General features: G+C 40.1%; 118 protein-coding genes and 1 other annotated feature. Of the genes, 90 read left to right on the top strand and 28 right to left on the bottom strand.

Going from position 1 to position 115343, the window contains the following annotated elements; translation table 11 throughout:
- Positions 1 to 405: 405 nt before the first annotated feature.
- The gene (locus BCM40_RS01825) at positions 406 to 885 is read left to right on the top strand and encodes a PaaI family thioesterase (protein WP_065527413.1); all 480 of its coding nucleotides are present in this window, start codon (positions 406 to 408) and stop codon (positions 883 to 885) included.
- Between the two features lie 32 nt (positions 886 to 917).
- The gene (locus tag BCM40_RS01830) at positions 918 to 1118 is read left to right on the top strand and encodes a hypothetical protein (RefSeq protein ID WP_065527412.1); all 201 of its coding nucleotides are present in this window, start codon (positions 918 to 920) and stop codon (positions 1116 to 1118) included.
- A gap of 36 nt (positions 1119 to 1154) precedes the next feature.
- Here the strand turns inward: BCM40_RS01830 and BCM40_RS01835 are convergent, their stop codons facing one another.
- Positions 1155 to 1442 carry a hypothetical protein gene (locus BCM40_RS01835; RefSeq protein WP_065527411.1) on the bottom strand — a complete coding sequence of 96 codons (288 nt, stop codon included), beginning with the start codon at positions 1440 to 1442 and terminating at the stop codon, positions 1155 to 1157.
- 129 nt (positions 1443 to 1571) lie between these two features.
- Here BCM40_RS01835 and BCM40_RS01840 point away from each other — a divergent pair, with 129 nt between their 5' ends.
- A complete protein-coding gene (locus tag BCM40_RS01840; RefSeq protein ID WP_065527410.1) occupies positions 1572 to 2249 on the top strand; it encodes a hypothetical protein in 678 nt (225 codons plus the stop codon).
- Positions 2250 to 2358: 109 nt separating this feature from the next.
- Positions 2359 to 3267 (top strand): catalase family peroxidase, encoded by a 909-nt coding sequence (locus BCM40_RS01845; RefSeq protein WP_065527409.1) that lies wholly within the window; start codon positions 2359 to 2361, stop codon positions 3265 to 3267.
- A gap of 38 nt (positions 3268 to 3305) precedes the next feature.
- Here the strand turns inward: BCM40_RS01845 and BCM40_RS01850 are convergent, their stop codons facing one another.
- The 3 genes from BCM40_RS01850 to BCM40_RS01860 form a co-directional block, all read right to left on the bottom strand.
- Positions 3306 to 4679 (bottom strand): Glu/Leu/Phe/Val family dehydrogenase, encoded by a 1374-nt coding sequence (locus tag BCM40_RS01850; protein ID WP_065527408.1) that lies wholly within the window; start codon positions 4677 to 4679, stop codon positions 3306 to 3308.
- Between the two features lie 110 nt (positions 4680 to 4789).
- Positions 4790 to 6274, bottom strand: a complete 1485-nt coding sequence (locus tag BCM40_RS01855; RefSeq protein ID WP_065527407.1) for a glycine betaine uptake BCCT transporter — start codon at positions 6272 to 6274, stop codon at positions 4790 to 4792.
- A gap of 91 nt (positions 6275 to 6365) precedes the next feature.
- On the bottom strand, positions 6366 to 6926 hold the full coding sequence (locus BCM40_RS01860; protein ID WP_065527406.1) for an SLOG family protein: 561 nt from the start codon (positions 6924 to 6926) through the stop codon (positions 6366 to 6368).
- Between the two features lie 144 nt (positions 6927 to 7070).
- On the opposite strand from BCM40_RS01860, the gene BCM40_RS01865 reads away from it, so the two are divergent.
- The 13 genes from BCM40_RS01865 (at position 7071) to BCM40_RS01925 (ending at position 18499) form a co-directional block, all read left to right on the top strand.
- Positions 7071 to 8030 carry a threonine ammonia-lyase gene (locus tag BCM40_RS01865; RefSeq protein WP_065527405.1) on the top strand — a complete coding sequence of 320 codons (960 nt, stop codon included), beginning with the start codon at positions 7071 to 7073 and terminating at the stop codon, positions 8028 to 8030.
- Between the two features lie 68 nt (positions 8031 to 8098).
- Positions 8099 to 8251: a YfhE family protein gene (locus BCM40_RS01870; protein ID WP_065527404.1), complete on the top strand. Its 153-nt coding sequence runs from the start codon at positions 8099 to 8101 to the stop codon at positions 8249 to 8251.
- A 158-nt stretch (positions 8252 to 8409) separates the two neighbouring features.
- Positions 8410 to 9183 carry an SDR family oxidoreductase gene (locus BCM40_RS01875; protein ID WP_065527403.1) on the top strand — a complete coding sequence of 258 codons (774 nt, stop codon included), beginning with the start codon at positions 8410 to 8412 and terminating at the stop codon, positions 9181 to 9183.
- Positions 9184 to 9214: 31 nt separating this feature from the next.
- A complete protein-coding gene (locus BCM40_RS01880; protein ID WP_065527766.1) occupies positions 9215 to 9772 on the top strand; it encodes a TetR/AcrR family transcriptional regulator in 558 nt (185 codons plus the stop codon).
- Positions 9773 to 9792: 20 nt separating this feature from the next.
- Positions 9793 to 10215 (top strand): acyl-CoA thioesterase, encoded by a 423-nt coding sequence (locus BCM40_RS01885; protein ID WP_065527402.1) that lies wholly within the window; start codon positions 9793 to 9795, stop codon positions 10213 to 10215.
- On the top strand, positions 10202 to 11971 hold the full coding sequence (locus BCM40_RS01890) for an acyl-CoA dehydrogenase family protein (protein ID WP_083394554.1): 1770 nt from the start codon (positions 10202 to 10204) through the stop codon (positions 11969 to 11971). Before BCM40_RS01885 ends, BCM40_RS01890 begins: the two co-directional genes overlap by 14 nt.
- A gap of 11 nt (positions 11972 to 11982) precedes the next feature.
- Positions 11983 to 12957 (top strand): quinone oxidoreductase family protein, encoded by a 975-nt coding sequence (locus tag BCM40_RS01895; RefSeq protein ID WP_065527400.1) that lies wholly within the window; start codon positions 11983 to 11985, stop codon positions 12955 to 12957.
- 56 nt (positions 12958 to 13013) lie between these two features.
- Positions 13014 to 13946: a ketopantoate reductase family protein gene (locus tag BCM40_RS01900; protein WP_065527399.1), complete on the top strand. Its 933-nt coding sequence runs from the start codon at positions 13014 to 13016 to the stop codon at positions 13944 to 13946.
- A 160-nt stretch (positions 13947 to 14106) separates the two neighbouring features.
- On the top strand, positions 14107 to 15843 hold the full coding sequence (locus BCM40_RS01905) for a carbon starvation CstA family protein (protein WP_065527398.1): 1737 nt from the start codon (positions 14107 to 14109) through the stop codon (positions 15841 to 15843).
- A 69-nt stretch (positions 15844 to 15912) separates the two neighbouring features.
- Entirely contained in the window at positions 15913 to 16176 is a 264-nt protein-coding gene (locus BCM40_RS01910; RefSeq protein ID WP_006829350.1) for a cory-CC-star protein, read from the top strand.
- 24 nt (positions 16177 to 16200) lie between these two features.
- Entirely contained in the window at positions 16201 to 17133 is a 933-nt protein-coding gene (locus BCM40_RS01915; RefSeq protein ID WP_065527397.1) for an ArsA family ATPase, read from the top strand.
- A gap of 5 nt (positions 17134 to 17138) precedes the next feature.
- Complete coding sequence (locus tag BCM40_RS01920) at positions 17139 to 18119, top strand: zinc-binding dehydrogenase (RefSeq protein WP_065527396.1); 981 nt, start codon at positions 17139 to 17141, stop codon at positions 18117 to 18119.
- Between the two features lie 71 nt (positions 18120 to 18190).
- A complete protein-coding gene (locus BCM40_RS01925; protein ID WP_065527395.1) occupies positions 18191 to 18499 on the top strand; it encodes a DUF4870 domain-containing protein in 309 nt (102 codons plus the stop codon).
- A gap of 22 nt (positions 18500 to 18521) precedes the next feature.
- On the opposite strand, the gene BCM40_RS01930 is transcribed toward BCM40_RS01925, so the two are convergent.
- Together BCM40_RS01930 and BCM40_RS01935 are read right to left on the bottom strand one after the other, a co-directional pair.
- On the bottom strand, positions 18522 to 18965 hold the full coding sequence (locus BCM40_RS01930) for a YtoQ family protein (RefSeq protein WP_065527394.1): 444 nt from the start codon (positions 18963 to 18965) through the stop codon (positions 18522 to 18524).
- Positions 18966 to 19020: 55 nt separating this feature from the next.
- Positions 19021 to 19242: a transcriptional regulator gene (locus BCM40_RS01935; protein WP_065527393.1), complete on the bottom strand. Its 222-nt coding sequence runs from the start codon at positions 19240 to 19242 to the stop codon at positions 19021 to 19023.
- Between the two features lie 130 nt (positions 19243 to 19372).
- Between BCM40_RS01935 and BCM40_RS01940 the strand changes: the two genes are divergently transcribed.
- The 6 genes from BCM40_RS01940 (at position 19373) to BCM40_RS01965 (ending at position 27120) form a co-directional block, all read left to right on the top strand.
- The gene (locus tag BCM40_RS01940; RefSeq protein ID WP_065527392.1) at positions 19373 to 20539 is read left to right on the top strand and encodes an exonuclease SbcCD subunit D; all 1167 of its coding nucleotides are present in this window, start codon (positions 19373 to 19375) and stop codon (positions 20537 to 20539) included.
- Positions 20536 to 23628, top strand: a complete 3093-nt coding sequence (locus BCM40_RS01945) for an AAA family ATPase (protein ID WP_065527391.1) — start codon at positions 20536 to 20538, stop codon at positions 23626 to 23628. Before BCM40_RS01940 ends, BCM40_RS01945 begins: the two co-directional genes overlap by 4 nt.
- Positions 23629 to 23763: 135 nt before the next feature.
- Positions 23764 to 23976 carry a hypothetical protein gene (locus BCM40_RS01950; protein WP_065527390.1) on the top strand — a complete coding sequence of 71 codons (213 nt, stop codon included), beginning with the start codon at positions 23764 to 23766 and terminating at the stop codon, positions 23974 to 23976.
- 110 nt (positions 23977 to 24086) lie between these two features.
- The gene (locus BCM40_RS01955; protein WP_065527389.1) at positions 24087 to 25355 is read left to right on the top strand and encodes an acetyl-CoA hydrolase/transferase family protein; all 1269 of its coding nucleotides are present in this window, start codon (positions 24087 to 24089) and stop codon (positions 25353 to 25355) included.
- Positions 25356 to 25513: 158 nt separating this feature from the next.
- On the top strand, positions 25514 to 25930 hold the full coding sequence (locus tag BCM40_RS01960) for a MarR family winged helix-turn-helix transcriptional regulator (protein ID WP_065527388.1): 417 nt from the start codon (positions 25514 to 25516) through the stop codon (positions 25928 to 25930).
- A gap of 17 nt (positions 25931 to 25947) precedes the next feature.
- Positions 25948 to 27120 carry an MFS transporter gene (locus BCM40_RS01965; protein ID WP_065527387.1) on the top strand — a complete coding sequence of 391 codons (1173 nt, stop codon included), beginning with the start codon at positions 25948 to 25950 and terminating at the stop codon, positions 27118 to 27120.
- A gap of 66 nt (positions 27121 to 27186) precedes the next feature.
- Here the strand turns inward: BCM40_RS01965 and trhA are convergent, their stop codons facing one another.
- On the bottom strand, positions 27187 to 27834 hold the full coding sequence (gene trhA, locus BCM40_RS01970; protein ID WP_065527386.1) for a PAQR family membrane homeostasis protein TrhA: 648 nt from the start codon (positions 27832 to 27834) through the stop codon (positions 27187 to 27189).
- A gap of 133 nt (positions 27835 to 27967) precedes the next feature.
- Here trhA and BCM40_RS01975 point away from each other — a divergent pair, with 133 nt between their 5' ends.
- Positions 27968 to 28546: a DUF1836 domain-containing protein gene (locus BCM40_RS01975; RefSeq protein ID WP_337590159.1), complete on the top strand. Its 579-nt coding sequence runs from the start codon at positions 27968 to 27970 to the stop codon at positions 28544 to 28546.
- Positions 28546 to 29010 (top strand): YaiI/YqxD family protein, encoded by a 465-nt coding sequence (locus BCM40_RS01980; RefSeq protein ID WP_065527385.1) that lies wholly within the window; start codon positions 28546 to 28548, stop codon positions 29008 to 29010. Before BCM40_RS01975 ends, BCM40_RS01980 begins: the two co-directional genes overlap by 1 nt.
- Positions 29011 to 29038: 28 nt before the next feature.
- Here the strand turns inward: BCM40_RS01980 and BCM40_RS01985 are convergent, their stop codons facing one another.
- The gene (locus BCM40_RS01985) at positions 29039 to 30142 is read right to left on the bottom strand and encodes an S-layer homology domain-containing protein (protein WP_065527384.1); all 1104 of its coding nucleotides are present in this window, start codon (positions 30140 to 30142) and stop codon (positions 29039 to 29041) included.
- Positions 30143 to 30375: 233 nt separating this feature from the next.
- On the opposite strand from BCM40_RS01985, the gene BCM40_RS01990 reads away from it, so the two are divergent.
- From BCM40_RS01990 to BCM40_RS02010, 5 genes are all read left to right on the top strand, one after another.
- On the top strand, positions 30376 to 30657 hold the full coding sequence (locus BCM40_RS01990; protein WP_065527383.1) for a hypothetical protein: 282 nt from the start codon (positions 30376 to 30378) through the stop codon (positions 30655 to 30657).
- Positions 30658 to 30747: 90 nt separating this feature from the next.
- On the top strand, positions 30748 to 31839 hold the full coding sequence (locus BCM40_RS01995; protein WP_065527382.1) for an AI-2E family transporter: 1092 nt from the start codon (positions 30748 to 30750) through the stop codon (positions 31837 to 31839).
- Between the two features lie 115 nt (positions 31840 to 31954).
- Positions 31955 to 32740 (top strand): transporter substrate-binding domain-containing protein, encoded by a 786-nt coding sequence (locus BCM40_RS02000; RefSeq protein ID WP_065527381.1) that lies wholly within the window; start codon positions 31955 to 31957, stop codon positions 32738 to 32740.
- 58 nt (positions 32741 to 32798) lie between these two features.
- Positions 32799 to 33443, top strand: coding sequence for an amino acid ABC transporter permease (locus tag BCM40_RS02005; RefSeq protein ID WP_008431290.1), 645 nt, complete (start codon positions 32799 to 32801; stop codon positions 33441 to 33443).
- Positions 33440 to 34168 carry an amino acid ABC transporter ATP-binding protein gene (locus BCM40_RS02010; protein WP_065527380.1) on the top strand — a complete coding sequence of 243 codons (729 nt, stop codon included), beginning with the start codon at positions 33440 to 33442 and terminating at the stop codon, positions 34166 to 34168. The genes BCM40_RS02005 and BCM40_RS02010 overlap by 4 nt, the downstream gene beginning before the upstream one ends.
- A 215-nt stretch (positions 34169 to 34383) precedes the next feature.
- On the opposite strand, the gene BCM40_RS02015 is transcribed toward BCM40_RS02010, so the two are convergent.
- Positions 34384 to 34824 carry a peptidylprolyl isomerase gene (locus tag BCM40_RS02015; protein WP_008431293.1) on the bottom strand — a complete coding sequence of 147 codons (441 nt, stop codon included), beginning with the start codon at positions 34822 to 34824 and terminating at the stop codon, positions 34384 to 34386.
- A 77-nt stretch (positions 34825 to 34901) separates the two neighbouring features.
- Positions 34902 to 35693: an SDR family oxidoreductase gene (locus BCM40_RS02020; protein WP_065527379.1), complete on the bottom strand. Its 792-nt coding sequence runs from the start codon at positions 35691 to 35693 to the stop codon at positions 34902 to 34904.
- 158 nt (positions 35694 to 35851) lie between these two features.
- On the opposite strand from BCM40_RS02020, the gene BCM40_RS02025 reads away from it, so the two are divergent.
- On the top strand, positions 35852 to 36838 hold the full coding sequence (locus BCM40_RS02025) for an NAD(P)/FAD-dependent oxidoreductase (RefSeq protein WP_065527378.1): 987 nt from the start codon (positions 35852 to 35854) through the stop codon (positions 36836 to 36838).
- Between the two features lie 36 nt (positions 36839 to 36874).
- On the opposite strand, the gene BCM40_RS02030 is transcribed toward BCM40_RS02025, so the two are convergent.
- Entirely contained in the window at positions 36875 to 38374 is a 1500-nt protein-coding gene (locus BCM40_RS02030) for a BCCT family transporter (protein ID WP_065527377.1), read from the bottom strand.
- Positions 38375 to 38611: 237 nt separating this feature from the next.
- Between BCM40_RS02030 and BCM40_RS02035 the strand changes: the two genes are divergently transcribed.
- The 5 genes from BCM40_RS02035 (at position 38612) to BCM40_RS02050 (ending at position 41819) form a co-directional block, all read left to right on the top strand.
- Positions 38612 to 39382 carry a 3D domain-containing protein gene (locus BCM40_RS02035; protein ID WP_065527376.1) on the top strand — a complete coding sequence of 257 codons (771 nt, stop codon included), beginning with the start codon at positions 38612 to 38614 and terminating at the stop codon, positions 39380 to 39382.
- A gap of 181 nt (positions 39383 to 39563) precedes the next feature.
- A complete protein-coding gene (locus BCM40_RS02040) occupies positions 39564 to 40037 on the top strand; it encodes a GNAT family N-acetyltransferase (protein WP_065527375.1) in 474 nt (157 codons plus the stop codon).
- 138 nt (positions 40038 to 40175) lie between these two features.
- A complete protein-coding gene (locus tag BCM40_RS02045; RefSeq protein ID WP_169818704.1) occupies positions 40176 to 40589 on the top strand; it encodes an NUDIX hydrolase in 414 nt (137 codons plus the stop codon).
- Positions 40590 to 40653: 64 nt separating this feature from the next.
- Entirely contained in the window at positions 40654 to 40821 is a 168-nt protein-coding gene (locus BCM40_RS16420) for a hypothetical protein (RefSeq protein ID WP_169818705.1), read from the top strand.
- A gap of 59 nt (positions 40822 to 40880) precedes the next feature.
- Positions 40881 to 41819: a magnesium transporter CorA family protein gene (locus BCM40_RS02050; protein ID WP_065527374.1), complete on the top strand. Its 939-nt coding sequence runs from the start codon at positions 40881 to 40883 to the stop codon at positions 41817 to 41819.
- 36 nt (positions 41820 to 41855) lie between these two features.
- Here BCM40_RS02050 and BCM40_RS02055 read toward each other — a convergent pair whose 3' ends face one another.
- Positions 41856 to 42167: a hypothetical protein gene (locus BCM40_RS02055; protein ID WP_065527373.1), complete on the bottom strand. Its 312-nt coding sequence runs from the start codon at positions 42165 to 42167 to the stop codon at positions 41856 to 41858.
- Between the two features lie 175 nt (positions 42168 to 42342).
- Between BCM40_RS02055 and BCM40_RS02060 the strand changes: the two genes are divergently transcribed.
- Positions 42343 to 43104 carry an STAS domain-containing protein gene (locus tag BCM40_RS02060; RefSeq protein WP_065527372.1) on the top strand — a complete coding sequence of 254 codons (762 nt, stop codon included), beginning with the start codon at positions 42343 to 42345 and terminating at the stop codon, positions 43102 to 43104.
- Between the two features lie 100 nt (positions 43105 to 43204).
- Here BCM40_RS02060 and BCM40_RS02065 read toward each other — a convergent pair whose 3' ends face one another.
- The gene (locus BCM40_RS02065; protein ID WP_065527371.1) at positions 43205 to 43519 is read right to left on the bottom strand and encodes a winged helix-turn-helix transcriptional regulator; all 315 of its coding nucleotides are present in this window, start codon (positions 43517 to 43519) and stop codon (positions 43205 to 43207) included.
- Between the two features lie 130 nt (positions 43520 to 43649).
- Here BCM40_RS02065 and BCM40_RS02070 point away from each other — a divergent pair, with 130 nt between their 5' ends.
- On the top strand, positions 43650 to 44504 hold the full coding sequence (locus BCM40_RS02070; protein ID WP_065527370.1) for a VOC family protein: 855 nt from the start codon (positions 43650 to 43652) through the stop codon (positions 44502 to 44504).
- Between the two features lie 37 nt (positions 44505 to 44541).
- Here BCM40_RS02070 and BCM40_RS02075 read toward each other — a convergent pair whose 3' ends face one another.
- A complete protein-coding gene (locus BCM40_RS02075; protein ID WP_065527369.1) occupies positions 44542 to 44802 on the bottom strand; it encodes a hypothetical protein in 261 nt (86 codons plus the stop codon).
- A 136-nt stretch (positions 44803 to 44938) separates the two neighbouring features.
- Here BCM40_RS02075 and BCM40_RS02080 point away from each other — a divergent pair, with 136 nt between their 5' ends.
- From BCM40_RS02080 to BCM40_RS02090, 3 genes are all read left to right on the top strand, one after another.
- Positions 44939 to 46009 (top strand): NAD(P)H-dependent flavin oxidoreductase, encoded by a 1071-nt coding sequence (locus tag BCM40_RS02080; RefSeq protein WP_065527368.1) that lies wholly within the window; start codon positions 44939 to 44941, stop codon positions 46007 to 46009.
- Between the two features lie 98 nt (positions 46010 to 46107).
- The gene (locus BCM40_RS02085) at positions 46108 to 46941 is read left to right on the top strand and encodes a DUF368 domain-containing protein (RefSeq protein WP_065527367.1); all 834 of its coding nucleotides are present in this window, start codon (positions 46108 to 46110) and stop codon (positions 46939 to 46941) included.
- Between the two features lie 326 nt (positions 46942 to 47267).
- Entirely contained in the window at positions 47268 to 48395 is a 1128-nt protein-coding gene (locus BCM40_RS02090; protein ID WP_065527366.1) for a CAP domain-containing protein, read from the top strand.
- Positions 48396 to 48436: 41 nt separating this feature from the next.
- On the opposite strand, the gene BCM40_RS02095 is transcribed toward BCM40_RS02090, so the two are convergent.
- Positions 48437 to 49267 carry an undecaprenyl-diphosphate phosphatase gene (locus tag BCM40_RS02095; protein ID WP_065527365.1) on the bottom strand — a complete coding sequence of 277 codons (831 nt, stop codon included), beginning with the start codon at positions 49265 to 49267 and terminating at the stop codon, positions 48437 to 48439.
- Positions 49268 to 49410: 143 nt separating this feature from the next.
- Between BCM40_RS02095 and BCM40_RS02100 the strand changes: the two genes are divergently transcribed.
- The 5 genes from BCM40_RS02100 (at position 49411) to BCM40_RS16215 (ending at position 56158) form a co-directional block, all read left to right on the top strand.
- Entirely contained in the window at positions 49411 to 50493 is a 1083-nt protein-coding gene (locus tag BCM40_RS02100; RefSeq protein ID WP_065527364.1) for an AI-2E family transporter, read from the top strand.
- Between the two features lie 113 nt (positions 50494 to 50606).
- On the top strand, positions 50607 to 51050 hold the full coding sequence (locus BCM40_RS02105) for a MarR family winged helix-turn-helix transcriptional regulator (protein ID WP_065527363.1): 444 nt from the start codon (positions 50607 to 50609) through the stop codon (positions 51048 to 51050).
- Positions 51051 to 51053: 3 nt separating this feature from the next.
- Positions 51054 to 53672: an MMPL family transporter gene (locus BCM40_RS02110; protein ID WP_065527362.1), complete on the top strand. Its 2619-nt coding sequence runs from the start codon at positions 51054 to 51056 to the stop codon at positions 53670 to 53672.
- 242 nt (positions 53673 to 53914) lie between these two features.
- Positions 53915 to 54367: a hypothetical protein gene (locus BCM40_RS02115; protein WP_008428171.1), complete on the top strand. Its 453-nt coding sequence runs from the start codon at positions 53915 to 53917 to the stop codon at positions 54365 to 54367.
- A 141-nt stretch (positions 54368 to 54508) separates the two neighbouring features.
- Positions 54509 to 56158: a serine hydrolase gene (locus tag BCM40_RS16215; protein ID WP_083394456.1), complete on the top strand. Its 1650-nt coding sequence runs from the start codon at positions 54509 to 54511 to the stop codon at positions 56156 to 56158.
- 204 nt (positions 56159 to 56362) lie between these two features.
- Here BCM40_RS16215 and BCM40_RS02125 read toward each other — a convergent pair whose 3' ends face one another.
- Positions 56363 to 56563, bottom strand: a complete 201-nt coding sequence (locus BCM40_RS02125; protein WP_006830093.1) for a cold-shock protein — start codon at positions 56561 to 56563, stop codon at positions 56363 to 56365.
- Between the two features lie 237 nt (positions 56564 to 56800).
- On the opposite strand from BCM40_RS02125, the gene BCM40_RS02130 reads away from it, so the two are divergent.
- The 5 genes from BCM40_RS02130 to fumC all read left to right on the top strand — a co-directional run bounded on the left by BCM40_RS02130 (position 56801) and on the right by fumC (position 62007).
- Positions 56801 to 57340: a P-loop NTPase family protein gene (locus tag BCM40_RS02130; RefSeq protein ID WP_065527361.1), complete on the top strand. Its 540-nt coding sequence runs from the start codon at positions 56801 to 56803 to the stop codon at positions 57338 to 57340.
- A 98-nt stretch (positions 57341 to 57438) separates the two neighbouring features.
- Entirely contained in the window at positions 57439 to 58152 is a 714-nt protein-coding gene (locus BCM40_RS02135; RefSeq protein WP_065527360.1) for a hypothetical protein, read from the top strand.
- Positions 58153 to 58260: 108 nt separating this feature from the next.
- Entirely contained in the window at positions 58261 to 58812 is a 552-nt protein-coding gene (locus BCM40_RS02140; protein WP_065527359.1) for an NfeD family membrane protein, read from the top strand.
- A 230-nt stretch (positions 58813 to 59042) separates the two neighbouring features.
- A complete protein-coding gene (locus BCM40_RS02145; protein WP_065527358.1) occupies positions 59043 to 60542 on the top strand; it encodes a UDP-N-acetylmuramoyl-L-alanyl-D-glutamate--2,6-diaminopimelate ligase in 1500 nt (499 codons plus the stop codon).
- A gap of 82 nt (positions 60543 to 60624) precedes the next feature.
- Positions 60625 to 62007: a class II fumarate hydratase gene (gene fumC / locus BCM40_RS02150; protein WP_065527357.1), complete on the top strand. Its 1383-nt coding sequence runs from the start codon at positions 60625 to 60627 to the stop codon at positions 62005 to 62007.
- Between the two features lie 63 nt (positions 62008 to 62070).
- Here the strand turns inward: fumC and aldA are convergent, their stop codons facing one another.
- Positions 62071 to 63519: an aldehyde dehydrogenase gene (gene aldA, locus BCM40_RS02155; protein WP_065527356.1), complete on the bottom strand. Its 1449-nt coding sequence runs from the start codon at positions 63517 to 63519 to the stop codon at positions 62071 to 62073.
- Positions 63520 to 63697: 178 nt separating this feature from the next.
- Here aldA and BCM40_RS02160 point away from each other — a divergent pair, with 178 nt between their 5' ends.
- A complete protein-coding gene (locus tag BCM40_RS02160) occupies positions 63698 to 64360 on the top strand; it encodes a Dph6-related ATP pyrophosphatase (protein WP_065527355.1) in 663 nt (220 codons plus the stop codon).
- 6 nt (positions 64361 to 64366) lie between these two features.
- A complete protein-coding gene (locus tag BCM40_RS02165; RefSeq protein ID WP_065527354.1) occupies positions 64367 to 65362 on the top strand; it encodes a GNAT family N-acetyltransferase in 996 nt (331 codons plus the stop codon).
- A gap of 72 nt (positions 65363 to 65434) precedes the next feature.
- Here BCM40_RS02165 and BCM40_RS02170 read toward each other — a convergent pair whose 3' ends face one another.
- Both BCM40_RS02170 and BCM40_RS02175 read right to left on the bottom strand, forming a co-directional pair.
- A complete protein-coding gene (locus BCM40_RS02170; protein WP_065527353.1) occupies positions 65435 to 65995 on the bottom strand; it encodes a hypothetical protein in 561 nt (186 codons plus the stop codon).
- Between the two features lie 59 nt (positions 65996 to 66054).
- Positions 66055 to 66609, bottom strand: coding sequence for a M15 family metallopeptidase (locus tag BCM40_RS02175; RefSeq protein WP_065527352.1), 555 nt, complete (start codon positions 66607 to 66609; stop codon positions 66055 to 66057).
- Between the two features lie 106 nt (positions 66610 to 66715).
- On the opposite strand from BCM40_RS02175, the gene BCM40_RS02180 reads away from it, so the two are divergent.
- Genes BCM40_RS02180 through BCM40_RS02190 form a run of 3 tightly spaced genes read left to right on the top strand, consistent with a single transcriptional unit; the run spans position 66716 to position 68844 of the window.
- The gene (locus BCM40_RS02180) at positions 66716 to 67447 is read left to right on the top strand and encodes an NADPH-dependent oxidoreductase (protein ID WP_065527351.1); all 732 of its coding nucleotides are present in this window, start codon (positions 66716 to 66718) and stop codon (positions 67445 to 67447) included.
- Positions 67448 to 67482: 35 nt separating this feature from the next.
- The gene (locus tag BCM40_RS02185; protein ID WP_065527350.1) at positions 67483 to 68097 is read left to right on the top strand and encodes an NAD(P)-dependent oxidoreductase; all 615 of its coding nucleotides are present in this window, start codon (positions 67483 to 67485) and stop codon (positions 68095 to 68097) included.
- A gap of 24 nt (positions 68098 to 68121) precedes the next feature.
- Positions 68122 to 68844: an alpha/beta hydrolase gene (locus BCM40_RS02190; protein ID WP_065527349.1), complete on the top strand. Its 723-nt coding sequence runs from the start codon at positions 68122 to 68124 to the stop codon at positions 68842 to 68844.
- A gap of 24 nt (positions 68845 to 68868) precedes the next feature.
- On the opposite strand, the gene BCM40_RS02195 is transcribed toward BCM40_RS02190, so the two are convergent.
- Positions 68869 to 69123: a hypothetical protein gene (locus tag BCM40_RS02195; protein ID WP_008428155.1), complete on the bottom strand. Its 255-nt coding sequence runs from the start codon at positions 69121 to 69123 to the stop codon at positions 68869 to 68871.
- Positions 69120 to 70277: a class I SAM-dependent methyltransferase gene (locus BCM40_RS02200; protein WP_065527348.1), complete on the bottom strand. Its 1158-nt coding sequence runs from the start codon at positions 70275 to 70277 to the stop codon at positions 69120 to 69122. The genes BCM40_RS02195 and BCM40_RS02200 overlap by 4 nt, the downstream gene beginning before the upstream one ends.
- Positions 70278 to 70438: 161 nt before the next feature.
- Here BCM40_RS02200 and BCM40_RS02205 point away from each other — a divergent pair, with 161 nt between their 5' ends.
- The 5 genes from BCM40_RS02205 to cydC all read left to right on the top strand — a co-directional run bounded on the left by BCM40_RS02205 (position 70439) and on the right by cydC (position 76842).
- Positions 70439 to 72082 carry an AMP-binding protein gene (locus BCM40_RS02205; RefSeq protein WP_065527347.1) on the top strand — a complete coding sequence of 548 codons (1644 nt, stop codon included), beginning with the start codon at positions 70439 to 70441 and terminating at the stop codon, positions 72080 to 72082.
- Positions 72083 to 72226: 144 nt separating this feature from the next.
- Positions 72227 to 72958 (top strand): hypothetical protein, encoded by a 732-nt coding sequence (locus tag BCM40_RS02210; protein WP_065527346.1) that lies wholly within the window; start codon positions 72227 to 72229, stop codon positions 72956 to 72958.
- A 109-nt stretch (positions 72959 to 73067) separates the two neighbouring features.
- Positions 73068 to 73238, top strand: a complete 171-nt coding sequence (locus BCM40_RS16425) for a hypothetical protein (protein ID WP_169818706.1) — start codon at positions 73068 to 73070, stop codon at positions 73236 to 73238.
- Positions 73239 to 73414: 176 nt separating this feature from the next.
- Positions 73415 to 75139, top strand: a complete 1725-nt coding sequence (cydD, locus tag BCM40_RS02215) for a thiol reductant ABC exporter subunit CydD (RefSeq protein ID WP_065527345.1) — start codon at positions 73415 to 73417, stop codon at positions 75137 to 75139.
- A complete protein-coding gene (gene cydC, locus BCM40_RS02220) occupies positions 75136 to 76842 on the top strand; it encodes a thiol reductant ABC exporter subunit CydC (RefSeq protein ID WP_065527344.1) in 1707 nt (568 codons plus the stop codon). The genes cydD and cydC overlap by 4 nt, the downstream gene beginning before the upstream one ends.
- Positions 76843 to 77517: 675 nt before the next feature.
- Here cydC and BCM40_RS02225 read toward each other — a convergent pair.
- Positions 77518 to 77748: a hypothetical protein gene (locus BCM40_RS02225; RefSeq protein ID WP_065527343.1), complete on the bottom strand. Its 231-nt coding sequence runs from the start codon at positions 77746 to 77748 to the stop codon at positions 77518 to 77520.
- Positions 77749 to 77954: 206 nt separating this feature from the next.
- Between BCM40_RS02225 and desA the strand changes: the two genes are divergently transcribed.
- The 3 genes from desA (at position 77955) to BCM40_RS02240 (ending at position 80794) form a co-directional block, all read left to right on the top strand.
- Entirely contained in the window at positions 77955 to 78974 is a 1020-nt protein-coding gene (gene desA / locus BCM40_RS02230) for a Delta(5) desaturase DesA (RefSeq protein ID WP_065527342.1), read from the top strand.
- Between the two features lie 87 nt (positions 78975 to 79061).
- Positions 79062 to 80198: a sensor histidine kinase gene (locus BCM40_RS02235; RefSeq protein ID WP_065527341.1), complete on the top strand. Its 1137-nt coding sequence runs from the start codon at positions 79062 to 79064 to the stop codon at positions 80196 to 80198.
- Positions 80195 to 80794: a response regulator transcription factor gene (locus tag BCM40_RS02240; protein WP_038702433.1), complete on the top strand. Its 600-nt coding sequence runs from the start codon at positions 80195 to 80197 to the stop codon at positions 80792 to 80794. The genes BCM40_RS02235 and BCM40_RS02240 overlap by 4 nt, the downstream gene beginning before the upstream one ends.
- A gap of 40 nt (positions 80795 to 80834) precedes the next feature.
- Here the strand turns inward: BCM40_RS02240 and BCM40_RS02245 are convergent, their stop codons facing one another.
- On the bottom strand, positions 80835 to 81197 hold the full coding sequence (locus BCM40_RS02245; RefSeq protein ID WP_065527340.1) for a DUF2188 domain-containing protein: 363 nt from the start codon (positions 81195 to 81197) through the stop codon (positions 80835 to 80837).
- A gap of 113 nt (positions 81198 to 81310) precedes the next feature.
- Between BCM40_RS02245 and putP the strand changes: the two genes are divergently transcribed.
- The gene (gene putP, locus BCM40_RS02250; RefSeq protein WP_065527339.1) at positions 81311 to 82831 is read left to right on the top strand and encodes a sodium/proline symporter PutP; all 1521 of its coding nucleotides are present in this window, start codon (positions 81311 to 81313) and stop codon (positions 82829 to 82831) included.
- A 61-nt stretch (positions 82832 to 82892) separates the two neighbouring features.
- Here putP and BCM40_RS02255 read toward each other — a convergent pair whose 3' ends face one another.
- A complete protein-coding gene (locus BCM40_RS02255) occupies positions 82893 to 84443 on the bottom strand; it encodes a BCCT family transporter (RefSeq protein WP_065527338.1) in 1551 nt (516 codons plus the stop codon).
- Between the two features lie 305 nt (positions 84444 to 84748).
- Here BCM40_RS02255 and BCM40_RS02260 point away from each other — a divergent pair, with 305 nt between their 5' ends.
- Positions 84749 to 85477 (top strand): VOC family protein, encoded by a 729-nt coding sequence (locus tag BCM40_RS02260; RefSeq protein ID WP_065527337.1) that lies wholly within the window; start codon positions 84749 to 84751, stop codon positions 85475 to 85477.
- A gap of 62 nt (positions 85478 to 85539) precedes the next feature.
- Entirely contained in the window at positions 85540 to 86811 is a 1272-nt protein-coding gene (gene hflX, locus BCM40_RS02265) for a GTPase HflX (RefSeq protein WP_065527336.1), read from the top strand.
- 40 nt (positions 86812 to 86851) lie between these two features.
- On the opposite strand, the gene BCM40_RS02270 is transcribed toward hflX, so the two are convergent.
- Positions 86852 to 88570: an ABC transporter ATP-binding protein gene (locus BCM40_RS02270; protein WP_065527335.1), complete on the bottom strand. Its 1719-nt coding sequence runs from the start codon at positions 88568 to 88570 to the stop codon at positions 86852 to 86854.
- A 173-nt stretch (positions 88571 to 88743) separates the two neighbouring features.
- Here BCM40_RS02270 and BCM40_RS02275 point away from each other — a divergent pair, with 173 nt between their 5' ends.
- From BCM40_RS02275 to BCM40_RS02300, 5 genes are all read left to right on the top strand, one after another.
- The gene (locus BCM40_RS02275; RefSeq protein WP_065527334.1) at positions 88744 to 89607 is read left to right on the top strand and encodes a DUF6612 family protein; all 864 of its coding nucleotides are present in this window, start codon (positions 88744 to 88746) and stop codon (positions 89605 to 89607) included.
- Between the two features lie 821 nt (positions 89608 to 90428).
- Complete coding sequence (locus tag BCM40_RS02285) at positions 90429 to 91379, top strand: ABC transporter permease (protein ID WP_065527332.1); 951 nt, start codon at positions 90429 to 90431, stop codon at positions 91377 to 91379.
- The gene (locus BCM40_RS02290; RefSeq protein ID WP_065527331.1) at positions 91372 to 92322 is read left to right on the top strand and encodes an iron chelate uptake ABC transporter family permease subunit; all 951 of its coding nucleotides are present in this window, start codon (positions 91372 to 91374) and stop codon (positions 92320 to 92322) included. Before BCM40_RS02285 ends, BCM40_RS02290 begins: the two co-directional genes overlap by 8 nt.
- Positions 92319 to 93080, top strand: coding sequence for an iron ABC transporter ATP-binding protein (locus BCM40_RS02295; protein ID WP_008432297.1), 762 nt, complete (start codon positions 92319 to 92321; stop codon positions 93078 to 93080). The genes BCM40_RS02290 and BCM40_RS02295 overlap by 4 nt, the downstream gene beginning before the upstream one ends.
- Positions 93081 to 93100: 20 nt before the next feature.
- Positions 93101 to 94051 carry a siderophore ABC transporter substrate-binding protein gene (locus BCM40_RS02300; protein ID WP_065527330.1) on the top strand — a complete coding sequence of 317 codons (951 nt, stop codon included), beginning with the start codon at positions 93101 to 93103 and terminating at the stop codon, positions 94049 to 94051.
- A 54-nt stretch (positions 94052 to 94105) separates the two neighbouring features.
- Here BCM40_RS02300 and BCM40_RS02305 read toward each other — a convergent pair whose 3' ends face one another.
- Together BCM40_RS02305 and BCM40_RS02310 are read right to left on the bottom strand one after the other, a co-directional pair.
- On the bottom strand, positions 94106 to 95401 hold the full coding sequence (locus BCM40_RS02305; protein ID WP_065527329.1) for an ammonium transporter: 1296 nt from the start codon (positions 95399 to 95401) through the stop codon (positions 94106 to 94108).
- Positions 95402 to 95413: 12 nt separating this feature from the next.
- Entirely contained in the window at positions 95414 to 95755 is a 342-nt protein-coding gene (locus BCM40_RS02310) for a P-II family nitrogen regulator (RefSeq protein ID WP_065527328.1), read from the bottom strand.
- Positions 95756 to 95854: 99 nt separating this feature from the next.
- Here BCM40_RS02310 and BCM40_RS02315 point away from each other — a divergent pair, with 99 nt between their 5' ends.
- The 18 genes from BCM40_RS02315 (at position 95855) to BCM40_RS02400 (ending at position 114447) form a co-directional block, all read left to right on the top strand.
- Positions 95855 to 96520, top strand: a complete 666-nt coding sequence (locus BCM40_RS02315) for a uracil-DNA glycosylase (RefSeq protein WP_065527762.1) — start codon at positions 95855 to 95857, stop codon at positions 96518 to 96520.
- A gap of 90 nt (positions 96521 to 96610) precedes the next feature.
- Positions 96611 to 97420 (top strand): zinc transporter ZupT, encoded by an 810-nt coding sequence (gene zupT, locus BCM40_RS02320; protein ID WP_065527327.1) that lies wholly within the window; start codon positions 96611 to 96613, stop codon positions 97418 to 97420.
- A 55-nt stretch (positions 97421 to 97475) separates the two neighbouring features.
- A complete protein-coding gene (locus BCM40_RS02325; protein WP_065527326.1) occupies positions 97476 to 98423 on the top strand; it encodes a DUF4003 family protein in 948 nt (315 codons plus the stop codon).
- A 111-nt stretch (positions 98424 to 98534) separates the two neighbouring features.
- Positions 98535 to 99752: an MFS transporter gene (locus BCM40_RS02330; protein WP_065527325.1), complete on the top strand. Its 1218-nt coding sequence runs from the start codon at positions 98535 to 98537 to the stop codon at positions 99750 to 99752.
- Between the two features lie 135 nt (positions 99753 to 99887).
- Complete coding sequence (locus tag BCM40_RS02335) at positions 99888 to 100736, top strand: GNAT family N-acetyltransferase (RefSeq protein WP_065527324.1); 849 nt, start codon at positions 99888 to 99890, stop codon at positions 100734 to 100736.
- Between the two features lie 88 nt (positions 100737 to 100824).
- On the top strand, positions 100825 to 101793 hold the full coding sequence (locus tag BCM40_RS02340; RefSeq protein ID WP_065527323.1) for an ABC transporter ATP-binding protein: 969 nt from the start codon (positions 100825 to 100827) through the stop codon (positions 101791 to 101793).
- Positions 101790 to 102428 (top strand): ABC transporter permease, encoded by a 639-nt coding sequence (locus BCM40_RS02345; protein WP_065527322.1) that lies wholly within the window; start codon positions 101790 to 101792, stop codon positions 102426 to 102428. Before BCM40_RS02340 ends, BCM40_RS02345 begins: the two co-directional genes overlap by 4 nt.
- Before the next feature lie 12 nt (positions 102429 to 102440).
- Complete coding sequence (locus BCM40_RS02350; protein ID WP_065527321.1) at positions 102441 to 103343, top strand: glycine betaine ABC transporter substrate-binding protein; 903 nt, start codon at positions 102441 to 102443, stop codon at positions 103341 to 103343.
- Positions 103344 to 103526: 183 nt separating this feature from the next.
- On the top strand, positions 103527 to 104675 hold the full coding sequence (locus BCM40_RS02355) for a thiolase family protein (protein ID WP_065527320.1): 1149 nt from the start codon (positions 103527 to 103529) through the stop codon (positions 104673 to 104675).
- Positions 104676 to 104701: 26 nt separating this feature from the next.
- Positions 104702 to 105472, top strand: coding sequence for an SDR family NAD(P)-dependent oxidoreductase (locus BCM40_RS02360; RefSeq protein ID WP_065527319.1), 771 nt, complete (start codon positions 104702 to 104704; stop codon positions 105470 to 105472).
- Positions 105473 to 105485: 13 nt separating this feature from the next.
- Positions 105486 to 106634, top strand: a complete 1149-nt coding sequence (locus BCM40_RS02365; RefSeq protein WP_065527318.1) for an acyl-CoA dehydrogenase family protein — start codon at positions 105486 to 105488, stop codon at positions 106632 to 106634.
- Positions 106635 to 107074: 440 nt separating this feature from the next.
- Positions 107075 to 107310, top strand: a binding site (T-box leader).
- A 62-nt stretch (positions 107311 to 107372) separates the two neighbouring features.
- Positions 107373 to 108365: an anthranilate phosphoribosyltransferase gene (trpD, locus tag BCM40_RS02370; RefSeq protein WP_065527317.1), complete on the top strand. Its 993-nt coding sequence runs from the start codon at positions 107373 to 107375 to the stop codon at positions 108363 to 108365.
- Entirely contained in the window at positions 108362 to 109135 is a 774-nt protein-coding gene (gene trpC, locus BCM40_RS02375; protein ID WP_065527316.1) for an indole-3-glycerol phosphate synthase TrpC, read from the top strand. The genes trpD and trpC overlap by 4 nt, the downstream gene beginning before the upstream one ends.
- Positions 109132 to 110928, top strand: coding sequence for a tryptophan synthase subunit beta (gene trpB, locus BCM40_RS02380; RefSeq protein WP_083394458.1), 1797 nt, complete (start codon positions 109132 to 109134; stop codon positions 110926 to 110928). The genes trpC and trpB overlap by 4 nt, the downstream gene beginning before the upstream one ends.
- On the top strand, positions 110925 to 111686 hold the full coding sequence (gene trpA / locus BCM40_RS02385) for a tryptophan synthase subunit alpha (protein WP_065527315.1): 762 nt from the start codon (positions 110925 to 110927) through the stop codon (positions 111684 to 111686). The genes trpB and trpA overlap by 4 nt, the downstream gene beginning before the upstream one ends.
- Before the next feature lie 29 nt (positions 111687 to 111715).
- Complete coding sequence (locus BCM40_RS02390) at positions 111716 to 112306, top strand: DNA-3-methyladenine glycosylase (RefSeq protein ID WP_065527314.1); 591 nt, start codon at positions 111716 to 111718, stop codon at positions 112304 to 112306.
- 69 nt (positions 112307 to 112375) lie between these two features.
- Entirely contained in the window at positions 112376 to 112900 is a 525-nt protein-coding gene (locus tag BCM40_RS02395; RefSeq protein WP_065527313.1) for a type 1 glutamine amidotransferase domain-containing protein, read from the top strand.
- Positions 112901 to 113151: 251 nt separating this feature from the next.
- A complete protein-coding gene (locus BCM40_RS02400) occupies positions 113152 to 114447 on the top strand; it encodes an arsenic transporter (protein ID WP_065527312.1) in 1296 nt (431 codons plus the stop codon).
- A 42-nt stretch (positions 114448 to 114489) separates the two neighbouring features.
- Here the strand turns inward: BCM40_RS02400 and BCM40_RS02405 are convergent, their stop codons facing one another.
- Positions 114490 to 115299, bottom strand: coding sequence for a GNAT family N-acetyltransferase (locus BCM40_RS02405; RefSeq protein ID WP_238323743.1), 810 nt, complete (start codon positions 115297 to 115299; stop codon positions 114490 to 114492).
- Positions 115300 to 115343 lie beyond the last annotated feature (44 nt).

Raw genomic sequence — 115343 nt, forward strand, 5'->3', positions numbered from 1 at the left:
TTTCTATCCGGAAAGTGTTTCAAACAGTAAGATGTAAGTTTTTTGTGGAAGTGCAATTGAAAGCCTGACTGCAGAACCGACAAATTCACTGAGATGTAGATGTGAACCTAATTGCCTTATTGGCAAATGACAGTCAGCGTAACTAAACTGCAATGACGAGAGTTTCATGTTCGTCAGAGATTTACAGTTTGTAGAAAGAATTTAATAAAATTTTCCGCGTGCAAAAAATCTCTCAGGATTTTCGAGAGATGGAAAAAGAGGGAGGCATGATCTGATGAAAAGGATCATGCTTTTCTCTTTGCATTTTGAACTATCAGATTTTTTGGTGTAATCTGTTTGTATAAGCTAACATTCAAAGAGGTTTGTATGAGACTAATTTTTCATTTCATAAAAGGGGAATCGGTTATGGGAGAACATTCGGTAGTTGCCATACAAGATGAGTATGCAGAAGACTTCGCGTGGTGTTATGGTTGCGGTCGACTTAATGAGAACGGACACCAATTTCGGACAGCCTGGCATGGTGAAGAAACAATTACGTTGTATGAGCCAAAAAAAGAGCACACAGCTATTCCAGGATATGTTTATGGTGGCTTGATTGCCTCGTTAGTAGATTGCCATGGAACAGGGTCAGCTTCTTTAGCGCTTCATCGAAAAAATGGTTTTGAACCGGGTAGTGGCGAAACCCCACCGCGTTTTGTTACTGCTTCTTTACATGTTGATTATTTAAAGCCCACACCTCAAGGAATCATGTTAAAGGCAGTTGGAAAAATCGAAGAAATTCATCCAAAGAAATTTAAAGTGAACACAGAAGTCTATGCTGGAGATACTCTTTGCGCAACAGGTGAAGTAACGGCGGTAGTTATGCCGGCTTCCTTTGCTAAATAAGGTGAACAAAGCTAGAGAAGGAGTGCTTGATGATGGTAGAGAACAATAAAGAAGAGCAAGTTAAACATCCAGAAGCTGCAGAAGTAGTTGAGCCTGAGCCGGAAATCGAGCCGGTTACAGAAGAGCCGAATTTTGACGAAATATACAGCAATATCGCATCTAATCGATACGAAAACTTACGGACTAGTCATATTGAACAAAAAGCAAAAAAGTTAAGAAAACGAACAAAATAAAAGATCAAGTGTATCTACACTAGACCTTTACTTTTTTTAAAGTTTTTCAATTTCTTCTGAAACAACAAATGCCAAATCATCATTGCCGAAAAGCTGAAGAATTTCTAACAAAGTATGGTGATCGACCTCTAATGGTTCTATGTCTGATTGCTCGATTGCCTCAGTCAAAACGGGGCTTAGAAGTTGACCTGGGTATGCACGCTGATAAAGTTCAGCTGGATCTCGGTCGTAATTCATACACCATTGAACAAAAAGCTGAACCATAATCAACTCGTCTTGTTGGTATTTTTTGATGATGTATTCATCACGATTTTCGTTGTTCATGTAGAACACCTCCCCTATAAATAGCTTGATGATAAGTAGCATACCAAACAATTCGAGTGCCTGCATGGACTTCTACCGATTTTTCCTCTAGAATAAAGCCATGGCAATGATAGTATCGGAGGGTTAATGATGAAATTACTTCAAGTAAGAAAAGGACAATTTGTTTATTATCAAAATGAGTTACACAAGGTGTACTCTGTAAAACCACTCGCTAAAAAGTCAGTATTGATGTTCCGGGTCAAAGATATGGAGCAAGTAGACTGTAAAGCAGAAGAAATTACATTGTATAAACCGAAACATATGGACTCGTTCTTGTTTTTCGGATCTCGGTATACGTTACTTGAGAACCAACCAGCTGAAGAAGGCGGTTATATCTTAATTACGAAACCGGACCCGGATTATATGGATCATTATTCATTGAATGAGTTCGAAAAAGTAGAATCTGTTGAAGGAAACAATGTAATTACGACGCGCCAAAATACCGTAAAAGCAAAAGAGTTTCTTGTCATGTCTCCAGGAGAAGCAGCAGGCAGCAATGATATTATTTATCTTGATAAGTCGAAAGTTTCAGCTGAACAGTTGGAACAAGATGCTCAATTAGAAGAAGTGTTGCGTGAAAAGAGTGCAATTCGACCTTCTATTGGCGATGTTTACTTGAACTTGGATAATACAGGAACTGCAATGGTAGTAGCGATTGTGGATGAAGAAGTAGTTCTAGGTACAGGAGACCGCCTGACTTTCCATCAATTGTACAAAGCAGACAACTGGAGTTACCTATACAACATTAACGATGGTGAATTTAAATAATAATAAGCAAAAAGCCGCCCTCTAGAGGGTGGCTTTTTGGGTTGAATTGTAAAGCAGCGATGTTAAATATGGAGAAAAGGGGTATGAATGACCATAAGAGGTGATGGAGATGGACAGACTAGCAAAAACGACTGTTGATCGAATTGAAAAGGTGTTTGACGTTCCGGCAGGTTACCGGCGAGCTCATGCAAGAGGGAAAAGTTATCGAGGATATTTTACCGCCACAGGTTCAGCCAATCATTTAACTAAAGCACCTCACTTTCAAAGTGGAGAAAGTGAAGCATTGGTGCGTTTTTCGCATTTTTCTCCAGATCCCAAATGGACCGATGCAATGTCTCCAGTTAAAGGAATGGCTGTTCAATTCCTTTTAGCAAATGGGGAAGTGACGAATATCGTTGGCGTCACCTCACCAATCTTCTTTGCGAAAACCCCTGAGATCTTTAGTGAGATACTCGGTGTAGTAAAATCGTTTAAAAAAGGAAAACCTAGCTTAAAAGAACTGGGGAGTTTATTAGCGGACTATCCTGAAAGTGGAGCGATGCTTACTAATATCCGCAAAATGCAGGCTCCTTCTAGTTTTGCTACGGGTCAATATTACGCAGTTCATGCTTTTTATTTTATTAATGAGGAGGATCAGCGTCAGCCGATTAAATATCTCTGGGAACCTGAAGTCGGTGTAGAGACTTTGTCACCACTTGATACCGTTTCTTTATCTACCGGTTCTTTTGAAAAAGAGATTGAAGATCGGGTTGCCAAAGGACCCGTGAAATTCCGATTGGATATTCTATTGGGCCAACCAGAAGATCCTACGGATGACCCGACAAAGGAATGGCCGAAAGAACGAGAAAAATTAACACTAGGAACTTTAACCATCACAGAAGCTACAGAAGAGGCAGAAAATATTGTTTTTGATCCAACGATTATGACAGCGGGAATTGAATGCTCAGAGGACCGGATATTAAACTTTCGTCACCATGCGTATCAAATTTCTCATCACCGGAGAACTATAGAAACTTAAAAAGCACAGCCCATTTTTAGGGCTGTGCTTTTTAGTATTTAGTAAAGTTTCCCTTGGTGGTAAAGGACAGTGGATAAACGCATGACCGCATGAATAAAGCAATTTTGCCGAAGGGCAAAAGGATCCCCGTAATATTGTGGCAACATCATATCCATTGTTTCTTTCATTTTTTTGATCAATAAACGATAAACTTCTTTTTCTGTATAAAATTGTGTTTCACGGCCTTGCAGCCACTCAAAGTAAGAAACAATCACACCGCCAGCATTGGCTAGTATATCAGGAATGATGACGACACCTTTATCATTGAAATAATGGTCGGCTTCAGTGGTAGTTGGCGCATTCGCCCCTTCAATAATAATGCGTGCTTTTACATCTTTCATATTATCTTCTCGAATTTGGTTTTCCATTGCAGCAAGGAGCAGGACATCGACGGGCAACGTGACAAGACTGTTTCGATCTTTAATTTCAGCTTTGACCTCAGCATCCAGTAATTGTTTTTCGGTCGAAGGTAAATCACCGTCATTGGTTTTGGTGAAGTCGACCAGCGCTGGAATATTTAAGCCCTCTTCGTTGAATAAAGTAACATTTCGATCACTCACAGCCACAATCTTGTGCTGAATCAATTTACAGTTATAAGCCTCTAATGCGGCCACAGAGCCTACGTTTCCAAATCCTTGAACAGCCATTTTTAAGGGACGATTGTAAATTTCTAATGTCGTTTTAGCAAAAGGATTGTCGCTTTTCGACAATAGTTCCTCATTTGCTTTTACATAATCATAAAGCAAATAGCGAAAGGTAAAGTATACGCCTTTGCCAGTTGCTTCTCGTCTTCCGAGAGAGCCGCCGTTAACCACGCTCTTACCAGTAAAACTTCCCAGATAGGCTATGCCAGGGTGAATCAGTTTATATTCAGCCATCATCCAATCCATTTCTCGTTCACCGGAACCCATGTCTGGTGCTGGGATATCTTTGTCTGGCCCGATAACGTCAGAAAAATACCGGACATATTTTCTGGAAATAGCATTTAGTTCTTTGGCTGAGTATTCGTGTGGGTTTATGGCAATACCGCCTTTGCCCCCGCCAAACGGTACTTGGTGAAGTGCGTTTTTTAAAGTCATCAATAAGGCGAGGTTAACCACTTCCTCCTCATTGACACTTTCATGAAAACGGATCCCACCTTTGTAAGGGCCGAGTGCATTATTGTGTTGGACACGATAAGCAGGGATTCTTACCACGCTCTCATCATCCAGGGGAACCCGAAGAAAAGATTTATGTATATTATTGGGTGTGGAGAGAATCGCGCTTAGTGAAGTGAAAGCTTGTGTTCGATTGGGGATATCGGGTAAAAATGTCTCGTTTTCAAACAAGGCATCTAATGAGTCTTGAATGATTTTTTTGGTTTCTGTATGCATGTACAAAACACCTCCGAGTCTACTATCTAGTTATTCTATACCCCAACCCTTTTGAGTTAAGCCATAAGAAAAGCCGGCCTCAGAATATTTCTGAAGCCGGCTATTTAATATTATTTTTTCATCATTTTTAATTCTAAATTTAATGCTTTAACTAAAGCAAAAAGCATGAGAATAATGACGAATGAAAATGGCAATGCCGCGATAATAATCGTATTTTGTACAGCTGCTAAACCACCCACTGATAATAAGATGGCCGCAATCATTGATTGTGCAATTCCCCATAAAATCTTGATTTGATTGCTGGGTAGTAATGATCCGCGTGTAGATTGCATTCCTAAAACAAAAGTCGCTGAATCAGCTGATGTGATAAAGAATGTACTAACGAGTAAAATTGCGATAATCGACATAACAAATCCAAAAGGTAGTTCGTTAAACATTGCAAATAAGGTTTGTTCGGTTGGAAAAGCAGTCAAGTCGATGCCACTTTTTTGAAGGTTGATAGCAGTTGTTCCAAAAGTCGCAAACCAGATCGAGCCAAACACTGTCGGTGCAATGACTACGCCAGTAAGAAATTCACGAATCGTCCGACCTTTTGAAATGCGGGCGATAAACATGCTGACAAAAGGTGCCCATGAAATCCACCATGCCCAATAGAAAATGGTCCAACCGTCTAACCAACTGCGATTATCCGCATCTAGTGGGGCAGATTTAAAGCTCATGCTGATTAGGTTTTGGATATACTCTCCGAAAGTTTCAGTGAACATATTCAAAATTAGAAGAGTGGGTCCGAGTATTAAAACCAATACCAACAAGACGACAGCGACAATCATATTAACATTAGATAGATATTTAATACCTTTGTTTAATCCAGACCATGCAGAGATGATGAATAGAATAGTAACAACGCCAATGATGATCATTTGCACCCAGTATTCTTGTGGTGCGCCGAACAGGTAAGCGATTCCTCCATTAATTTGAGCAGCGCCAAAGCCGAGTGAAGTTGCCACACCAAATACTGTAGCAAAAACAGCGAGCACATCAACGAGCGTCCCTAATGGTCCATTCATTTTGTCTCCAAAAATCGGCTTCAATGTTGAAGAAATTAATGCAGGCTCTCCTTTTCTGAATTGGAAAAAGGCTAAAGATAAAGCGACCATTCCGTACATCGTCCAGATGTGAATGCCCCAATGAAAATAGGTCCGTTGCAATGATTCTTTGAACGCTGCATCCGTGCCAGGTTCTGCTGTAGGTGGTTGAACAGCAAAATGAGATAACGGTTCGGAAGCGCCATAGAACACAAGACCGATACCCATTCCTGCAGAAAAGAGCATGGAAATCCAGCTGAATGTCGAAAATTCTGGGCGATCCGAGTCTTTACCAAGACGAATTTTCCCATATGGACTAACGATGATAATGCCTACGAATATCATTAAGATCCCCATAATCATTAAATAATACCAACCAAATGCTGTATTGATATAGTTGCGAATACTGCCTGTAGCAGCTTCAAATGTTTCCGGCGCGATGACTCCAAATGCGACCGTTAGAATAATTAGCGCAAACGTGATATAAAAGACTTTCGAAGCTTTTTGCATAGTTCCCCCTGATAATAATTTTTTTAACATAGTTGTTAAGGTTACCGAAAAGAAGCTGCGTAGTCAACAAAGGATAGTAGTTTATGCATTATTAATGATCCCAATCATTCAGTTGTTCTTCTTCTGTCACAACCCGTAAATCATCCCCTGTTATAGTTAATACTTGATAGTCACATTTTTCTGCGTAACGTTCGGCTTCTTTTTTGATGAACTTAGGTGAACCATCTGTTTCTTCATCGTATAGAATCAAGATGCCATCAGAGTTGCGTAAAAAAAATTTGTTTTTCTCGATAAACTGCCAAGGGGCTTCGTAAGGTTTGCTCGTTAAACTTCGATGAAAATCAGCTTGATCGATTATCATCTGATAATTTTCCTGTTTGGTTTCGTTCCACCTTTTTTCCTGTTCAAGAAATGGTGTCAGCACAGCATATTTCAATTGTGGAAATTCTTCTTTCATATCAAGAACTACTTCGGCAGCCCAAGTTTCGACCCCTAGTTGTCCACTTACAATAACCCATTCTAACCCTTCATCCAGCAAAGCACGAAACCGATTTTCTAATGCTTTTTTAATAAAGCGGATGCCTGGATTTTTTTCATCAAATATACCAAGTTCATGTTGTTTATAACCGGTAACTACCAGTCTTTTTAACAATTTCTCCACCCCTTTCAACTCATACCATTTTAGTTTACAGGAAAGAAAGAGGCTTTAATACTCGCGTGATTATCTGAATAATTAAATCAATCTAGCTAGACGTGGTAAGATATGGGCATAGTGAAAGTTAAAGGAGTAGATAAAATGATCTCTTTAAACGATGTGGAAAAAGCACATAAAAAAATACAAGATCGTATTCACATGACACCAATCCTTACTTCTTCACAATTAAATAAGCATTGTGTAAGAGAAGTATTCTTAAAGGCCGAGCATCTTCAAAAAACAGGTTCGTTTAAAATAAGAGGAGCGACAAATGCGGTGATGCAAGCAGTTGAAACAGGCGCGAGCTTTGTCACAGCTGCATCATCCGGAAATCATGGGCAAGCGGTTGCTTACACTGCCAGTAAGTTGGGAGTGTCAGCAGTAATTATAGTCCCAGAGGATGCGAGTCGTGCTAAAATAGCTGCCATTAAAGATTACGGAGCAGAAATCGAGTACTGCGGAAAGACGTCTGCTGAAAGAATACCAAGAGCTAAACAACTTGCCAAAGAAAGAAATGGTGTTTACATTCCTCCCTATGACGATGCGGCGGTAATCGCTGGACAAGGGACAATCGCGTTAGAAATTTTAGAGCAATTGCCAAATCTTGATGTAATCGTTGCACCAGTCGGGGGAGGCGGATTAATGAGTGGAGTTTTATGTGCAGTCAAGAATTCGAAACCAGGAATTCGGGTTGTGGGTGTTGAGCCAGAAAGTGCAAATGATACATATCTTTCGCTTCAAGCGGGGAAAATCACGGCAATTTCAGGAACATCAACCATTGCAGATGGGCTACGTACTACACAGCCCGGAGATTTAACCTTTCGCATTCTACAAGAGCATTTAGACGAATTGGTCTTAGTTACAGAAGAAGAAATAAAAGAAGCCTTTCAATTTCTGCTAGAACGTACCAAACAATTAGTAGAACCATCAGGAGCGACGGCTCTGGCAGCTGTAATGGCTGGTAAAGTTGGCGAGCCAAATGAAAGAGTTGCGGTTGTGTTATCTGGTGGAAATGTAGATCTTTATCAAATTGCAACACTCGTAAAAAAACGAAATGTTTAACAGTTAATTAAGCGGGAAAAATGGCAATAAAGAAGGGTAGATACTAAATTAGAAAGGGACTGGTGAAAATGAGTAACGAAAAAGAACCGCATGAAAAATTGACAGATAAAGATTTGGATTTAAGTTCCGCACAAGAAGTACATTACAACGAAGATTTTAAAAAAGCGGATAAAGCAGCCAAAGAGGACGATCAACAAAAAAACAAAGATGATGATAAGTAAGAAGCAAGCGGATTTATTACTCAGGTAATAAATCCGCTTATTTTTTTTGTCATGTGCATCTTGCAATAAAAAAATGAAAGGGCTAACATGAAGTTTAAGTATTCTGAACATACCGACTAGTTAGTATAAAGTAGGTTTGACTACAAGGAGGACAAAAGATGACCGTCATGAATTTATTTAAGTTAGATGGAAAGACCGCCATTATTACAGGTGGAGGCAGAGGGCTTGGTGCAATGATGGCAGAAGCTTTTGCTGAAGCAGGAGCCAATATTGTCGTCTGTTCTCGAAAGCTTGAAGCTTGTCAAGAAACGGCAAACAAGCTTGAGCAAATGGGAGTAAAAACACTGGCGTTAGCTTGTGACGTGACAAGTGAAAGTGATGTAGAAAATGTGATTCAAAAAACGCTAGAAAAGTTTGGTTCAATTGATATTTTAGTAAACAATTCTGGGGCAACTTGGGGAGCACCAGTTATTGATATGCCACTAGAGGCATGGAAAAAAGTAATGGATGTCAATGTGACAGGTACGTTCTTAATGAGCCGTGAAGTTGGAAAAACCATGATTGCACAAAACAGTGGGAAAATCATTAACATTGCATCAGTTGCCGGATTGGGTGGGATTGATCCAACGTTGATGGATACCATTGGCTACAATACGAGCAAAGGTGCGGTTATCACGTTCACGAAAGATTTAGCTGCCAAATGGGGGCAGCACAATATTAATGTCAATGCGATAGCACCCGGATTCTTTCCCACTAAAATGTCTAAATCAGTAATGGAAAGAGGTCAAGAAGGTTTACTCGCTAAAACACCTTTAAACCGATTTGGCACCGAAGAAGATCTAAAAGGAACTGCTTTATTTTTAGCATCAAAGGCATCGGATTACATAACGGGAGATGTCGTTGTCGTTGACGGAGGCATGCACGTTCTTTAGTTCATAGGAAAACGAATGGCGGCGAACAATGATGAAAAACAAAATTAAGCAAACGAGCATTCTTTTGTTTGAGAAAAAAGGTTTTACTGAAACCTCCATTCAAGATATTGTCGGAGAGTTAGGGGTTACGAAAGGAACTTTCTATTATTATTTCTCAAGTAAAGAACAATTGTTAATGGATATTCATATAAGCTATATCGACGAATTATTAGAGCGACAAAAAGCCATTCGTCAAGAACATCACAGCAATCGCACGAAACTAGAACGACTGATCGCACTACTAATTGCAGATATTGCAAATCATGGACCAAGTGGCAAAGTGTTTTTCCGAGAAATGCGTCACTTAGACAGAGACAATGCGGTAAAGGTAAAAAAGAAACGTGAGCACTTCAGGAAAAATTTAGAGGAAATTATAAGTGAAGGAATTGCTAAAAATGAGTTTCGAAGTGGGCTTGAACCCGAAATGGTCGCTTTTGCTATTTTGGGAGTCACGAATTGGAGTTATCAATGGTTTAACCCATTAGGGAAGATTTCAGCGGATCAATTAGCACGTATATATAGTGATTTAATTCTTCATGGCATTGCTTGATAAGGAAGGGAGGAAGAAAGATGGTGTTTGAAATCCCAGTGAAAGCACGATTTTGTGAAACAGATGCGTTGGGTCACATAAGCAACATTAGTTATTTTATTTACTTAGAAGAAGCACGGACTGATTTCTTTGCAGAATTAGGGTTTGGTGACGATGTTAATAATTGGAGTATTATTTTGGCATCCATCAAATGTGATTTTGTAAAACAAGGACATTATAACCAACAATTAATCGTTCTGACAGAAGTGAGTCATATGGGAAATTCAAGTTTTCAACTTGTGCACAAAATTAAAGATGCACAGAGCGGAGAATTGATTGCAAAAGGTGAAGCAAGTGCAGTGCACTTTAATTTTGAGACACAAAAAAGTGAAGCTTTGCCTGATGATAAACGTAAGAAACTGGAGAAATATTTAGTTGTGGAGGAAAGCCATAGTGGAAACTAAAACTTTAGCCTATACAGGTGCAGCTTTTCTATATCAAGCATCTAATAACTTTTTCACGCCAGAAGATTTTACGGAAGAACACCGGTTGATTGCAAAAACAGCAAAACGTTTTTTAGAAAAAGAAGTGCGGCCAAAAAATGAGGAAATTGAAAAACAAAATTTCAAAGTAGTTCAAACTTTGTTTGAAAAAGCTGGAGAGCTAGGACTACTTGGTCATAGTGTGCCAGAGAATTATGGTGGACTTGGTCTCGATAAAATTAGTAAAGGATTAGTCGGAGAATCTCTTGGTTCAGCCGGGAGTTATGGAGTGGCGCATTCCAATCATACGTGTATAGCAACTTTGCCAATAACTTATTTTGGTACCTCGCAGCAAAAAGAAACGTATTTGCCAAAACTTGCTTCAGGAGAATTTATCGGAGCATATTGCCTGACAGAACCAGGTGCAGGTTCGGATGCTTTGTCCGGAAAGACAACAGCGAAACTTAACGAAGAACAGACTCATTACATATTAAATGGAACAAAAATGTTTATTACCAACGCGGAATTTGCAGATACATTCATTGTTTATGCAAAAGTAGACGGAAGGGCTTTTACAGCATTTATCGTTGAAAAAGACCATCCGGGTTTATCACTAGGTCCCGAAGAACAGAAAATGGGGATTAAAGGTTCCTCAACGCGCGCCGTGATTTTTGAAGACTGTAAAGTGCCGGTAGAAAACCTACTTGGTGATATTGGCAAAGGGCATGTCATTGCATTAAACGTTTTAAATTTAGGTCGCTATAATTTAGGGTCTGCCTGTATGGGGGCGGCAAAATATGCTTTGGAGCTTACATTAAACTACACGAGTGAGCGTCGTCAATTTGGCAAAGCGATTGCCGACTTTTCAGCAACACAAGAAAAAATAGCTCATATGGCTCTTCGAATTTACGCTTCCGAATCATTGCAATATCGAACAGCTGGCTATCTTGAAAGTGCATTAGGAGATCTATACGCTTCAGAAAATCATTATGACATTGCAAAGCAATTGATGGAATATGCAGTAGAGTGCGCGGTTTGCAAAGTACATGGTTCGGAAACGTTAGATTTTGTCGTGGATGAAGCATTTCAATTGCATGGTGGCTATGGGTTTATAAAAGAATACAAAATTGAACAACTGTATCGAGATTCACGGATCAATCGGATTTTTGAAGGAACTAACGAAGTAAACAGATTGCTTATCATTGGAAATTTACTGAAACAGACTGCTAAAGGGAAAATTCCATTGCAACAACTGACAGCATCCGCGGTGGAAGAATTGAAAGCACCAAAATCTATAGATGATCATGTTCTTTCCACAGAATTAGAAGCGATTCATGCAATTCGGCGAGTCTTTCTTTTTTGTATCGGAATTTGTTATGAAACCTATAATGGAGAGCTAATGGAGGAACAAGAAATTTTAATGGGATTAGCAGATATCGGCATCGCATTGTATTCTTTGGAATCTGCTGTAATAAGGACTGCAAAAGCGCTCGAACCTGAAACAAAAGAACAACATATACAAAAAACGTTAATGGCACAAGCAATGACCGGTGATATATTGCTCGAAGTGGAAATGATTGCGCGCAAAATACTGCAGGCTGCTTCTGCCGAAAATCAATTAGCGCACAATACGGCAGTTGTCTCAAGTGAATTGAGTCGATTACAAAAGAGTGGACTGGGTAAAGTGAAGCGACAAATCGCCAAAAACTTATTAGAGTCAAACCAATATATTTTTTAGGAGGAGTACTAATGAAAGCTATAAAATTCGAAGAGTTTGGTGGACCGGAAGTTTTGCAACTTGTGGAAGTTGAAAAACCAGATTTTGCTGATACAGAAGTTATTGTGGAAGTAAAAGCAATTGGGATCAATTATGCAGATACAGCTAGACGGGAAGGGAAGTATGTTGTTCAAACGGAATTGCCTTATATTCCAGGATCAGAAGTGGCAGGAGTAATAGTTGCGAGCGGAAAAAATGTAGAGAATTTTAAAGCAGGAGATCGGGTCGTGGCCTTAATCGGTTCTGCAGGATATGCGGAATTTGCTGCAGTCGATGAAAGTGTGTTGACCAAAATTCCAGAAGGAGTCGGGTTTGATCAAGCTGTCGCACTTCCGTTACAGGGGTTAAGTGCATACCATATATTAAAAACGATGGGACGGATTCAAAAAGGAGAGACGGTATTAATTCATGCTGCTGCAGGGGGAGTTGGGGCAATTGCCGTACAATTGGCTCGGATCTTTGGAGCGGAAACCATTGTTGCGACGGCTAGTACCGAAGAAAAGTTATTTCATGCACAGAAAATGGGGGCAACACATTTAGTAAACTACACAGAAGAAGGATGGGTCGACAAAGTCAAAAACATTACTGGTGGTCGAGGTGTGGACTTGGCACTGGAAATGGTCGGTGGGGAAGTATTTAATAAAACTTTAAAATGTTTGGCTCCGTTTGGCCGAATTGTGGTCTTCGGCGCTGCTAGTGGAGAACAATCTTCTTTTAGTCCAGGACAGTTAATGCGGAAAAATCAATCGGTTATTGGATTTTTCCTGCCACAAATTATGCGGTATCCCGACTTAATCCACCAAAGCTTTAACGAATTACTTGCTTATATGAAGAGTGGAGAGTTGGTTTTGACGATTGGTGGAGTTTATCCATTAGAGGATGCTGCGAAAGCACATTACTCATTACAAGGAAGAAAGACCATTGGGAAATTAGTGTTGAGACCGTGATGCGTCTTTCGGCAAAAAAGAAAAACTGATATGAAAAGGTATAAAGGAGTGGACGGATGAAAATTTTAGTAGTGGGTGCCGGTGCAATCGGTGGATATTTCGGAGGGCGGTTACTCGAAAAAGGAGAAGATGTTACTTTTTTAGTAAGAGAACAAAGAAAAGAAAAATTACAGCAAACCGGTTTGAAAATTAGGAGCAAAAATGGTGATCTTCAAGTGACGCCAAAGTTACTGACAAAAGACGATAGCAGTCAGCCATTTGATGTGATATTGGTTTCAACGAAATCGTATCATCTTGAACAGGCGATAAAGGATATTCAATCATTCGTTGGACCAGAAACGATGATTTTACCTTTGCTAAATGGAATTGCCCATCTGGAACTTTTGATTAAGGCATTTGGAGAGAAACAGGTAATCGGCGGGTTATGCTTTGTCGAAACAACACTATCGGAAGACGGGACAATCGTTCAAACGAGTCCGATTAATCAATTGGTTTATGGAGAACGTACGGGTGAAAAAACCGAACGTATTGAAAAGTTAGAACAATGCTTTAGGGGCACAAAAGCAGAGTTTGTAAAGAGTGAGAACATCAACCAGGACATGTGGCATAAATATTTGTTTATAACGGCTATGTCAGGCATTACTGCCATGATGGAGGCGCCCATAGGACCAATTAGAGACCTCGAATCGGGTCAGCGTACCATAAAAGCATTTCTAGACGAGCTAGTCACTATAATGGAGAAAATAGAGGCGCCCATTCAACAAGGAATTGCTGAAATTCAGTTAAACCGAATGAACAGCATGGCACCAGAAATGAAGTCGTCTATGCAGCGAGATATTGAAAAACAGCAGCCCACTGAATTCGAACATTTACAAGGTTATTTACTTACTCAAGCTAAAAAAGTGACCGTTTCTGTCCCGATTTTGGAAACGATTTATACAAAATTAAAGCTATATGAAGAGAAACAAAAAACCAGTAGTAACTTGTAAGCAACAGTTTTTTAGCTAGTGAAATTAGCTAGCCGATAAATTTCTTTGGAAGTAAAAAGAAATATTTGTCAGAACATTTACATTCTTTAGACAGTCAACTATGATGAACATACAAGCGCTTTCATGCGCTTGTTTAAGATGAGAAAAAGGGGTTGGGAAAATGAATGCGATTGCATTAGCTGCTATTGGGATTTTTATTTTTATACTTGGTTACCGCTTTTATTCCAAATTCATAGCAGAGAGAATTTTTAAGCTCGATCCGAATTACGTTACACCTGCACATCGCTTTAAAGATGGTGTCGATTTTGTACCTACTAATAAATTTGTCTTGTGGGGTCATCATTTTACTTCAGTCGCTGGAGCTGCTCCTATTTTAGGTCCAGCCATTGCGGTGTATTGGGGATGGTTACCAGCAGTACTGTGGGTAGTACTTGGAACAGTATTTGCAGCAGGTGTTCATGATTTTGGGACATTGGTGTTATCTGTTCGAAACAAAGGACAGTCAGTGGGAACACTTGCTCACCGTTTGATTGGGCAACGAGGAAAAGTGTTGTTCTTATTTATTATTTTAATTTTAGTGTTAATGGTCAACGCCGTATTTGCTTGGGTTATTGCCAAGCTATTCATTTCTTATCCTGCTAGTGTGGTACCGGTATTTATCCAGATTCCTTTAGCGATGTGGATTGGTCATGCTGTTTATAAGAAAAACAAAAAAATGCTTATTCCGTCAATATTTGCTTTGGCGATTATGTACATAACTGCCATTGTTGCGAGCCAAGTGAGCTTTCTACAAATTGATCTTGTTCAATATATGGGGGGAGAAAACGGAACAGGAATATTTGGACTTGATCCTATTTCAACGGCGTTCTTTATTTGGATCATCGTTTTAATGATCTACGTTTATATTGCATCTACATTACCGGTTTGGAAGTTACTTCAGCCGCGTGATTTTATCAACTCCCACCAGTTGATTGTCGGGCTTGGTATTTTGTATCTGGGGTTACTGTTCACAAATCCTGAAATTACGGCACCGATGACAAATCCAGATGCCGATATTTCTTGGTTCCCGTTATTGTTCATTACGATTGCTTGTGGTGCGATTTCTGGATTCCACGGGCTTGTGTCGTCTGGAACAACTTCAAAACAGCTAGATAAAGAAACCGATGCTCGTTTTGTCGGTTATTTAGGGGCTGTCGGAGAAGGCGTTTTGGCATTAATTTCGATTATTGCTGTTATTACGTTATTCCCTGACCGCGAGTCGTTTTTTGCCACTTATAGTAGTTTCCAAGCTTCTAACGGAGCAGGGTTAGGTGCTTTTATCGAAGGGGCTACAGGACTAGCGCAAGGATTGATGATTCCGGCCGACGTTGCTTCGACCATTGTTTCGATTATTGTTGTGTCGTTTGCAGCGACTACTTTGGATACGTCAGTTCGATTAATGCGTTATATTATTTCAGAACTTGGAGTCGAATACAAAATTCCGTCTCTTGAGAAAAAACATGTGGCAACAACCATTGCGGTCGGTGCAAGTGCTGCACTTGTGTTACTTCCTGAAGGACCAAATGGTTTTGGTTCAGGTGGATACTTGTTATGGCCATTGTTTGGAACAGCCAATCAGTTGTTAGCGGGTATCAGTTTATTACTAATCTCCATTTGGCTGAAAAAACTCGGGCGAAATTACATCATCACTATCGTTCCAATGATTTTCTTGATGTTTATGACGCTTTGGGCCATGTTCCAGCAAGTGTTCTTGCAATGGGCATGGTATGCCAAACAGCCAAGTATGCTGCTGTTCATATTTGGAGCAATCATTTTTGTCTTTACGCTCTGGATCATTTTAACTGCAGTCCAAGCATTGTTGAACAAAACAGACCCTAATTTCTCAGGGGATGAATAAAATATAAAAATGGGTAAGGGATCATGAATATTGTGATCCCTTCCATTTATATTAGAAAGAGGTGTCGATATGTTGGTGTTCGATAAATTAAAACAATTGATTGCTTTTTATGAGGCTGTCCTTGAATTGCCACATCGCACTGAAATTGCACGTGAACTACGAGATGAAGATGATCTCTTTTTGCTCATGTTGTACTCGGAGATGTTAGGGATTCCGAATCCTGTGTATTATTACACGCTGGAATTGTATCCGTATATGATAGAAGAATTTCACGATTGGCATTTACGCATGGGCATGGATAAATCCCCATTAACCGGTATTCGTTGCTGTTAGTTTTGTTAGGAATGAGGAGAAAATATGGATGTACTAGCTAAAAGTATTATTTTCGTAGGTGGAAAAGGCGGTGTAGGAAAATCGACATCAGCTGCAGCGATTGCTTGGAGATCTGCCAAAGAAGGATATAAAACGTTATTAATTTCAACAGATCCTGCTCATAATGTAGGCGATATTTTCAACGAACAAATCGGTGGTAAAACAAAAGAAATTGCTAATAATTTGTATGCCCTTGAAATTGACCCTGAGATTGAGACAGATAATTATATTAAAACGGTAAAAGCCAATATTAAAGGAACCGTTCATTCGAGCATGATGGAAGAAGTAAACCGTCAATTAGATACAGCAAAAGCTTCTCCAGGTGCAGACGAAGCGGCGTTATTTGATAAGCTGATTCATATCATTTTAGAAGAACGCCAAAATTTCGATAAGTTAGTGTTCGATACGGCGCCAACCGGTCATACCATTCGGTTGTTAACATTGCCAGAACTAATGGGTGTATGGATTGATGGGTTGCTTGAGAAACGTCGCAAAACCAATGAAAACTACTCCCAACTATTAAATGATGGAGAGCCAAGAGAAGATCCGATATACGATGTGTTAAGAGAGCGTCAAGAGCGATTTTCCAAAGCGCGCGATCTTTTGCTTAATGAGAAAGAAACTGGGTTTATCTTTGTGCTAAATCCAGAACGGCTTCCTATTTTGGAAACAAAAAAAGCGTTGGACTTGTTGCACAACTACCAACTTCACGTCAAAACGCTCATCATTAACAAAGTGTTGCCAGAAGAAGCAGATGGAGAGTTTTTAATGGAACGGAAAAAGCATGAAAAGAAATACATGCAACAAATAGAAGAAACATTTTCTACGCAAAAGTTAGTATACGTACCGCTATTTTCGCAGGATATTATTAGCAAAAAACAACTGGCGTTATTTAGTGATTATTTTAAGAAAGGATGAACGACATGAAAGCATTTGTAATGGAATCCGGTGAGTGGAAGTTAAAAGAAGTAGACGAACCAAAAGCGAAGTCAGGAGAAGTCGTGGTGTCTTTAAAAGCAGCAGGCATCAATCGCAGAGACTTAGGTTTGATCAAACGTTATGGAGATAATCCAGAAGCGCTCATCATTGGGTCAGATGGAGCAGGTGTAGTAGAGGCAGTTGGAGAAGATGTGGTCGATTTCGCTTATGGAGACGAAGTGATTATCAACCCAGCGTTGCGCTGGTACAAGAATAGCGAAGCACCGCCTGCAGAATTTGATATTTTAGGATTGCCTGATCATGGTACTTTTGCAGAAAAAATTGCGATTTCCGTGGAACAATTAGAGAAAAAACCACATCACTTGAATTGGGAAGAAGCGGGAAGTTTAGTTTTACCTGCTCTCACCGGATACCGTGCTTTGTTTACAAAAGGGCGATTAAAAAAAGGAGAAACCTTGTTTATACCTGGTGCTGGAAGCGGTGTTGCAACGTTCCTTATTCAATTTGCGAAAAATTGTGGAGCTCGCGTAATTGTTACTTCACGCAGTGAAGAAAAGCGTGAATATGCTAAGAAAATCGGTGCGGATGTGGCCATTCCAACAGACAGTGATTGGGTAAAAGAACTTGAAGGAGAAACCATTGATCTAGTTATCGACAGTGTGGGAGAGGCAACATTTAATCGCTCACTAAATGTGTTGAAAAAAGGTGGCCGAATTGTTATTTTCGGTGCCACTACAGATGACATTGTTGATTTTGACCTTCGTAAATTCTTTTACGGCCAATATCAGTTGTTTGGATCCACTATGGGAAGTCGAGAAGAGTTACGAGCCATGTTAAAGCATATGGAAACTTATAATATACGGCCTATTGTGGATAAAGCCTACTCATTAGATGAAGCGAAAGACGCATTTGATCATTTAGCTTCAGGCAACCAATTTGGCAAAGTTGTTTTACGGATCAATTAATGCAAAGTGAAACTTTCCGGACAGTCAATCGTATATAAACAAGAAGAAAGAATTGACTGGAGGTATATAGGATGGAAAACACAGGGTTGAAAGTACTTGTCCATGCCAGTGCGTTTTTTGCACCATTTCTTGTCCCTGTCATCGTGTTTTTAATTTCAGAAGACAAAGAACTTAAAAGGTTGTCAATTCAAGCATTGTTATTTCAATTAGTAATAGGCGCATTGATTTTCATTTCCAGCTGGTTAGTTATTTTCCTAATCGGCATCCCGATGCTAATCGTTTTTGGACTGATGGGCGTTATCGTGCCGATCATGGGAATTATCAAAGCGCTTAACAACGAATATTTCGACTACCCAATAGTCGGAAGCTGGTACCAATAAAAAAAGCCCCGAGGGGCTTTTTTTATTGTTCGAGAATATAAGATAAGGCTTTAATAGCTTGGTCACATGTTTCTACAGTAGCACTCGATTTTCGAGATAATTCTTTTAATGGGTGATGTAATGTTTCTGGACGAATGATAATGACCGGCTTGCCTAAAGCAAGCGCTGTACTCGCATCCATAGCTGTATTCCATTGTTTGTATTGCTCGCCAAAAAGGGCAATTACCAAATCAGCTTTGTGCATTAAAACGCCGGTGCGCAAATTATTAAAACTAGAAGCGGCATGATCTTTAGCAATTGCATCGGTTTGCTCTCCAAGAATATCTTCACCAATGTTATCCGAACGCTCGTGAATTTCCATTGGTCCTACAAAATCGATTGGCAAATCTAAAGCAGCTGACTTTTTCTTGATTTCCTCGCGCCATGAACTATGAATTTCTCCAGCAAGATAAACAGTTAATCTCATCATGTCACCCTCCAAAAGCTATTTCTTCAAGTGTATCATAATGATAGAATCGTGCTTATATGATCTGGCGCTCTTTATGGATTACGGGCATCGCTGAAAGCACATTGTCCATTTTAAAAGTACGTTTTTTGTGACGAAGAAAGCAGTAAGCTTGAAACGAATCTTCTGCCACCGATAAAATTTTAACGCGACGTTTGCTAATGCTGCCATCTTTCGCGATGTACATCATATCAATTAGCTGCTGGTACTTAAAAGCTTTTTGAATTTGTGCTTTCATGAATAACCCTCCCTACAATAAGAACGTTTGTTCTTATTGTAGAACAAAAGACCGATTAAAACAAGCAGTCCATCTCGTGTATAATGGAACGAACATATATTCTTTTGCGACAAACGAAAGGGGTAATTAGATGAAGTTTTTTCATACAGCTGACTGGCATTTAGGAAAATTAGTGCAAGGTATTTACATGACAGAAGACCAGCAATATGTGCTAGATCAATTTATAGATGCAATCAAAGAAGAAAAACCGGATGCCGTTATTATTGCTGGCGATCTTTATGACCGTGCAGTTCCTCCGACAGATGCAGTTAACTTGCTCGATGAAATATTAGCAAAAATTGTCTTGGAAATGAGTACGCCTGTCTTGGCAGTAGTAGGAAATCATGATAGTCCGGGAAGATTGAATTTCGGCAGCCGCTTAATGAAAGGTAACGGAATTCACATTGCGGGTCATGTTCATAAAGATCATCAGGCCGTTGTTTTAAATGATCAGTTTGGGGAAGTTCATTTTCATTTAATCCCATATGCTGATCCTTCGATGGTCCGTTATGAATTCGAAGATGATACCATCCGCACGCATAACGATGCAATGAAGGCTATTACAGAAAATATAAAGTCTGCATATAGTAAGCAAGCACGTCATGTGTTTGTTGGTCATGCATTTGTAACGCCTCATGGTGAGCAAGAAGAAAATACAAGTGATTCCGAACGACCATTATCCATTGGAGGAGCGGAACATGTAGATGCCCACCATTTTGAAGGCTTTCATTACACCGCGTTAGGTCATTTGCATAAAGCCCATTTCGTGTTGAATGAAACCATTCGTTATTCGGGGTCTCCTTTAAAATATTCAATCTCTGAAGAGCATCATAAAAAGGGCTTTCACATTGTTGAGTTAGATGCACAAGGGGAAGTCGCTGTAGAAAAGCGATTGTTTACGCCAAAGCGTGATATGCGCACAGTTGAAGGAACTATAGATGAAATTTTGACCCATGAAATTAGTGATGATTATGTGTTTGTCACGTTGTTGGACGAGACACCTGTACTATTTCCGATGGAAAAAGTCCGATCCGTGTATCCAAATGCTATGCATGTTGGACGACAAAATTTCTCGGGTACTATGTTGCAAAGTGAGACGGGATCACGCCGGAAAATGGATTCTTTGTCTTTATTCCATGCTTTTTACGAAGAAGTAAAAGGCGAAAAAGCAACTGAAGAAACGGTCGGTATTTTTAAAGATGTACTAGATGAATTTTTGCGTGAAGAACCGGTTGTAAAAGAAGAGGTGAAGTCATGAGACCGTTAAAATTGAAAATGACTGCATTCGGTCCTTATAAAAATACCGAAGAAATTGATTTTGCTAATTTGCAAGGAAATCAGCTGTTTGTTATTTCAGGGAGTACGGGTTCGGGTAAAACCACAATTTTTGATGGCATTTGCTTTGCTTTATACGGTTCTGCTAGTGGGTCTGACCGGAGTGAATCACGTATATTGAGAAGTGATTTTGCAGAGGATGCAACACACACTGCTGTTGAAATGGAGTTTGAAATTCACGATAAAAAATATCGTGTGTTGCGCCAAATGAGCCATATAAAAAAAGGCAATAAAAGTCCAACTGGAGAACGTTTTGAATTTTTCGAGCAAACAGAAGAAGGCGAAAAACCAGCCGTGGAACGCCAAATTGTCTCGGAAATCAATCGACGCATCGAAGAAATTGTCGGATTAACTCAAAACCAATTTAGCCAAATTGTTATGTTGCCACAAGGTGAATTTCGTAAACTTTTAACTTCTGAAACGGACAATAAAGAAGAAATCCTACGGAAAATATTTAAAACAGAACCTTATAAATTAATCAGCGAACGATTAAAGCAAAAAAAAGACGCGGCAGAAAAAATATTTGATCGCGAACATCACAAGATGAATATTCACCTTCAGCAGATTAGTTCTTCCTTGCCGGAACGACAATCCGACCTTTTTGAAGTGTTAAGCCGAGAACATAAAAACATTAACCAAGTGCTTGATGGACTCGAAAAAGAAGCTGCGTATTACAGAGAGAAAATCAGCATCGATGAGAAAAAGTACGAGAAGGCATATCAACAACATGCTGATAAAATGACCGCTTATCACGAAGCGAAAAAGTGGAATGATCGTTTCGATGAACTTTCCACAAAAAATGACCAACTCGAACAGCTTGTGCAACGTCAGCCAGAATATGCAGAAAAGGAAATCGCTTTGCAATCGGCAGAAAGAGCCAGTTATATAGCCAATATTGAACAATTAGTTCATGAATTGCGTCGCAATGAAATCGACAAGAATAAATTGTTGAAAGACACAATCGATCAGCAAGAACACGCAAAACAAACAAGATACGCAGCAGAACAAACATTTCATATACAACAGGCACTTCAAAGTGAGCGTGACAAAGTCAGCGAGCAACTTATAGAGTTGGAAAAATTATTGCCAACGATACAAGAGATAGCAGTGAAAAAACAACAGTTAGTACAGCTTGAGAAAACTTCGAACCAATCGGCAAATCGTTTAAAGAAAGCAGAAGAAGAGTTTAACGAACAAAAGAGTGAAAAACAACAACTGGATAAAAAGGTTGCAGAATTAGAAAACATGCTGGATGCCTCTGATGATATGCACCAAAAGTTAACAGTCGTAACTGAAAAATATCGGATAGTAACCGACTATATTTTATTGAAAGAACAAACACAGCAGTTACAAGCTATGGAAAAAGCCAAAAAAGTAAAGCTTGAAGAAAAAACGGCTTCTTATCGGCAATTGGAAGATCAATGGTTTGCTAACCAAGCCCATGTTCTTGCAGGTCAATTGCATGCCGGAGAGGCGTGTCCTGTCTGTGGAAGTACGGAACACCCTGGAACAAAAATATCGAATACAGAGCAAGCTGTAACAAAAGAGCAAGTAGAAGTGGCAAAATCTTACTTTGATCAAGTGGATGGAGAATACCGTAATGCATCAGCAAAACGGATAGCTATAGAAGAGCAGTTGGAAAACAAAGCCCATGAATTAATGGCGTTAAAGCTAAGAGTTGAAGAAGTAGTTGAAGTTTCGACCGAGTTGGAGCAAACAAAAATCCAGCTGACCGAAAGAATGAAACAACAGCAAGCTCATAAGCTCGAGTTACGCAAGTGGAAAGAGCAACTGGCTAGTTGCATAGAAAAAATTGAACAACTAGAACAAAATAAACAAACCTTAACGAAAGAAGTCCAACAGCATAGCTCTTCTTTTCAAACAGCTGCAGCTGTTTTTGAAAACGACTTGGCCACAGTACCAGAGGACCTTCGTGAGTTGCCTGCCTTGAAGGAGCAATTACAACAAGTATCATCGCGAAAGCAACATCTTGAAACACAGTGGAAAGCTGCTCAAGAACAATTCCAACTATCGAAAGAACAATTGGCCAGTGCGGAAGTATCTGTCCGTCATGCTACAGAGACAGCCAGAGAAGCAGCACAAAAGAGTGCAAATACTGAACAACAATTTGTTCAAGCTTTGGAAAAATCATCATTCGATTCTGAGCAAGCGTATCAACAAGCAAAAATGACTGAAGCCGCTTTTACCGCCTTGAAAAAAGATATACAAGAATTTAATCAGCATCGGCATACGCTAACGCAACAAGTCAGGGAATTGAAAGAATTACTAGCGGACCAACGCTTGAAAGATTTGAGCCAAGCGGAAATTGAATTGTCCGCACTGAAAGCGAATTACGAAAGTGCTTTTGCAGAACAGAATCGGTCGCGAGATTTTGAAAAGATAAGTAATGAATTAATCGACAGCATTCAAAGTGTGATTGAAACAGCGCTAGAAGCCGAGCGAAACCTTAATCGAATTGCTGATTTGCATAATATGATTCGAGGACAAAATGGGTTGAAAATTTCATTTGAACGTTATTTGCAAATTGAGTATTTGGAACAAATTATCTTATCCGCCAATGAACGATTGAAAAATTTATCAAATGGTCAATTTTACTTGATTCGCAGTGACCGTCAAGAAGCTCGTGGTAAACAAAGTGGCCTTGGGTTAGATGTGTATGATGCATATACGGGGCAGACACGAGATGTTAAAACAATGTCCGGTGGAGAGAAATTTAATGCTTCCCTGTGCTTAGCGCTTGGGATGGCGGACGTTATTCAGAGCTTTCAAGGAAATGTCTCAATTGATACGATGTTTATCGACGAAGGGTTTGGATCTCTCGATGAAGAATCCCTTAACAAGTCGATTGAAACTTTGGTTGATTTGCAAAAATCCGGGCGGATGATTGGTGTTATATCACATGTGCAGGAACTAAAAGCAGCAATTCCAGCGATATTGCAAGTGGAGAAATCAAAAGAAGGATACAGTCGGACAAAGTTTGTCATCAAGTAATTTCAGGCAGTAAGAGCTTATGTGTTTGAAGTACTTGGGAAAAGTGAATAATAGAAGTAAGAGATAAAGTGTTGAAGAAGAAAGTCGCAAATCGCATTACAGGGAAAACAACGAAAACCAAAGGGGTTTTTACAGATGAAGGATTTTAGTTTTAAAACACGAGTCATCTATTTCGGAGCAATTGCTATAGTCAGCTTAGCTTTCTTAGCGTTGCAACTTACTGCTGTAATGCAAGGGTCTGATGGGGTAGGTTCTATTACGCTTGTGATCCTCTGGTCACTAATGGCGTTGTTTGGTTTTGCCGGCATCGGATACGCTGTGAAAAGACGAAACCGTCAGAGAAACTGACGGTTTTTTCATTTGCGGTTGACTTGAATAGTTTATAAATTTAAGTAATAAAAGACCCTGCAGAATATATGGTAAAGTTAGAATAGAGTGAAAAAGCAGGGGGTTATAAGATGGACAAGCAATTAACGCCGCAACAAGTTATAACTTTAATCGATAAAAATGCAGATTTGATTATCCCAATTGCTAACGGAGAACCAGTCCGATTACTAGATATATTAGAAGAAAACGCAGGGCAATTGAATGGCGTGAAAATTCATCAAATGTTAGCTTTGCGATCACGACCTTATATCCAAGGGGAAATCGAGCAGTTAAAACATGTTTCCTATTTTCTTAGTGGCGCTACACGTAAAGTATATCAACAAGCAAAGATAGATTTGATTCCGAATAATTTTCATGAAGTGCCTCGAATGCTCAAAAAAACAACGAAAATGTCGATGATTTTGACAGTCGCATCGCCAATGGACGAACATGGCTATTTTACTTTAGGCACACAGGCTGACTATATTGCTGAATTTATCGGCAAAGTCCCGTTCGTATTAGAAGTAAACAAGCACATGCCACGCACATTCGGGCGCAATCAAATTCACGTTAGCCAAATTTCAGGGTACATAGAGCACCATGTCCCTCTTACAGAAGAAACCATTCCAGACGTGTGCGACCGAGACTTATTGATTGCATCTAATATTATTCAGGACATTCAAGACGGAGACACATTGCAAATTGGAATCGGTTCTGTACCCAATGCAGTTATCAGCATGTTAAAAGATCATCGTCATTTAGGCATTCACACAGAAATGTTGCCAGATGGAGTAGCGGATTTAGTGGCTTCAGGAGCAGTGGATGGTACACGAAAATTTACGAATCCCGGGAAAATTGTTGCCACTTTTGCTTTTGGATCAAAAAAGTTGTATGACTTTATCAACAATAATCCAGTAGTGGAATTTTTACCAGTTAGTGTTGTGAATGATCCCCGAGAAATTGCAAAAGAAAAAAATATCGTTTCCATCAACTCCACAACAGAAGTTGACCTATTTGGACAATGTGCTTCTGAAACGGTTGGGGGTAAGTATTATTCTTCAAGTGGGGGGCAAGTGGACTTTGCGCGCGGGGTTCGATTTGCTGAAAATGGCAAAGGTTATATTTGTATGCCATCGACGGCTAAAGACGACACCCTCTCTCGCATCAAGCTTCATCTGACGCCAGGATCTGTCGTAACAACTGGCAAAAATGATGTAGACAATATTGTCACAGAATATGGCGTTGCCCGCTTACACGGCGTCTCTCTTTCTGAACGCGCTAAACGTTTAGCTGCCATAGCCCATCCAAAGTTCCGTGAAGAGTTATTGTTTGATGCAAAAAAACAAGGGTTATTAATTTAATAATGAGAGCAGCTGTGTTCTTTTGAAAACGGCTTAGCCTGTAGATTTATTCGATTTATTCGAGGCCTCTACAGGCTTTTTTATTCGGCAACCAAAGCAAATTCCTTTATAGGGCGAGTAGGTAAGTATATACTTACCTAAGTAAATAATTGTTGAGGATGAAACTGATGAAAAATTTGTTGTTTCATGAAATCCACCAAAAATCTCGGTTATCAATAAAAAAAGCGAACGATGCTCTAAAAGAGTTTGAATTATACAGTTCGCAATGGTCTATTCTGTTCTGCTTAAAGCAATTTGGTGCGATGACACAAAAAGAAATTTGGCAGTATTTGAATGTGGAAGCACCAACTGTTACGAGGACTATCGCTCGATTAGAAGAGAGTGGATGGGTTTTTCGAGAAGAAGGTCAGGACAAGCGGGCGAGAATTGTTCAGTTGTCCTCTTTTGCTGAACAACAATTACCTGAAATCGAAAAGCGAGTTCAAAATGTTGAGGAAGAGTTGACATCGAATCTTTCAGATGAAGAGCAAGAACAACTCGTCACGTTACTAAAAAAAATCGGACAATCTTTTTAAGAAAGAAGATGTAGTGAATGACTGAAAAAAGGCCAATTTGGACAAAAAGTTTTGTGAATATCTCCATCAGCACATTTTTTGTTTTTGTTGTTTTTTATGCGTTGCTAACGTATATGCCACTTTATGTTTTGAATGAACTAAACGGTACGGCTACAGAAGCTGGATTAGTAATATCTGTATTTTTACTGTCTGCCATCATTATGCGTTTTTTATCAGGGATGATATTAGAGAAATTTGGTAAAAAAAGAATGTTGTTAATTTCAGTATTTCTGTTTGCCGTTAGCACCGTACTTTATCTAGTTGTGGAAAGTTTTACAGGGCTTTTATGGCTACGACTTTTCCACGGCATTTGGTTTAGTTTGCTCACGACTGTAGCAGGAGCGATAGCTGCAGACATTATTCCGCCAGAACGACGGGGTGAAGGATTGGGTTATTACGGTATTGCGATGAACTTAGCCGTAGTAGTAGGTCCATTTATTGTATTAACTTTAAAACAATACGTATCCGCACATATCATCTTTGTGGTGTTGGCGGTTATTATCCTTATCGGGTTTTTATGTGCATGGGCTGTCAATGTGGAGGAAGAATCGTTTAGTAAGCAACCAAAGCACAAATTATCGATTAATGACTTTTTAGAGAAAAAAACGATGCCGATTGCAACAGTTGGTTTTTTAATCGCATTTGCGTATGCCAGTGTTATCGCATTTATTTCTGTTTATGCGGAGTCACTCGGTCTTATCAAAACGGCAAGTTTTTTCTTTCTGGTCTATGCAATGGCAATGCTAATTGTCCGGCCCATTACTGGGAGGTTGTTTGACACTGTAGGCCCTAAAGTTGTTATTATTCCCTCAATCATTATTTTTGGTGTGGGATTGATTGCATTAAGTATTACTGAGGTTTCATGGATGTTGCTGTTGTCAGGTGCATTAATTGGTCTTGGATACGGAACTTTATTGCCGAGTTTTCAAAGTCTTGCCATACAAGCTGCTGATAAGAATCGTAGCGGCTATGCTACAGGTACATTCTTTGCCTTTTATGATAGCGGGATTGCCATTGGGTCGGTATTGCTTGGATTAATCGCCGGAATCGCTGGTTATGCTAATCTTTACTTAATGCTTGGGGTGTTTGTTATTCTTGTTGTGTTCTACTATATGTGGATTGCATCAAAACAAGATGCGCAGACTCGTTAACAATACTTATAGATTTTTTTAACAAAGCCAAAGGGTGCACAAAAAATTGTGCACCCTTTTTTCGTCTTATAGCACATAAAAGTATACGGATAAGAAATGACAGAGACTGCCGAAAAGAATAAACAGGTGGAAAATTTCATGAAAACCTAAGTGTTTGGAAGACAGGAAATTTGGTTTGATGCCGTATATAACACCACCGACTGTATAAGAAACACCGCCAGCAACAAGTAAAAGTAAACCTGTTAAAGAAAGACTATCCGCTAATGGGACAACGGCGAAAATAATGATCCAACCCATTGCGATGTAAATCGCAGTAGAAAGCCATCTCGGAGAATGAAACCAAACCATTTTAAAGAAAATTCCGCTGAGTCCTAAAACCGTAACAAGTGAAAATAAAGTCCAACCGAGTGTTCCGCCAAGCGCAATGAGACAAAAAGGTGCATAAGATCCAGCGATTAATGCAAAAATCATCGAGTGATCGAGTTTCCGTAAAAACGCAACGATGTAAGGTTGAGAAATGGCTGAATGATAAATGGTAGAGGCAGTGTATAACAAGATTAAGCTAATGCCAAAGATGGAAACCGCTACTACGTGTAACGCAGGTTGATCTGCATAGGCTGTTTTCGTCACCATTGCTAGCAGGGCAGCTAAAGACAGTAAGGCTCCTACTAAATGGGATAAAGCATTAAATGGTTCTCGAATGTATGCTGTCATATGAAAAGCTCCTCGCTATATGTAGTTATTGAAACTACTTACAAAGATACTCGTATTATATAATGGAGTCAAGTTTGGAGAATTATTGATAATGATGTAAAATAACGAGTATGAAATACCTCAGGGAGCGTGAGTGCATATCGGAAATGCAAATAAACTTATCGAAAAAATGGCTTTTGAAAACCAAGTTTTACCAGAAGACATTCCGAAGATTGATTTGTATGTCGATCAAGTCATTCAATTGTTTGAATCCAATTTCGCAGAAACCAAAAGGCATCCAGATGAAAAAATTCTCACAAAAACGATGATTAATAATTACGCAAAAGGAAAATTGTTTTATCCAATTCAAAACAAAAAATACAGCCGTAATCATATTATGCTAATCAGTTTGATTTATCAGATGAAAAGTGCGTTATCGATCAATGACGTCAAACAAGTATTAGAAGGCATCAATGAAAAGGCAGAACAAAAAGAATTAGACCTTGAACAGTTCTATCAAAGCTATTTAAACCTTCAACAAAATAATATCGCATTTTTTGAAAATGGATTAACACAACAAGTGAAAGAAACTGCTGAGCAAGTGTCGGATGTTGAGAATTCAGAAGAACTGGAACGTGTGTTATTAATTGCCTCTTTAGTTCATACGAGCAACCTTTATCGTAGAGCAGCTGAGAAACTAGTGGATGAGATGGTCGAAAGGGGCAAAGCGTAATGAGTAAAATTTTAATAGACGCAGATGGTTGTCCCGTTGTATCACAAACAATTGAATTAGCGAAAGTTTATCGTATATCTGTCATATTGATTTGCGACACTTCCCATGAAATGCATCGAGAAGGCGCAGAGACTATAACGGTATCAAAAGGAGCAGATGCTGTGGACTTCGTTCTTGTCAACCGAGTAAAAAAAGGGGATATTGTGGTCACACAAGATTATGGACTTGCAGCAATGGTACTTGCTAAACGAGGAATACCGATTGATCAAAACGGCCGTGTTTATTCGGATGAAAATATTGAACAATTGCTTCATGGTCGTCATGTCGCGAAGAAGATTCGGCAAAGTGGCGGCAGAATGAAGGGGCCTAAAAAACGACGGTCTGAAGATAATGAGAAATTCCAAGCTGCTTTAAAACAGTTGTTGAGGCAAGCAAAAGAAAACGAAGAAATGCCTGGCACATAAAGTCGCCAGGCATTTTTTATTTTAGCGCTTAAATGGTCCAGCGATCATTGATAATCGCTACTAATATCCATTTACCGCTAGTATTTTTTTCGAATACCATGCTCAAGCTTTGCCAGTCCATACCGTCGTACTGTTCTGTTCCTGGGTTATGGTACTCAACGATCATGGCCTTAGGATAGAGCTGATGGATAAACTCATGAGCCGTTGGTTGAGTCGTTCTTCCATACCGATCTTTATCGGTATAAGTCGCATTCATCAAATACTGATCATAATATTCAGCAGGCGTTAAGTTGATCTCAAAGCCACTACCATCTTGATAACCCCATAAATAATCATTAGGGTTAGTCATGAAGTTTGGAAGTTGTGCTTTCGTAAAGGTAACACCGCCGTTATCGAGACATCCTCCGCTGTAAGGACAGAAGGTCAATCCGTCTGCAGAACTTACATAAGTAGCGACATCAGCAAAGTCTTTTGCTTTTAGTTCAGCCAAAATTTTGTTGGCTGTAGAGAGCAATTTCTGCTTTTCAGGGATGAACACCGGGTCAACTGCGCGAGCTAAAAAGGCAGCAAATTGTGCGCGAGTCACTGGTGTGTCAGGTCGGAACGTATTATCCGGGTATCCACGTGCTACCCCATAATAAGCGAGTCGTGATACGGCATTAAATGCAAAATGATTTTTCTTCATATCCTTAAACGTATTGTCAGGAGCTTTAGGGAAATAGAAAGCTCTGTCTAGTATAGCTGCAGTTTGTCCACGAGTAACGGTCCAATCAGGACGGAAATAATTATTCGGGAAACCAAAAATGATTTCCTTTTCAGCAGCCGAAGCAATATAGCCAGAAAACGGATGACTTGAAGGAACATCTTTAAAGCCGGTCGAGCGCGCTGTATCGTCTAAATACACCGCTCGTCCAATCATCGCAATCGCGTGGGCACGAGTGACAGGGTCATTTGGTCTGAAGGTACCATCAGGATATCCATTGATGATGCCTTCTTCATGAAGATAAGCAATTTCAAAAGCAAACGGATGGTCAGCATTTACGTCATCAAACAAAACAATCGCGTTGGCGGGAGCTAAAAATGAACTGAGCATCAGGATGACAGCTGCAATTAAGGACACCAAAGTCTTCATATTGATCCCTCCCTATTTGATCTCATTTTACCACAATAAAAGGTATTTTGTAACAAATTATTGTTATAAAAATAATAAATTATTATTTCTAGATGCTGATGTGCAAGTGATGCAAAAACTACTTTCAAGTAATTTTTATAGCACAAAGTACAAGTTTAGTTGGGTCAGTTTAAAAAGCAAAAAAGGGGTATACAAGGAAGAAGTGAGTATATATTTTGGAGGGATTAGTTTATATGAAAAAATCAACAATGAACACATTGATAGGGAGTGCACTTGCAGCTGCTTCTGGAATTTTTGTTTACCGAGCTTACCAGGAGAAAAACACTGTTCGTGTAGAGCCAGATATGGATATGTACAACAGCACAGAAATCGACAAGCGCGAGAGTGTTGATGCCCTAGAAGACTCTGCTGAACAAGGATTGTCGCAATTGGATTCTATTTACCGCGATGAATGGCAAGCTAATGGATTTCCACAAACTCATAAAGAAATGCGTGAGCTTGAAAAAGACCAATAAGAGAAAATCGCAAGCGAAAGCAAAACATCTTTTTGCTTTCGCTTTTATATGCCGAAATTCAAGGCGAGAATAAAGAAAGGAGGAAAAAACATGTGGATTAGAAAGCCGTTTTTCGAATACACAACCGCTATATTACTTGTTGCAATCACGTTGTTTTTTTTAGGGAAAATTGATTATGTGCTAGAACCTATACAAATCGTCATCGCAACAATTTTCGCTCCTGTCTTGTTAGGTGGCCTTTTTTATTATTTATTGCGACCATTTGTAAATTGGTTAGCACGGTTTGTGCCTAAAATTGTAGGGATCGGCATTATTTTCACGGTCATTGCCTTAACGGCTTCTTTGCTAATTTACTTTTTTGGACCGGTTATTACTAAACAAGTCGATAGTTTAGCAAATTTGGCACCGGAAACAGTAGAAGAAGTAACAGAAGAATCTAATCATTTTTTAGCTAATTTTCAATTCGGGGGAGTAACAGGTTCAGAAATTCGCATGTGGACATTGGATTATTTAGAAAATTTATCAGAAGGTTTACTGAATAACGTGATGGATATTTTGGCGATGCTGATGAATATCGTGATTGTGTTAATCGTCGTACCTTTTGTCTTGTTCTTTCTATTGAAGGACGATAACAAGTTTATTCCACATCTGACTAAGTATTTACCTGAAGAGCATAAAATGGAGGGTAAAAAAATATTAAAAGATGTGGATCAAACTTTATCTGCTTTTATTGTCGGTCAAGCCTTTGTTGCTGGCGTCGTAGGAGTCTTAATGTATATCGGTTATCTTATTATCGGCTTGGACTACGCTTTGAGTTTGGCAATTTTTGCGATGTTCTTAATCATTGTGCCGTTTCTAGGTCCTCTTATTGGTATTGTTCCGGCCCTTTTTGTGGCATTAACGAGTGGAGATATGTGGATGGCAGTGAAAGTTATCCTCGTGTTACTCGTGGTTCAACAACTAGAAGGGAATTTGGTTACGCCGAACATTATGGGAAATCGGTTGAACATTCATCCTTTAACAATTATTTTGCTCCTAATGATTGCAGGTGCTTTATATGGGTTTATCGGAATTTTAATCGCTATTCCAACATACGCAGTTTTGAAAACATTGGTTCATAACTTCCGATTATTTAATCGATTACGTAAAAAAAGAGAAGTTGCTAGTAAAAAGGCACTTTAGTACTGATTCCAATATTAATATTTTAGTTATTTTTATTCAAAGGTTCTGAATTTGAGAAAATTATGATATATTAATATTTAGTAAGGCCAATGAGAGAAAACAAGGGGGAACTAAAATGAAAAAATGGAGTCTTTTAGCACTACTTATGGCAATGATGCTCGTGATCGCTGCTTGTGGATCCGACGAGAGTGAAGATACAACGGATGGTGGGGAAAGCGGAAGTGACGCAAAAACTTACAAAGTAGGAATCGACACAACGTACCCACCTTTCGAGTTTGAAGTAGATGGCGAGTATACGGGAATCGATATCGACTTGATTACAGCAATTGCTGAAAACCAAGGGTTCGAAATTGAATTTAGCCCAATGGACTTTGGCGGAATTATCCCAGCTTTGCAAGCGGATCAATTGGATATCGCGATTGCTGGTATGAGTATTACAGATGAGCGTAAAGCAGTAGTTGATTTTTCTGATCCTTACTTTGATGCAGGTTTGTCTCTTGTTGTAGCAGAAGACAACAATGAAATTACATCATTAGATGATTTAGAAGGCAAAACAGTAGCGGTTAAGAGCGGAACAACAGGTGCTCAATTTGCTCGTGATAACGAAGCAGAATACGGCTACACTGTAGCACAATTCGAAGATAGCCCATCAATGTTCCAAGAAGTTTCAAACGGCAATGCAGCAGTATTGTTAGAAGATTACCCAGTTATTGCTTATGCAATTGCTGAAAGTGGACTTTCATTGAAAACAGTTGGAGATCGTTTAACTGGAGATCAATACGGAATTGCTGTATTAAAAGGTCAAAACGCAGAAGTACTTGAGCAAATTAACACAGGTCTTCAAGAATTGCGTGACAGCGGTAAATACGATGAAATTTTAGCGAAGTATATTGCAGAATAAAAAATAAGTGTAGCGCGCATAAGCGCGCTGCATTTTTTTATTCAAAGGAGATGTAAAGATGGATACAATTATTAACGCCTTTCCGTATTTAATGGAAGGTTTGAAAGTAACGCTGTATATATTTGCAATTGCGATAGTACTTGGATTTTTAATTGGATTAATTGTTGCATTATTTAGACTAGCACCTTTAAAAATTTTAAATTGGATTGCAAAAATCTTTGTTGATGCCATTCGAGGAACGCCATTTATTGTCCAGCTATTCTTTATCTATTTTGGGTTGAACTCTTTAGCTTTTATTTCTTTAGATAATACGACTGCAGGGATTGTAACTGTGGCTATTAACGCAGGAGCTTACTTCTCGGAAATCATTCGTGCGGGTATTCAGTCGATTGATAAAGGGCAGACAGAAGCAGCGCGTTCGCTCGGTTTGAATTCAACACAAAATATGCGTTATATTGTATTGCCGCAAGCTTTCAGACGTATGTTGCCGACCATTACGAACCAAGCGATTATTTCATTAAAAGATACGTCTTTGCTATCGGTTATTGGGGTGGCAGATTTGACGCAAGAAGGTCGTATTCAGGCCAGCGCCACGTTTGATGCTTTTAATGTTTACTTAATCCTAGGAATTATATACTTCGTCGTTATTTACTTGCTCTCCATGCTGGCGAATTATGTAGAAAGGAAGTTTGTATTGCGATGACTATGATTCGAGTAGAGAACTTAAAAAAATCATTCGGCAATTTAGAAGTTATAAAAGACATCAGTACAGTTGTGGAAGAAAAAGAAGTTATTTGTGTCATTGGTCCATCAGGTTCGGGGAAAAGTACGTTTCTTCGCTGCTTAAACCGACTTGAAGAAATTACCGGAGGTCATGTTTATATTGAAGGAACGGATATTACCGATCCGAAAATAGACATCAACCAAATTCGCCAAGACGTAGGAATGGTGTTTCAGCAATTTAACTTGTTTCCACATAAGTCGGTACTTGAAAATATTATTTTAGCGCCGATGAAAGTAAAAAAAGGCGATAGAAAAGCTGTTGAGAAAAAAGCTTATGAACTGTTGGATAAAGTAGGACTTCGTGAAAAAGCAAAGGCTTACCCAGGCGAACTATCGGGTGGTCAAAAGCAACGTGTGGCAATTGCTCGTGCACTGGCGATGGATCCGAAAATTATGCTATTTGATGAACCAACTTCAGCGCTTGACCCTGAGATGGTAGGCGATGTGCTAGATGTTATGAAGCAATTAGCGCAAGAAGGTATGACCATGGTCGTTGTGACACACGAAATGGGATTTGCTGCTGAAATGGGCGATCGCGTGTTGTTTATTGACGGAGGTTATATAGTAGAAGAAAATGTGCCGAAAGAATTGTTCGGCAATCCGCAACATGAGCGGACAAAAGCATTTTTGAGTAAAGTGTTATAAAAGATGCGCCTCTGGGCGTATCTTTTTTTATGGAGTTTTTTCGTTTGGACAGTATTTGCTGTGATTTGGACAGTATTCTATTCGAATTGGACTGTATTTCACTTCATTCCGACAGTATTCCACACAAACTCGACAGTATTTCAAGATTATGGAATAAAACGCCCAATAAAAAACCGGACTGGATGAAAATCCAGTCCGGCTAAGCTCAATAGTTTTTATTCTTCGTCAAAAACGTGAACTTTTGTCATTTTGTCGCCATTGCTCATTGCTTTGGCAGTTTCAAGTCCTGAAGTCACTTGTCCGAAGACAGTGTGAACGCCGTCAAGATGCGGTTGTGGTGCGTGAACGATAAAGAATTGGCTTGAACCAGTGTCTTTACCTGCATGCGCCATTGAAAGGCTTCCTGCTTGGTGTTTGTGTGGGTTGCCTGCAGTTTCACATTTGATTGTTTTGCCGCTGCCGCCTGCACCCGTACCAGTAGGGTCGCCGCCTTGGCTTACGAAGCCAGGGATTACGCGGTGGAATGTTACATCATTGTAGAAACCTGAGTTTGCAAGTTCCTCAAAGTTTGCAACAGTGTTTGGTGCTTCATTAGGGAAAAGTTCGAATTCGATGATTTCGCCGTTTTCCATGTGGATGTGTCCTTTTTTAGCCATGTTAAAACATCTCCTTTATAATAGGTTCATTTTCTAGTATATCGATTTTTGAGGTGGCTGTATAATCATTTGGCATATTACAATGCTTTTAATGATCCACCTTCTACAACGAGCGATTGTCCGGTTAAGTAAGAGTTAGCTGATGATGCAAGAAAAACGATGATTTTGGCAAATTCCTCCGGTTCTCCATAGCGTCCGGCCGGAATCGATGCTTTGCTTTTTTCCACAATTTGCTCGACACCAATGCCTTGTTTATTTGCAGCAATTTGATCAAGTTCGGCGACACGATCTGTAGCAAAACGTCCAGGTCCTACAGTGTTGACCAAAATGTTATCGCCCGCGACTTCACGTGCCAAAGTTTTTGCAAACCCAACCATACCAGCACGGAAAGTATTCGACAAAATCAATCCATCAATCACTTCTTTAACAGAGGAAGAAGAGACATTTATGATGCGTCCGAATTGCTGTTCTTTCATATAAGGAAGAACGGCTCGGGAGGCGCGAATATAGCTTAACAAATTTTGTTCAAACGCTTGGTACCAATCAGCATCTTCCACTGCATCAAAACCACCAGCTTTTGGACCGCCTGTATTGTTCACCAAAATATCCACACGTCCAAATTGATCGGCTACGAATTGAAACAAATCAAGAATATCTTGTTCTTTCGAGCCGTCGCAAACGTATGAGAATACTTGGCTGTTACCAGAAGCTTCTTTAATCTCTGCTGCCGTCACATCAAGTGTTTGTTGATTTCGACTTGAGATAACTACAATAGCGCCTTCTTTAGCGAACTCGAGTGCGATTGCTTTGCCGAGACCTTTACTAGAAGCCATTACAACAACAACTTTGTCTTTAATTCCTAAATCCACTGCATTCACCCTTTCGTATGTATCCAAGCTTTAGTTTAAAGATAAAAGACCGAGTATTCAAACTTTTATTTTTTTAAATTTCCGTCATAAGTCCAATGGCGTGAAACCGGGTAAAATATGATAGGATATAGTTACTGATTAGATTAGGAGTGTTATAAATGGAAGAACGCGAAGTTTTTGATATAACGATTATCGGCGGCGGGCCAACAGGCTTGTTTGCTTCCTTTTACGGCGGTATGCGCAAAATGAAAGTGAAAATTATAGACAGTTTGCCACAACTGGGTGGTCAGCTGACTGAATTGTATCCGGATAAATTCATTTACGATATCGGTGGATTTCCAAAAGTGTTAGCAAAAGATTTAGTGGATAATTTAGTTCAACAAGCAAAGTACGGAGATCCTGAAATTTGTTTAGAGGAAACGGTAACTGCTGCTGAACGCCACGAAGACTATTTTGTCATTCAAACAGACAAAGGCCTGCATTATTCAAAAGCAATTTTGTTAACGGCAGGAGTCGGTGCATTCCAACCGCGTAAACTTGCAGTTGAAGGATGCGAAGCTTTTGAAGGAACATCTCTTCATTATGGAGTAAAAGATTTAACTGTCTTTAGCGATAAAAAAGTAGTTGTTTTAGGAGGCGGTGATTCAGCCGTTGACTGGTCAATGATGCTTGAAAACGTCGCGTCGCACGTAACCTTGAGCCACCGCAGAGAGAAAATGACTGCACACGAAGCGAACATTGATGTTTTAATGGCATCTAAAGTAGAAGTGAAAAAACCTTTTGGCGTAAAAGAATTGGTCGGCGAAAACGGCCAAGTCCGTGAGCTTGTGTTAATTGACAAAGAAGGCAATGAAGAACGTCTTGAAGTGGATCATGTAATTTGTAACTACGGCAACATTACTTCTCTAGGAGCTATTAAAGAGTGGGGCCTTGAGATGGATAAGAATTCCGTCATCGTTAACTCGAAAATGGAAACAAGTATTCCTGGAATCTATGCTGCAGGAGACATTGCAACGTATGAAGGGAAAGTAAAGCTGATCGCTGTTGGTTTCGGTGAAGCACCGACAGCCATTAATAACGCGAAATCTTACTTAGATCCAAAATCTAAAGTTCAACCCCTACACAGTACGAGCGTTTTCAAATAATAAAAAATCCGTTGCCTACAAGAGGCAACGGATTTTTTATTGCTTTTTAGAAGTTTTAACTAATGGATCTTGTGCGGCGGCCTTGAGGAACGACACACCCATTAAGAGAATGACGACAGAAAAGGGCAATGCTGCGATGATCAAAGCGTTTTGAAGACCTTGTGTACCACCTGTGTAAATAACGATAGCAGCAACCGATGATTGAATAATACCCCACGTGATTTTTACAAGGTTCGGTGGATTTAACATACCACCTGTAGTCTGCATACCGAGCACGAATGTAGCTGAATCGGCAGAAGTGATAAAGAAAATCGCGATAACGAACAACGTAATATAGGACAGCAAAGTTCCAAGTGGGTAATATTGCAGAACACCAAAAGTTGCTGTTTCAATACTGTATTCAGAAATTTTAGCAATGCCGTTTTGCTCAAGGTTTAACGCAGACACGCCAAACACAGCGAAAAAGATAAAGCAGACTAATGAAGGAACCAATAAGACACCTAGCATAAATTCTTTAATGGTACGTCCTCGAGAAATACGGGCAATAAAGATTCCGACAAACGGAGCCCATGAAATCCACCAAGCCCAATAAAACACTGTCCACCCATCGACCCACGCACGTTGATCTTCATTGACTGGTTCCAAATTAAAACTCATCGAAAAGAAGTTAGTTAAATATCGGCCAATTGTATCGGTAAATGAATTGAAAATATAAAGTGTCGGACCAACAATTAACAACAACACGAGCAAGATAAAAGCAAGAATCATATTAATGTTACTCAAGTATTTGATGCCGCGGCCAATACCTGACCAAGCTGATCCGATAAAAAGAACGGTCGTTACTGCGAGAATGAGCAATTGGAAAGCAAATGTATTGGGTGTGCCGAACAAAAATGACAAACCTTCGTTGATTTGTGCAGATCCAAATCCGAGCGTCGAAGCTACGCCGATAATAGTGGCAAAGACGGCTAGTGTATCAATTAGTTTTCCTAATGGCCCTGCCATTAGCTTTTTCCCGAATAAGGGAATAAGTGTAGCACTTATCAATCCGGGTGCATCGTTGTGAAATTTAAAATAAGCTAACACTAACGCAACGATGCCATAAATGGCCCATGCATGTAATCCCCAATGAAAAAAAGAAAATTGCATCGCTTCTTGAATCGCTTGATCTGATCCGAGTTCAGACTTGGGAGCATTTTTAAAGGCATGAGAAATCGGTTCAGCGGTTGTCCAAAAAACTAATCCCATCCCCATGCCTGCACTAAATAGCATCGCAAACCAAGAAATAAGAGAAAACTCAGGCTTGTCGCCAGGTTTTCCTAATTTCAAATTCGCAAATCGAGAAAAGATTAAATAGACGCAGAAAGTCAAAATTAAGAATACGGTTAAAAGGTAGTACCAACCAAACGTGCTGGAAATAGCAGAAGTCCATTCACCTGTTTGGATTTTAAAGCCTTCTGGGGAGATAAGACCCCAGGCAAGCATGCCTAAACAAATTAATAATGAAGTCCAAAAAACAATTGTTACATTTTTCAATAGTCTCTCTCCTTTTCTTTTCTGTTAAATAACTTTTTCTTTTTCCCGGATTTCTGAAATTTAAACAGTTTGCCGTTAATTTTTTAGTGCATAGCTGTTGTTAGTTATATTACATTTTGTAATAAAGTGAAATTCTGTGTCATGAAATTGTTATGTTCTATCTGTCGTTTTGACATGTTGTTGACATGTGGAGGTGTTAGTATAGTTTTTGTTAGTGAAAAGGAGGAATTTCAATTTATGAAAAAGCAAATCGTTACACTAACTGCTATCGCAGCATTAAGTGTGGGAGCAGCTACTACAGCTAGCGCTTCATCATCATATACAGTTCAATCAGGTGACACTCTATGGGGAATTTCGCAAGATAACAATGTATCAGTAGAAAGCTTAAAAGGGTGGAACGATTTATCATCAGATTTAATCTTCCCGAACCAAGCACTTGAAATTGATGGGCAAGCAACATCAAAAACAACATCAGACAACTCAACATATACAGTAAAATCAGGTGACACATTATTTGAAATTGCAAGTGCTCATGGAATTTCAGTAGACAGCTTAATGAGCTGGAACGGTATTTCTAGTACGTTAATTTATCCTGGTGAAACATTTACAGTTAAAGGTGGTACTGCAGCGCCAGCACCAGCGAAATCGACTGCACCAGCATCAGCTCCAGCAAGTGCGCCTGCTGAGAAAGCACCAACGCAAGCTTCGACACAAGCTGGTAAAACAATGACAGTTTCTGCGACAGCTTATACAGCTTATTGCGCAGGATGTTCTGGAACTACAGCGACAGGTATTGACCTTCGCGCAAATCCTAACCAAAAAGTAATCGCAGTGGATCCTTCAGTTATTCCACTAGGCTCTAAAGTTTGGGTTGAAGGTTACGGAGAAGCAATCGCTGGTGATACTGGCGGCGCGATAAAAGGCAACAAAATTGATGTCTTTATCCCAACACAAAGCGAAGCTCTACAATGGGGCCGCAAAAACATTACAATTAAAGTCTTAAACTAAAATAACGATGCTACAAAGCCGAGGTGTCCATTCCCTTGGCTCTTTTTTTGCTCTAATTAGTTGAATGAAAATTCTGATATTTATTAGCAATTATACGATAACTGCTATACACTAAAAGAGCAGGTGATCGTCAGTAAATCCGTAAGTGGAAAGTATATATCCATTAGGAGGAGGATGCGACATGACAGTAGAAATCAAAGAAATCCAAGATTTGAAAAAGCTGGACGTTTCAAAACTGGTAGAAGAAAGTGAAGCGGAAGGCTATCGCTTTTTAAGAAGACTTGTAGACCAGTATGAAGATGGTAGCAATACCTTTAATAAACCTGCGGAAGTTTTATACGGAGTATGGGATCATCATGACCAGTTAGTGGCAATTGGCGGATTAAATCGTGACCCGTATTCGAGTAAAAATGGAGTAGGAAGACTACGAAGGTTTTATATTTCTGCAAATTCTCGTAGACAAGGCATTGGTACAAAGTTATTACAAAAAATTATTGAAGATGCGAAAGGTCATTTCCACGAACTTGTTGTGCGAACAGATTCTTCAGCGGCAGACGCGTTTTATAGAGCCAATGGCTTTTCGGGAGACCTTGGCTTACCAGAAGCTACGCACGGCATGGTTTTAGAACAGGAACAACGAAAAAAGGCTGAGTAACACCTTCAGACAAACGGCTTGCAGCTGCAAGCCGTTTTATTATGTCTAGAATTAATTGGAGAAGCTCGTCCGGTTTGTTGAAATGTATGGTAACGTAAAAAGAGTTGATTAATTTGTAAATAAGATAGGAGCGATTGCATGGAAATGTCAAATTGGAAAGGCGCTGCAGGCGTCTGTATTAATGAAAAAAATGAAGTGCTACTAGTGTTGCAGGGAGTTCCTGGAGAAGAAAAAAAGTGGACAGTACCAGCAGGTGGAATTGAAGGGGAAGAAACGGTTGAACAATGCTGCACGCGAGAATTTTTTGAAGAAACGGGATTGACTGTTCGAGTGGTCGAGGAGTTGAGCACTCGTGCAGGAGAATACGAAGATTCAAAAGTGTCTTTTGAAGTGGTTTATTTCAAAGTGGAAGTGACGGGGGGAGAAATTGTTCTTCATGAAGAAGATGAGTGGATCGCTGATGTGGCGTGGAAACCGATTGCTGAACTTCGGGAATTAGAACTGGCTTATCCAGACGATGCTGAACTCATTGAATCACTAGTGGTACAGTAAACAGGATTATAAAATCAAGGAGCGGGTAATTAGGGTGTAACAACAATCCGAGGAGGTGTTTTGGATGAAGAAGGACCGTGAAAACAAAGAAGGAGAACAACTGATTCCAGAAGTTGAACCACGGCGAAACATGCCACCTGAAAAAGAGATTGATCCGATGCCAGACAGAGATTTAGAGTATAAAGAAAACTCCAATGAAAAATACAGAGACAATACGCAACAAAAAGAGTAGGCAAGCCAAATATTGGCTTGCCTTTTGCAGCGGAACAACTGCTGAAAGGGGATTACTAAATGCCTCAATATGTTTTCAAACATGCAGTGTGGAACGAAGAAGGTGAGGGAAATGCCGATTTTCGTAAATACCTGCCGGAAAATGAAAAAATGAAAAATTGGATGGATCAATCGGAAAATCCAGCGGTTAATATTCTTCATACGCATACAGTTGCCCGTGGCAAGGAATCTTTGTGGGGGTCGTTAATATATAAACAAAGTGCAACTTCTAAAAGATCTCGTGAAGTATTTCACTTTTATTTATCTAAAAATGTTTTTGTCACCAGTAAAATTGATTTCGAACAAGACGCAGATTTAGATAAGGATGAAATCTTGCATCAGATGGAAAGTGCGGCATCTTCTATAGAAGTCATGATGATTATTCTTGGTGAGATGGTTGCATCGATTTTGCATAAAATAGACAGCTTTGAAGAACGTCTACATGATTTGTTGTGGGCAGTGAAAGAACAGAACAATAAAAAAACATTTGGAGAAATTGAAAATGCACGCCATGAAATTTTATTGTGGAAACATTTAATTATGGGATTTCAAGAAATAAAAATGGCAATTGAAGAAACCTTTGGAAAAGAGGTTATAGGACAAGTAGAATACCGTCGAACAGCTACACGTATCGAGCGTTGTGTAATGCTTGTTAATTCATATGAAGATGAAATAAATAATATGGTTGATATCGAAAACGTAGTCGCCAATTATCGAGGCAATGAGATTATGAAAACGTTAACGGTCTTAACGACATTGTTTACTCCTGTTATGGCGTGGGGAGCTTTATGGGGAATGAATTTTGAAAATATGCCTGAGTTGAAATGGCAGTTCGGATATCTTGGCTCTGTATTCATTATTTTAGGATCGACATTTGTTCTCTACCTATACCTTAAACAAAAAGGATGGATGGGGGATATTTTGCAATCGATTGGGAAAAACGCACCTAAGAAAAAATAAGGCGAAAGCAGGAACCAATGGATCCCTGCTTTCGCCTTATTTTGCTTTATCGTTCTCAAGTTCTTGCAATAGTTCGGTATAAGAATGCAAATCTTGATCTCCGTGTTTTTCAATGTAATCTGTGATCAATGCTTTTAATTCTCTTCGTTGTCTTTCGACTGCTACGAGTTTCTCTTTCATCGATTGTCGTTTCCATAGCTCTGCGTCTTCAACATCTTCCATTTTTTCGAGCATATCGATTTCGGCGAGCAACACTAAAGCTTCGGTTTTTTTAGCTTCGTACTTTTTTAATGCTTTCTCAACTTTTCGGGTATCGTTGTCAAAAGTCAATTTAGAGTACATGGACATGCTTTAACCACCTTTCAACGAAAGTGCTTTTAGTTTATTTATACCCGGATTTCTTGAGTAATATCCCTCTTTTGAATATCTATAAAATAATTTTTGCGGGAATAGGGAATCTCTATAAAGCTATGGCATAATGAAAGGACATAAATTGATAAAAATTAAAAAAAGGTGGATACACATGCCAGCTATCGGAGAAATTCCAAAAAATATAAATGCATTAAATGCCTTGGATGTTATAGGGGAAACAATTATTATTGCGGATAGTTCCTATATTATTAGATGGATGAATTCTGAAGCATGTCGATTATTAAGTCAAGTCGCTCCTATGTACAATTTGTCTGACTGCAAAGATATGATTGGGAAGAGTATGGACGCTTTTCACAAAAATCCGCAGCATCAAAAAGGGGTTATGAAAAAATTAGAGGGAACTCATCGCACACGCATATCCATTCGCAACCAAGTAATGGCGGACATCGTAGTAACCCCGATTCTAGGTAATAGCGATGAACCAGAAGGCTATATTGTGATGTTGATGGATGTTACAACCCAAGCTGCTGAACAACAACGAAATGAACAGTTGATTAAAGAATTGTCCATTCCTATATTGAGTGTTTGGAATAAAACAATCGCGCTCCCACTGATTGGTGCGTTTGATAAAAGTCGCACCGATCATCTTATTTCTACCGTTTTAATGAGATGCGCTGAGGAGAAAATCGAGTATGTGTTGATAGATTTGAGTGGGATTAAAGAGTTTGAGGATCAAATTCGGCATCAAATTCAAATGATGACTGATACGTTAGATTTAATTGGGGCCACGTGTATTCTAGTGGGAATTAGCCCGAAGTTAGCTATGTCCATTGTGCACTTAAATAGCAATACTCCAATATTTAGTACTACTCATGAAGGATTAAAACATATTATGCATATGCAAAGCCAATAAAAAAGAGCTTATCCAGTAAATGGGATAAGCTCTTTTTTAAAAAATAGAATTGTAATGTTGATAGCTGACTTTACAAGTTGTGTATTTCAACATCACTTGTTTAGACTGGATCTATCCAAGTTTGTGACCACTTCTGAATTTCGTCCATCACTGGTTTTAAAGAGCGTCCTTTTTCGGTTAAAGCATATTCAATACGTACTGGTGTTTCGGGATAAATGGTTCGTGTGATCAAACCTTCTACTTCCAAGTTTTTTAAACGTTCGGATAGCAAGCGACCACTAACCCCAATTACTTCTGTTAAATGGCTAAAACGTTGTGGGCCGGATAACAATTGATAAATAATGAGGCCGGTCCAGCGTTGACTGAGCAGAGAGATTGCTGTCTCAAAACGAGGGCAAATGATGGAAGTATCCATACTCATCACTCCTTTTCATTAATAGTAGCATACAAAAGGGATATTTTAAAAGAATCTAGTTACTTGAAGTTTAGTTATTATAAAAGTATACTAAGTTACATAAAGTAACTATATTGAAGAGGTGGAAAAAATGGATTTTCATAAAAAACCAGTTACTCATGTAGGCAAAGTGGGATTAAAAGTAATAGATCTTCTTAAAATGAAACGATTTTATGAGAAAGTAATTGGTTTTGAGGTTATTTCAGAAGAAGAAGATAAAGTCAGTCTGGGTGTTGGCAGTAAAGTATTGGTGGAACTTGAAGTGGTTAAAGGAGTCACCCCGAAGCAAGGCCGGTATGCAGGGTTGTATCATTTGGCAATATTGTTACCCACTAGAGAATCTTTAGGAAAAATCCTTATCCATCTTGATCAACAAGAGATTCAATTAGGATCAGCAGATCACTTAGTTAGCGAGGCTTTGTATTTCTCAGATCCAGAAGGAAATGGCATCGAAATTTATCGGGATCGGAAACCTGAGCAATGGAACTGGAATAATGATAAAGTTTCTATGGCAGTAGATCCGATTGATGCTCGAGGGTTAGTGGAAGAAGCACGAAAATTTCCAGAACCTTGGAACGGTTTGCCGGCTGAAACCGTAATGGGTCATATTCACTTGCATGTATCTAATCTGGATGAAGCTAAAGAGTTTTATGTAGATGGAATCGGACTAGAAGTCGTTTCAAATTTAGGTGCCCAAGCTTTATTTTTAGCAGATCAAAAATATCATCACCATATTGGAATGAATGTCTGGAATGGTGTGGGGATTCCGGCGCTTCCTGAAAAAGAAGCAGGGCTGCACTATTACACGTTAATGATGGAAAATGAACATCGCAGTGAAATTGCTAAAAATCTTCATTCAATGGGAATAGAAATTGTTGAACACAATGATTATTGGGAAGTCAAAGACCCATCAGGAAATTTCATACGTTTATGTGTTTACTCATAAACTAATAAAAGCCGACTCATAGCTGAGTCGGCTTTTATCATTCGGCAGAAACTTCTTCACAACTATTATCTATCGCCATATAGGCCGTTGTCGTAAATGCTGCTTTTTCTGAGATTTCAGTAGTTAGTTTATTTTTGAGGGCTGCTTCTGAAATCTTATTTTGGCGAGTTTCAATATATGCGTGCATGCTTTCTTGGCTAATTGCTTTTTCTAAAGGGTTGTTATAAAAAGTCAAAAGGATTAATCCACATGCTCCTGCGATTAAAGTGATACCTAAAAGTGAAAGGAATCCCTTCATAGTAAATCCCGCCTTCTTGTGTGTAGTTATGATAAAGAACGCTGAACATAATAAAAAGTTCCCTGTTGCTGCATATTGTCGTTTGCGAGATACTGAGAACAATGACAACATCTAACGAAACAAAGGGGGAGTAAGTATGTTTTCGTTACAAACAACAATTTGTGAGTTGTTTCAAATTGATTATCCACTTATTCAAGCTGGCATGGCGGGTGGACCAACAACTGTAGAATTAGTAGCTGAAGTTAGTAATGCAGGAGGTCTTGGAACTTTAGGGGCAGCATACATGACACCAGAGGCACTAAGAAAAGCCATTAAGGAGATTCAGTCGAAAACTGAAAAGCCATTTGCTGTTAATATTTTCGCTTCTTCGGAACAAGATGACTTTAATCGGTTAGCAGAAGTGCAAAAAGCATTAAGCCCTTTTCGTTCAGAGCTAGAAATCAGCAACCTTGAGCCCACATATTCGTCACCTAATTGGAGTGGAGAACAATTTAATGTTTGTATAGAAGAAGACGTATCAATTATTAGTACTGCCTTTGGTTGTTTTTCTAAAGACCAAATGAAAATCGTAAAAGAACGAAAAGTTAAAACTGTCGTAATGATCACAACAGTAGAAGAAGCAATACTCGCTGAAAAATCCGGAGCAGATGCAGTCGTAGCTCAAGGAAGTGAAGCAGGGGGTCATCGCAGTACGTTTTCACTCGCTCAACATTCATTCGGCGCACAGATTGGCACAATGTCTTTAGTTCCACAAGTAGTAGATGCAATCGAGATTCCGGTTATCGCAGCCGGCGGTATTGTTGATGGACGTGGATTAATTGCTTCGCTTGCGCTTGGGGCACAAGGAGTTCAGATTGGTACCCGGTTTGTTACTGCTAAAGAATCGGGAGCGCATGCACTTTATAAGCAAGCGATATTTGGCAGTACTGAGGAAAGTACGGTGGTAACAAAAAGTTTTTCTGGAAGACCCGCCCGTGGCATCAAAAACCGTTTTATTCGTGAATTTGAACAAAGTGGCATTGAGCCTTTGCCTTTTCCTTCTCAAAACATAGTTACAAAAGATATTCGTGCCGCTGCTGCCAAATTGGAAAATGCAGAATTTATGTCATTGTGGGCAGGACAGTCTACCCGTAGTTTGATAGAAGAAGAAGTTGCTGCTGAAATCGTTCAAGAGATTATGAAAGAAGCAAAAAAACTGCTAACCTGAGCTTTTTGCAGTAGAAAATGATTGGAAGGAAGCTCGAGTTTCCAATAGGCACATGCTATACTAATACAAGTGATTTTTAAAACGAGGAGATTAGACGAATGGAATGGAAGAATATATACCGCGGCATCTTAATGGGAATAAGTGATTTAATCCCAGGAGTAAGCGGAGGCACAATTGCGTTTATTTTAGGGATTTATGATCGTTTGTTACAATCGATCAGTGGATTTTTTAGTCGTAACTGGAGAAAACAACTTGGATTTTTAGTGCCTCTTGGCATAGGGATTGTCATCACTCTGTTGCTGTTTAGCCGAGTGATTGAATATTTATTAGAGCAACATTACGAAGCGACTCAATTTTTCTTCATGGGATTAATCATTGGTGTCATTCCGTATATCATGAAGCAGGCTGAAGTTAAAAAGAACTTTACTTCACGACATGTGATTATTTTATTGGTTATTGGAGCGGCATTGGCAGTGACTGCTTTTATTCCGACAGAGGAAGACTTAGCTCCAATTACATCCCTTACTGTGCCGATTTTCTTTATGTTATTTTTCTCAGGATGGTTGGCAAGTATGGCGATGTTGTTGCCGGGAATTAGCGGATCCTTTATTTTGTTATTGTTAGGTGTGTATTCAACGGCTATTAACGCCTTATCCACTTTAAACATTCCGGTTGTCTTCGCAATCGGTGCTGGCGTCATCGTTGGATTTATCGTCAGCAGTAAGGCAATACAATATTTACTTCAACATTTTACTTATGTTACTTACGCTGCTATTATCGGACTGATTCTCGGGTCGTTGTTTGTTGTCTTCCCAGGATTTTCGTCTGATCCAACTACGCTGATTACGAGCCTAGTAACGTTTGGACTTGGGCTTTCGTTTACGTTACTGTTTAGTTCACCTAAAAAAACGGCTATTACAGAAGAAGTTTAATAAAATAAAGCGATTCTTTTTTCATTTTACAAAGATCAACCCTTTCCATAGCGATTTTTCAAAAAGAGGTGCCATCATCGATGATGGCACCTCTTTTTTATGCCCGTCGAAGCTACATGGACGCTTACACTTTTCTTGTTGTCTAGTTCCAGCGTCCAGCTTCTAGGGTCATAAGCCACTCCAACTGTGCAGCAAAGAACGCCGCTTCGTCAGAGTGTCTTATACCCGTCGAAGCTACACGGACGCTTCCACTTTTCTTGCGCAAAGCCTTTTTGTTTTGTGGATGGGGGATTTGCCTTTAAACTATAAGGTAAGAGGTGATACGTGTGCGAAAAATTTTTTGGTGGTTTGTTGTGTTACTGGCCGTGTTTTTTGCGCGCCCGATTTGGGAAGAACCTGTCGGTAAATATGTTGATTTAGGTTTTTTAGATTCTGTTGACCGCACAGTTGAAAGTATTGCTGGAAATCCAGAGGTGACGCAAGTTATAGATGAAGCTCGAGATTTTACTGCGCGTGTTGGTGCGCAACTACAATCGTTTATCGTTTCTCAATCAGTTGAAGTCCCAGAAGCTGTGGCAAAACCTGAATTAGTTGAAACGGAATCATTGTTTGCTGTTCATAATGTAACAATCGGTATGGCTAAAGAGGATGCTCAAGAAAAAGTCGGTTTGCCTTTACGGTTAATGCGTAACGAATATGGAACTGATTGGCATAGCTATCATCAAGATTTTCAGAACTATGTTTTATTGTCTTACGATAAAGATGGAATAGTAAATGGAATGTTTACAAACCAGGATGTATTTTCCTCGAGGGAAGGGATTACAATAGATTCCACCAAATCCGAGGTCCGATCTATCCTTGGTACACCACTCAAAAGCCTCCAAAAAGGAAATGTTCAATATATACTAGATACCCGTGATGAGTATGATGTGTTTAAGACAGATGACACCTATACAACTATTTTTTATGATATCCACGAAGAAGACACCGTGACGGCCGTGCAAGTAGTTCACGAAAAATTGGAGGAAATGCGACCTCAAATATATGCAAAACCGGACGAGAAATTGAAAGAAGGCTACGAATACTTGCTTTTCGAATTAACGAATTCCGCACGTATTCAGCGTGGGCTGCCGTTATTAAAATGGGACAGTGAGACGAAAATAACTGCTCGTAAGCACAGTGAAGATATGGCCGAAAATCAGTATTTCAGCCATACGAACCTAGCTGGGCAATCTCCTTTTGATCGCATGAAAGAGGATGGGATTAGCTTTTATGTAGCGGGTGAAAATTTAGCGTATGGCCAGTATAGTAGTGTATTTGCTCATGAAGGGTTGATGAATTCTTTAGGACATCGCGAAAATATCGTAAAGCCAGATTTTGGTTTTTTAGGAGTAGGAACTGCATTTAATGAGGAAAATCAACCGTATTATACGGCTAATTTCTTTAATCGATAGAAAAGGCAGGCTGTCAATAAACTGACAGCCTGCCTTTTTGATTAATTTAATAGGAGCCATGCCAATACAACAACTGGACCGACGATAAAGCAGTAAATTGCAAAATACTTTAATTGTCCTTTTGCCATAATGTTCATAAACCATTTTAATGAGAAATATGAAGCGACTAGTGAGCCTAAGAATGCCATGACGTATGGAATCGCCATTGTAGCTAAATTATCATCGTTAAGGATATCCGAAATGCTAAGAACCGCACCACCAAGACTAACTGGGATAAATAATAAGAAAGAAAAGCGCAATGCGGTTTCTTGATTGATGCCTCTTGCCATGGCCGCGACAATTGTAGCGCCACTGCGACTGATGCCTGGGATAAGTGCTATAGCTTGAGCGCCCCCAATGATCACTGCGTCTTTCATTGTCATACTGCCATCTTTTCGTTGTCCCCGCATATTGCGAATCCACCAAAGACCAAAACCTGTGATGATTAAGGTCAAGCCGACTGTTACGATAGTCGAGAGATTGTCGTCAATCGCATCTTGGAACAACAGCCCAATGACTGCTGCAGGAATCGTTGCGACTACAAGGTAAACGATAAACATGAAATCACGTTTTGTTTCGGCATTTTTCACCGTGAAATATTTTAACCCGTTTATCACAAGACGTTGAATGTCTTCTCGGTAAATGATTAAAACTGCAATTAGCGATGCACTGTTAACGAGTAAAGCGAATGTTGAAACGCTGCCTTCAATTTGTACATCCAAAAAATATTGTGCGATTAATAAGTGTCCGCTTGAAGAAATCGGAATGGGTTCAGTAAGTCCTTGAAATAATCCAAGAAGCAAAAATTTGATGGTAAGCCATAATTGGTCCATTTGTGCAAATCCTCCAATGTTCGTTCATCTAGTTATCTAACAGTGAGTTTTTCACTCACTAAATTCAAAACAACATAAAAAATATAATACCATATTTTCATGGTAAACTGTGTATATTAATGAAAAGAAAGGTAGTGGCACGCTTGACGAACAAGCTTTGGTTTCAAGTAGGGATAGGAGTTATTCTAACTCTAGTCATCATTCGTTTATTTATTGAAGTACAAGGAATTTTTGATCCTTTATTTATTATTGCGGGCACCATTTTTGTCCCATTATTATTAGGAGGCGTCTTGTTCTATTTAACAAGACCGGTTTTGAATTTCTTGATGAAGAGAAAGTTTCCAAAGTGGGCTGCGGTTCTGACAGTTTTATTATCGATCGTCTTAGTATTTTATCTATTTTTCATCATGATTGGTCCGATTGTGACAGATCAAATTAATGCATTAGTAGATAATGCACCAGAGATCATTCAAAGTGTCGAAGAGTCAGCTCAATATATATTCGATCAACGCGAACGCCTGCCGGATTCAATTGAAGAACAGTTAAATGGCATGACGAGTCAAATTGGGGATCGACTGGGTGATGTTGGAGGATGGGTCGTTTCCTTTATCGGTAGTTTCGTGTCTGGTGTCATTACATTAGTATTAGTCCCGTTTTTCCTTGTGTATTTATTAGTTGACCATAAAAAATTCGTGCCATTTGTTTCTGGTTTCTTCTCAGGAGAACGAAAAGGGTGGATTCGTAAAACTTTGCATGATATTGACGATACGTTGCAAGCGTATATTCAAGGTCAGTTGTTTGTTAGCTTTTTAGTTGGGATTATGCTGCTAATTGGATATTTAATCATCGGGTTAGACTATGCGCTCTTATTGGCATTAATCGGTATGGCTACGAACGTCATTCCATTTTTAGGGCCATATATTGCAGTTGTGCCTGCCATTCTTATTGCGCTTGTAGAAGATCCCATTAAAGCTGTCTATGTAGGAATTATTATGCTAGTTGCACAGCAAATTGAAAGCAACTTCATTACGCCAAACGTAATGGGGAAATCGCTTGATGTTCACCCATTAACGGTCATTACCTTGATTTTAGCGGCCGGGAATATCGCAGGGTTATGGGGAATCATATTAGCGATTCCGGTGTATGCTGTTATTAAAACCATTGCGAAAAATGTTTATGCACGCCGCATTGAAATCCGTAATACGGCTACGCGTGATATTGAATAAGCTAAAACCTGTGAACTTTGTTCACGGGTTTTTTCTATAGAATAAACAAAGTAACTTGACGACAAAAGGTATACCCCCTAAACTAAAACTACTAGTTTAGGGGGTATACTATTTTGGATGGACGAATAAAAGAAGCGGTAGATCTTTTTCAAGAGGTATTGGTATATGGAACAGAAAGGGTGATCAAGTCGGTCGACCATCCTTTATGGAAAGAATATTCACCTGAGCAAATTCAAATGTTAAAGCTGATTGGTTCAGAAAAACAAATTACTTCAGCTAGATTAGCGGTATTGCAGGCAGTACATAAAAGTGCGATTTCTAGTCGTATCAAAAAATTGCTTCAAAAAGATGTGATACAAGTGGTGCAAACGACTGATAAACGCGAGAAATTGTTAGAGCTGACAGATAAAGGTCAGGCAATTATCGAAGAACTAGATCAAGTATTGGCTGATTATCTTGAGAAACTTTTATCTGAAAATATCGCGGATGAGGAGATTGAACAGTTTCTAACAATTTTCCGGAAGCTAAAAACAATTATAAAAATGGACGGAGTGTAACACATGCATAGCATATTGAAATTTAAATGGCCGATTGCGATTGGTTTAGTTGTATTAACGGTGGCTTTATTCTTATTAGCACCTAACTTAACAGAGCAAGCAGAACAAGCAGGTTCATTTCAATTATCGGATGAAGCATCCTCGCAAATTGCTTCACAACTATTAAGTGATGCAGATGCGGCTGATCAAACGATATCCCTTGTTATTCCGCTAGAAAGTAAAGTTACAGACGATATGCGTGAAACACTGGAGCAAATGGTGGCGGATATTGAAGCGCTAGGTGATCCGATTACGAGTGTGTTAAATCCTGCTGAAAGCAAAGAGCTCGAAGAACAACTAATTTCAGAAGATCAACAAACCGTTTTGGTGCCAATTACGGTTGATGGCACGGATGAAGAAGTAAACGTTGTGGCGGATGAAATTAGAGAAGCCGTTATCCCTGAAGAATTGACGGCATATATAACAGGGGAAGCTATTATAAATAATGATGTGAATATTAGTGCGCAAGAAGGTTTGAAGCGTACAGAAATCATAACCGTTGTATTGATTTTCGGTTTGTTATTAGCGGTATTTCGTTCGATTGTGACACCGTTTATTCCTCTTGTGGCAGTTGGAATTACTTATTTATTAAGTCAATCGCTTGTAGCATTTTTCATTGATTGGTTTGGCTTCCCAGTTTCAAACTATACGCAAATCTTCCTGGTAGCCATTTTGTTCGGTATTGGGACAGATTATTGTATTTTGTTATTAAGCCGCTATAAAGAAGAATTAGCAGCTGGACATGATGTCGAACAATCGATTGTTAACACGTACAAAACGGCGGGTAGAACGTTGTTGATTAGTGGAGCGGCTGTATTTGTCGGGTTCTTCGCCATCGGTTTTGCAGAATTCCCGATTTTCAAATCGGCTGTTGCGGTCGCAGTTGGAATATTCGTCCTGCTGATCGTGCTCTATACAATTGTTCCATTCTTTATGGCATTATTAAAAGAAAAACTATTTTGGCCAGCGAAAAAATCAGCTGCCCATAGAGACAGCAAGTTATGGATTTGGATGAGTAAGTTGTCGATCAATCGTCCATTGCTATCTATACTTGTTGTAGCTTTAATCACGGTGCCATTACTGTTTACGTATGATAATTCCTTGTCTTTTAACACAGTGGATGAAATTGGTTCAGAGTATGAATCTGTAAAAGGATTAAATGCGATTGAAGAAGGTTTTGGAAAAGGGGATTCCTTGCCGGTTCAAGTAATTGTGAAATCGGATGAAACTTTGACTAGCCGAGAAACAGTTCCTTATTTTGAAGTGTTAAGTAGAGAAATTGAAAAAATGAAAGGTGTCGAAACGGTTCGGTCAATTACACGCCCAACAGGCGACATTATTAACGAACTTTATGTAGACGAACAGCTGGGACTATTAGCTGATGGACTTGGCGATGCACGTGATGGACTTGGTGAGGTACAAGCAGGGCTGGCAGAAGTTCAAACCAACTTAACGGCTATTAGCGAACAAGCTGGAAACTCTGCAGGGTTATCAGAAGCTGCTGAGGGGCTTGGTCAAATCAATCAACAACTGGGACAAGTCTCACAAGGACTTCAACAAACGGGGAATATTCCTCAAACAGTAGGTGCATTAACGCAAATCAGCGGTGGCTTGACTGAAATTCAACAAGGCTTAGCTGGAGCAGCGGGGCAAACAGCTGAACTAAGTGCGGGCTTAACGCGATTAGCAGAAGGTGTAGGCGCATCAAACCAAGGGCTTGCTGAAATTGAATCCGGTTTAACGGAAGCTGTTGAGATGATGCAAGAAATGAGTGATAGCGAAGCGGTACGTGATACGGGATTATACATTCCAGAAGGAACATTAGAAAGTGAAGATTTTGAACAAGTAGTAGATCGTTATTCATTTGCAGATGGTACGGGAATGATGATGGAAGTAATTTTGTCAGAAGATCCGTATTCTCCTGAAGCAATTGACGTTACTACTGAAATAAAGGAAACAGTAGAACGCACTAAAATAGGCACGCCATTAGAAGAAGTGGAATTTGCTTTTAGTGGAATTTCAAGTATTAACAGTGATTTACAAGATGTATCTTCTAATGACTTTTCAAATACAGTCATTATTATGTTGATTAGCTTATTCGTCATCTTAGCGATTTTATTCCGCTCATTAATCATGCCTTTGTATATGATTGGTTCGTTATTACTGACCTATTACACAGCGATTTCCATTGCGGAATTGATCTTTGTAAACGGTCTTGGCTTTGATGGCATTAGTTGGGCAGTGCCATTTTTTGGTTTTGTCATGCTAGTAGCATTAGGTGTGGATTATTCGATTTTCTTGCTAGATCGTTTCCGTGAAGAATCCTTTAATGGAGTTACGGTTCGCGATGCAATGCGCACTTCGATGGCGAAAATGGGAACAGTCATCATTACAGCTGCCATCATCCTAGCAGGTACGTTCGGTGCTATGATGCCATCAGGTGTCTTGAGTCTCGTGCAAATTGCGACCATTGTTATTACCGGCTTACTGTTATACGGATTGATTGTGTTACCACTATTAATCCCGGCAATTTCCGTATCCTTTGACCGCGGTGTTTGGTGGCCGTTTGGCAAAAAGAAATAAGTGAGTGCTACAGAGAAATCTTATTGAGCAAAAAAGAACTTGAAGAAAAAGCTGCGTTCGCGCAGCTTTTTTCTATGGATGTGGGATTAGGCTAAGCGTGGTATACTGAGTGGTAATTAAAAATGTGAAATGGGTGTACTTATATATTTCTGCGAGCTTTTGTGTATCGCTTGTGGTTTATGTCTTGGATTTTCCTAAGATTTTTGATGAACTAAATGAAATTATGGAAAGAGGTAATGAAATTGTTAACATTTGAACAAAAGCTTGAAATTATTGAGTCTTTTCCAGAGCTAACGAGAAAAGACGTATCGATGAAACGTGTAAACTTTCATTTTGAAGAAAGTTTGTATGACAAGAAAATTGTGGTCTATCATTTACATCCGACAGGTAACGGTTTTGTGTATGTTGGTAACTTACCACAATATGAGGTAGACAAAAAAGGCTTTGTAAACATTCGTGATTTCTCTGAAAAAGAATTACGTAGTGTTCTTGCAGATGCATTGGATTATTTGTCGTTAGAACCAGAACCACCATACGATAAAACGTGGGTTAATCGCGACAATGAAAAATTGGACTTGGTTTATGAAGAGCCATTTTGGAATATCTACACAGGCAAAAACTTAGAAGAAAGCTTCGGAACGTTTGATAACGCTGAAGACTACTTGATCGACCAAGGCTTTAAAGAAAAGAAATAACGAATCGTGAGCTGCTAAAAGTATGATTTTTGATATGCGTATAGCAACCACAAAAAAGAAGCCTTTGGGCTTCTTTTTTGTGGTTAAAAGAGGAAAAAGATTTGGTTTTTCGGTATGCTTAGGGCAAGAGGAGTGAGGGGCATGTTTAAAAAGGTGATCTTATATACCAATCAATTAGAAGACATGAAAGGTTTCTATGAATACCAATTAGGCTTCCGAATTGTTGAAGAAAATGACACCAGTTTTACATTGTCGATGGGAGAGTCCCAATTGGTCTTCCGGGAATCCGAAAAGGCAGCTGTCTACCATTTCGCACTAAACATACCGGGAAACCAATTTACTCTTGCAAAATCTTGGACCAGTGAACGTGTGACATTAAATCGGCAAGAAGGCATGGATGAAGTCTTCTACGCAAATTTTGATGCGGATGCGTTTTACTTTCAAGATCCAGCAGGAAATGTAGTAGAATTTATTGCACGTCGAAGCGTGGATCGTATGGGTAATTTTACGGTGGATTCTATTCTTAACATTAGTGAAGTGAGCATTACCACGCCCTATGTTGAAGAAGTTGGGGAATTAATCGAGGACATGGATATCCCAGTCCGAGGCAGTAAGGGGATAGAAGTCAATTCGCTAAACTTTCTTGGTCGCGGGCATGCTTTTATCATTTTGGTAGCACCAAAGCGAATTTGGTATTTTTCTAAGCAAAAAAGTGAAACTCATCCATTATCAATCGAACTAACCGATGGTCGCCGAATTAACATATCAGCGGAAGGTCGCTTCCAACAAGAAAAGTCAGCTAATCCGATACTAGATAAGATGGAACAAACGAATTTCTCGGGAGTTGCTTATTTAGCAGCAAAAGAACCATGGGCTATGGCAAGGGGATTTGCGGATCGTGCTAATGAGCGCCCGAATGCGATTGATACAAGATTCGGTATTGGCTCTGGTAGCAAAGCTTTTACGGCTGTCGTTGTTTGTCAGTTGGTAGAAGAAGGTAAAATTAGTTTTGAAGATCAGTTATCACACTTACTACCGAAGACATTTCCTCACTTTAACGTAACAATTCATCAGTTATTGACACATACATCGGGTATCCCAGATTATTTTGATGAACAGGTAATGGACGATTACGAAGATTTATGGAAACAACGACCGATGTACAGAATGCAGACAGCTTCAGATTTTATCCCGTTATTTAAAGAGTTGCCGATGATGTTTAAACCTGGAGAAAGGTTTCACTATAATAATGCGGGATACATTGCCCTTGGATTAATTATTGAGAATGTAACAGGAAAAGAGTTTACGGATGTGGTAACAGCACGCATTTTTGAGCCTGCTGAGATGCGGAATTCCGGATATTTCAGCTTAGACCGCTTACCCGGTCAGACTGCATTTGGCTATATTGAAGAAGAGGGAATGTGGCGAACCAATCAATACGCCATTCCTGTTCGTGGTGGAGCTGATCGTGGTGCTTATGTGACGGCAAGTGATATGGCGAACTTCTGGAATTGTTTGATGAATGGTACTTTATTAACAAAAGATATGTTGCCAAAGATGCTCCAAGCTTCTGCTACTAGAAACAATAGTGATTACGGGTATGGAATATGGATTCAAACACAAGCAAATGGTGCTTTGAAATATCATATTATGGGCCATGAGCCAGGTGTGAGTTTTCATTCGGCTTTTTATGCGGCCGAGCACAATGTATTAACGGTTTTATCGAATAAAAGTGAAGGGGCCCACGAGCTCGCTATGACCCTTGAAGAATTGAAAATAGGTAAGGAGTGAAAGTATGACAGGGAAAAAACTAGCGATCGTGATTGTCATTAGCACTATTGTTGTATGTGCTTTGATTTTTGGGATTTTCCAATTGTATTTTACGTTGAATTAAGAAAAAGCCAAGACCGAGGAAAAATTCCTCGGTCTTGGCTTTAAAAAAGAACAAAAAATGAGCTCTTCCGAAGAAGAGCTCATTGACAAGTTAGCTTTAGATTAAGCTTTTTGTACGTTAGTAGCTTGAAGACCGCGTTGGCCTTGCTCGATATCAAACGTTACTTCTTGACCTTCGTCAAGTGATTTAAAGCCTTCGCTTTGGATTGCAGAGAAATGTACGAATACATCGTCGCCGCCTTCGCGTTCGATGAAGCCAAATCCTTTTTCTGAGTTAAACCATTTTACTTTACCTTGTTCCATGTGTATTTCCTCCTCGTATGCGTGAGCATACATTGTATTACTATCCTTGCTCAAATCTTGCAGATGAACATCTGACACTTCGTAAAAAGTTATCCGAACAAAAATAATTCTTCCTTAGAATAACACGGGGATACATATATTGCAAGTGAAAATGAAATATTCTTTTCGATAGAGGTTAAATCGAACGTGTATGATAGAGAAAAAACCATACACCAAGGAGAGAAAGGGAGAAGAGCTATGAACAGAATTATGGTGCTTGGAGTGTCCGCGGGTGTTGGTAAGTCAAGCTTTGCAAGAAAGCTATCCGAGCAAACAGCTATCCCGGTTTATCATTTAGATGCGTATTTTTGGAAGCCGGGTTGGGTGGAAAGCAGTGAGAAAGAATTTAGTACTAAACAGCGAAAGCTTGTTGAGAAAGAGCATTGGATTATTGAAGGGAATTATTCGAGTACATACGATATTCGTCAAAAACGGGCAGATACCATCATTTACTTAGAGCTTCCTTTAATCGTTTGTTTGTATCGTGTAGTAAAGCGGCGAATCATGTATCACGGAACAACCCGTCCGGATCTTGGAGTTGGATGTCCAGAAAAATTAGATAAAGGATTTTTAACGTTTATTGTTTCTACATATAGCGAAAGAAAAATAAAGATGAGAAAAAGAATGGAACAGTTTAAAAAAGAAAATCCGAACAACAACGTTATTTTTTTGCGTAATCGAAAAGAAATCGAACAATTTTTTAGTGAACTACAAGTAAGAAATGATCTTTACTCATAAATGTTTTTTAATTAATGAGTTAATTTAAAAAACTTACAGACGTTCATAGATGGAAGTGGTATTCTAAAACTACATAAAAAGACAGGGGAGAATGAGCGATGAAGTTGCTGTATGAAGGCACGATTACCAATCAAGTGCTTCATAAAAAGCTACCTTTTTCTATGAAGCGCTTGTATTTAGAAGATTTACCTACAATTGAACAAGTTCAAGCGAAAGTAATGGAGTCTATTACCGAAAAAAATTCCCTACAGGCTTTAACAACAGAAGAATTCTTGTTTATCTTAAACGAACGCGGACTTATGGTGGGAGCTTATGTTGAAGGAGAGTTGATTGGTTTTAGAGCATTGTTAATTCCTGATATTAATGAAGAACATTTAGGGTGGGATATCGGACTTCCACTAGAAGAGCTGGACAAAGTGATTTATCAAGAAATTTCAGTAGTACTTCCTGAATACCGGGGAAATCGTCTGCAACAGAAGTTGGCCGAAGTCATCATGAAAGAATTGCCCAAACTTGAAGTGAAGTTCCGTTATATTTGCTGTACAGTTGCGCCGATGAATATTCCGAGTTTAAAAGATAAGTTTACCCAGTCAATGTACATTGCCGCTTTAAAAGAAAAGTATGAAGGGTTGAAACGTTATATTCTGGTAAAAGATTTGGAAAAAACAGATGTACATTATCGTGAACACGTAACAGTTAAATTGGATGATTTAAAAAAACAAAAACAATTGCTGAGTGAAGGATATGTAGGAATTGGCTTCCAACTAGTACATGGTTTCCATGAGCTTCAATTTGCAAAACCCGTTCTGTAAAAAGAATGGGTTTTTTTAATGGATTTTTAGAATTCTGAAACTTCTTCGGCAGTTTAGCGTATTACTAAGTGAGATGGAAAGTATTTTACTAGGATGGGAGGTTTTGGAATGGGTGCATTTGGACTTCCGATGGAACAGCTCTATATGTATGTATTGCTAGCAGCAGGAGCGTTAACAGTTCTATGTGTCTTTTTCGGAGAAAGTGCAGATTTTGAACATGCTTGGCCACTATTCAACCCAATTGTCCTCCTAGCTTTTGTGACATTCGGATCTGCGATTGGTTTCTTATTGGAAACAGCGGCAGAGTTTACCGAATGGTCAGTTTTGGGAATTTCAGTATTGGCAGCTGGTTTTTTAGATCTTTTACTTTATTTTTTAATTTTATTGCCAGTGTCTACTGCCAAAAATACTCGTTCAGTAGAACCTTTGTCTGGACAAGTAGCTGAGGTTAGCGTTCCAATTCCTGAAGATGGATATGGAGAAGTACTAATCGAAACCTATTCAGGAGTAATTTCAAAGCAAGCAACGGGTTACAATAATGAGGCGATTGATCGAGACGAAAAAGTATTGATCGTTGAAGTGAACGAAGGGACTTTATATGTACAGGTCTATGCTTTGGTAGACCTTAGTGAAAAAACAAAATGGGCAACCCGGATTTGAGAAGAAAAAGAACGACTAGTTAAAAGCTGAATAAACAAAAAGAACTTGAAACCTACACTTAATCATTTTTAGTGTAGGTTTTTAAATTAATAAAAATGCAGAAAAGAGCATCATATCAGAAAGATTGGTTTAAAAGTGTTTCCGCAAGCATGGGGAAATGATAGAATAATGATACACGTTCCTGTGAAACCATAGGTATTTGACACAATTTTTCCCTAAGGAGCCTTTTAATGGATATACAACTCAGCAGCATCCCTTCTTTTCCTATTACCGTACAATTCGGGCCTAAATATTCAAGGGTCAGTTCAATTGAGTACAACTCAACGCTAGTTGTCCAAGATTGTGCTTTCTTTTGTGTGCCCGGCGAAAATACCGATGGACATTTGTATATCGGTGAAGCTATAGCAAATGGAGCAACAACAATTGTCGGATCTAATAAGCCTTTATTGGCTGAGTACGCAGAAAAGCATCCAGACCTTTCGTTTGCAGTCGTGCCGAATGTGCGAGCAGCGCTTGCGTACTTATCTGATTTCTTTTACAGTTCACCTCAAAAAAAGTTGATCAAAGTGGGGGTTACAGGAACTAACGGAAAAACTACGACGGCTACGTATGTGTATAATTTGTTTAACCTTCTTGAAATCAGCTGTGGATTTATTGGAACAACAGGGATTTTAAGAATGGATGGTAAGATTCCATTCTATAAGAGTACACCCACTACCCCAATTTCATCTGACCTCCATAAAATCTTTGCGAGGTTTGTAGAAGAAGGAGATCGTGCAGTATCTATGGAGGTTTCTTCTATTGCTCTAGATCAAATGCGAGTAGAAGGAATTCATTTTGATGTAGCGATCCATACGAATATTTCAGAAGAACACCTGGAATACCATAAGATATTTGAGCATTACCTTCAGTCTAAGTTAATGTTGTTTAAACAGGCGAAAGCAGCGGTCGTCAATATAGATGATGAAGGAATGGCAAAAGAAATATTAGAAGTGATCAGTTATCCTTATTTAACGTACAGCAACCGCTTAGACTCGGATGCCGATTTAATTTGGACAGCTTGTGAGTCTTCAGATACAGGATTGAAATTTGATCTTTATTACAAAGGAGAACGTTGGCCCGTCCATGTACCTCTTTTCGGGGAATACAATGCAGCTAATTTAACAGCGGCAATTGGTTCAGCTCTTTTGGCAGGTAAAGACATAAAAACTATTTTAGCTGTTTTGCCAAAAATGTCTCAAGTCGAAGGACGTTTTCAAGTAATTCAAGGTCCTGAAAACCGAAAAGTTATTTTAGATTATGCTCATACTCCTGTTGCGCTATCATCCGTCCTAGCAGAGGTAAAGAAGTTGTCGCATAATCGATTGATTGCGCTTATCGCAGGAATCGGGATACGAGATTTCTCGAAGATGCCGAAAATGGCGAAAGCAGCTGAAGGAAAAGCGGATGTTCTTGTTGTAACTGTGGATCACCCTGGAGATAATGAACCGAGCGTCGTCATTGATGCTGTGTTAAAAGGTTTTACAGTACCCTACAAACAACAAGTGATCACTGCTAATTCACGGCGTGAAGCGGTAGTAGCAGCTTTGAAAGAAAGTGGACCAGAAGATATTATCTTGTTATCTAGCGGTTCAATTAACGGGGCGCAAATTGTCAGAGGTGAATATATTCCTCATTCTGACGAAGCGATTATTGAAGAGTTTTTCAATACGAGAGACAGCGATTTTTAACCGCAAAAGTCGCTTTTCGATTGAGGAATGTGGTTATAATAGAAGAGAAGGTTACTTACATATCAGAATTGGAGTGAATGGAATGCAGTATCGTACAGAAAAAGATACCATTGGTGAAATTCAAGTTGAAGCAGATAAAATGTGGGGTGCACAAACACAGCGCAGCTTGCAGAACTTTGAAATTGGTACAGAGCGTATGCCGCATGAAGTTGTTATGGCTTTTGCACAATTGAAAAAAGCAACAGCTAAAGCTAACCATAAACTTGGGAAACTGTCTGAAGCGAAGATGAAAGCTTTAGAAGTTGCTGCAAACGAGGTTATTGAAGGCAAGTGGAATGATCACTTCCCATTGGTCGTGTGGCAAACAGGAAGCGGTACTCAGTCGAATATGAACATGAACGAAGTTCTAGCGCGTCGTGGTAACGAAATCCTAGCAGAACAAAATTCTGACGAAAAACTTCATCCAAATGATGACGTGAACATGTCTCAAAGCTCAAACGACACATACCCAACTGCGATGCACGTGGCAGGCGTTTTAGCGGTAACAGAAAACCTTGTACCTGCTGTTCAAAAGTTGAAAGCAACATTAGACGAGAAAGCGAAAAAGTTTGATGAAGTGATCAAAATCGGACGCACTCATTTGCAAGACGCGACACCGTTAACACTTGGTCAAGAAATTAGTGGTTGGAGACATATGCTTGAAAAGAGCGAGCGCATGATTCGTGAAAGCGTTGAGTATATGCGTGAATTAGCAATCGGTGGTACGGCTGTAGGAACAGGTATCAATGCTGATCCAACGTTTGGTCCTTCTGTTGCTGAGTTCATTAGCGAAGCGGTAGGTACGAACTTTACTTCTGCAGAAAATAAATTCCATGCATTAACAAGCCATGACGAAATGGTTTATACGCACGGTGCAATCAAAGCTTTAGCTGCAGATGCAATGAAAATTGCCAACGACGTACGTTGGTTAGCAAGTGGTCCGCGTAGCGGAATTGGCGAAATCACAATTCCTGCAAATGAGCCTGGAAGTTCGATCATGCCAGGTAAAGTAAACCCGACGCAAAGCGAAGCGTTGACAATGGTTGCAGCTCAAGTCATGGGTAACGATGCAACAATCGGTTTTTCTGCAAGCCAAGGGAACTTTGAATTGAACGTTTTCAAACCCGTAATTGCGTATAACTTCCTTCAATCTGTTCGCTTAATGACAGATAGCTTGAATAGCTTTAACGATCATTGTGCAATTGGCATCGAGGCCAACCTTGATATTATTCAAAACCACGTTAGCAATTCGTTGATGCTGGTTACAGCATTAAACCCGCATATTGGTTATGAAAATGCGGCAGCGATTGCAAAACAAGCACATAAAGATGGCACAACCTTAAAAGAATCAGCTGTAAACAGCGGACATTTAACGGCTGACCAGTTTGATGAATGGGTTAAACCAGAAAACATGGTAGGAAAATAAGAAAACACGTATCAAAACCCCCACTCCTTTTTTAGGGAGTGGGGGTTTTGTGTTCAGATCTTTCTAGTTATTGTTCTTGTATTGCATATAAACGACTTGTGTGACGAGGAAATCTTCCATTCCATGTTTACCATCTGCACCGCCAAGTCCGGATTTTCTCATGCCCGCATGGTAGCCCTGGACCGCTTCAAAATTTTCGCGGTTCACAAAAGTTTCACCAAACTTCATTTCGTTTACCACTTGCATCGCTTCATTTAAATCGGCTGTATAAACAGAAGACGATAAGCCAAATTCCGTGTCGTTGGCTTTTTCAATTGCCTCCTGTAACGTACTGTATGTTGTGATAGGTAAGACTGGTCCAAAAATCTCATCGCGAATAATAGTTGAATCGTGCTCTACGTTCGTCAGGATAGTTGGTTTGTAGAAAAAGCCAGATTGACTGCTGTCACGTTCACCGCCAATGGCGACAGTAGCTCCTTCTGAGATCGCTGTTTCGACCATGCCGTGAACAGTGTCAAGTCGATCCTGGCTAACAAGTGGACCTACATCAGCTTGTTTGTTCAAACGCGGATTTTCCATCACTTTCGATTCGAAAATAGCAATAAGTTTATTTGTAAATTCATCCGCTACACTTTCATGAACATAAACACGTTCTGCATTTGTACAGGCCTGTCCATTATTTGCTAAACGAGAAGTAGCGATGGCTTTAGCTGCTAAATCGAGATCTGCATTTTGTGTAACGATGGCTGGCGCTTTACCACCCAATTCCAAATTGACTTTTGTTATATTTTTTGCAGCAGCTTCCATCACTTTTGTGCCTGCTGGAACGCTACCCGTCAAAGTGATCATCTGAACTTTTTCGTGCGATGCAAGAGCGTTGCCAATTTCAGACCCCGTGCCATTTACAACATTATAGACACCTGTTGGGAGCTCGCTCATTTCGTGGATGATTTTAGTGAATTCCATGGCAGTATTTGGTGTCTGTTGGCTTGGTTTGATAACAATCGTGCAACCAGTGACAAGAGCTGTTGCTACTTTTCTAGCAAGGATAAAGACTGGGAAATTCCATGGAATAATACCAGCTACGACGCCGATAGGCTTTTTATAAACAAAAATGTTTTCGTTTGATCGATCACTCGGTAAGATTTCACCTTCGATACGGCGTGCCCATTCAGACATGTAGTGGAAATAATCTATTGCAAGATCGACTTCTCCACTAGCCAATTCGTAACTTTTTCCTTGTTCTTCCTGTAACAGGTCAATAAAAATATCGCGTTTTTCCGCAATTTTGTCACCAAGCTTGCGGACGATTTTACCACGTTCGATATTCGGTGTGAGCTCCCACGCTTTTTGTGCTCGGAACGCAGCATCTACTGCGCGGTCCACGTCTTCTTTCGTGCCTCTAGGAATTTGTGAAATTATTTCTTCAGTTGAAGGATTGATGATGTCGATCCATTCGGTTCCTGCAGATTCTGTATACTCACCGTTTATATATATTTTATGCTGTTGCATGTATATGCCTCCTTTAGTCTTTACTAAAGTTTCCCCTATGCTTTAGTGTGTTAAACAGAAATAATGCTTAAAGCATCATCTTAAACACTTTAGACACTTCAAAATGACGCCGCATAAAAGGATTTTGATCCAGTTATGGCGAACTAGGTACATTAACGGCAAATTAAAGAGGTGTATGATGCAAAAATCATTTGTGATGTCATGGAGTGGTGGAAAAGATTCTGCCCTCGCTTATTATCGAGCAGTATTAAAAGGTCATGTGCCGCTCGCATTATTTACAATGTTTGAAGAAGATGGATCTAAATCACGGTCACACGGCTTGCCTATTGAAGTAATGGAAGCGCAAGCTGAACGTATGGGCTTGCCTTTAATTATTGGGAAGGCTAGTTGGTCGGGATATGAAAAAGAATTTATCGAACAGCTCAAAAATTTTAAAGCGCAAAACATTGATATGGGTGTGTATGGGGACATCGATTTGCAAGATCACGTGGATTGGGTCAAAAAGGTTAGTGCAGAAGCAGACATGGATGTTCTTCATCCGCTTTGGCAAGAGCCACGCAAATCCTTATTAAAAGAATTAATCGAAGAAGGCTTCAAGGCGGTTATTACCGTGGTAGACACTACTCGATTAAACGAGCGGTTTTTAGGACGTGAGTTTACACATGAGTTAATCGATGAGTTAGAAGCGGCGGGTGTAGACGCATGTGGGGAAGAAGGGGAATTTCATACAATCATCGTGGATGGGCCGATTTTTGTAGAGCCGGTGCCTGTTCAATTTGGTGAAAAGGTCCATCTTGGAAATTATGCGGTATTGGAAGTGGAACTTCATTCGGAGGAGTGATTGTGGATGATTCGAATTATAGGGATGGAAGAAAAGCATATTCGGCAAATGGCTGTGTTGCTAGCAAAGCGACACGAACGAGAACGGAAAATTTTTGACTTTCTACCTAAGAGATTTGAAGAAATCGATGATACAGAAGAAGTATTACGGAAAATATTAGAACGTCCGTTTATTAATGGCATTGTAGCAGTTAGAGAAATTGATGTCATCGGTTACTTGCTGTATGAATTTAAAGAAGATTCAAGACATGGACGTTATGTGTGGATGGACTATGAATCAATTGCCATAAGCGAGCATGAACATCCTCGCTTGTTAAGGCTACTCTATGCAAATGCAGGCGCTGAATGGACAAAGCATGGCTATTTCCAACATATGTTGATGGCGCCTCTGGGTGACGAAAAAGTCATTGATCAATGGTTAGACCAATCATTTGCGTTTGATCAAAAATATGGAATTCTTTCACTAGATAATTTCGAACCTAAAAACGGCACTATTCCAAAATTAGAATTTCGGAAAGGCCGCAAAGAAGACTCATCCCTCTTAAAGAAAATGGCCATGTGGAATAGTATTCATCAGTCAACAGCTCCTTCTTGGTTACCGATTACCCGAGAAACGTTGGAAAATGTCAAAGAAAGCTATGAAGCGTTGACCGAAGACCAAGCTGCTTATTTATGGTTAGCGGACCAAAGCGATCGTATTGCTGGATTTCATGTATACTTCCGCAAAGAAGAACCATTAAGTTTAATACTTCCTGAAAAATGTGTAGAACTAGCAGCAGCATCGACAAATCCAGAGCTTCGGGGTACAGGTATTGGCCGTGCGTTAGCCAATCATTGTTTTGAAGATATGAAGAGTCAAGGTTTTGACTACATTTATGCAGATTGGCGTACAGCGAATCAGCTGGCTGCTTATTTCTGGCCACGTATGGGCTTTCAACCAATTATGGTCCGAATGACGAGGCAAGTTGACCCGCGTATTGCCTGGGCACATGGGGAAGAATAGAAAAGACTGATAAAAATAAATAAAACAACTAAAAAGCAGGCAAATTCTCTACCTAGAGAATTTGCCTGCTTTTTATGGAATGACTTTAAAGTCAATTAGCGCCGTGAGATTGTAAAAGGTTTTAGAGCCATCCGCATTTTCGGTAAAAAAATCTGCATATCCAGACATTTGGTAATAGCCGGACGGAAAGTTATTATCGGAGACATTTTGAACAAATTCAATATAAGCGTTATCATCTTCACTACTGTATCCACCACTACCTGCATAGTATTCTTTTAAAGGTTCTCCTTTTGTTAACACGGTGATTAGCAATGGTTCATTCATGGCATATTCTACAGAGTAATTTCTTGTTTCTTCGTAAATGGGGAAATAAAAAGGGGAAGCAGCATGAAAAATTTCAATGGTTTCCAGTTCGCCGGTATATTCTAACTCGGCATAAACTTTGACGCTGTCACCTTCAGTGTAGTGTTCCTTTTCTGTTACTAACCGATAAGTAAAGTCATCTTTTATTGTTTCAGCTTGTGGGTTTGTTACCTGAAATTCAGTTAAATTTTCTGGTGGAATGGGATTGACTCCACAGGCGGATTGAAACAACACTAACCCAATCATTCCTGCAGTCGCGAAGGTTTTCATGACCAGTCGACCTCCTTTACGAGTTAGACGAAACAAAGGGCCCATCTGTTACAAAAGGGTTACTCAATCTTGTCTTCAGGACGCCACCCTTGTTGTAAATCACGAATTGATAAACCAAAAGTCATTTCAAGATGAGGATAGTCTTTAAAGCGTGGCCAATCTCCTCCCCAATCAAATCCTAACTGTTTGCCAATAGCTGCCACTTCAAACCAATCACTTTGCCCGTTGCCATTATCGTCTCGCTCGATATCCCAAACCACAGAGCCATCATCTAGTCGCAACGCGTAGTCAATCGCTAAACCGTAATTATGATAAGACTCACCGGCTTCTGCATAAGTAACGATTGCACCAGGCATATTACGCCCTTGATCGTGCAAGCCCTGTTGTTCTTCAGGGGAACGATAGCCATCGGTTATTAAAATATCAATCCCTAATTCAGCAGCTCTAGTTACCAGTAAATCGCGCTTTTCTTCCACAATGGGGTGCAAGCCAGAAGGCAAAGGACGATTTGCCAAATCCTCACGAAATGCCAGTTCGTTTTCAATCCATATAAATAAAAAAACGCCAATAACCAATAGAAACAAAATGGAAAAAGCGGTCTTTACATTTTTCAAAATTATTCACCTCTATCGGTTCTATTGTAGCAAAAATCACGAAAAGAGTATCGTGGGGAAGAATTTGGTAGGATAGAAGAAACAATCAGAGAGGGGATACAATAGAATGGTAATCGAATTGATGAAAGCACACGCTTCTGTCCGTGATTATAAAGAAAAGCAATTAACGCGGGAGGAAGTTAGTGAACTAATAGAAGCAGCACAACACGCTGCCACTTCCCATTTTGTCCAAGCCTATTCAATCGTTTGGGTAACAGATCTAGAAAAACGTAAAAAATTAGGCGAGCTATCGAAAAATGCCAAACAAATGGAAGGAGCAGGAGCGGTCTTTCTGTTATGCGCAGATTATAACCGATTGCAACATGCAGGGAAATTGCATGGACAAGACATCGTCTTTGATCAAGCAGAAAACTTACTAGTAGCTGTAACAGATGTTGGTCTGTTAGCACAAAACTTAACACTTGCTGCAGAGTCTAAAGGATATGGCATTTGTTATATTGGTGGCGTTCGTAATGATATGGCAGCGATTAGTGAACTAGTTGGCTTACCTGAAGGCGTCTTTCCTGTTTACGGTTTAACCATTGGTGTTCCTAATGAAGCAAATGGAGTGAAACCACGTTTGCCGGTTGAAGCCATTTTACATGAAAATGAGTACGATGAAGCTAAATACGAAACGATATTGCCGGAGTACGACCGGACAATTCAATCTTATTATGAGAGCCGCGGCTCAAACCAAAAATCAGCTACGTGGACACAACAAATGACTCAATTCCTTAGTAAGCCGCATCGTCAAGATTTAAAAGAAGTATTGGCGAAAAAAGGCTATCGCTTTAAATAACTTGAATGTTTAGCAAAAAGGTGGGAGGTAAAGTAATGAAACTGGCGATATTTGGAGCCACAGGCCGCGTTGGAGGAGAAATTCTAAAACGAGCTTTAGCAGATGGTCACGAAGTAAAAGCATTGGTTCGTTCAGAAAAACTAGAAACACATCCGAATTTGGAAGTTGTAATTGGAGATGTGCGAAACGCAGAAGACATTGAAAAAACAATCAAAGGGACGACTGCTGTTTTCAGTGCGATTGGAACAGATCGCACGACCACTTTGTCAGACGCTGCCCCGTTAATCGTCCAGTCAATGGAGCAAAACGGTGTCCAGCAAATCATTTCTATTGGAACAGCTGGAATTTTAAATAGCCGATTGAGCCCAGGACTTCTTCGCTATGAAGGTGGGGACTCGAAACGCAAAATGACATTTGCTGCGGAAGAACACGAAGCGGTTTATCGCTTGTTTGAAACAACATCTCTTCACTGGACAATTGTTTGTCCTACCTATTTGCCAGATGGCGAAGCACGTGGCAATTACCGGACAGAAAAAGATTTCCTGCCTCTAGAAGGCAAAGAAATAACAGTAGGAGATACGGCAGAATTTGCTTATCGCCAACTGAACTCACAAGAATTTGTTCAAAGTCGTGTCGGGTTGGCTTATTAATATGCATAACGATAAGGAGATTCGATGAAAAAATGGCTGTTTCGCATTGTGATGAGTGTTTTGGCATTACTAGTGATGATCGTTGTTGGCTTTATTATATATGCTCAATTTGATTATGGCCCGAGTGCTTTGTTAACTGAAAAGGTAGATTTAGCTGCGATTGAAGAAGATGGAGAAGGACTAATTTTTCAGCCGGAATCGCCAACGGGTAAAGGAATAATCCTTTATCAAGGGGCAAAAGTTGAAAAAGAAGCTTATGCTTACTTGGGTCAATCTTTAAGTCAACAAGGATTTGTCGTATCGATCCCTCAACTGCCATTGAATTTTGGTATTTTTGGTGTTGACACAGCAGATAAGGTCATTGAGGAACATTCTGAAGTAGAAGAGTGGTTCGTTGGCGGTCATTCTTTAGGTGGCGTCGCCGCTTCTTTTTATGCAGAAGATCCATCTAAAAAACTAAAAGGCTTGTATTTTTTAGGGTCATATCCTGCGAGTGATTTTTCGAAAAGCGATTTAGCGATGTTGTCGATTTACGGAGAATTGGATGGCTTATCCAAAGTTCAAGATATTGAAGATAGTAAACAACTGTTTGCAGAAGATCGTTCTTTTGTAGAAATACAAGGGGGCAATCACGCCCAATTTGGCTTGTATGGTGAACAAAAAGGCGATAATCCAGCCGACATCACCCCAATTGAGCAACAAGACCAAGTAGTAGAAGCGATAACAACCTGGATAAACAAAAACTGACTCGGAATCTCCGAGTCAGTTTTTTTATAGCTTAAATATAAAGAACGCCAGAAAGATAGAGATAATGACTAATGTGTTCACAATATACGAAGATCGTTTGCTAACAGGTTGATCAAGTGATGGAAACCGTTCGACAACGCGCATGGCTCCATAAATAAGAGCGGCTAAAATCAATAAAGTGACCACCAAGTTCATATCGTAAATGCGAACGTCGATAAACCGGATCAATACAACAGAGAACGCTAAAATAATGCCATTAACTAAATTTTTTCGTTTCATAAGTACTCCTTTAATTCATTTTCTAAGAAAGGTTTAGCTGACAGCAATGAAGTAAATTGTTGATAACGTTCATATTGGCCGGCGCTCGGTTTTTTACCTGTTTTATAGGCGCGAATCAAAATGTTCTTTGGAGTATGTTCCATATCGATAAACTCCATTAACTGCGTTTCATAGCCAACAAGTGACAGCAGTTCTGCGCGAATTGAGTCGGTAGCGAGTGCGCTAAAACGCTCTTTGATAAGACCATGTTGAAGCATAATGCCAAGTTCGGGTGCAGCGATTTGGCTATTCAATTCATGTTGACAGCAAGGAACACTCAAGATAACTTTGGCATCCCATTTAACAGCGCGTGATAACGCCATATCGGTAGCTACGTCGCAAGCGTGTAACGTGACTACCATATCGACTGCAGATTCGTCGTTATAATCGTTAATGTCACCAACCAAGAACTCTAATTGCTCATAACGCAAGTCTTGTGCAATTTGCTGACACTCTTCGATTACTTCTTTTTTCAAATCGAGTCCGGTAACTCGGAGGTCCAAGCCCTTTTCAATACGCAAATAATGATAAAGCGCAAAAGTTAAATACGATTTTCCAGAACCAAAATCGAGTATGCGGACGGTTCGATCTTGAGGTAAATAAGCGAGCGAATCGTCGATAAATTCGATAAAGCGGTTGATTTGACGGAATTTGTCATATTTCTGCTTTTTGACTTTGCCATCTGGATTTTGAACACCAAGACGTACAAGAAATGGGTACGGAATACCATCCTCTAATAAATATTGCTTTTTACGGTTGTGCGAAAGCTCTACTTTTTTCGAATTTGTTTGTTCGGTTTTCCAGCTAACTTTTAACTTTTTAGAAAGCTGAATTTGAACTTTTTCTTCTGTAAATTGAAAAAGGGCTTGGCGAAAATCGGCAAATAGAGAAGTTAGTTTCGCCATAGCTTCTTCTAAAGGTAAATTTTCATGCTTTAATACATGTTCATGTTGGTATTCAAATTGAATGAAATAATCCTTTTTTATTTCAACGGGTTTTAACTTAATCCGTTTAACCTCATTTGATTTTAGGCGTGGTTGGCTAATTGTGGCTGAAACGAGTTGCTTTTGCAAAAGTCGTTCTGTTAGTTGATCATGCATTGTTTGTAAGTCCATGGTCGATCCCTTCCGTTCTGTGTAATGGTTTTAGTTTATCACGCAACGTACGTAAAGAGCGAGTTGTCCGTCTTTTTATGGAATGGATTAAGTTCCATTAATTTGGAATTTTGTGATAATATAAAACAGAGTGAAAACGTTTTCAATTAGGGGGATGTATTGTGGAAATTTTACATAAGACAGTTGGCCAAATCGTAAAAGAACAAGCTGCAAAGAATCCAGAAACTGAAGCATACGTTTATCCAGAGCACGGAATCCGAAAAACGTATAAAGAATTTGACGAAGAAACAGATCGCTTAGCAAGAGCGTTTATCGGTATTGGGATTGAAAAAGGGGAGCATGTTGCCATTTGGTCTGACAATAAACGCGAATGGCTATTGAGTCAGTTTGCCACCGGTAAAATGGGGGGTGTGTTGGTAACGGTAAATACAAGTTACCAGTCAAGTGAGCTTGAGTATTTATTGAATCAGTCGGATGCGACGACGTTAATATTGGGAGAAGAATTTAAAGGTGCAAATTATATAGAGATTTTAAATACGGTTTGTCCGGAATTGGCGACCGCTGAAAAAGGACACATACAGAGTACTAAGCTGCCTCACTTTAAACGAGTAATTGTCATGAGCGATAACAAGTATCCTGGAATTTACACGTGGTCAGAGTTCGAGGCTTTTGCTGGAAGTGTTAGCGAGGCGGAGTTTAAAGAGCGCTTCGATTCAATGAAGCCTGACGATGTCATCAATATTCAATATACATCTGGCACCACAGGATTTCCAAAAGGCGTAATGCTGACTCATTTGAATGTCGTTAATAATGGCAAACTCGTTGGGGATACGATGGCGTTAACGGAAACAGATCGTTTATGTATTCCAGTGCCATTTTTCCATTGCTTTGGCTGTGTTCTTGGAACGATGGCAGCAGTTACCCATTCCACGACAATGGTCATTGCAGAGCAGTTTGAACCAAAACGGGTTTTGCAAATGGTACAGGATGAGAAGTGTACAGGGCTACATGGAGTACCGACGATGTTCATCGCGGAGTTAAACCATCCGGATTTCGCAATGTTTGACACATCAACATTGCGTACGGGAATCATGGCAGGCTCATCATGTCCAATTGAGGTGATGAAAAAAGTCATCAATGAAATGGGCGCATCTGAAATTACCATTGCTTATGGACAAACTGAATCGTCTCCTGTCATTACGCAAACGCGAGCCGACGACGAAATTGAAAAGCGAGTATCAACAGTTGGTAAGCCGCATACTGGAGTAGAAGTGAAAATCATTGACCCTGCCACTAGAGAAGAAGTAGAGCGAGGCTTGCCTGGAGAACTTTGTACAAGAGGGTATCATGTCATGTCCGGCTATTATAAAAACGAAGATGCTACAAAAGCGGCGATTGATTCGGAAGGATGGCTGCATACGGGTGACATCGCAATCGAAGATGAAGAAGGATATATCGATATCACAGGCCGGATAAAAGATATGGTGATTCGCGGAGGAGAAAATATTTATCCCCGTGAAGTGGAAGAATTTCTTTATCAGCATCCTTCTGTGTTAGACGTTCAGGTGATTGGTGTCCCAGACCCGAAATACGGAGAAGAACTAATGGCATGGATTATTTTAAAAGAAGGGGAGAAACTCAATGCGGAAGAATTGAGAACTTACTGTAAAGGGAAAATCTCACACCATAAAATTCCACGCTATATTGAATTTACGAAAGAGTACCCAATGACAGCTTCTGGAAAAATACAGAAATTTAAGCTGCGTGAATTATCCATCGAACACAGTGAAAAAACAAAAGTTTAAACAAAATAAAGGAAAGCACCTTTTGAGGCGCTTTCCTTTATTTTGTTTAGCGGCAACTAGTTTAGTTGTGTCTGTCTACGGGGACAGTATTACGGGAAAGCCTTTGTTGAAATAGATGCGAAGTGTGCAGGAAGGAGTTTGCAGATGACTTGGTTGAGTTTTGTTTTTGCTCTTGGGTTTGTCTCAATTCATCTATTTTCAAAAAGCTTAAAACTTATGAAAGTTTTGCCACGAAGCCGTTTCCTCTCAGTAGCAGGTGGAATATCGGTCGCTTATGTTTTTTTGCATTTATTGCCAGAGTTGAGCATCTTTCAAAAGGATTTACTAGGAGAGCTTGAAAATAGTGGATTACTTTTTATAGAGAATCATATTTATTTAATTGCGATGACGGGTTTAGTGGTTTTTTATGCTTTAGAAAACTCGGTTAAAGTTTCAAAAAAGAAAAACAAGCATGAAGAAAATCCGAAAGCAGCAATAGGGGTTTTCTGGCTGCACATTGCATCTTTCACACTATACAATGGAATTATTGGCTATTTATTGGTCAGGGAAGAGTATGGTAATTCTTTAGGGATGACATTGTTTTTTGTTGCAATGGGGGTACACTTTATAACAAATGACAAAGGATTACGAGCAACGCACCAAGAAGATTACGATCGATATGGCAGGTGGCTATTGGCTGCTGCGATTCTAATTGGTTGGGGAATCGGGGCTTTTGCCGAAGTGCATGAATGGATTATCTCAGTACTTACTGCTTTTTTAGCTGGTGGTGTGATTTTAAACGTTTTAAAAGAAGAGTTGCCGGAAGAACGAGAAAGTAGTTTACTGGCATTTACTACTGGGCTAATCTCTTACTCGATTTTATTGTTGCTTTTATAGAGTAAAAAAATATTATAATGACAAACAGGAGAATCTTTTGGTATAATATACTCACTATAATAGGTAATAAAGCATGCGTTAAAACGGCTTACCTAAAAGGGTGTTTATAATGATTACTGAAGAAGAATTAGCCATTTTCGAGTATGAATTGACAAAGTTAATGGAAGAATACCGAAAATGCGTGGATCAGTCTTTAAAGAAGAAAATACAAGAAGATATGGCTTGGTTGAAGACGGCCATTTTTGCAACAGGTTCCTATGAAAAAACAATTGAAAATTAATGATTTTAAATCTGCAGCGTAGTATTGCTAGCAGATTTTTTTTGTGGGAAAAAGATAAATTTGTGAACAGAGCTGTAACAAAACCTCTCGAAAATCCTTTAAAGGTAGGCAATCGACGGGGGTTTCCCTAAGGGGTGCTTTATAATAGAAGGAGATAAAGCAGAGGAGCGAATGGCATGAACGATTTAAAGCAGTTGGCATTTCAACGGAAAAACACAATGACATTCTTAGTTGCGATGTCGATCTTAAAAGGACTTGCTACGATTGGTCAAGCCCTGTTTTTTGTGATGATTGCAGATCGTGTTTTTCTTCAAAGTGCTACGTTTGAAAGTTTAATCCCATTATTCGGTGGGCTGTTACTATCGATTTTACTGCGAGCCGGATCAGGATATGCGATAGGCAAAACAGGAGTCAATTTGGCTGCTGACGTAAAAAATGAATTTCGAAATACTTTAATCCAATCATTTGCTAGAAACCCATTGCTGGCTGCAGCTCAAGGTCAATCGGGTCAAAAAGTAGGTTTGTTAATGGATTCAGTAGATGAAATAGATGGCTTTTATAGTAAATATATTCCTCAAATGATTCAAACGTATATAATTCCTGTGATTTTGTTAGGCGTAATTTTTTCGCAAAACTGGACAAGTGGAGTCATTATTTTAATTACAGCACCATTTATTCCAGTATTTATGGCATTGGTTGGAAAAGGAACGAAGAAAAAAGCCGACGAAAAAATGGAACAACTCAACCGTTTTTCAGGTACTTTTCTCGATATTTTACAAGGTCTTTCAACACTGAAGCTGTTTGGACAAGCTGAAAAGCAGCAGCAAGCGATTCGGAAAAGTAGTTTAGATTTCCGAGATTCTACAATGGAAGTATTAAAATCAGCATTTCTTTCTTCTTTGATGCTTGAGTATATATCCATGTTAAGTATCGGGATTGTTGCACTAGAAATAGGATTGCGACTTGTTGTATTCGATAGCATTAGCTTCTTCACAGCATTTTTTATACTGATCTTAGTGCCCGATTTCTTTAATTTGCTAAAGGATTTCGGCAGTGCGTTTCATACAGCGCGAGGCAGTTTATCGGCCGCAAACCAATTATCTATTGAACTCGAAAAGCCTTATGCTGAGTTAACGTGGGGGAAAGAAACAGTGGCGCAAGAACCTCCTCATTTATCACTAGAACAACTCGCATTTCAATACGGAGACGGGTTTGCATTAGCTCCGCTCAATGTGGAAATTCCACCTTATAGTCAAGTGGCAATTGTCGGAAAAAGTGGTTCGGGAAAATCAACGCTCATGCACCTTTTAGCGGGTCTTCTTCCACAAAGTCAAGGTCATTTTTTTATAAATGGTGTCGCTCGAGAAAACATTAGTGAAACATCTTGGTTTAACCAATTAAGTTACATTTCACAACATCCATACCTTTTTGCTGGCACTATTCGAGAAAATATACAGATGGGTGTTACAGGCGATGTTAGTGATGAAGAGGTGAGGGTAGCGGCTAAAAAAGCAGGCATTGCAGAAATGGTCTCCACACTTGAAAAAGGGTTTGAAACACCCATTGGCGAAGCGGGGCGCGGGTTGTCTGGGGGAGAAAAGCAACGAATTGCACTTGCACGGGCTTTCTTGAAAAAACCGTCACTTATTTTATTTGATGAACCAACGACCGGGTTAGATTTACAAACTGAGAAAGTTTTGCAAGACTCTTTGCATGAATTGAAAAAAACTTCCACGGTTATTACGGTGGCTCACCGCCTTCACACGATTAAAGAAGCAGATATCATCTTATTTTTAGATAATGGAAAACTGGATGCAACTGGAAATCATCAAGAACTATTGAAAACGTATGTGCCTTACGAAGAAATGCTTGCAGCGCAGCAAGGAGGTGGCTTGCGATGAAGGAATTAACGCTTGTGTTGAAATTGACGCTTCTTGAAAAAAAGGATGTTTTAATCGCCATCTTTTTCGGGTTTTTAGCAGGTATTGCAGGTGTCGCGTTGATGGGGTCAAGTGGTTACTTGATTTCAAAAGCCGCCTTAACTTCACAAATGACTACATTGGTCGTCATGGCAGCTGTTTTGAAATTATTTGGTTTTGCATCGGCGTTAAGTCGTTATGGAGAACGTTTATATTCTCACCGAGCGACATTTACAATGCTCAGTCACTTAAGAGTATCGTTTTTTGAGCGTTTGTCTCCACTGGCGCCAAGAATATTTAGCAAATATCGAAGTGGTGACTTACTGTCCCGAATTGTTGGAGACGTTGAAAGTTTGCAAAACTTTTTACTGCGCGTATTCTATCCGCCAGTAGTGCTGGGCATTGTTTTTTTAAGTGTTGTTTTCTTCACGTCATTTTTCTCACTAGGTATTGCAATTGTGATTTTTATCGGGATGTTGTTAACGGTAGTGGTGGTTCCAGCACTTTTCTCTAGTAGAAAGCGTCGCATGGATGGACAAGTTAGAGCGCAAAGAGGGAATTTAGCGATCGAATCGACAGAATTCCTTTATGGATTTCGGGATTTAAAAATTCATCAACAGCTTAACGCAAAAGAACAACAATTGAAAAGTGACGCAGCACAATATAATGAGGGGCAACGACAAGAAGGATTAGAAGAAAACTTAGCTCAATCTATGAACGCATTTGTTGCGTTACTCGTTTCCTTTTTTGTTTTAGGCGTAGGCGCTTATTTTGTTGCAGCTGGTGAACTAGATGGCTTGTATTTAGCAATGCTCGTCATGGTCTCCATTGCTGCTTTTGAAAACGTTGCACCTATGGCTGCTTTTCCAACACATTTTGAAGAAAGTCGGAAAGCAGCTGTGCGATTAGAAGAGATTGTGGCTGAACCTGATTTACCACAAGGATCAGAACCTATGCCAAGTGGCCCGCTTGATATAAGATTGGATAAAGTATCTTTTCAATACCCAAACGAAAACAGCTTAGCCCTGGACCGTATATCTCTTCACTTGCTGCCAGGCACAAAAACAGCGATAGTCGGACCGAGTGGTTCTGGGAAATCGACTTTGATGCAAGTACTGTTAAGTGTTTTTCCTCTCAGCCAAGGCCAGTTATCCATCGGTGGCATACCTGTAGAAGCACTTAAGCAAGAAGAAATTTGGCAACAAATGAATATTGTTTTGCAGGAAAACCATTTCTTTTATGGTACAATCCGGAGCAATTTATTAGTTGCGAACCCTTTAGCGACAGACGAGCAAATGATTGACGTGCTGGCTAAAGTACAACTCGATATACTTCCGCTGAGTATGACGGTAGAAGAAAAAGGTCAGAATTTGTCTGGAGGTCAAAAGCAGCGGCTGGCAATTGCGCGTGCCATGTTAAAAGGGAAGTCTCTATGGCTTATGGATGAACCGGTATCTTCTGTGGATAGTTTGACAGGGCATGCCATTTACCAGCAGATGTTCCAGCAACATAAAGATGATTTGTTTGTCATCATCAGTCATGACTTAACAGGGCTTGAAAAAATGGATCAGATTATCGTTATGGAAAAAGGCTGCATCGTAGAAAGTGGTTCATACGACGAGTTGATGGAGAAAAAAGCGTATTTCTATCAACTTAAAGAAATTGAAAATAGTGTATTTACCTAATAGAAAAACCGCCGTCACGTAACTATGTGACGGCGGTTTCAGCTTGTAGACAAAAGAATTATTATGTTAGTTAACGAATGTATATTGATCTTATCCTATATACTGGATCCTTCGCTCCATGCGGACGCTTTCCGCGGACGAAGCGCTGAGCCTCCTCGTCGCAAGCTCCTGCGGGGTCTCATCACTCCGTTTTTCCGCAGGAAAGTCAGTGACCAAAGGGACTTCGGTCAATGGCTTTGCGACGAAGCTAGCGCAGCGATGCAGGAGCATATCTTTGCCCTTCGCCGCATTGCGCTTCGGATCCTTGTGTGATTACTCATTAATTCTCTTGAAAAGTGGAATCGCTGGTTACTTTCTCTAATTAAAGCTATATCCTAACAACCGTTCTGGCCACGAAGACTCCTATGGGACAGCGAAAGCTGAAGACCCCGCAGGAATAGCATTGGCCGAAGCCTGCGAGGACAAGCTTTTGCGACGAAGCTAGCGCAGCGATGCAGGAGCATGGGTTTTCAGTGACGAGGAGGCTGAAGCTGAGCCCATGGAAAGCGTAGTGGCCAGAAGGGTTGTGGTTATACATAACTATACATTTTCAATAGACTTTGTCTACACTCTGAAACCGCCATCACGTAACTATGTGACGGCGGTTTTTAGTATTTTGATAGTATTCTACTAGCTTTATTTTAATAGCAAATTCTCATCTTTTTTAGCATCTTCTAACTTCATTTGTTCAAGCTCTAGACGCATTTTTTGTGTTTCAATAACAAAGTTTTCGTGCTTTAGTTTTTCTAGTTCTAACTCATTTTCAATCATTTTACTTTTAAGCTTGGTTTGGCTTTGCAAGTGGGCAGTAATAATGCCAGCTAGTGGAATTGAAAAGACCATAATGACAGCAATCATGCCAGTCATACGCCTCACCTCGTTCTGATTTTTCTGACTATTAATATTATACACGTATTACTTGTAATTTTAAAGAAGGAGATATTTAGAAATACATGACAACTGTCATATAGAAATATAGACGTTTGTGTCTTATACGCCTATGGGTTTGCCGTTAAGATAAGGTTAATAAGTTATTCGGACCGAAAACGTCCGTCTAAGGAGGAAGACAAGACATGAGCAGAGAGAAAACAGCGCAATTACGTAAGTTTGTCGCCCCATTTGAAAAAGCAGATGTAAAAGCAAGTGTTAGACAATTAGTAAATACAATTCCACCATTTATCCTGGCTTGGTTTTTAGCTTATCAAGCACTCGATGTTTCAATTTGGCTGACAATCGCATTGTCTGTTGTTGCAGCAGCATTTGTCATTCGTACGTTCATCATTTTTCATGATTGCACTCACGGTTCGTTTTTCAAAAACAAAAAAGCGAATGCGATTGTGGGGACAATTACAGGGATTATGACACTTTTCGCTTACGAAAAGTGGAAACGCGAACACTCGATTCACCATGCATCAAGTGGGAACTTAGATAAGCGCGGAGTTGGCGATATTTGGGTTATGACCATCGAAGAATATGTAGAAGCGTCAAAATGGGAACGATTCAAATACCGTTTGTACCGTAATCCACTGGTTATGTTCGGATTTGGACCATTATTCCTTGTCTTAATTTCAAGTCGTTTTAATCGTAAAGATGCACGCAAAAAAGAACGCAACAACACGTATTTGATCAATATTTCTTTAGTGGTTATCTATACGCTATTAATTTTGGCGATTGGTTGGCAGGCATTCGTAATCATACAAGGTACGACGATGTTTGTGGCTGGAGCTTTCGGAATTTGGTTATTCTACGTACAACACACATTTGAAGATTCGTATTTTGAAGATGAAAACGAGTGGGATTATGTGAAAGCGGCAGTAGATGGAAGTTCGTATTATCAACTTCCAAAAGTATTGCAATGGGTAACTGGAAACATTGGTTTCCACCATGTGCATCACTTGAGCCCGCGTGTGCCAAACTACAATTTGGAAAAAGCGCATGAGTCAACACCACCGCTTCAACAAGCAACAACAATCAATATTAAATCGAGTCTTAAATCGTTACGCTATAAATTGTATGATGCACCAAATAAAACATTCGTTACATTTGGTGATATCAAACATTTACTAGGTGAGTCAAAAACGGTTGAACAATAAAGAAGTGAAAAACCATTCTTAGCTGAATGGTTTTTTCTTTTGTGTTTTATTTGCTATGATTGAATAATAAAGAAAGAGGAGGGCCTTATGCAAAGTTGGTATCAAATATTCCCTAAAAATCCATGGTTGAGTCTTTACGCCTGGGTCATCTTTTGTATTTTACCGTTCTTCTTTATTTTTCGTTCTTCTTCGATGACGGATTTTATTTTTGGTATTTTGCTTTTATTAATGTTCTTTATTGCATATAGGCTATCTTTTAATTCGAAAACTGGCTTTGTGTACGTGTGGGTGAGTTTTGAAATGGCCATAAACATCGGAATGATTTTTCTGTTTGGATATGTCTATCTGTCTATTTTTGTTGCATTTTTTATCGGCAATTTACGTAACAAAGTTGGATTTTTCATTATTTATGGACTTCACATTGGTTTGACGATTACAGCTGTCGTATTTGGTTTTTTTGATCATAGTGAATTGTACATATCTCAATTGCCATTTATCGTATTGAGTATACTAGGTGTCATTCTCTTGCCGTTTAATACGTATAATCGCAATAAGCGTGAAAAGCTCGAAGGGCAGCTTGAAGATGCGAATAAACGAATTTCACAGCTAGTAATCATTGAAGAGCGTGAGCGAATTGCTCGGGATTTGCACGATACATTAGGACAAAAATTATCATTAATTGGTTTGAAAAGTGATTTGGCTGGAAAGCTAATTACCCGCAATCCAGAATCTGCTTTAAATGAAATAAATGATGTGAGACAAACCGCGCGTACAGCATTAAAAGAAGTGCGTGAGCTTGTATCGAATATGCGCGGTACTAAACTCGATGAGGAACTATTGCGCGTGCAACAAATTTTAAAAGCTGCTGAAATCGATTTTGTTTTTTATGGGTCAACACAGCTAACCAACACGCCGCTTTTAGTCGAAAATGTGGTGAGTATGTGTTTGAAAGAAGCTGTAACAAATGTGGTGAAACACAGTGGGGCATCGCGCTGCAGTATTTTGATCAAACAAAATCCGGAAGAGCTTCTTGTTCAAGTTCAAGACAATGGCGTAGGATTTCCTGAAGGAAATACATCTTTACAAGGCAATGGTTTAGTAGGGATGCGTGAACGTTTAGAGTTTGTAAACGGCTCGGTAGATATTAAAGTAATGGAAGGTACTACCTTAAATATTAGAGTACCGAATGTAATTCTCTATAGTTCAAAGGAGGATGTGAAATGATTCGAATTGTACTAGCAGAAGACCAGCGGATGATGTTGGGAGCTTTAGGTTCATTGCTCGATTTGGAAGAAGATATGGAAGTAGTAGGAAAAGCTGCTAATGGAGAAGAAGTAATCGAACTTGTCGAAAGTTTGCAGCCTGATATTTGCATCATGGATATTGAAATGCCGTTAAAAAGTGGGTTAGACGCTGCAGAGATTTTAAAAGATCAACCGTGTAAAATCATTATTTTGACGACGTTTGCCCGCTCCGGTTATTTTGAGCGCGCTAGAAAAGCCGGAGTCAGTGGATATTTGTTGAAAGACAGTCCAAGTGAAGATTTAGCGACTTCGATTCGGACCATTATGTCTGGTCGCCGGATTTATGCCCCGGAATTGGTGGATTTGGCTTATGCTGATGAAAACCCATTAACCGATCGAGAAAAGCAAGTTATGGAACTGATTGCCGAAGGACGAAGCACGAAAGAAATTGCGAAGGAATTATTTATTACAACGGGTACAGTAAGAAATTACATTTCAACTATTTTGGATAAACTTGAAGTGGGCAATCGCATTGAAGCCATTTCTCGCTTCAAAGAAAAAGGTTGGTTTAAGTAAAATGCCGCTGTCAGCTGACAGCGGCATTTTATTATTCCACTCATTCATAAAGCGTATCTGACAAGGAGCCGTCTTCCGTATAAATATGAAGTTCACCGTGGTTTTTGTTAACGTAGCGCTTGGCTTCTCCCATAAGACTTTCTTTTGTTTCTTCGATTAAAATCGCTTTTTTGCTATCTTTTTTCTTTAACTGCCATCCTTCATCGTGTTTTTTAATCTCGTAGACTGGTCGGTCCTCATCACTGTTTTCAGTTTTCTTGGCTTGCTCTAAAGCAATCGGTATGGCGCGATCTTCTTCATAGCCATCGCGAAGCAAGGCATTCGCAATCTCAATGGCTTTATTGCGGACATCAGCATTAAGGTTTTTGAACGAATCTGGGTAGTCTTTTTTGTTCCATGGCATCAAAAATCGCCTCCTTACCGCTTTACTTCCCACTTTTATTTATACTAAAACCGCAAATGGGGACTTTTCAAATGTGTCAATAATGTTACACTGTTAAGTAAGGAGGGGATAAAATGACAGATACAACTTATCAAATCATTGCTTTAGCCGTTTATCTAGGTGCAATGCTTTATATCGGTTGGTATGCCTATCGTAAAACGGCCGACTTATCTGACTATATGCTTGGTGGAAGGGGGCTTGGACCAGCAGTAGCCGCACTGAGTGCAGGAGCATCGGATATGTCCGGATGGCTTTTACTAGGTTTACCGGGTGCGATTTACCTTGGCGGACTAGTTGAGGTATGGATTGCAATCGGATTAACAATTGGTGCCTTTTTAAACTGGTTCTTTGTAGCACCACGTTTGCGGATTTACTCATTTATTACGAGTGACTCGATTACGATTCCGAGTTTCTTGGAAAACCGTTTGAAAGACAAATCACGGTTATTAAGAATTGTTTCGGGTATCATCATCTTAATCTTTTTCACATTTTATGTTTCATCCGGTATGGTGGCTTCTGGATTGTTCTTCCAAAGCTCGTTCGGAATGGATTACCATCTAGGACTTGTACTGGGCTCGATTGTTGTCGTTGCTTATACATTGTTCGGTGGATTCCTTGCTGTTAGTTATACCGATTTCGTTCAAGGTGTCATGATGGTGCTCGCTTTAATCGCAGTGCCAATTGTGGGGATTTTCGCTACAGGTGGATTTAGCGAAACCGCTGCAAGCATTCGAGAAGTAGACCCGAATATGTTGAGCTTAATTTCGGGAGCATCTACAATCGGTGTTATTTCAGCAGCCGCTTGGGGACTTGGTTACTTTGGCCAACCGCATATCATTGTTCGTTTTATGGCCATTAAGACCTTAAAAGAAGTTCGTATTGCTCGCCGTATTGGGATGAGCTGGATGATCTTCAGCCTTATTGGAGCTACTGCAACTGCGCTTGTCGGTATTGCTTACTTCCAGCAAAATCCTTCAGCGACGTTAGTAGATCCAGAATCAGTCTTTCTTGACTTGAGTCAAATTTTGTTCCATCCATTAGTTGCGGGATTTGTATTAGCAGCTGTTTTAGCGGCTGTTATGAGTACCATTTCTTCTCAGCTTTTAGTAAGTTCTTCGGCACTTATTGAGGATTTATACAAAATTGCCTTTAAAAAAGAGGCATCTGCTAAAGGTTATGTAACACTTGGACGAGTAGCTGTAGCATTGATTGCTGTTATTGCAGCATACTTGGCATGGGAACAAAATAACACGATTTTAGGCTTAGTGGCTTATGCGTGGGCTGGATTTGGTGCTGCTTTTGGACCGATTATTCTATTGTCACTATTTTGGCGCAAGCTGACTTCAAAAGGTGCATTAGCCGGAATGATTGTTGGTGCCGTCACAGTTATTGTTTGGGATTCGATGGGTACATCTGCAGAGGATGCTGGCGCAACGGACCTAACAAATTTCATGGGCAGTGTTTATGAAATTATTCCAGGCTTCTTCCTATGTCTTCTTGTTACTTGGCTTGTAAGTCTTGTTACTTACAAACGCGATGAGCAGATTGACAAAGAGTTTGATGAAACAGTTCGTTTGATCAACGAAGACAAATAATAAAACATACAAAAGGCGTACAGCTCACTTTCCGTTAGGAAATGCTGTACGCCTTTTTGCATTATTTATTGCGTTGCTTTTTCATTTCTTGATCCATGCGTTTAAATCGTTCAAGTTCAGACTCCCGAATAGGGGGGGACTCTGTGCGAATGATTTTAGTGAAAGCCCAAAGCATTAATACAAGCAACACTGTAAAAGGTAAGGCGGATATAAGTGAAGCGGTCTGTAAAGCTTGTAATCCACCCGCATATAAGAGAACTGCAGCAATTGAGGCCATTAACACACCCCATACAATCTTAAAGGCTGTAGGTGGATTTAAACTGCCGAAACTGGTCATAGATGCCAAGATGTAGGTTGCAGAGTCAGCAGAAGTCACTAGGAAAGTGAAAATAAGTAATATTGCTAAAATCGACATGATGGTCGTCAATGGGAGAACGCCGAAAGTTTGAAATAAAGCCGATGTTAAATCATTATTTACTGCTTCAGCAATGCCAGAAGCTTGGTTTAAATCATACCAAAGAGCTGTACCGCCAAATACGGCAATCCATAAACAAGCAATAGCAGGTGGAATAACGAGTACACCCATAACGAATTCACGGATTGTGCGTCCTCTTGAAACACGTGCAACAAATGCCCCTACAAACGGTGACCAAGCGATGGCCCATGCCCAATAGAAAATGGTCCACCCTTGCACCCACTGGCCATTTGCATAAGGTTCTAATCGTAAACTATATTGCACGAAATTTGTAATATAATCGCCGAGTGCTAACGTGAAAGTTTCCATGATGAAAACAGTTGGTCCCGCAATAAAGACGAAGACCATTAAAACTAAGGCGAGGCCAAGATTTAAATTGCTTAAGTAGGCAATTCCTTTTTTAAGTCCTGTAGAAGACGATAAAGTATAAGCCGCAAACATTACTGCGATAATGCCTAATTGAACTGGGAAGGCGTTATCAAGACCGAATACAGCGTTGAGACCGCCGTTCATTTGCAATACACCTAATCCAAGAGATGTAGCAATTCCCATTACGGTAGCAATGACAGCTAAAGAATCGATGGAATTTCTAACTAAAGGTCTATTTCCTAATACGGGTTCAAGAGCTGTTGAAACCAAGCCAGGCTTCTTTTTGCGGAATTGCAAAAAACCAATGACAAGACCAACAATGGCAAATACCGACCACTGGCTAACTCCCCAGTGAAAAAATGAATAACCCATAGCAATTCTTGCGGCTTGTGGAGTTAATGCGTCGCTGCCCACAGGAGAAGTGAAGAAGTGGCTCATTGGTTCAGCTACTCCCCAAAACACTAGGCCAGCCCCAAACCCGGCTGAAAACAACATGCCGATCCAAGTAAAGAAAGGGAATTCTGGACGATCGTCATCAGGACCGAGTCGAATACGTCCAAACTTAGATAATGCAATTGCTATAAGGAAAAGTGTAATGATAAAAACCGCAAGCAAATAAAACCAACCGAAATTCAAGGTAGTAAAACTAAACAAACGTCCTGCTACTTCTCCAAATTTTACGGGTGTGATCGCACCTAATATAACAAGAATAAGAATGACGGCAGCGGATACGATAAATACAGGATTTTTTAAGAATTCTTTATTCATGGTAACCTCCTCAATTTTTTTCTATACTTTAGCCTATCGAAAATAAATGGAGAAAACCACCGTTTTAGTAAAAAAACGTAATTGTCGTTAAAAAAATTGTGATTTGAGCGGATAGTTTGTTGTGGGCAGTTTTCAATAAAAAAGCTGTTTTTCATCAAAATAGGACCATGCATTTTCGAGGATAGTGAGGCAATTAATATAGTTATATAACCATTCCCGCAGAAGTTCCTTTTAAACGCTTAAAGGAGACTTTAGACAAGGTGGCGAACGGTATAACTTAAGACGAAAATTTAGTGAGGTGCTTAATGGAATTAGATCACATTGTTCATTTTGTACAAAAAAATCCAAAGGAAATCGTTTCCGATTGGCGAGCACAAGGTTTCCCAGCTTCTCTAGGAGGGCGACATATCAATTGGGGAACGCAAAATGTATTGCTGTATTTAAAAGATTGTTATATTGAATGGTTGTCAGTAGAAAAACAAGAAGTTGCAACAGAAGTTGAACATCCGTTGACACGTCTGTTACTGCATGACCAAAAAGGATTTGGAACAATTTGTGTGAGAACTAAAAATATCTTGGGGGTAGACCAAGACTTGCAAAAACGTGGAATTGAGACAACTGGTGTTTTAAATGCAGAACGCCGTACTGAGGATGGGGAGTTAATCAAGTGGAAAATGCTATTTGTAAAAGCAGCTATATCTATGAAGTTGCCACCGCCATTTTTTATCGAATGGCAGGAAACCGATGAACAACGTTACAAAAAGTTAAGAGAAAAAGGTGTTGTTCAAGCGACTAATGAAGCGATGTCGATTGATCGATGCGTTTTTGGTGTTTGGAGTCCAAGTGAAGTTGAAAATGAATGGCGAAAAATTTTAGGTGACACGCTTGAATTGGATAATTGTCGTATTGAATTCAGAAAAACCACCAAGTCAAAAGAACGTTTAGAAGAAGTCTACTTTGCGAATGGCACAACCAAGCTTGAATTTGAAGAAGGTCTTTACTGGCTGCCCCCTCAATCATTAGGCGACAGGTAAACTATGTTAAAATGGATAGACTGAATGGGAATTTTCTTTCCTGAAATAGGAGGACAAGATAAATGGATGAATTACAAGAAAAAGCAGTCATAGTGGGTGTCCAACTTCAAAAAGACCTTCATTTTGCTTATGGAATGGAAGAACTGCGCAATTTAGCAGAGGCGTGCAGCGTAGAAGTTGTGGGCGAAGTTACACAAAACTTGGAACGGATTAACCCTTCGCATTACGTCGGAAGCGGAAAAGTAGAAGAAATAAAGGCTTTTTACGAAGAGTCTGATGCCAATTTAGTAATTTTCAACGATGAATTGTCTCCTTCACAAATTCGGAATTTGGAAGAAGATTTAGAGTGCAAAGTTATAGACCGTACAATGCTGATTTTAGATATCTTTTCACGTCGGGCAAAAACACGTGAAGCGCAAGTACAAGTAGAGTTGGCTCAACTTCAGTATATGTTGCCGCGTTTGATCGGCTTGAGAGCTTCACTCGGACGTCAAGGTGGGAGTAGTAGTGGTGGTGTGGCTAACCGTGGAGCCGGTGAGACGAAATTAGAGCTAGATCGTCGTAAAATTGAAGATCAAATTTCCAAGCTTCATAAAGAACTTGAACACATTAAAGATCAGCGCATTACACAGCGCAAACAGCGCACTAAAAAAGGAATGCCTGTTGTATCGTTAGTTGGCTATACGAATGCTGGGAAATCAACGGTCATGAATGGCTTGTTAACAAAAACAGGGCAAAACGAAGAAAAGCAAGTGTTTGAAAAAGACATGCTGTTTGCTACGTTAGAAACATCTGTCCGCCAGATTCGGTTAGAAGACAATAAGAGCTTTTTGCTAACTGACACAGTAGGTTTTGTCAGTAAATTGCCTCACCATCTAGTAAAAGCATTTCGCTCTACTTTAGAAGAAGCAAGAAATGCAGATTTGCTCCTTCATGTCGTTGACGTTTCGAATGAAGAACACCGTTATATGATGGATGTGACGAATCTGACGTTGCATGCGGTTGGGGTCGAAAACGTTCCGACTTTGTATGTTTTTAATAAGTCAGATTTAGCGGGAGTACGCTATCCAGCTATGAACGGTGATGGATTATGGATTGCAGCAAAAGAAGGTGTTGGTCTTGATGAATTATTAGAAGTCATCAAAAAGCAAATTTTCGCAGATTACGTGACGTGCCGAATGATCGTTCCGTTTAGTCGTGGAGATGTTGTGGCTTACCTTAATGAACATGCGAGTATTCACGAAACCGAATACGAAGAAGATGGTACTTTACTAAAAGTCGAACTGAGCCGCGCGGATTACGACCGCTACGAGCAGTTTGTCATCGGAAGCTAGAATGAAAAAAGCGGATCTCATTTGATGAGATCCGCTTTTTCTATTGTTCAAACTGAATCCGATGAAGGTTTGCGAAAACGCCATCCGTTTGGAGCAATTCACTATATCCACCTTGCTCAGCAATACCATCTTCCGTCACCACAACAACGCGATCGGCATCTCGTATAGTTGCAAGACGGTGAGCAATAATGAGCGTTGTGCGGTTTTCCGCTAATTCCGCTAAAGCTTCTTGAATCACGCGTTCGGTTTGTGTATCGAGCGCTGACGTTGCTTCATCCAAAATTAAAATTGGTGGATTTTTTAAGAACATCCGTGCAATCGCTAAACGTTGTTTTTGACCACCGGATAGCTTTAATCCGCGCTCACCAATTTGTGTGTCGTATCCTTGTGGTAATTTCTGAACAAAATCTTCTAAATGAGCTTTTTTCGCAGCAGCTAAAATTTCTTCGTCGCTTGCATGTCTTTTCCCATAAGCGATATTCTCGCGAATAGTTCCTGTAAACAAGAAGACGTCTTGTTGCACAATGCCAATTTGTGAACGTAACGAATGCTTAGTCATGTTCCGGATATCCATCCCGTCAATCGAAATGATACCTTGTTGGATGTCGTAGAAACGAGGGATCAATGAACAAATCGTTGTTTTTCCTGCTCCTGAAGGACCGACGAACGCAACGGTTTCTCCAGCACGTAATTCTAAATCTATTCCGGATAACACTGTTTTACTATCATCATAGCCAAAATAGACGTCTTCAAACTTGATGTCACCGTTTAATGTCTCAACGGTTACAGCGTCTTGCTGGTCATTGATGTCGGGAGCTTGTTCAATTAGATCACGAAAACGACTAAAACCGGCCATACCTTTTGGATAAAGTTCAAGTAATGCGCTGATTTTATCTATGGGTTTGATCAAGACATTCAGAAAGAGAACAAAACTGACAAGTTCCCCGTACGATAACTGGTTTTGGAAGTTGAGCCAAGCGCCATATACCAATACAACCAAAGTCAAAAGGCGAGTCATCATATAAATGCTGGAGTGAGTCGCCGCCATCACTTTATAAGCGACCATTTTCGCAAGGCGAAAGCGGTCATTGTCCTTTTTAAAACGTTCGATTTCAAATTCTTCATTGGTAAAAGACTGCACTACCCGTGCACCTGAGACACTGTCCTCGACACGACTGTTAACTTCAGCGATTTTCCCATACATACTGCCCCAAGCTTGATTCATCTTAATGTTGCAATACGTAATTAGCCAGATGAGAAATGGAATAACGATTAATGTGACGAGCGCTAGTTTCGGATTGATCCAAAACATAATGCCGAAAGCACCAAAGAACGTCATAATCGCGATGAAGAAATCTTCAGGTCCGTGATGAGCAAGTTCGCCGATATCAAACAAGTCATTAGTGACCCGACTCATAATATGTCCGGTTTTAATATTGTCGAAAAACCGGAAAGATTGGCGCTGCACATGTGTGAATAGTTCTTCTCTCATATCCGTTTCGATGTTAATTCCTAGTTTGTGTCCTAGATAACTAACGATATACTGCAAAAACGTACTTAATAGAAATACGACTAGTAGCAAAAAGCTGACGGTAGTGATGGTATTCCAATTTCCGCTTGGCAGTAAGTCATCGATAAACCATTGAACGGCAACTGGAAATGCCAACTCAAGAATAGCTACAAAAACAGCACTAGAAAAGTCGATGACAAATAGCCGTTTATGCGGTTTGTAATACTGAAAAAACTGTTTTAATCTCAAAGCTTTCACCTCGTTTTATACTCGCACTGAAAAGTATAATCGAAGTTAATGAAATAAACGACCAGAATCGGGTAAACAAAGAATATGAAACTATGAAACGATTTCCAGTGCGCTCCGTATATATAGGTCATTTAAAAAGGAAATTCAATCTGAGTAAAAGGAGGATCACTAACATGAAGAAATGGTTACTGCTTATGAGCGCGACGACTTTAACGATTGGACTTTCAGCTTGTGGTGAAACAGCGGAACCGGCATCTGGTGATGAGTCGACAAAAGGGGAAGACAGTGAGTTAACCGTTCAAGAATTGTATGCGAAATCAGTAAGAGCATCTGAAGCTATTACGAGCTTGCACGCTGATATTGTAACTGATCAAGTAATGGAGATGCAGCCGGATGGCATGGTGATGAATATGAAAATGGACGCAGCGATGGATATGGTCACTGAACCGCTAGCATTTCATCAAACGGCAGAAACAGTTATTGTGTCGGAGGATATAGACAATACCAATCCAATGAATATGGAAATGTATTTCACCGATCAAGGCATGTATATGTATGAAAGCACAATGGCGATGTGGTTGAAAATGCCTGATGAAAGTATTGCAGGTTTAAAAGAATTGGCTGACCAACAAACTGCGGATCCTGCGCAACAATTAGAAGAGTTAAATGAGTTTCAAGATGATTTCACTTTTGAGCAAACTGCAGAGGAGTATATTTTGACACTTGATGCCTCTGGAGAGAAATTTCAAGAATTGATGGATCAGCAGCTAGAAAAAACGTTAGGACAAATGGAAATCGAAGCTCAAATGGCACTTGAAGACATGACCATTCATTCGGTAAACTACACCATCTATATCGATAAAGACACCTTTTTAACAAACAAGATGAATATGATAATGGACATGGATATGAATATTGAAGGAGAAGTCATGAACATTCAATCAGATGTGCAAGCTGAATACAGCAAGTACAATGAGATTGATGCCATTACTGTACCGGATGAAGTACTAGAAGAAGCACTAGAAATGAATGGTTGAGGATGACTAGATGCTTAAAAGTGGACCTGAAAATAAAACAGAATGAAGAAAGTTTTATTAAACTGAATAGTAATGCATAATTTTCAACTAGGCTGACCACTTCGCTTTCCGTGGGCTCAGCTTCAGCCTCCTCGTCACTGAAAACCCATGCTCCTGCATCGCTGCGCTAGCTTCGTCGCAAAAGCTTGTCCTCGCAGGCTTCGGCCAATGCTATTCCTGCGGGGTCTTCAGCTTTCGCTGTCCCACAGGAGTCTTCGTGGACCAGCCCAGTTGAAGGCTTCTTGCTACAAAAAAAGTGAGATTCTTTACTGTGCTTCACCGTATAAATAACGTGTCAAAAGATTTTTTCCTACTCACTCCAGGATTCGGAGCACCTAGTGGCGAAGGGCAAAGATATGCTCCTGCATCGCTGCGCTAGCTTCGTCGCAAAGCCACTGCCCGAACTCCCTTCGGTCACTGACTTTCCAGCGGAAAAACGAAGTGGTGAGACCCCGCAGGAGCTTGCGACGAGGAGGCTCAGCGCGGAGTCCGCGGAAAGCGTCCACTAGGTGTGGAGAATCCCACATGCATACAAAAAAATGAGTAACTATTCTTTTGTCTACAAGCAGAGAGCCTACCATTTGGTAGGCTCTCTTTTTTCTAGTAATAATAATGTTATAAATTTGACGAATTGGTACGAATTTTTATCCAAATGAAAATTATTCTCATTTAATCATTGACTGGGTTTTAGCAAGTGTTATACTGAAATAGGTAAGTAAGTGATAATGATTATCACTATCAACTAACCAATAACCGTTATTTGAGACAGATGAGGGGCAGCTATGAAAAAACGCTATTTAATACCAACATTAATCATACTGTCGATCATTTCCTTGTTTGTCGGAGTGAGTAGTATCAGCATAGTTGATTTGTTTGACTTCCAATCGGAAGAGACACAAATATTCTTAATCAGTCGTCTGCCGCGGCTGGTTGCGATTTTACTAGCAGGTGCAGGAATGAGTATGGCAGGACTCATTATGCAGCAGTTAAGTCGCAATAAATTCGTGTCTCCAACAACAGCAGGTACATTAGATGCTACTCGGCTTGGGATTCTCGTATCCATGCTTTTGTTCGCGAATGCATCGATGCTAGAAAAAATGACAGTAGCTTTTGCTTTTGCACTTGCTGGGACATTTCTTTTTATGCAAATTCTTAACCGCATCAAATTTAAAGATGCGATATTTATTCCTTTAGTTGGGTTGATGTTTGGGAATATCTTGTCGTCCATTACAACATTTTTCGCTTATCGAGCAGATGTTATTCAAAACATGTCTGCTTGGTTACAAGGTGACTTTTCCATGGTTATGAAAGGAAGTTATGAACTTCTTTACATCAGTGTTCCGGTATTTGTTATCGCCTATCTCTACGCGAATCGATTTACGGTAGCGGGTATGGGGGAAGACTTCTCAAAGAATTTGGGGATGAAGTACCGCAGTGTTGTAAACATCGGATTGACACTCGTAGCTTTGATTACGGCGACAGTTGTTTTGACGGTAGGGGTTATCCCGTTTCTTGGGTTGATCATCCCAAATATCGTCTCAATTTTCAAAGGAGATCATCTTCAAAAAACATTGCCGCATACCGCGATGCTTGGCGCGATTTTCTTATTAGTGTGCGATATTTTAGGAAGAGTGCTGATTTACCCGTACGAAATTTCCATCAGTTTGATGGTAGGCGTGATCGGCAGCTTTATTTTCCTCTTCTTGTTGTTTAGGAGGAAAGCATATGCGTGATTTACATAAAATGCTCATCCTAATTGGCCTAGCTTTAGCGGCTTGTGCTGTGTATTTGTTTCAAGATTTAAACGGAAGTTTTGATTATGCGCTGCCAAGACGCGGCGTGAAAGTGTTTGCGATGGTGTTAACGGGTGTAGCTATTGCTTATGCAACAGTCGTTTTTCAAACCATTACTCATAACCGGATATTAACACCAAGCATTATGGGCTTGGATTCACTTTATATGTTGCTTCAAACCTTGCTGGTCTTCTTCTTGGGATCAAGCCACGTGACAATTGTGAACAAGCAAGTGAACTTCATGTTGTCGATTGCCGTCATGGTCATCTTTGCCTTGTTGTTTTACCGTTTGCTGTTTAAAAAGAACGATCGCCCCATTTACTTTCTCTTGTTAGTGGGAATTATTTGTGGAACTTTCTTTGGAAGCATTACAACATTCTTGCAAGTGCTCATCGACCCAAACGAGTTTTCGATTATTCAAGATCGTATGTTTGCGAGCTTTAACAATGTTAACGCCGATTTGGTTTGGACGTCGCTTGTCGTCATCACCTTATTGATCGCTTTTGCTTGGAAGCAAAATGCTTCTTTAGATGTTTTGACACTGGGTCGTGATACAGCGATTAATCTAGGGGTCAATTACGATGCGTTAGTTAAACAAATGCTTGTATTATCAGCCGTGTTAATCGCCATTGCGACGGCACTTGTTGGACCCATTACTTTTTTTGGTTTGATTGTCGCGAATTTATCCTACCAGTTCTTTACGTCATATAAACATTCGGTGTTATTGACGGGAGCGATTATCATCAGTGTCATCGCTTTAGTTGGTGGTCAGTGGGTAGTAGAGCGGATTTTTACTTTTAATACGACATTGAGTGTCATCATCAATTTCATCGGTGGAATTTACTTTATCTACCTATTACTAAAGGAGAGTCGATCTAAATGATTCAAGTTCGCGAATTGACAAAGCTGTACGGAAAAAAACAAGTTGTCGAAAATGTCTCTGTTGATATCCAGCGCGGTCAAATTACATCGTTCATTGGCCCAAATGGCGCGGGAAAGTCTACATTGTTATCGATGGTCAGTCGTTTGTTAGATGCAGATACCGGCGAAGTGCTTATTGATTCAACCAACACCAAAAAGTTGAAATCCAATGAGTTTTCAAAACGCGTATCCATATTAAAACAGTCGAACTACATGAATGTCCGCTTGACGATTCGTGAGCTTGTCTCTTTTGGTCGCTTTCCCTATTCAAAAGGCCGCCTAAATGACGAAGACGAGAAAATGGTCGATCAATCAATTGATTATATGGATTTAAAGGACATGGAAAACGCTTATCTTGATGAATTGTCGGGTGGACAACGCCAACGTGCATTTATCGCCATGGTGATTGCCCAAGACACCGATTATATCTTGCTGGATGAACCGTTAAATAATTTGGACATGAAGCATTCTGTTCAAATTATGAAAATTTTACGCCGCTTGGTTGATGATTTGGGCAAAACAGTGGTGATTGTTTTACATGATATTAACTTTGCTTCTGTTTACTCAGATCGTATCGTGGCGTTAAAAAATGGTCGCGTCGTAAAAGATGGACCAACTGAAGAGATTATTCAAAGTGCTGCATTAAAAGAAATTTACGATATGGATATCCCCATTCAACAAATGAATAACTGCAGAATTTGTGTGTATTTTAATTCTTAGAAAAAGGAGCTCAAAACAATATGAAAAAATGGATATTGGTCGCATTTACGTTAATGATGGTAACAATTTTAGCTGCTTGTGGGTCAACCGAAGAAACAACTGAATCTGCTACAGCAAATGCAGAAGCGGAAGAAATAACAGTAACGCATGAACTAGGTGAAACAACTTTTACCAAGAATCCAGAAAAAGTGGTGGTTTTTGATTATGGAGTTCTTGATTCATTAGACAAACTTGGAGTTGAATCAGTTACTGGAGTGCCACAAGAATCTTTACCAGCTTACTTAGAAAAATATGAGGATGCGGAAAAATACGAGAATGTTGGGACGCTGAAAGAAGCTGATTTTGAAGCAATCCATGTTATGGACCCAGATTTGATTATTATTTCTGGACGTCAAGCAGATATGTACGAAGAGTTTGCTGAAATTGCGCCTACGATGTATATGGCTGTAGATACAGAAAATTACATGGAATCATTTGAAGAAAATATGACAACACTTGGTGAAATTTTCGGGAAAGAAGATCAAGTAGGCGAAGAACTTGCAACGATTGATGCACAAATTGAAAGAGTGAAAGCGATGGTAAGTGAGTCGGACGAAAAAGCATTAATTACGCTTGCGAATGAAGGGAAAGTAAGTGCGTACGGTGCAGCTTCTCGTTTTGGTTTGATCCATGATGTGTTTGGTGTCAAACAGGCCGACGAAGGCATTGAAGCGTCGACTCATGGACAAAGCATTTCATATGAATATATTTTGGAAACAAACCCAGACATGATGTTTGTGGTTGACCGAAATGCGGTAGTGGGCAATGGGACAAACGCAGCTGAATCGCTTGAAAATGAATTGGTTCAAAAAACAAACGCTTATAAAAACGATAAAATTATCTACTTAGATCCAGATTACTGGTACCTCTCAGGGGGCGGATTGCAGTCTGTCGCTCAAATGGTAACAGACGTTCAATCTGCATTTGAATAAAAATCACAAAAAAGAAGTTCCTGAATTATCTCAGGAACTTCTTTTTTTGCTGTATTAAGAGATTGATTTTTTAGGAGTAGGAGTAGGTACTTCGCCAAGCTGGTTTAATCGATGTGCAAATGAATTGTTGTGTCCGACAGGTGAACCGTGCAAAACATCTTGCATCGAGTAAGCTTGTGACCCGTGTTCTGAAAAGTCCAAGCCAGCTTCTTCATCTTCAGCAGTAACTCGAAGTGGAACGATGCTGCCGATAGCCAATAACACCAATCCCGTTGATATAGAAGCCCATGCAACAACAGCGAAAACGCCGACAGCTTGTATACCGAGAATTTCAACTCCGCCTCCATATAGTAATCCACCAGTCGTATCAAACAATCCGATGGCAAGTGTTCCCCAAATACCGGCAATCCCGTGAACGGAAATAGCGCCGACTGGATCGTCAATACGAATTTTTGAATCGAGTAAACGAATTGCTTCCGTCATGATTACGCCTGCCAATAAACCAATAACAATCGCACCCACAAAAGAAACGTTTGCAGCGCCAGCAGTAATGCCGACAAGTCCGGCAAGAGCACCGTTCATGGTTAACGAAGCGTCAATGCGTCCATAGCGTAGTCGAGTATAGCTGGCAGTGGCGATAATCCCAGCAGAAGCAGCTAATAGTGTATTGGCAATGACGATTGGCACAAGTGCAGGATCAGCTGCTAATGTGCTCCCGCCATTAAAGCCAAACCAACCAAGCCATAGGATGAAAACGCCTAAAGCCCCGAGTGGTAAACTGTGTCCTGGAATGGTATTCACGGATTTCCCGCTATATTTCCCAATGCGAGGTCCGATTTTCCAAGCTGCAACCAAAGCAGCTACAGCACCTGTTAAGTGGACGACTGTCGAACCGGCGAAATCGATAAAACCGATCTGTGCTAACCAACCGCCACCCCATACCCAGTGACCAACAATTGGGTAGATAACAGCAGTCATCGCGATAGTTAACAAAATATAGGCGGATAAATTCATCCGTTCTGCTACAGCACCTGAAATGATGGTAGCACAAGTAGCCGCAAAAACAGCTTGGAAGACAAAGAATCCGATATCTTCAACACCTGATAGTGCAAACCCTTGAGTACCGATTAATCCAAAAGAAGAAGGACCAAACATCAGTGCATATCCAACGATAAAGTAAAGAATAGAGCCTAGTGAAACAGTAATCATATTTTTCATTAATATATTTAATGTGTTTTTAGAACGAGTGAAACCTGATTCCACCATCGCAAATCCTGCGTGCATAAAAAATACCAACATAGCCCCGAGCATCACCCATATCATATCTACTGAACTTTGAACTGCTTCCATCCAATCTCCTCCTTATCCAATCGCGACAGCGCCGCGTTCTTTTGTTCTAATTCTGATTGCTTCTTCAACCGGATAAATGAAAATCTTGCCATCTCCCACTTGTCCTGTAGATGCATATTCCAGTAAAGCTTGGATGATATCTTCGACTTTATGGTCATCCACCACCATTTCTAACTTTAGTTTTGGAGAAAATTCCATCTTATAGGCATTTCCGCGGAATAAGCCTACTCGACCTTCTTGCTTTCCGATTCCTGCAATTTCCGTTACACTCAATCCGTCTATTCCTTCAAGTGCTAAAGCTTGGCGAACATCTCCAAACACGGATGGACGAATAATAGTTTCGATTTTTTTCATGGTTCCCTCTCCTTCATGTTAGGTTTGTTAACATATTAGTTTATATTTTCTGACAATGCAAGTGTTTTTTGAAATTAAATGTTAGGTTTTCTAACATTGATGAAAATTAGGGGTGATTTCGTGTATAAAATTCCAGAAGAATTAGTTGCGCTTGGTAAAGAAAGAATTGATGGATATCCGGTTGAGGGATTTGTGTGGGGAAGTGGTCCGGAAAATCCGGCGATTATGCTAGTAGGAGAGGCTCCAGGAGAAAACGAAATCGAAACAGGAATTCCTTTTACAGGGCGGGCAGGAAAAGAATTAATGGCTTCTTTGCAAGGTGTCGGTTTGGCGAGAGAAGATGTTTATATTACAAGTGCGGTCCGCAGCAGACCGTATAAATGGGGAACTAAAAAGAAGCGCAATGGTGAAATGGTCGAACGGAAATACAACCGTGCACCAACAAAAAAAGAAATTATTGCTCATGCACCGATATTGGATAAGGAAATTCAAGACATTCACCCGCCGCTAATTGTGACGTTAGGAAATGTTGGTTTACAAAGGTTAATTGGACCGAAAGCAAAAGTTACAGAACTCCATGGGGTGCTGATCGAAACGCCAATACTATATTGGGATGATGCAAATAACTGCTTTAAAGAAACCGATGAGGTGTATCATATTTTTCCTACATTCCATCCAGCTAGCGTTTTTTATAATCCGCCTGTGCGTGAATTGAAAGATGAAGATTGGCGTAGGTTAAAAGAACTTTTAGGGAAAGTAGAATAATTATAGAAATTTGGCGCTAAAAAAGTTTTGAAGAAAACCTTTTTGACGTATACTATTTTTATTCACTAGAGTTAGAAAAGAGGCGCGTGTATGGATAGTAATGTATTATTTGCACTCGGTTTAACTCTGTTTGCTGGACTTGCTACGGGAATCGGCAGTTTAATCGCATTTTTTGCCTCGCGCACGAATACGAAATTTTTATCGATTTCATTGGGTTTTTCAGCTGGAGTTATGATTTACGTTTCAATGATTGAAATTTTCTTTAAAGCAAAAGATGCTTTGACGAATGCACAAGGAGAAGTTGTGGGGTATTGGTTAACGCTTGCGGGTTTTTTTGGCGGAATGATTTTCATGGCAATGGTCGATCGCATTTTGCCGAAGTTGGGGAATCCGCATGAAGTAAAAAAGGTCGAGGATATGGATGATGGCCCAACAAATGATGAATATGCCCGATTACGAAAAATGGGTATTTTTACAGCGTTAGCGATCGGGATTCATAATTTCCCTGAAGGCATTGCTACATTTATGTCGGCTATACAAGATCCGGCTCTTGGTATTGCGATTGCAATCGCCGTAGCAATACACAATATTCCTGAAGGTATTGCGGTTTCGGTACCAATTTACTACGCAACGGGAAGTCGGTTAAAAGCTTTGCAGTACAGTTTTTTATCGGGTATTTCGGAGCCAGTTGGAGCGATTGCGGCATGGTTGTTTTTAATGCCGTTTTTAAGCGACACGTTGTTCGGCGTTATTTTTGCAGGTGTTGCGGGGATTATGGTCTTTATCTCACTTGACGAGCTATTGCCTGCTGCAAAACGATACGATGAAGCCCATTTGTCTATTTATGGATTAGTAGCCGGTATGGCTGTTATGGCTGTTAGCTTAGTGTTGATTGTTTAATAGTGAAACTTAACGCCTCCCTTTCTCGTAATAAAGAAAAAAGGAGGCGTTTTTAATGGATCGTAAGCACATTAAACAAACTTTCTCAGAAGTGTCAAAAACAACTGGTTGGGCAGTAGACAAGCGAATATCATTAGCTGTCACCAATATATACTTAGGGCGTGGGCGAAATTTTGATGCCGGATTGCATGAGGAAGCCGTCAATATTATTAAAAAAAATGAAGGATGGACTTCTCCGTTGCGATCTCACTTACTCCATGTTGCAGCTGCTTTTATGGTGTTAAAAGAAGAAAGTATAGAAAGCTCGTTAAAATTGGTGAATCAAAATCAACAAGCACTTAACGATGCAGGATTTTGGAAAACATCGTATACGTATTTAGCGGCGTTATTGATGAAAAGTCCTGAAGAAGCAGAACGTGCAAGAGCCTTATACGAAGAAATGAAGAAACATCATAAATTTCTAACATCGAATGAAGATATTCCTTACGCAGCCTTATTGGGGAGCAGAGAAGGAACTGTTGAAGAACGAGCGGCGACTATGAATATGTATTACAAAGACTTACGGGAACAAGGGTTTTCGATGGGGAATGACCTGCAATGGTTGTCTCAAATTATGACGTTTGAATCTCCAGTTTATAATCCGGAAATGGTCGGAAAAGTAGTGGCGATTCAGCAATTCCTTAAAGATGAAAAAGTCAAAATTAAGTATGCGCAATATCCTATTCTTGGTTTTTTGGCAGTAACAGGAGTAGGTGGCAATGCGCTAAACGAAATTGTGTCGAACACCCGTGAACTCGAAAGTGAAAAAATGTTTCGTTGGTATAAAGATATGGCATTTTCAACGGCAGTCCAACAGACAATGGCTGATAATATAGAAGTTCAAAATATTGCCGATATGGCTTTTTCTACATCATTGGAAGCGTTGATGCAAGCTCAACAAGCAGCAATGATGGTCAGTATTAATGCCGCGATTATTTCATCAACTAATAATTCCTCCACTTAATAAAAGATGTTTGAAAAAACAGACTTTCGATCGTGACTTGTCACTAATCTTTCATCAGCGTATAGTGGTGTAAAGACACTGTTTACATCTGTAAAGACAAGGAGAATGATGATGTCAACTTCAGTTGAAAAAAAACCAGGTACGATATCAAGAAACAAATTATTAGGCATTGCTGGGCTCGGATGGCTCTTTGACGCAATGGATGTTGGTATTTTAGCTTTTATAATTGCGGCACTTCATGCAGATTGGGGATTAACTTCTAATCAAATGGGTTGGATTGGAAGTGTAAACTCCATCGGGATGGCGGTTGGGGCGTTTGTTTTTGGGATTTATGCTGACCGTGTAGGTAGAAAGAAAATATTTATCATTACACTTTTGTTGTTTTCAATTGCTAGTGGTATTTCTGCATTTACTACAACACTTGCAGCATTTATGATTTTACGATTTTTTGTAGGAATGGGATTGGGTGGAGAACTTCCGGTAGCTTCTACTTTGGTAGCAGAAAGTGTACCGGCAAGAGAACGAGGTCGCGTGATTGTGTTGCTGGAAAGTTTCTGGGCGGCTGGCTGGTTAGTAGCTGCGATAATTTCGTATTTTATCATTCCGTCTTTCGGCTGGCGCGTAGCCCTATTGTTAACGGCGTTACCAGCGTTTTACGCCATATATTTGCGCATCAATTTACCAGATTCTCCACAGTTTTCTGCCAAAAAAGATGTGTTACGCTCGGTTTCTATGAATATTAAAGACGTGTGGTCAAAGAAATACAGACGCCCTACATTGATGTTGTGGATTGTGTGGTTTATGGTAGTCTTTTCATACTACGGAATGTTCTTATGGTTGCCGAGTGTAATGGTATTAAAAGGCTTCACGCTTATTAAAAGTTTTCAATACGTATTGATCATGACACTTGCGCAGTTACCAGGGTATTTTACAGCAGCGTGGCTGATCGAACGTGTTGGGCGGAAATTTGTATTGGTTACGTATTTGATCGGAACGGCAGCCAGTGCTTTAGCTTTCGGAAATGCTGATTCTATTACAGGTTTGATTGTGGCGGGTGCCTTCTTATCCTTCTTTAACCTAGGGGCTTGGGGTGCGTTGTACGCCTATTCGCCAGAGCAATATCCAACGGTTATTCGTGGAACGGGAACGGGGATGGCTGCAGCATTTGGTCGTATTGGTGGTATTCTTGGACCTCTACTAGTGGGTACGCTTTTAACTGCTGAAATCGGTATTAACGTGATTTTTGCGATTTTCTGTGGAGCTATTCTTATTGCAGCTATGGCTGTAGCATTTCTTGGAACCGAAACAAAACAAATGGAATTAGAATAAATTAGAAAAGCAACGTCTTCAGGTACAAACTGGAAGGGCGTTGCTTTTTTTCTCCAAAATAAAAAAGGGTATTGTTCGTAGTTTAGCTAATACATTTATATAGGGCTAAAACATGGTAGGAATGGACGTGGATATATGGAATTGATCATTTACTCGGATTCATCGGTTTTTGAGGAGCGTGTATCACCTTTATTAAATCGGAACGAAGATAGCAATAGTTTATTTTTAGGGATACTTGGGCAGATTCAAGCTAATAGATATGACGATTACTTTCTAGCGTTGGCCGAAACAGACGAGGAGGTTGTTGCGGCATGCTTAATGACGCCCCCGCATGCCTTGCAATTAGTGGTATTTCGTCAGTTTCCTGAAATTGAAAAAGAAATTGCGGTTCACTTACAAAATCTTGGCATTAAAGTCAGTGGGATTGTCGGTGAACAAGAAACATCCCGCCTTTTTGCAGAAGCCTGGACAAGTCATACTGGCGAACAAGTAAAAGTATTAATGGATCAAGGTTTGTACCGCATCGATGCGGTCAATAAAGGTCTGCAAAAAAGTGAAGGATCTTGGCGAGTTGCGAGCAATAAAGACGCAAAGCTGTTGATAGAGTGGTATAAACTGTTTGAAGAAGAAACGGGAATTGATCGTCGTTCTACGCAAGAACAAGCTACCCAACGGATTGAGGAATTTTTAGAGAGGAAAGAAGTTTACGTATGGGAAGTGGGTGGAATGGTTGTCTCATGTATGAAAAAAGGACGCCCTTCAAAAAACGGCATAACAGTTTCTTTTGTTTTCACACCCGTGGCTTATAGAAAGAAAGGATATGCTAGGACGTTAGTGGCGGAAGTTACAGACGAATTGTTGCTAGAGTATGATTTTGTTATGCTTTATACAGACCTTTCAAACCCAACATCCAATAAAATTTATAGAGAAATCGGTTATGAACAAATTGCAAATCCCGTTCACCTTATATTTGAAGAAGAATAAATTTCCCTTAAGTAATTTTCAGGAGTAAAAAGGTACTTTATAGGGTATAAAAAAGCTAGGCTGAAAGAAGCAGAAGGGAGTGAGGGTTATGATTCGTTTTGAAAATATTACAAAGCGTTTTCCAGACGGCACGGAAGCGTTAAAAGACATTTCGCTTGTGTTACCGACACATCAGTTGACGGCTATCATCGGTCCTAGTGGCTGTGGGAAAACTACTATGATGAAAATGATCAACAAACTAGAGAAGCCAACTGAAGGAAGTATCTATATTGATGAAAAACCTATAAATGATATGGATGAAGTACAGTTGAGGCGTTCAATTGGCTATGTTATTCAACGCATTGGCTTGTTCCCACATATGACCATTTCAGACAATGTGGCGTTAGTACCAAAGTTGCTTGAGTGGTCCAAAGAAAAAAAGGAAGAACGCGTACGTGAATTGCTTCAACTGGTTGGCTTGGATCCTGAAGTTTATATGGACCGTTACCCCCTCGAATTAAGTGGAGGGCAGCAGCAACGTGTAGGTGTAGTCCGAGCGCTTGCTGGAGATCCTAACATTGTGTTAATGGATGAGCCCTTCTCAGCACTTGACCCCATCAGTAGGGAACAACTGCAAGATGAACTTCGAAACCTTCAACAAACCATCAATAAAACCATTGTTTTTGTAACGCATGATATGGATGAGGCATTAAAAATTGCCGATACGATTGTTGTCATGCGAGCTGGAAAAGTTGAGCAGGTGGGGACCCCGCAACAACTAATCGATAATCCGGCTAACGATTTTGTACGGAACTTTATTGGGATAGAACGCATCAATCAGAAACGAACATTTGGCGAGAGAAAATTAGTTGAGTTCCTAAGTTTGTTCACGGCCAATTGGTCAGGAGAGTTTGAAGAAATCTCTGCAGAATCTACTTTTGAACAAGCATTTGCCAAATTGGATGATAGCGAACATGATTATTTGGCTATTATTAGTAACGATCAAATTGTGGCATATGCTAACGACCGTGACTTATTGAAAGCAGCCCTTGCTAAAGAAACGGGGGTATTGACGTGAATAATTTTTTTGACACACTTGTTAGTCGCCAAGATATGATTATTAGCGCGCTTGTAGAACATATGTATTTGTCTTTTGTAGCCGTAGCAGTAGGTATTGCAATTGCACTTCCATTAGGTATATTAATAACGCGCTACCGCCGCTATGCTGAATCGATAATTGGGGTAACAGCTGTATTTCAGACGATTCCAAGTCTAGCTTTATTTGGCTTTTTAGTTCCTATATTAGGAATTGGTTCACCTACTGCTTTAATCGCACTTATCATCTATGCCTTATTACCGATTTTGCGAAATACTTATGCAGGAATTGCAGGGGTTGACGGATCTACAATTGAAGCAGGACGTGGTATGGGCATGACGCGTACGCAAATTCTTCGCCAAATTGAATTGCCGTTAGCATTGCCATTTATCATGGCTGGAATACGCACAGCCACTGTATTAACTGTAGGAATTGCAACACTGGCAACCTTTGTTGGAGCAGGCGGTTTAGGAGACATCATCTATCGTGGGTTGCAATCATATAATAATTCGCTAGTATTGGCGGGGGCGCTTCCGGTTGCGCTGTTAGCAATCGGTTTTGACCAAATTTTAAAGTGGATTGAAAAACGAGCAACGCCAAAAGGGTTAAAAATTTAGGGGGAAATTAAAATGAAAAAAACAACATTAGGAATTTTTTTAGCAACAACAACAGTTATTGCAGGGTGTGGTTCAGGTGGAGATGAATTAGATCCACTTGTGATTGGCGGTAAGCCATGGACTGAGCAATATATTTTACCTTATATTCTTGGAGAATATATTGAAGCTAACTCAGACTACACTGTAGAATACAAAGACGGATTAGGGGAAGTATCAATTTTAACGCCTGCTTTAGAAAAGGGTGATATTGATATGTATGTGGAATATACCGGTACGGGAATGAAAGATGTGTTGAAAGAAGAATCTGTTCCTGGTCAAACTTCGGAAGAAGTATTAGAAATTGTTCGAGCAGGTTATGAAGAGGAATTAGGTGCAACATGGTTAGAACCGCTTGGATTTGAGAATGGATATACACTTGCTTACTCGAAAGATAGTGGCTACAATGCAGAAACTTATTCAGACTTAGCCGAAATTTCGAAATCAGAAGCGATGAGTTTTGGGGCACCCCACCCATTTTACGAACGTAAAGGTGATGGCTTTGATGATTTAGTTGCAACTTATCCATTCGAGTTCGCGGAAACAGACAGTTTTGATCCTGCTATTATGTATGAAGCTGTTCAAAGTGGAGAAGTAGATGTCATTCCAGCTTTTACTACAGATAGCAGAATCGGATTGTTTGATTTAGCAACTACAAAAGATGATCTTTCATTTTTCCCGAAATACGATGCAGCTCCCGTTGTTCGATTAGAGACGCTTGAGGAGTATCCAGAGCTTGAGGAAGTATTAAACGAGTTAGCTGGAAAAATTTCAGAAGAAGAAATGCTCAAGATGAACTCTCGTGTAGATGTAGATCAAGAAGTAGCTAGCGATGTAGCTCGTGAGTTCTTGATTGAAAAAGGATTAATCGATGAATGATGACAAATTCCGTAGCTGAGGCTACGGAATTTTTTTGTGAATAGGGTTCAAGTTTCACGCCTAACTTACGCGTTTTTCTTATAGCATTTAAGAAAAGGTTCTTGTACAATAGAACAAATGAGTGAATAGTCATTCAATTCAGTGAAATGTAAGCGATTCCAATAAAATGATGAGGTGAATAGATTGAGAGAAGTTGTAATCGTAGAAGGAGTACGTTCACCAGTAGGAAGAAGAAAAGGTGGTTTTGCTAACACACGCCCCGATGAGTTGGCGGCCGCCGTATTAGATGAGTTAGTGAAGCGTGCTGGAGTTGATAAAGGTGACGTAGAAGATGTTATTTTAGGGTGCGTTTCGCAAGCGGGGGAACAAGGCGGCAATATTGCGCGAACGGCTGCATTAATTGCAGGTTTCCCAGATTATGTGCCCGGCGTCACGATTGATCGTCAATGTGGATCAAGTCAGCAAGCTGTCCATTTTGGTGCCCAAGCAATTTTGGCAGGAGATATGGATATTGTCATCGCAGGTGGCGTCGAAAGTATGACGCGTGTGCCGATGTTTTCAAATATGCAAGGAGCAAAACCAAGCAAGAAATTAACGGATCAATACGAAATTATTAATCAGGGATTATCAGCAGAACGTATTGCCGAAAAGTGGGGATTCACTCGAGAACAACTTGACGCTTTCTCAGTGCAAAGTCATGAACGGGCCCAACGTGCGATTAAAGAAGGGCGTTATGAGCGTGAGATTGTGCCAATACGAACTCAGGGACAAACCGGTGAAACGATAACAGTAACCGAAGACGAAGGTCCGCGTCCTGGAACAACACAAGAAGTTTTGGGAAGTTTGAAAACAGTGTTTGATGAAAATGGTGTCGTTACTGCAGGAAATGCGAGTCAAATGAGTGACGGTGCATCTGCTGTTTTATTGATGTCAGCCGATAAAGCAAACGAACTTGGTTTAAAGCCAAAAGCACGAATCATTGCGCGTTCGGTAGTCGGTTCAGATCCGACGTTAATGTTAACAGGACCTATTGCTGCGACAAGAAAAGTTCTCGCAAAAGCAGGTCTGGAAATTGGGGATATGGATCGTTACGAAGTAAATGAAGCCTTTGCGCCAGTTCCACTAGCGTGGTTGCACGATATTGGAGGAGATCCCGAAAAATTAAATGTTAATGGTGGGGCTGTCGCATTAGGACATCCGCTCGGTGCAACTGGCACCAAATTACTTGTGTCGCTATTACACGAATTAGAGCGGACAAATGGACGCTATGGATTATTGGCCATTTGTGAAGGAATGGGTATGGCGAACGCTACGATTATTGAGAAATTATAAGTGCTAAAAAATAAGGGGGGAATACAGTGGATTTATCAAAAGTTAAAGCGATAGTTACAGGCGGGGCATCTGGACTTGGGGAAGCGACCGTGCGGCGAATTGTGAAAAACGGAGGGAAAGCAGCTATTTTTGATTTGAATGCTGAGCGTGCGAAAAGCTTAATCGAAGAATTAGGGGAAGCGTCCGTCATCTACATCGAAACAGATGTAACGGATGGATTGCAAGTTGAACAAAATATTGATGACACAGTGGAACAACTTGGCGATATCAATTTGGTTGTGAATTGTGCAGGTATCGGAACTCCTGGAAAAGTTCTGTCTAAAGGGACCCCAATCGCGCTAGATCAATTTGAAAAAGTCATTAAAGTCAATTTGGTCGGCAGCTTTAATGTGATTCGAGTGGCAGCGGCAGCGATGCAAAAAAATGAGCCGAACGAAGATGGCGAACGTGGTGTTATTGTTTCAACAGCGTCTGTGGCAGCATACGAGGGACAAATCGGCCAAGCCGCTTATAGCGCATCAAAAGGTGGCGTTGTAGCTATGACGTTACCGATTGCTAGAGAACTAGCGAGAGATGGGATTCGTGTCATGGCCATTGCCCCTGGATTGATGGAAACACCAATGGTCGAAGGTTTACCGGCTGCGGCAATTGCGTCATTGTCGGCAGCAGTGCCGTTTCCGCAACGACTTGGAAAACCGGATGAATTCGCTCGATTGGTCGAAAGTATTGTTGCAAATCCGATGTTAAATGGTGAAACAATTCGTCTAGACGGAGCAATCCGTATGCAACCAAAATGAGGAGGGTGAAAAGATGGCGAAATACCGTTTTGAAGAAGAAGAACATGTTATGTTCCGTAAATCGTTACGCAAATTTTTAGAAAAAGAGGCGATTCCGAACTACGATCAATGGGAAAAAGATCGCCTTATTCCAAAATCCTTTTGGAAAAAGCTTGGAGACATGGGATTTCTCTGCCCGCAAGTAGAAGAGCAGTACGGGGGACTTGGGTTGGATTTTCGTTATGCGGTGGTGATTGGTGAAGAAATGGAACGTGTGGGTGCGAGTTTAACAGGGGTAGGCTTACATAATGACATCACCGTTCCTTATATTGAAGCGTACGGAAACGATGAGCAAAAACGACGTTGGTTACCAGGTTGTATTTCGGGTGAACATATTACAGCTATCGCTATGACGGAACCTGGAGCAGGGTCTGATTTAGCCAATATCTCTACCACAGCTGTTCGAGATGGTGACAACTACATTGTAAATGGACAAAAGACCTTTATCACCAATGGCATTAATTCGACATTGGTGTTGGTGGTTGTGAAAACCGATCCGAAAGCGGAACCAAAGCACCGCGGAATTTCATTATTAATGGTTGAAGAAGGAACGCCAGGGTTTGAGAAAGGTCGGAAGCTCGATAAAGTCGGACTGCATGCTCAAGATACGTCTGAACTGTATTTTGAGGATTGCGTTGTACCGGCGGCGAATTTAATCGGAGAAGAAAACAAAGGATTTACGTATTTAATGGAAAAATTACAACAAGAGCGTTTAGTGGTTGCCTTAGCAGCGCAGATTGCGTCAGAAGACATGCTTGATATGACCTTAGAATACGTAAAATCGAGAAAAGCCTTTGGAAAGCCGATTGGTTCGTTTCAGAACTCTCAATTCAAATTAGTAGAAATGGCTACAGAAATTGAATTGGGTCATTCGTTTTTAGAATCGTTAATTGAAGAGCATATGGCTGGAAAAGACATTGTGTCGAAAGTGTCGATGGCGAAATATTGGCTAACCGATACAGCTAAGAAAATTTCTGGGGAATGCATGCAGCTGCACGGAGGATATGGCTATATGGAAGAATACAAAATTGCACGCCGTTACCGCGACATTCCAGTGGCTGCGATTTACGCGGGGTCTAATGAAATAATGAAAACCATTATTGCAAAACGGATGGGTCTTTAAATGAAGCTACTTTAAGAAGGTATAATCCTTACCTATTATCTGTTAGGTTCGTCTGCAAATATGCGTAGGGGCGGAAGTCATTAAAGTTGGACCTTCGGAGATTGCAGCGACTCGTTGTATAAGTGTATACATGTTGGAATTAGTTAAAAGAGCACCACTCAGCTGGTCTGTCTTATGCCCGTCGAATCTACACGGGCGCTTCCGCTTTTCAGTGTCCAGGCTCCAGCAGCCAGCCCCTCGAGTCGCTTCAGCCTAGTCAGCAATGGCAAACCCCGCCATTACCGCCTAGGCTTCCAGCGCTTGTCGGGGCTAAACGGCTGCTTACGCTTTTCTTTATACTTGACAGAATATACGAAACCTTTTAGTATAAGGGACAACTTGTTGAACGGAAACAAGTCTGTTTGAGAGTAGAGCCTAGAGAAGATGAGAATAGAAGAGTGTATAAATCGAGGATTGAGACGAGTAGGCAGGGACATCTATTTAGAGAGTCAGCGGTTGGTGAAAGCTGATTAGATAAACTGCGCGAATGGACTTAGGAGAGCTGACCTGAAAGCGGAAGCGAGTAAGGGAGACGTAAGCCCTGCGTTAAAGGGAAAGGTGAAGAGCCTGTTTAAGTGAATGTAGAATTATTCTGCATTAATGCGTGGTGGTACCGCGGTTATAACCCGTCCCCGCAATCAGATTGTTATCTGATTGCGGGGATTTTTGTATTCAAAAACGAGATGAGGAGAGATTAGCATGAGTAGAGTAGAGAACATGAGTGAGCAAATGATGTATGAAAAATCATTGGAAATATTGAACGGTGATATAAATGAGCAACAAGTAAAAAGCTTTCTATCGGGTTTGCACGAAAAAGGTGAAACAGCAGACGAGTTAGTCGGATTGGTTAAAGCAATGCGTAAAAAAGCCGTGACTCTTCCAAAAGTGGAAGGAGAACTTGTGGATGTTTGTGGTACCGGGGGCGATCGTTCGAACAGTTTTAACATCAGCACATTGACGGCTTTTGTTATAGCTGGATGCGGCTTGACTGTAGCGAAGCATGGCAACCGCAGTGTTTCGAGCAAGACAGGCAGTTCGGATGTGTTAGAAGCACTAGGGATTTCAACTGAAACAGATATTGCGTCAATCCCAACGATGCTTGATCAAACTGGAATTGCGCTTCTTTTCGCCCCCGCGATTCATCCGGCACTTGGCGGGTTACGTCAAGTTCGTAAAGAAATTGGCACACCAACAATTTTTAACTTAGTGGGTCCTTTAGCCAACCCATTACCAATTACAATTCAAATGACCGGTGTTTACCGAAGAGACATGTTAGAACCAATGGCAGATGCTTTAATTCGATTGGGTCGAAAAAAAGGTGCTTTGGTTCACGGAGCAGGCGGATTAGATGAATTATCTCTTGCAGGAACGAATGAGCTGATCATCTTTGATGAGTCTGGGAAACGGAAAATAACGATTCATCCACATGACGTTGGGTTAGAAGTTGCGCCAGTAGAAGCGATTCGTGGAGGCGACCCGAAACGCAACGCAGAAATTTTTATGGATGTATTATCAGGTGCTGACAGTCCATATTTAGACACGGTGGCATTAAATGCTGGTGTTGTATTGTACGTTAGTGGCAAAGCGGAAACAGTAGCTGAAGGTGTTAAAAAAGCAAGAACTTCAATTCAATCAGGCGAAACCGCGCGTGTCTTTGACTTGCACCGGTTAGCAGCGGAGGTATATGTATGACAATATTAGATAAAATCATTGCGACAAAATATGAAGAAATTAAAAACTATGTACCGCTTACATTTGATGGGCATGATTTTCCGGAAAAATCAACGTTGCTACAACGTCTATTAAATGGAAATGGTGTCATCTCTGAAATCAAACGTGCCTCTCCTTCTAAAGGAGATATCCGTACAGAAGTAGATATTGTGGCACAAGCGAAAAAGTACGAAGAAGCGGGGGCTGCAGCTATTTCAGTGTTGACCGATGAAACGTATTTTAAAGGATCTATTCATGATTTGTACGAAGTGACACAAGTTGTCTCGATCCCTGTTCTTTGTAAAGATTTTATGGTGAGCGAAATTCAAATCGATCGCGCTAAACAAGCAGGAGCTACAATTATTTTATTGATTGTAGCAGCGTTAGAAAACCAACAGCTCAAAAGCTTAAATAATTATGCTCTTTCTATAGGTCTGGAAGTATTGGTAGAAGTTCACGATGAGGAAGAGCTACATAGAGCATTAGAGTTGGATGCCAAACTAATCGGTGTTAATAATCGGAATTTAAAGACCTTTGAAGTGTCGGTTGAACGTACCGCACAATTGGCTAAGCAATTCCCGTTTGACGAAGGTCGCGTATTAATTAGTGAAAGTGGCATGAATACAAAAGAAGATGCACAATTTGCATACGCCAAAGGAGCTTCTGGTATTTTGGTGGGTGAAGCCTTAATGCGATCTGAAGATCCAGGTAAATGGATTCGGGAAGCGACGACTGAGGAGGCACTGAAATGACTAAAGTAAAGATTTGTGGTTTAAAAGAAGTGCAACATGTCCAAGCGGCAAGTCGTGCAGATGCCATTGGGTTTGTATTTGCGCCGAGTAAGCGTCAAGTGACAATTGAACAAGCAGCGGAGCTAGCAAAACATGTTCCGGTAGATGCTGATAAGATCGGTGTATTCGTAAATCCCTCGTTAAAAGAAATTGAAGACACAGTAGCAGGTGTTCCGCTGACAATGGTTCAACTTCACGGGGACGAACCGGACGAGTTAGTTAAAGCTATTCAAGTTCCAGTCATTCAAGCTTTCTCGATTCGTACAAAAGAAGATGTGGTGAAATTGAAACAGTCATTAGCTGATTATGTATTAGTAGATGCGCCGGGTACCGATTACCGTGGAGGTAGTGGCAATGTATTCGATTGGTCATTACTTGACGGAGCGGATATCGATCCTGCTCGATTGATTGTAGCGGGTGGCTTGAATCCTGAGAATGTTCATGCGGCGATTGAACAAACAACTCCATATATGGTGGACGTTTCAAGTGGCGTTGAAACAGATAACCGTAAAGATACAGTGAAAATACAAGAGTTTATTAAAAGCGTAAAGGGTGATTTTGTGGAACAGACAATGGAGAAAGTTGGCTTTTTCGGTAAATATGGAGGTCAGTTTGTGCCTGAAACTTTGATGAAAGCAGTTAAAGAATTAGAAGATGCATATAACGAGGCGAAAGACGATCCGGAATTTCATAAAGAATACCATCATTACTTATCGGAGTATGTAGGGCGTGAACAGCCTTTAACATATGCGAAGCGAATGACAGAAGCATATGGAGGACCGAAAATTTATTTGAAACGAGAAGATTTAAATCATACAGGTGCTCATAAAGTAAACAACGCTATTGGACAAGCGCTACTTGCGATGCGTATGGGCAAACGGAAAATTGTAGCAGAAACTGGAGCGGGGCAACACGGTGTTGCAACAGCGACAATTTGTGCACTGTTCGATTTGGATTGCGTTATTTTTATGGGGGAAGAAGACATTAAACGTCAGCAACTAAACGTATTCCGTATGAAATTATTAGGAGCCCGCGTTGAAAGTGTCACAAAAGGAAGTGCTACGTTAAAAGATGCGGTCAATGAAGCTTTGCGTTACTGGGTGACGAACGTCGAAGATACGCATTATTTAATTGGGTCGGCATTAGGACCTCATCCGTTTCCAACGATGGTTCGTGATTTCCAAAGTGTTATTGGGGAAGAAACAAAACGTCAAATATTAGAGAAGGAAGGACGTTTGCCGGATACGATTTTAGCTTGTATTGGCGGCGGTAGTAATGCGATTGGAATGTTCTATCCGTTTATTCAAGATAAAGAAGTTGAGTTGATTGGTGTTGAAGCGGCAGGACAAGGCGTCGATACGGATAAACACGCGGCAACCTTAACCAAAGGAACTGATGGAGTTCTTCATGGTGCGCTGATGAAATTATTGCAAGATGACGCGGGTCAAGTACAAGAAGCGCATTCGATTTCAGCGGGGCTTGACTACCCGGGAATTGGTCCGGAGCATGCTTATTTAGCAGACATTGGGCGGGTGGAATACCGTTCAATTACAGATGATGAAGCGTTAGCGGCCGTCATTAGCATGTCGCGTCTCGAAGGCATTATTCCGGCGCTTGAATCGGCTCATGCTATTGCAGAAGCTGAGAAACAAGCGAAACAAATGACAGCTGATCAAATTCTCGTTATTTGTGTATCCGGACGTGGCGACAAAGACATGGCGACATATGCGGAAAAACTGGAGGGGCTGGCATGAATCGATTAGAGCAACTGAAAAATTCAGGAAATAAAGCATTCGTCGCTTATGTGATGGCGGGAGATGGCGGTCTTCATCGCTTGAAAGAACAAGTTCAGTACTTGCAAGGAGCGGGTGTATCAGCTATTGAAATTGGCATTCCATTTTCAGATCCAGTAGCGGACGGTCCGACCATTGAAGCGGCAGGAAATCGTGCCTTGAAACAAGGCGTAACACTCCAGAAAGTTTTAGAAGAACTGCAAAGTTGGACATTTGATATTAAAATTCCGTTGCTAGTCATGACATATTTGAATCCTGTCCTGAAATTTGGCATTGAGCGTTTTACAACCGAATGCAGAAAAGCTGGAGTTTCGGGTGTGATTATTCCAGACCTTCCGTATGAACATAAACAATTGGTTCAGCCGTATATGGATAAAGAAAATATCAAATTAATTCAATTAGTAACGTTAACCACAACGGATATACGTTTAGATGAGATTCTGCGTGAGGCAGAAGGTTTTGTTTATGCGGTAACCATTAAAGGGATTACAGGATCACGCGATGAATTATCGCAAGATGTAAAAACGTTTATGCAAAAAATTCGCAAGAAAAGTCCGGTTCCGGTATATGCGGGATTCGGGATTTCAAAAAGTAGTCACGTGGATATGCTGCGTGATGATGTGGATGGTTTTATTGTAGGGAGTGCGATTGTAGAAGCATTCAATGCTGGTAAAATCGAAGAAATTGAGCCTCTTATCCGTGCAGTGACTACCGCTTAATCGGTATAATACCGATAGGAGGGGATTTGATGTTTACACCAGTAGCCGCGGACTTCTTTGATGCTCCGACATTAGAGTTATCTCGTCGTTTGCTTGGCCAAATTCTTGTTCACGAGTTACCGGAAGGAATAGTTGCGGGACGTATTGTGGAAACGGAAGCTTATATGGGGGCAGAGGATCGAGCGGCTCATAGTTTTGGTAACCGTCGGACAAAACGTACAGAAATTATGTTTGGCAAACCCGGACTTGTTTATACGTATCAAATGCATACTCATACATTAATAAATGTTGTTGCAGAAGCTGAAGGTACTCCGCGAGCGATTTTGATTCGTGCAGTTGAACCGGTAGGCGGTATTGAACTGATGGAAGAACTGCGAGGTAGTCATATGCCGGTCAAGCAGTGGACAAGTGGGCCGGGGAAATTGACCAAGGCAATGGCTATCACGATGGAGTATTACGGGCATTGTTTTACAGAAAAACCACTGTATATTGCTCAAGGAAGTCCGGTTCAAGATATATCAGTTGGTCCGCGTGTGGGTATTGGGAATTCGTTAGAAGCGGTGCATTATCCTTATCGCTTTTGGGAAACCGAAAATCCATTTGTCTCGAAATTCCGGTGAATTTTGTTTAAGTTCATTCTTTCGTGGAATACTGAAAGAGAATAAACAAAACAGAAGGAGTGGAAGATAGTGGCAAAAATTGCAACATTAATTACCGATATGTTTGAAGATGTGGAATATACAGATCCGTCAAAATCATTTAATGAAGCGGGTCACGAAGTTTTCACGATCGAAAAAGAAGCAGGCAAAGAAGTACAGGGTAAACAAGGCGAAGCTGTTGTAACAATTGATAAAAGCATTGACGATGTCAGCCCAGAAGATTTTGATGCATTGTTTTTACCGGGCGGATTTTCACCAGATTTACTACGGGAAGATGAGCGGTTTGTGAAATTTGCAAAAGCATTTATGGACGCAAAAAAACCGGTCTTTGCCATTTGTCATGGACCTCAATTATTGATTACAGCCAAAGCATTAGAAGGCCGTAAAGCCACAGGTTATAAATCGATTCAAGTTGATATGGAATATGCAGGTGCTACGGTAGTCGATGAAGAAGTCGTTGTATGCCAAGATCAGTTAGTGACAAGTCGTCAACCTGATGATATTCCAGCATTTAGCAAAGAATCGCTACGTATTCTTGAACAGTTAAACAACTAAGCGTTCAAGCTCAAACCCGAACCAGCAGGACTGGTTCGGGTTTTTTATGAGCAATGAAAGTTAAGGAAATTCGATTATCTCTTGAATACATAAGTGACTGCTTATATAATGGGAGAAGTGTTGCGGTGGGACCAGGAATTTTGGTTTGCGATTTAGATCAAGGAAAATCATAAAAAGCATTTTTCGATATCAGTATAAACTCATCTAGAGAGTTGTTGATTAGAAAAGAGAGAATAGGGAGTTGTGTACAAGTGGATGTATGGTTAGCAAGTTTTATTTTTATTGTGACATTGATCTTTGTCATTTGGCAGCCAAGGGGTTTGTCAATTGGTTGGTCGGCAATTGCTGGGGCAATTGTGGCGTTGTTGTTTGGAGTAGTTGATTTTGGTGATGTGTGGGATGTGACGGGCATTGTTTGGAATGCAACATTAACATTTGTTGCTTTAATAATAATTTCGTTAATTCTTGATGAAATTGGTTTTTTTGAATGGGCAGCATTACATATGGCGCGTTTCGCAAAAGGAAGCGGCTTGCGAATGTTTTTCCTCGTAACGATGTTGGGGGCATTTGTGGCAGCGTTATTTGCGAATGACGGAGCAGCGCTAATTTTAACGCCTATCGTTTTAGCAATGGTGCGCGCATTGAAATTTAAAGATGCGATGATTTTGCCGTTTATTATGGCTAGTGGATTTATTGCCGATACGGCCTCGCTTCCTTTTGTGGTAAGTAATTTGGTTAATATTGTATCCGCCGACTTTTTTGATATTGGTTTTACTGAATATGCTATTAAGATGGTTGTGCCAAACTTGTTCAGTATTGCTGCAAGTATGCTTGTACTGTATTTGTATTTTAGAAAAGATATACCAAAACATTTTGACGACAGCATTTTAAAAACACCAGCTTCTGCTATAAAAGACATTCGTATTTTCCGTATCGCGTGGGTAGTACTTGCGATCTTGCTAATTGGCTATTTCAGCAGTGAAGCTTTAGGGATTCCGGTATCCTTTATTGCGGGATCTATCGCGATTATTTTCTTAGCAATTGCTCGGAACAGTAAATCGGTAGAAACCATGACTGTTTTAAAAGGAGCGCCTTGGGCAGTTGTCTTTTTCTCTATTGGGATGTATGTGGTTGTCTATGGTTTAAGAAACGTAGGACTTACGTCGGTATTGGCAACAGCGATTGAATGGACATCAAGTCATGGCTTGTACGCTGCGACTATCGGCATGGGCTTTATCGCGGCACTTCTTTCTTCTGTTATGAATAATATGCCAACGGTTATGATTGATGCGTTAGCAATTGCTGAAACCAATACGACAGGGGTTGTTAGAGAAGCATTGATCTACGCCAACGTAATTGGTTCAGATTTAGGTCCGAAAATTACGCCAATTGGTTCGTTAGCGACGTTGTTGTGGCTTCACGTTTTGAAAACAAAAGGTGTAGAGATTTCGTGGGGATACTATTTTAAAATAGGGATTATCTTGACGATACCAACCTTGTTTATTACATTAACAGGACTATATTTGTGGTTAACAATTTTAAGTTAATAGCATAGAAAAAGGAGCGTGCCAAGGGCACGCTCCTTTTAATTAGTCCAAAAACTTGGCTAAATACAACTCGTTATGTGGTTTGCCGTCAATCATCATCGATTTTTCTCGAATACCTTCTGATTTAAACCCGGCTTTTTCGTATAGATTACGTGCCGGTTCGTTTTCTTCGACAATTGATACTTCGAGTCGAGAGATGCCTTTTTCTTTAGACCATTCCTCAGCTTTTTTCAGAAGTGCTTTAGCAATGCCTTTGCCTTGTGCATCTTTTTGCAGGCCAAGTTCAATCGTGGCACGGTGCGCAGCGCGTTTTGCATCATTGCCAATAATCATCAAAAAGCCTACATGTTGACCGTTAAGTATGGCAAGAATGATAGTGGAATGACCACTTTGCTTCCATTCGATAATTTGTTTACGTACTTTTTGTGTGGATTGTGTACGTTCGTCTTTAGCGTAGAGCATATAATCAGACTCAGACTCGACTGCTTTTTGCAAAGCTGCAAGAGAACGGGCATCGCCATGCTCTGCTGTTCGAATCAATAAAATGTCTTGATCTTCTTCGTCTGTACCTGTGCCTGTGCCATTCGTGGAATCGATTCTTTCAAATACGACAAATCGATCTGGTTCTACAGTCGTGACAAAATAGCCTGCGTCTACCCAGGCGTGGAAATGTTTGGCGGGTGCTTTTACTTTTTTCCACCAACTTTTGTTTAAATAAGCGGCATTGGGCAAGTTCTGGCCCATAATTTGTTCGATTTCAGAAAATGTTAATTTTATTGAGGCATTAGTCGCTCCAGAAAAATAATTTGCTAGAGGAATGTATTTCTTTTCCAGTAAAATAGTCACAGGCATCTCTTCCTTCCACATAACTTAGAATTAGTTAGTCATATTATACC

Origin of the sequence: Planococcus donghaensis (genome assembly GCF_001687665.2) — a bacterium.
Taxonomy (GTDB): domain Bacteria; phylum Bacillota; class Bacilli; order Bacillales_A; family Planococcaceae; genus Planococcus; species Planococcus donghaensis.

Bases quoted from the DNA above. Each gene is read 5' to 3' on its own strand.
- BCM40_RS01825 (WP_065527413.1), top strand. From the start codon at position 406: ATGGGAGAACATTCGGTAGTTGCCATACAAGATGAGTATGCAGAAGAC.
- BCM40_RS01830 (WP_065527412.1), top strand. From the start codon at position 918: ATGGTAGAGAACAATAAAGAAGAGCAAGTTAAACATCCAGAAGCTGCA.
- BCM40_RS01835 (WP_065527411.1), bottom strand. From the start codon at position 1,442: ATGAACAACGAAAATCGTGATGAATACATCATCAAAAAATACCAACAA.
- BCM40_RS01840 (WP_065527410.1), top strand. From the start codon at position 1,572: ATGAAATTACTTCAAGTAAGAAAAGGACAATTTGTTTATTATCAAAAT.
- BCM40_RS01845 (WP_065527409.1), top strand. From the start codon at position 2,359: ATGGACAGACTAGCAAAAACGACTGTTGATCGAATTGAAAAGGTGTTT.
- BCM40_RS01850 (WP_065527408.1), bottom strand. From the start codon at position 4,679: ATGCATACAGAAACCAAAAAAATCATTCAAGACTCATTAGATGCCTTG.
- BCM40_RS01855 (WP_065527407.1), bottom strand. From the start codon at position 6,274: ATGCAAAAAGCTTCGAAAGTCTTTTATATCACGTTTGCGCTAATTATT.
- BCM40_RS01865 (WP_065527405.1), top strand. From the start codon at position 7,071: ATGATCTCTTTAAACGATGTGGAAAAAGCACATAAAAAAATACAAGAT.
- BCM40_RS01870 (WP_065527404.1), top strand. From the start codon at position 8,099: ATGAGTAACGAAAAAGAACCGCATGAAAAATTGACAGATAAAGATTTG.
- BCM40_RS01875 (WP_065527403.1), top strand. From the start codon at position 8,410: ATGACCGTCATGAATTTATTTAAGTTAGATGGAAAGACCGCCATTATT.
- BCM40_RS01880 (WP_065527766.1), top strand. From the start codon at position 9,215: ATGAAAAACAAAATTAAGCAAACGAGCATTCTTTTGTTTGAGAAAAAA.
- BCM40_RS01885 (WP_065527402.1), top strand. From the start codon at position 9,793: ATGGTGTTTGAAATCCCAGTGAAAGCACGATTTTGTGAAACAGATGCG.
- BCM40_RS01895 (WP_065527400.1), top strand. From the start codon at position 11,983: ATGAAAGCTATAAAATTCGAAGAGTTTGGTGGACCGGAAGTTTTGCAA.
- BCM40_RS01900 (WP_065527399.1), top strand. From the start codon at position 13,014: ATGAAAATTTTAGTAGTGGGTGCCGGTGCAATCGGTGGATATTTCGGA.
- BCM40_RS01905 (WP_065527398.1), top strand. From the start codon at position 14,107: ATGAATGCGATTGCATTAGCTGCTATTGGGATTTTTATTTTTATACTT.
- BCM40_RS01910 (WP_006829350.1), top strand. From the start codon at position 15,913: ATGTTGGTGTTCGATAAATTAAAACAATTGATTGCTTTTTATGAGGCT.
- BCM40_RS01915 (WP_065527397.1), top strand. From the start codon at position 16,201: ATGGATGTACTAGCTAAAAGTATTATTTTCGTAGGTGGAAAAGGCGGT.
- BCM40_RS01920 (WP_065527396.1), top strand. From the start codon at position 17,139: ATGAAAGCATTTGTAATGGAATCCGGTGAGTGGAAGTTAAAAGAAGTA.
- BCM40_RS01925 (WP_065527395.1), top strand. From the start codon at position 18,191: ATGGAAAACACAGGGTTGAAAGTACTTGTCCATGCCAGTGCGTTTTTT.
- BCM40_RS01930 (WP_065527394.1), bottom strand. From the start codon at position 18,965: ATGAGATTAACTGTTTATCTTGCTGGAGAAATTCATAGTTCATGGCGC.
- BCM40_RS01935 (WP_065527393.1), bottom strand. From the start codon at position 19,242: ATGAAAGCACAAATTCAAAAAGCTTTTAAGTACCAGCAGCTAATTGAT.
- BCM40_RS01940 (WP_065527392.1), top strand. From the start codon at position 19,373: ATGAAGTTTTTTCATACAGCTGACTGGCATTTAGGAAAATTAGTGCAA.
- BCM40_RS01945 (WP_065527391.1), top strand. From the start codon at position 20,536: ATGAGACCGTTAAAATTGAAAATGACTGCATTCGGTCCTTATAAAAAT.
- BCM40_RS01950 (WP_065527390.1), top strand. From the start codon at position 23,764: ATGAAGGATTTTAGTTTTAAAACACGAGTCATCTATTTCGGAGCAATT.
- BCM40_RS01955 (WP_065527389.1), top strand. From the start codon at position 24,087: ATGGACAAGCAATTAACGCCGCAACAAGTTATAACTTTAATCGATAAA.
- BCM40_RS01960 (WP_065527388.1), top strand. From the start codon at position 25,514: ATGAAACTGATGAAAAATTTGTTGTTTCATGAAATCCACCAAAAATCT.
- BCM40_RS01965 (WP_065527387.1), top strand. From the start codon at position 25,948: ATGACTGAAAAAAGGCCAATTTGGACAAAAAGTTTTGTGAATATCTCC.
- trhA (WP_065527386.1), bottom strand. From the start codon at position 27,834: ATGACAGCATACATTCGAGAACCATTTAATGCTTTATCCCATTTAGTA.
- BCM40_RS01980 (WP_065527385.1), top strand. From the start codon at position 28,546: ATGAGTAAAATTTTAATAGACGCAGATGGTTGTCCCGTTGTATCACAA.
- BCM40_RS01985 (WP_065527384.1), bottom strand. From the start codon at position 30,142: ATGAAGACTTTGGTGTCCTTAATTGCAGCTGTCATCCTGATGCTCAGT.
- BCM40_RS01990 (WP_065527383.1), top strand. From the start codon at position 30,376: ATGAAAAAATCAACAATGAACACATTGATAGGGAGTGCACTTGCAGCT.
- BCM40_RS01995 (WP_065527382.1), top strand. From the start codon at position 30,748: ATGTGGATTAGAAAGCCGTTTTTCGAATACACAACCGCTATATTACTT.
- BCM40_RS02000 (WP_065527381.1), top strand. From the start codon at position 31,955: ATGAAAAAATGGAGTCTTTTAGCACTACTTATGGCAATGATGCTCGTG.
- BCM40_RS02005 (WP_008431290.1), top strand. From the start codon at position 32,799: ATGGATACAATTATTAACGCCTTTCCGTATTTAATGGAAGGTTTGAAA.
- BCM40_RS02010 (WP_065527380.1), top strand. From the start codon at position 33,440: ATGACTATGATTCGAGTAGAGAACTTAAAAAAATCATTCGGCAATTTA.
- BCM40_RS02015 (WP_008431293.1), bottom strand. From the start codon at position 34,824: ATGGCTAAAAAAGGACACATCCACATGGAAAACGGCGAAATCATCGAA.
- BCM40_RS02025 (WP_065527378.1), top strand. From the start codon at position 35,852: ATGGAAGAACGCGAAGTTTTTGATATAACGATTATCGGCGGCGGGCCA.
- BCM40_RS02035 (WP_065527376.1), top strand. From the start codon at position 38,612: ATGAAAAAGCAAATCGTTACACTAACTGCTATCGCAGCATTAAGTGTG.
- BCM40_RS02040 (WP_065527375.1), top strand. From the start codon at position 39,564: ATGACAGTAGAAATCAAAGAAATCCAAGATTTGAAAAAGCTGGACGTT.
- BCM40_RS02045 (WP_169818704.1), top strand. From the start codon at position 40,176: ATGGAAATGTCAAATTGGAAAGGCGCTGCAGGCGTCTGTATTAATGAA.
- BCM40_RS16420 (WP_169818705.1), top strand. From the start codon at position 40,654: ATGAAGAAGGACCGTGAAAACAAAGAAGGAGAACAACTGATTCCAGAA.
- BCM40_RS02050 (WP_065527374.1), top strand. From the start codon at position 40,881: ATGCCTCAATATGTTTTCAAACATGCAGTGTGGAACGAAGAAGGTGAG.
- BCM40_RS02055 (WP_065527373.1), bottom strand. From the start codon at position 42,167: ATGTCCATGTACTCTAAATTGACTTTTGACAACGATACCCGAAAAGTT.
- BCM40_RS02060 (WP_065527372.1), top strand. From the start codon at position 42,343: ATGCCAGCTATCGGAGAAATTCCAAAAAATATAAATGCATTAAATGCC.
- BCM40_RS02065 (WP_065527371.1), bottom strand. From the start codon at position 43,519: ATGGATACTTCCATCATTTGCCCTCGTTTTGAGACAGCAATCTCTCTG.
- BCM40_RS02070 (WP_065527370.1), top strand. From the start codon at position 43,650: ATGGATTTTCATAAAAAACCAGTTACTCATGTAGGCAAAGTGGGATTA.
- BCM40_RS02075 (WP_065527369.1), bottom strand. From the start codon at position 44,802: ATGAAGGGATTCCTTTCACTTTTAGGTATCACTTTAATCGCAGGAGCA.
- BCM40_RS02080 (WP_065527368.1), top strand. From the start codon at position 44,939: ATGTTTTCGTTACAAACAACAATTTGTGAGTTGTTTCAAATTGATTAT.
- BCM40_RS02085 (WP_065527367.1), top strand. From the start codon at position 46,108: ATGGAATGGAAGAATATATACCGCGGCATCTTAATGGGAATAAGTGAT.
- BCM40_RS02095 (WP_065527365.1), bottom strand. From the start codon at position 49,267: ATGGACCAATTATGGCTTACCATCAAATTTTTGCTTCTTGGATTATTT.
- BCM40_RS02110 (WP_065527362.1), top strand. From the start codon at position 51,054: ATGCATAGCATATTGAAATTTAAATGGCCGATTGCGATTGGTTTAGTT.
- BCM40_RS16215 (WP_083394456.1), top strand. From the start codon at position 54,509: ATGTTTAAAAAGGTGATCTTATATACCAATCAATTAGAAGACATGAAA.
- BCM40_RS02125 (WP_006830093.1), bottom strand. From the start codon at position 56,563: ATGGAACAAGGTAAAGTAAAATGGTTTAACTCAGAAAAAGGATTTGGC.
- BCM40_RS02130 (WP_065527361.1), top strand. From the start codon at position 56,801: ATGAACAGAATTATGGTGCTTGGAGTGTCCGCGGGTGTTGGTAAGTCA.
- BCM40_RS02135 (WP_065527360.1), top strand. From the start codon at position 57,439: ATGAAGTTGCTGTATGAAGGCACGATTACCAATCAAGTGCTTCATAAA.
- BCM40_RS02140 (WP_065527359.1), top strand. From the start codon at position 58,261: ATGGGTGCATTTGGACTTCCGATGGAACAGCTCTATATGTATGTATTG.
- BCM40_RS02145 (WP_065527358.1), top strand. From the start codon at position 59,043: ATGGATATACAACTCAGCAGCATCCCTTCTTTTCCTATTACCGTACAA.
- fumC (WP_065527357.1), top strand. From the start codon at position 60,625: ATGCAGTATCGTACAGAAAAAGATACCATTGGTGAAATTCAAGTTGAA.
- aldA (WP_065527356.1), bottom strand. From the start codon at position 63,519: ATGCAACAGCATAAAATATATATAAACGGTGAGTATACAGAATCTGCA.
- BCM40_RS02160 (WP_065527355.1), top strand. From the start codon at position 63,698: ATGCAAAAATCATTTGTGATGTCATGGAGTGGTGGAAAAGATTCTGCC.
- BCM40_RS02165 (WP_065527354.1), top strand. From the start codon at position 64,367: ATGATTCGAATTATAGGGATGGAAGAAAAGCATATTCGGCAAATGGCT.
- BCM40_RS02170 (WP_065527353.1), bottom strand. From the start codon at position 65,995: ATGAAAACCTTCGCGACTGCAGGAATGATTGGGTTAGTGTTGTTTCAA.
- BCM40_RS02180 (WP_065527351.1), top strand. From the start codon at position 66,716: ATGGTAATCGAATTGATGAAAGCACACGCTTCTGTCCGTGATTATAAA.
- BCM40_RS02185 (WP_065527350.1), top strand. From the start codon at position 67,483: ATGAAACTGGCGATATTTGGAGCCACAGGCCGCGTTGGAGGAGAAATT.
- BCM40_RS02190 (WP_065527349.1), top strand. From the start codon at position 68,122: ATGAAAAAATGGCTGTTTCGCATTGTGATGAGTGTTTTGGCATTACTA.
- BCM40_RS02195 (WP_008428155.1), bottom strand. From the start codon at position 69,123: ATGAAACGAAAAAATTTAGTTAATGGCATTATTTTAGCGTTCTCTGTT.
- BCM40_RS02200 (WP_065527348.1), bottom strand. From the start codon at position 70,277: ATGGACTTACAAACAATGCATGATCAACTAACAGAACGACTTTTGCAA.
- BCM40_RS02210 (WP_065527346.1), top strand. From the start codon at position 72,227: ATGACTTGGTTGAGTTTTGTTTTTGCTCTTGGGTTTGTCTCAATTCAT.
- BCM40_RS16425 (WP_169818706.1), top strand. From the start codon at position 73,068: ATGATTACTGAAGAAGAATTAGCCATTTTCGAGTATGAATTGACAAAG.
- cydD (WP_065527345.1), top strand. From the start codon at position 73,415: ATGAACGATTTAAAGCAGTTGGCATTTCAACGGAAAAACACAATGACA.
- cydC (WP_065527344.1), top strand. From the start codon at position 75,136: ATGAAGGAATTAACGCTTGTGTTGAAATTGACGCTTCTTGAAAAAAAG.
- BCM40_RS02225 (WP_065527343.1), bottom strand. From the start codon at position 77,748: ATGACTGGCATGATTGCTGTCATTATGGTCTTTTCAATTCCACTAGCT.
- desA (WP_065527342.1), top strand. From the start codon at position 77,955: ATGAGCAGAGAGAAAACAGCGCAATTACGTAAGTTTGTCGCCCCATTT.
- BCM40_RS02235 (WP_065527341.1), top strand. From the start codon at position 79,062: ATGCAAAGTTGGTATCAAATATTCCCTAAAAATCCATGGTTGAGTCTT.
- BCM40_RS02240 (WP_038702433.1), top strand. From the start codon at position 80,195: ATGATTCGAATTGTACTAGCAGAAGACCAGCGGATGATGTTGGGAGCT.
- BCM40_RS02245 (WP_065527340.1), bottom strand. From the start codon at position 81,197: ATGCCATGGAACAAAAAAGACTACCCAGATTCGTTCAAAAACCTTAAT.
- putP (WP_065527339.1), top strand. From the start codon at position 81,311: ATGACAGATACAACTTATCAAATCATTGCTTTAGCCGTTTATCTAGGT.
- BCM40_RS02255 (WP_065527338.1), bottom strand. From the start codon at position 84,443: ATGAATAAAGAATTCTTAAAAAATCCTGTATTTATCGTATCCGCTGCC.
- BCM40_RS02260 (WP_065527337.1), top strand. From the start codon at position 84,749: ATGGAATTAGATCACATTGTTCATTTTGTACAAAAAAATCCAAAGGAA.
- hflX (WP_065527336.1), top strand. From the start codon at position 85,540: ATGGATGAATTACAAGAAAAAGCAGTCATAGTGGGTGTCCAACTTCAA.
- BCM40_RS02275 (WP_065527334.1), top strand. From the start codon at position 88,744: ATGAAGAAATGGTTACTGCTTATGAGCGCGACGACTTTAACGATTGGA.
- BCM40_RS02285 (WP_065527332.1), top strand. From the start codon at position 90,429: ATGAAAAAACGCTATTTAATACCAACATTAATCATACTGTCGATCATT.
- BCM40_RS02290 (WP_065527331.1), top strand. From the start codon at position 91,372: ATGCGTGATTTACATAAAATGCTCATCCTAATTGGCCTAGCTTTAGCG.
- BCM40_RS02295 (WP_008432297.1), top strand. From the start codon at position 92,319: ATGATTCAAGTTCGCGAATTGACAAAGCTGTACGGAAAAAAACAAGTT.
- BCM40_RS02300 (WP_065527330.1), top strand. From the start codon at position 93,101: ATGAAAAAATGGATATTGGTCGCATTTACGTTAATGATGGTAACAATT.
- BCM40_RS02305 (WP_065527329.1), bottom strand. From the start codon at position 95,401: ATGGAAGCAGTTCAAAGTTCAGTAGATATGATATGGGTGATGCTCGGG.
- BCM40_RS02310 (WP_065527328.1), bottom strand. From the start codon at position 95,755: ATGAAAAAAATCGAAACTATTATTCGTCCATCCGTGTTTGGAGATGTT.
- BCM40_RS02315 (WP_065527762.1), top strand. From the start codon at position 95,855: ATGAAAATTAGGGGTGATTTCGTGTATAAAATTCCAGAAGAATTAGTT.
- zupT (WP_065527327.1), top strand. From the start codon at position 96,611: ATGGATAGTAATGTATTATTTGCACTCGGTTTAACTCTGTTTGCTGGA.
- BCM40_RS02325 (WP_065527326.1), top strand. From the start codon at position 97,476: ATGGATCGTAAGCACATTAAACAAACTTTCTCAGAAGTGTCAAAAACA.
- BCM40_RS02330 (WP_065527325.1), top strand. From the start codon at position 98,535: ATGTCAACTTCAGTTGAAAAAAAACCAGGTACGATATCAAGAAACAAA.
- BCM40_RS02335 (WP_065527324.1), top strand. From the start codon at position 99,888: ATGGAATTGATCATTTACTCGGATTCATCGGTTTTTGAGGAGCGTGTA.
- BCM40_RS02340 (WP_065527323.1), top strand. From the start codon at position 100,825: ATGATTCGTTTTGAAAATATTACAAAGCGTTTTCCAGACGGCACGGAA.
- BCM40_RS02350 (WP_065527321.1), top strand. From the start codon at position 102,441: ATGAAAAAAACAACATTAGGAATTTTTTTAGCAACAACAACAGTTATT.
- BCM40_RS02365 (WP_065527318.1), top strand. From the start codon at position 105,486: ATGGCGAAATACCGTTTTGAAGAAGAAGAACATGTTATGTTCCGTAAA.
- trpD (WP_065527317.1), top strand. From the start codon at position 107,373: ATGAGTAGAGTAGAGAACATGAGTGAGCAAATGATGTATGAAAAATCA.
- trpC (WP_065527316.1), top strand. From the start codon at position 108,362: ATGACAATATTAGATAAAATCATTGCGACAAAATATGAAGAAATTAAA.
- trpB (WP_083394458.1), top strand. From the start codon at position 109,132: ATGACTAAAGTAAAGATTTGTGGTTTAAAAGAAGTGCAACATGTCCAA.
- trpA (WP_065527315.1), top strand. From the start codon at position 110,925: ATGAATCGATTAGAGCAACTGAAAAATTCAGGAAATAAAGCATTCGTC.
- BCM40_RS02390 (WP_065527314.1), top strand. From the start codon at position 111,716: ATGTTTACACCAGTAGCCGCGGACTTCTTTGATGCTCCGACATTAGAG.
- BCM40_RS02405 (WP_238323743.1), bottom strand. From the start codon at position 115,299: ATGCCTGTGACTATTTTACTGGAAAAGAAATACATTCCTCTAGCAAAT.